Source organism: Amycolatopsis sp. cmx-11-51 (assembly GCF_047608665.1).
GTDB lineage: Bacteria > Actinomycetota > Actinomycetes > Mycobacteriales > Pseudonocardiaceae > Amycolatopsis.
The window spans coordinates 285,582-378,032 of the sequence record NZ_JADNQO010000006.1 but is presented as its reverse complement, the minus strand read 5'-3'; the positions used below and the strand labels follow the sequence as shown (position 1 = coordinate 378,032).

General features: G+C 68.1%; 94 protein-coding genes, 1 tRNA gene and 1 pseudogene (1 of these 96 cut by a window edge). 39 read left to right on the top strand and 57 right to left on the bottom strand.

Going from position 1 to position 92,451, the window contains the following annotated elements:
* Positions 1-255: 255 nt before the first annotated feature.
* Positions 256-1,011: a Pr6Pr family membrane protein gene (locus tag ACM6LU_RS23555; protein WP_414939898.1), complete on the top strand. Its 756-nt coding sequence runs from the start codon at positions 256-258 to the stop codon at positions 1,009-1,011.
* Here the strand turns inward: ACM6LU_RS23555 and ACM6LU_RS23550 are convergent.
* Together ACM6LU_RS23550 and ACM6LU_RS23545 are read right to left on the bottom strand one after the other, a co-directional pair.
* Positions 955-2,184: an NADH:flavin oxidoreductase/NADH oxidase family protein gene (locus tag ACM6LU_RS23550; protein ID WP_414939897.1), complete on the bottom strand. Its 1,230-nt coding sequence runs from the start codon at positions 2,182-2,184 to the stop codon at positions 955-957. The two genes, ACM6LU_RS23555 and ACM6LU_RS23550, sit on opposite strands and share 57 nt — an antisense overlap.
* Before the next feature lie 73 nt (positions 2,185-2,257).
* Complete coding sequence (locus ACM6LU_RS23545; protein ID WP_414939896.1) at positions 2,258-2,632, bottom strand: YybH family protein; 375 nt, start codon at positions 2,630-2,632, stop codon at positions 2,258-2,260.
* Between ACM6LU_RS23545 and ACM6LU_RS23540 the strand changes: the two genes are divergently transcribed.
* On the top strand, positions 2,624-3,034 hold the full coding sequence (locus ACM6LU_RS23540; RefSeq protein WP_414939895.1) for a winged helix-turn-helix transcriptional regulator: 411 nt from the start codon (positions 2,624-2,626) through the stop codon (positions 3,032-3,034). The two genes, ACM6LU_RS23545 and ACM6LU_RS23540, sit on opposite strands and share 9 nt — an antisense overlap.
* On the opposite strand, the gene ACM6LU_RS23535 is transcribed toward ACM6LU_RS23540, so the two are convergent.
* Positions 3,014-3,490, bottom strand: a complete 477-nt coding sequence (locus tag ACM6LU_RS23535) for a DUF309 domain-containing protein (protein WP_414939894.1) — start codon at positions 3,488-3,490, stop codon at positions 3,014-3,016. The two genes, ACM6LU_RS23540 and ACM6LU_RS23535, sit on opposite strands and share 21 nt — an antisense overlap.
* 35 nt (positions 3,491-3,525) lie before the next feature.
* Here ACM6LU_RS23535 and ACM6LU_RS23530 point away from each other — a divergent pair, with 35 nt between their 5' ends.
* Positions 3,526-4,965: a GuaB1 family IMP dehydrogenase-related protein gene (locus tag ACM6LU_RS23530; protein ID WP_414939893.1), complete on the top strand. Its 1,440-nt coding sequence runs from the start codon at positions 3,526-3,528 to the stop codon at positions 4,963-4,965.
* A gap of 55 nt (positions 4,966-5,020) precedes the next feature.
* On the opposite strand, the gene ACM6LU_RS23525 is transcribed toward ACM6LU_RS23530, so the two are convergent.
* A complete protein-coding gene (locus ACM6LU_RS23525) occupies positions 5,021-6,307 on the bottom strand; it encodes a PhoH family protein (RefSeq protein ID WP_414939915.1) in 1,287 nt (428 codons plus the stop codon).
* Between the two features lie 306 nt (positions 6,308-6,613).
* Here ACM6LU_RS23525 and ACM6LU_RS23520 point away from each other — a divergent pair, with 306 nt between their 5' ends.
* Together ACM6LU_RS23520 and ACM6LU_RS23515 are read left to right on the top strand one after the other, a co-directional pair.
* Complete coding sequence (locus ACM6LU_RS23520) at positions 6,614-6,895, top strand: hypothetical protein (protein ID WP_414939892.1); 282 nt, start codon at positions 6,614-6,616, stop codon at positions 6,893-6,895.
* 187 nt (positions 6,896-7,082) lie between these two features.
* The gene (locus tag ACM6LU_RS23515; RefSeq protein ID WP_414939891.1) at positions 7,083-7,274 is read left to right on the top strand and encodes a hypothetical protein; all 192 of its coding nucleotides are present in this window, start codon (positions 7,083-7,085) and stop codon (positions 7,272-7,274) included.
* A 60-nt stretch (positions 7,275-7,334) separates the two neighbouring features.
* On the opposite strand, the gene ACM6LU_RS23510 is transcribed toward ACM6LU_RS23515, so the two are convergent.
* Positions 7,335-8,111: an isoprenyl transferase gene (locus tag ACM6LU_RS23510; protein WP_414939890.1), complete on the bottom strand. Its 777-nt coding sequence runs from the start codon at positions 8,109-8,111 to the stop codon at positions 7,335-7,337.
* 131 nt (positions 8,112-8,242) lie between these two features.
* On the opposite strand from ACM6LU_RS23510, the gene trhA reads away from it, so the two are divergent.
* Positions 8,243-8,884, top strand: a complete 642-nt coding sequence (gene trhA / locus ACM6LU_RS23505) for a PAQR family membrane homeostasis protein TrhA (protein WP_414939914.1) — start codon at positions 8,243-8,245, stop codon at positions 8,882-8,884.
* A gap of 88 nt (positions 8,885-8,972) precedes the next feature.
* On the opposite strand, the gene ACM6LU_RS23500 is transcribed toward trhA, so the two are convergent.
* Positions 8,973-9,188 carry a BBE domain-containing protein gene (locus ACM6LU_RS23500; protein ID WP_414939889.1) on the bottom strand — a complete coding sequence of 72 codons (216 nt, stop codon included), beginning with the start codon at positions 9,186-9,188 and terminating at the stop codon, positions 8,973-8,975.
* A 23-nt stretch (positions 9,189-9,211) separates the two neighbouring features.
* On the opposite strand from ACM6LU_RS23500, the gene ACM6LU_RS23495 reads away from it, so the two are divergent.
* Positions 9,212-9,706: a pyridoxamine 5'-phosphate oxidase family protein gene (locus ACM6LU_RS23495; RefSeq protein WP_414939888.1), complete on the top strand. Its 495-nt coding sequence runs from the start codon at positions 9,212-9,214 to the stop codon at positions 9,704-9,706.
* 38 nt (positions 9,707-9,744) lie between these two features.
* Entirely contained in the window at positions 9,745-10,491 is a 747-nt protein-coding gene (locus ACM6LU_RS23490; protein WP_414939887.1) for a potassium channel family protein, read from the top strand.
* Here ACM6LU_RS23490 and ACM6LU_RS23485 read toward each other — a convergent pair.
* The 3 genes from ACM6LU_RS23485 to ACM6LU_RS23475 form a co-directional block, all read right to left on the bottom strand.
* A complete protein-coding gene (locus ACM6LU_RS23485; protein WP_414939886.1) occupies positions 10,448-12,343 on the bottom strand; it encodes an acyl-CoA dehydrogenase in 1,896 nt (631 codons plus the stop codon). The two genes, ACM6LU_RS23490 and ACM6LU_RS23485, sit on opposite strands and share 44 nt — an antisense overlap.
* 191 nt (positions 12,344-12,534) lie before the next feature.
* Entirely contained in the window at positions 12,535-12,969 is a 435-nt protein-coding gene (locus ACM6LU_RS23480) for a hypothetical protein (RefSeq protein ID WP_414939885.1), read from the bottom strand.
* A gap of 69 nt (positions 12,970-13,038) precedes the next feature.
* Positions 13,039-13,599: a hypothetical protein gene (locus tag ACM6LU_RS23475; protein WP_414939913.1), complete on the bottom strand. Its 561-nt coding sequence runs from the start codon at positions 13,597-13,599 to the stop codon at positions 13,039-13,041.
* Positions 13,600-13,781: 182 nt separating this feature from the next.
* On the opposite strand from ACM6LU_RS23475, the gene ACM6LU_RS23470 reads away from it, so the two are divergent.
* Positions 13,782-14,243 (top strand): hypothetical protein, encoded by a 462-nt coding sequence (locus tag ACM6LU_RS23470; protein WP_414939884.1) that lies wholly within the window; start codon positions 13,782-13,784, stop codon positions 14,241-14,243.
* 113 nt (positions 14,244-14,356) lie between these two features.
* On the opposite strand, the gene ACM6LU_RS23465 is transcribed toward ACM6LU_RS23470, so the two are convergent.
* Positions 14,357-16,369 carry a thioredoxin domain-containing protein gene (locus ACM6LU_RS23465; RefSeq protein ID WP_414939883.1) on the bottom strand — a complete coding sequence of 671 codons (2,013 nt, stop codon included), beginning with the start codon at positions 16,367-16,369 and terminating at the stop codon, positions 14,357-14,359.
* A 64-nt stretch (positions 16,370-16,433) separates the two neighbouring features.
* Between ACM6LU_RS23465 and ACM6LU_RS23460 the strand changes: the two genes are divergently transcribed.
* A complete protein-coding gene (locus ACM6LU_RS23460) occupies positions 16,434-17,801 on the top strand; it encodes a 3' terminal RNA ribose 2'-O-methyltransferase Hen1 (protein WP_414939882.1) in 1,368 nt (455 codons plus the stop codon).
* Positions 17,798-20,290, top strand: a complete 2,493-nt coding sequence (locus tag ACM6LU_RS23455) for a polynucleotide kinase-phosphatase (protein WP_414939881.1) — start codon at positions 17,798-17,800, stop codon at positions 20,288-20,290. The genes ACM6LU_RS23460 and ACM6LU_RS23455 overlap by 4 nt, the downstream gene beginning before the upstream one ends.
* Before the next feature lie 71 nt (positions 20,291-20,361).
* Here the strand turns inward: ACM6LU_RS23455 and ACM6LU_RS23450 are convergent, their stop codons facing one another.
* Entirely contained in the window at positions 20,362-20,703 is a 342-nt protein-coding gene (locus tag ACM6LU_RS23450; protein WP_414939880.1) for a hypothetical protein, read from the bottom strand.
* Positions 20,704-21,603 (bottom strand): mycothiol conjugate amidase Mca, encoded by a 900-nt coding sequence (gene mca / locus ACM6LU_RS23445; RefSeq protein WP_414939879.1) that lies wholly within the window; start codon positions 21,601-21,603, stop codon positions 20,704-20,706. It lies immediately after the preceding gene.
* A gap of 145 nt (positions 21,604-21,748) precedes the next feature.
* On the opposite strand from mca, the gene ACM6LU_RS23440 reads away from it, so the two are divergent.
* The 3 genes from ACM6LU_RS23440 to ACM6LU_RS23430 all read left to right on the top strand — a co-directional run bounded on the left by ACM6LU_RS23440 (position 21,749) and on the right by ACM6LU_RS23430 (position 23,789).
* Positions 21,749-22,204: a DUF4307 domain-containing protein gene (locus tag ACM6LU_RS23440; RefSeq protein ID WP_414939878.1), complete on the top strand. Its 456-nt coding sequence runs from the start codon at positions 21,749-21,751 to the stop codon at positions 22,202-22,204.
* 199 nt (positions 22,205-22,403) lie between these two features.
* Positions 22,404-22,904 carry a transcription elongation factor GreA gene (gene greA / locus ACM6LU_RS23435; RefSeq protein WP_414939877.1) on the top strand — a complete coding sequence of 167 codons (501 nt, stop codon included), beginning with the start codon at positions 22,404-22,406 and terminating at the stop codon, positions 22,902-22,904.
* Between the two features lie 81 nt (positions 22,905-22,985).
* Complete coding sequence (locus ACM6LU_RS23430) at positions 22,986-23,789, top strand: MBL fold metallo-hydrolase (protein ID WP_414939876.1); 804 nt, start codon at positions 22,986-22,988, stop codon at positions 23,787-23,789.
* Here ACM6LU_RS23430 and ACM6LU_RS23425 read toward each other — a convergent pair.
* Positions 23,786-24,259, bottom strand: a complete 474-nt coding sequence (locus tag ACM6LU_RS23425; protein WP_414939875.1) for an Lrp/AsnC family transcriptional regulator — start codon at positions 24,257-24,259, stop codon at positions 23,786-23,788. The genes ACM6LU_RS23430 and ACM6LU_RS23425 overlap by 4 nt on opposite strands.
* A 123-nt stretch (positions 24,260-24,382) precedes the next feature.
* Here ACM6LU_RS23425 and hppD point away from each other — a divergent pair, with 123 nt between their 5' ends.
* The 8 genes from hppD to ACM6LU_RS23385 all read left to right on the top strand — a co-directional run bounded on the left by hppD (position 24,383) and on the right by ACM6LU_RS23385 (position 33,441).
* The gene (gene hppD / locus ACM6LU_RS23420; protein ID WP_414939874.1) at positions 24,383-25,582 is read left to right on the top strand and encodes a 4-hydroxyphenylpyruvate dioxygenase; all 1,200 of its coding nucleotides are present in this window, start codon (positions 24,383-24,385) and stop codon (positions 25,580-25,582) included.
* Positions 25,583-25,862: 280 nt separating this feature from the next.
* Positions 25,863-26,402 carry a YbaB/EbfC family nucleoid-associated protein gene (locus tag ACM6LU_RS23415; protein WP_414939873.1) on the top strand — a complete coding sequence of 180 codons (540 nt, stop codon included), beginning with the start codon at positions 25,863-25,865 and terminating at the stop codon, positions 26,400-26,402.
* A gap of 32 nt (positions 26,403-26,434) precedes the next feature.
* Complete coding sequence (locus ACM6LU_RS23410; RefSeq protein ID WP_414939872.1) at positions 26,435-26,749, top strand: type VII secretion target; 315 nt, start codon at positions 26,435-26,437, stop codon at positions 26,747-26,749.
* On the top strand, positions 26,749-30,774 hold the full coding sequence (locus tag ACM6LU_RS23405; protein WP_414939871.1) for a hypothetical protein: 4,026 nt from the start codon (positions 26,749-26,751) through the stop codon (positions 30,772-30,774). The genes ACM6LU_RS23410 and ACM6LU_RS23405 overlap by 1 nt, the downstream gene beginning before the upstream one ends.
* Positions 30,771-31,211, top strand: coding sequence for a hypothetical protein (locus ACM6LU_RS23400; protein ID WP_414939870.1), 441 nt, complete (start codon positions 30,771-30,773; stop codon positions 31,209-31,211). Before ACM6LU_RS23405 ends, ACM6LU_RS23400 begins: the two co-directional genes overlap by 4 nt.
* Positions 31,212-31,275: 64 nt before the next feature.
* Positions 31,276-31,728, top strand: a complete 453-nt coding sequence (locus tag ACM6LU_RS23395) for a hypothetical protein (RefSeq protein ID WP_414939869.1) — start codon at positions 31,276-31,278, stop codon at positions 31,726-31,728.
* A 9-nt stretch (positions 31,729-31,737) separates the two neighbouring features.
* The gene (locus ACM6LU_RS23390) at positions 31,738-32,604 is read left to right on the top strand and encodes a ferredoxin (protein ID WP_414939868.1); all 867 of its coding nucleotides are present in this window, start codon (positions 31,738-31,740) and stop codon (positions 32,602-32,604) included.
* Between the two features lie 558 nt (positions 32,605-33,162).
* Positions 33,163-33,441, top strand: a complete 279-nt coding sequence (locus ACM6LU_RS23385) for a hypothetical protein (RefSeq protein WP_414939867.1) — start codon at positions 33,163-33,165, stop codon at positions 33,439-33,441.
* 131 nt (positions 33,442-33,572) lie between these two features.
* On the opposite strand, the gene ACM6LU_RS23380 is transcribed toward ACM6LU_RS23385, so the two are convergent.
* From ACM6LU_RS23380 to ACM6LU_RS23360, 5 genes are all read right to left on the bottom strand, one after another.
* Positions 33,573-34,730 carry a cystathionine gamma-synthase gene (locus ACM6LU_RS23380; protein ID WP_414939866.1) on the bottom strand — a complete coding sequence of 386 codons (1,158 nt, stop codon included), beginning with the start codon at positions 34,728-34,730 and terminating at the stop codon, positions 33,573-33,575.
* Between the two features lie 51 nt (positions 34,731-34,781).
* Positions 34,782-35,384, bottom strand: coding sequence for a hypothetical protein (locus ACM6LU_RS23375; protein WP_414939865.1), 603 nt, complete (start codon positions 35,382-35,384; stop codon positions 34,782-34,784).
* Between the two features lie 136 nt (positions 35,385-35,520).
* Complete coding sequence (locus ACM6LU_RS23370) at positions 35,521-36,078, bottom strand: hypothetical protein (protein WP_414939863.1); 558 nt, start codon at positions 36,076-36,078, stop codon at positions 35,521-35,523.
* 152 nt (positions 36,079-36,230) lie between these two features.
* Positions 36,231-37,736 (bottom strand): hypothetical protein, encoded by a 1,506-nt coding sequence (locus tag ACM6LU_RS23365; protein ID WP_414939862.1) that lies wholly within the window; start codon positions 37,734-37,736, stop codon positions 36,231-36,233.
* A 116-nt stretch (positions 37,737-37,852) separates the two neighbouring features.
* Entirely contained in the window at positions 37,853-39,223 is a 1,371-nt protein-coding gene (locus tag ACM6LU_RS23360) for a cystathionine beta-synthase (protein ID WP_414939861.1), read from the bottom strand.
* Between the two features lie 181 nt (positions 39,224-39,404).
* Between ACM6LU_RS23360 and ACM6LU_RS23355 the strand changes: the two genes are divergently transcribed.
* Entirely contained in the window at positions 39,405-40,625 is a 1,221-nt protein-coding gene (locus tag ACM6LU_RS23355; RefSeq protein ID WP_414939860.1) for an acetyl-CoA C-acetyltransferase, read from the top strand.
* 245 nt (positions 40,626-40,870) lie between these two features.
* Here the strand turns inward: ACM6LU_RS23355 and ACM6LU_RS23350 are convergent, their stop codons facing one another.
* From ACM6LU_RS23350 to ACM6LU_RS23335, 4 genes are all read right to left on the bottom strand, one after another.
* Positions 40,871-42,139, bottom strand: coding sequence for a YeeE/YedE family protein (locus ACM6LU_RS23350; protein WP_414939859.1), 1,269 nt, complete (start codon positions 42,137-42,139; stop codon positions 40,871-40,873).
* Positions 42,140-42,361: 222 nt separating this feature from the next.
* Positions 42,362-42,961 carry a hypothetical protein gene (locus ACM6LU_RS23345; RefSeq protein ID WP_414939858.1) on the bottom strand — a complete coding sequence of 200 codons (600 nt, stop codon included), beginning with the start codon at positions 42,959-42,961 and terminating at the stop codon, positions 42,362-42,364.
* 111 nt (positions 42,962-43,072) lie between these two features.
* Positions 43,073-43,594, bottom strand: a complete 522-nt coding sequence (locus ACM6LU_RS23340) for a hypothetical protein (RefSeq protein ID WP_414939857.1) — start codon at positions 43,592-43,594, stop codon at positions 43,073-43,075.
* 73 nt (positions 43,595-43,667) lie between these two features.
* Complete coding sequence (locus tag ACM6LU_RS23335) at positions 43,668-44,507, bottom strand: Bax inhibitor-1/YccA family membrane protein (RefSeq protein ID WP_414939856.1); 840 nt, start codon at positions 44,505-44,507, stop codon at positions 43,668-43,670.
* A gap of 313 nt (positions 44,508-44,820) precedes the next feature.
* On the opposite strand from ACM6LU_RS23335, the gene ACM6LU_RS23330 reads away from it, so the two are divergent.
* The 4 genes from ACM6LU_RS23330 to ACM6LU_RS23315 all read left to right on the top strand — a co-directional run bounded on the left by ACM6LU_RS23330 (position 44,821) and on the right by ACM6LU_RS23315 (position 50,323).
* On the top strand, positions 44,821-46,290 hold the full coding sequence (locus tag ACM6LU_RS23330) for a SpaA isopeptide-forming pilin-related protein (protein ID WP_414939855.1): 1,470 nt from the start codon (positions 44,821-44,823) through the stop codon (positions 46,288-46,290).
* 12 nt (positions 46,291-46,302) lie between these two features.
* Entirely contained in the window at positions 46,303-46,992 is a 690-nt protein-coding gene (locus ACM6LU_RS23325) for a class F sortase (protein WP_414939854.1), read from the top strand.
* A gap of 99 nt (positions 46,993-47,091) precedes the next feature.
* Positions 47,092-49,083 (top strand): SDR family oxidoreductase, encoded by a 1,992-nt coding sequence (locus ACM6LU_RS23320; protein WP_414939853.1) that lies wholly within the window; start codon positions 47,092-47,094, stop codon positions 49,081-49,083.
* Positions 49,084-49,201: 118 nt separating this feature from the next.
* On the top strand, positions 49,202-50,323 hold the full coding sequence (locus ACM6LU_RS23315; RefSeq protein WP_414939852.1) for a cell division protein DivIVA: 1,122 nt from the start codon (positions 49,202-49,204) through the stop codon (positions 50,321-50,323).
* 81 nt (positions 50,324-50,404) lie between these two features.
* Here the strand turns inward: ACM6LU_RS23315 and ACM6LU_RS23310 are convergent, their stop codons facing one another.
* The 4 genes from ACM6LU_RS23310 to ACM6LU_RS23295 form a co-directional block, all read right to left on the bottom strand.
* Positions 50,405-51,730: an amidase gene (locus ACM6LU_RS23310; protein WP_414939851.1), complete on the bottom strand. Its 1,326-nt coding sequence runs from the start codon at positions 51,728-51,730 to the stop codon at positions 50,405-50,407.
* Positions 51,731-52,183: 453 nt separating this feature from the next.
* Complete coding sequence (locus ACM6LU_RS23305; RefSeq protein ID WP_414939912.1) at positions 52,184-52,771, bottom strand: TIGR03086 family metal-binding protein; 588 nt, start codon at positions 52,769-52,771, stop codon at positions 52,184-52,186.
* Positions 52,772-52,776: 5 nt separating this feature from the next.
* Complete coding sequence (locus ACM6LU_RS23300) at positions 52,777-53,262, bottom strand: SRPBCC family protein (RefSeq protein ID WP_414939850.1); 486 nt, start codon at positions 53,260-53,262, stop codon at positions 52,777-52,779.
* Between the two features lie 29 nt (positions 53,263-53,291).
* Positions 53,292-53,642 carry an ArsR/SmtB family transcription factor gene (locus ACM6LU_RS23295; RefSeq protein ID WP_414939849.1) on the bottom strand — a complete coding sequence of 117 codons (351 nt, stop codon included), beginning with the start codon at positions 53,640-53,642 and terminating at the stop codon, positions 53,292-53,294.
* Positions 53,643-53,911: 269 nt separating this feature from the next.
* On the opposite strand from ACM6LU_RS23295, the gene ACM6LU_RS23290 reads away from it, so the two are divergent.
* The 4 genes and pseudogenes from ACM6LU_RS23290 to ACM6LU_RS23275 all read left to right on the top strand — a co-directional run bounded on the left by ACM6LU_RS23290 (position 53,912) and on the right by ACM6LU_RS23275 (position 58,293).
* Positions 53,912-55,150, top strand: a complete 1,239-nt coding sequence (locus ACM6LU_RS23290) for a glycoside hydrolase family 3 N-terminal domain-containing protein (RefSeq protein WP_414939848.1) — start codon at positions 53,912-53,914, stop codon at positions 55,148-55,150.
* 149 nt (positions 55,151-55,299) lie between these two features.
* A pseudogene (locus tag ACM6LU_RS23285) lies at positions 55,300-56,239 on the top strand (alpha/beta hydrolase family esterase).
* Between the two features lie 106 nt (positions 56,240-56,345).
* Positions 56,346-57,050: a TetR/AcrR family transcriptional regulator gene (locus ACM6LU_RS23280; protein WP_414939847.1), complete on the top strand. Its 705-nt coding sequence runs from the start codon at positions 56,346-56,348 to the stop codon at positions 57,048-57,050.
* Positions 57,051-57,087: 37 nt separating this feature from the next.
* Positions 57,088-58,293 carry a cytochrome P450 gene (locus ACM6LU_RS23275; protein WP_414939846.1) on the top strand — a complete coding sequence of 402 codons (1,206 nt, stop codon included), beginning with the start codon at positions 57,088-57,090 and terminating at the stop codon, positions 58,291-58,293.
* Here ACM6LU_RS23275 and ACM6LU_RS23270 read toward each other — a convergent pair.
* Both ACM6LU_RS23270 and ACM6LU_RS23265 read right to left on the bottom strand, forming a co-directional pair.
* Entirely contained in the window at positions 58,290-58,931 is a 642-nt protein-coding gene (locus ACM6LU_RS23270; protein WP_414939845.1) for a histidine phosphatase family protein, read from the bottom strand. The two genes, ACM6LU_RS23275 and ACM6LU_RS23270, sit on opposite strands and share 4 nt — an antisense overlap.
* 98 nt (positions 58,932-59,029) lie before the next feature.
* Positions 59,030-59,827: a TIGR03084 family metal-binding protein gene (locus tag ACM6LU_RS23265; RefSeq protein ID WP_414939844.1), complete on the bottom strand. Its 798-nt coding sequence runs from the start codon at positions 59,825-59,827 to the stop codon at positions 59,030-59,032.
* Positions 59,828-59,956: 129 nt separating this feature from the next.
* Between ACM6LU_RS23265 and ACM6LU_RS23260 the strand changes: the two genes are divergently transcribed.
* Positions 59,957-60,397 (top strand): heavy metal-responsive transcriptional regulator, encoded by a 441-nt coding sequence (locus tag ACM6LU_RS23260; RefSeq protein ID WP_414939843.1) that lies wholly within the window; start codon positions 59,957-59,959, stop codon positions 60,395-60,397.
* Positions 60,398-60,506: 109 nt separating this feature from the next.
* Here the strand turns inward: ACM6LU_RS23260 and ACM6LU_RS23255 are convergent, their stop codons facing one another.
* The 6 genes from ACM6LU_RS23255 to nfi all read right to left on the bottom strand — a co-directional run bounded on the left by ACM6LU_RS23255 (position 60,507) and on the right by nfi (position 65,410).
* On the bottom strand, positions 60,507-61,634 hold the full coding sequence (locus ACM6LU_RS23255) for an acyl-CoA dehydrogenase family protein (protein ID WP_414939842.1): 1,128 nt from the start codon (positions 61,632-61,634) through the stop codon (positions 60,507-60,509).
* A gap of 8 nt (positions 61,635-61,642) precedes the next feature.
* Complete coding sequence (locus ACM6LU_RS23250) at positions 61,643-61,831, bottom strand: hypothetical protein (protein WP_414939841.1); 189 nt, start codon at positions 61,829-61,831, stop codon at positions 61,643-61,645.
* Positions 61,832-62,117: 286 nt separating this feature from the next.
* Positions 62,118-62,191, bottom strand: a tRNA-Leu gene (locus tag ACM6LU_RS23245).
* A 436-nt stretch (positions 62,192-62,627) separates the two neighbouring features.
* A complete protein-coding gene (locus tag ACM6LU_RS23240) occupies positions 62,628-63,956 on the bottom strand; it encodes an NAD(P)/FAD-dependent oxidoreductase (RefSeq protein ID WP_076159416.1) in 1,329 nt (442 codons plus the stop codon).
* Positions 63,957-64,040: 84 nt separating this feature from the next.
* Complete coding sequence (locus tag ACM6LU_RS23235) at positions 64,041-64,733, bottom strand: uracil-DNA glycosylase (protein ID WP_414939840.1); 693 nt, start codon at positions 64,731-64,733, stop codon at positions 64,041-64,043.
* A complete protein-coding gene (nfi, locus tag ACM6LU_RS23230; protein ID WP_414939839.1) occupies positions 64,730-65,410 on the bottom strand; it encodes a deoxyribonuclease V in 681 nt (226 codons plus the stop codon). Before nfi ends, ACM6LU_RS23235 begins: the two co-directional genes overlap by 4 nt.
* 28 nt (positions 65,411-65,438) lie before the next feature.
* On the opposite strand from nfi, the gene ACM6LU_RS23225 reads away from it, so the two are divergent.
* Both ACM6LU_RS23225 and ACM6LU_RS23220 read left to right on the top strand, forming a co-directional pair.
* Complete coding sequence (locus tag ACM6LU_RS23225) at positions 65,439-66,935, top strand: S10 family peptidase (RefSeq protein ID WP_414939838.1); 1,497 nt, start codon at positions 65,439-65,441, stop codon at positions 66,933-66,935.
* 345 nt (positions 66,936-67,280) lie between these two features.
* Complete coding sequence (locus ACM6LU_RS23220; protein WP_414939837.1) at positions 67,281-68,033, top strand: hypothetical protein; 753 nt, start codon at positions 67,281-67,283, stop codon at positions 68,031-68,033.
* Between the two features lie 88 nt (positions 68,034-68,121).
* Here ACM6LU_RS23220 and ACM6LU_RS23215 read toward each other — a convergent pair whose 3' ends face one another.
* From ACM6LU_RS23215 to ACM6LU_RS23170, 10 genes are all read right to left on the bottom strand, one after another.
* Complete coding sequence (locus ACM6LU_RS23215; RefSeq protein WP_414939836.1) at positions 68,122-69,843, bottom strand: S8 family serine peptidase; 1,722 nt, start codon at positions 69,841-69,843, stop codon at positions 68,122-68,124.
* Between the two features lie 48 nt (positions 69,844-69,891).
* A complete protein-coding gene (locus ACM6LU_RS23210) occupies positions 69,892-70,890 on the bottom strand; it encodes an ABC transporter ATP-binding protein (protein ID WP_414939835.1) in 999 nt (332 codons plus the stop codon).
* Positions 70,883-71,875, bottom strand: coding sequence for an ABC transporter ATP-binding protein (locus ACM6LU_RS23205; RefSeq protein ID WP_414939834.1), 993 nt, complete (start codon positions 71,873-71,875; stop codon positions 70,883-70,885). The genes ACM6LU_RS23210 and ACM6LU_RS23205 overlap by 8 nt, the downstream gene beginning before the upstream one ends.
* 6 nt (positions 71,876-71,881) lie before the next feature.
* On the bottom strand, positions 71,882-72,835 hold the full coding sequence (locus ACM6LU_RS23200) for an ABC transporter permease (protein WP_414939833.1): 954 nt from the start codon (positions 72,833-72,835) through the stop codon (positions 71,882-71,884).
* Complete coding sequence (locus ACM6LU_RS23195; RefSeq protein WP_076159395.1) at positions 72,828-73,754, bottom strand: ABC transporter permease; 927 nt, start codon at positions 73,752-73,754, stop codon at positions 72,828-72,830. The genes ACM6LU_RS23200 and ACM6LU_RS23195 overlap by 8 nt, the downstream gene beginning before the upstream one ends.
* A 93-nt stretch (positions 73,755-73,847) precedes the next feature.
* On the bottom strand, positions 73,848-75,464 hold the full coding sequence (locus tag ACM6LU_RS23190; RefSeq protein WP_414939832.1) for a peptide ABC transporter substrate-binding protein: 1,617 nt from the start codon (positions 75,462-75,464) through the stop codon (positions 73,848-73,850).
* A 257-nt stretch (positions 75,465-75,721) separates the two neighbouring features.
* Complete coding sequence (locus ACM6LU_RS23185; RefSeq protein ID WP_414939831.1) at positions 75,722-76,675, bottom strand: exopolyphosphatase; 954 nt, start codon at positions 76,673-76,675, stop codon at positions 75,722-75,724.
* A gap of 23 nt (positions 76,676-76,698) precedes the next feature.
* Positions 76,699-77,862, bottom strand: coding sequence for a lytic transglycosylase domain-containing protein (locus tag ACM6LU_RS23180; RefSeq protein WP_414939830.1), 1,164 nt, complete (start codon positions 77,860-77,862; stop codon positions 76,699-76,701).
* Positions 77,863-78,046: 184 nt separating this feature from the next.
* Positions 78,047-78,562 (bottom strand): DUF501 domain-containing protein, encoded by a 516-nt coding sequence (locus tag ACM6LU_RS23175; protein ID WP_414939829.1) that lies wholly within the window; start codon positions 78,560-78,562, stop codon positions 78,047-78,049.
* 22 nt (positions 78,563-78,584) lie between these two features.
* The gene (locus ACM6LU_RS23170) at positions 78,585-78,947 is read right to left on the bottom strand and encodes an FtsB family cell division protein (protein WP_414939828.1); all 363 of its coding nucleotides are present in this window, start codon (positions 78,945-78,947) and stop codon (positions 78,585-78,587) included.
* Between ACM6LU_RS23170 and ACM6LU_RS23165 the strand changes: the two genes are divergently transcribed.
* Positions 78,946-79,200: a hypothetical protein gene (locus tag ACM6LU_RS23165; protein ID WP_414939827.1), complete on the top strand. Its 255-nt coding sequence runs from the start codon at positions 78,946-78,948 to the stop codon at positions 79,198-79,200. The two genes, ACM6LU_RS23170 and ACM6LU_RS23165, sit on opposite strands and share 2 nt — an antisense overlap.
* Positions 79,201-79,277: 77 nt before the next feature.
* On the opposite strand, the gene eno is transcribed toward ACM6LU_RS23165, so the two are convergent.
* Both eno and ACM6LU_RS23155 read right to left on the bottom strand, forming a co-directional pair.
* On the bottom strand, positions 79,278-80,564 hold the full coding sequence (gene eno, locus ACM6LU_RS23160) for a phosphopyruvate hydratase (RefSeq protein WP_414939826.1): 1,287 nt from the start codon (positions 80,562-80,564) through the stop codon (positions 79,278-79,280).
* A gap of 148 nt (positions 80,565-80,712) precedes the next feature.
* On the bottom strand, positions 80,713-81,189 hold the full coding sequence (locus ACM6LU_RS23155; RefSeq protein ID WP_414939825.1) for a VOC family protein: 477 nt from the start codon (positions 81,187-81,189) through the stop codon (positions 80,713-80,715).
* A 72-nt stretch (positions 81,190-81,261) separates the two neighbouring features.
* Between ACM6LU_RS23155 and ACM6LU_RS23150 the strand changes: the two genes are divergently transcribed.
* On the top strand, positions 81,262-81,675 hold the full coding sequence (locus ACM6LU_RS23150) for a tetratricopeptide repeat protein (RefSeq protein WP_414939824.1): 414 nt from the start codon (positions 81,262-81,264) through the stop codon (positions 81,673-81,675).
* A gap of 3 nt (positions 81,676-81,678) precedes the next feature.
* On the opposite strand, the gene ACM6LU_RS23145 is transcribed toward ACM6LU_RS23150, so the two are convergent.
* Positions 81,679-82,248 carry a helix-turn-helix domain-containing protein gene (locus tag ACM6LU_RS23145; protein WP_414939823.1) on the bottom strand — a complete coding sequence of 190 codons (570 nt, stop codon included), beginning with the start codon at positions 82,246-82,248 and terminating at the stop codon, positions 81,679-81,681.
* A 54-nt stretch (positions 82,249-82,302) separates the two neighbouring features.
* Between ACM6LU_RS23145 and ACM6LU_RS23140 the strand changes: the two genes are divergently transcribed.
* Positions 82,303-83,223 (top strand): NAD(P)/FAD-dependent oxidoreductase, encoded by a 921-nt coding sequence (locus tag ACM6LU_RS23140; RefSeq protein ID WP_414939822.1) that lies wholly within the window; start codon positions 82,303-82,305, stop codon positions 83,221-83,223.
* On the opposite strand, the gene ACM6LU_RS23135 is transcribed toward ACM6LU_RS23140, so the two are convergent.
* Positions 83,196-83,903 (bottom strand): murein transglycosylase, encoded by a 708-nt coding sequence (locus ACM6LU_RS23135; RefSeq protein ID WP_414939821.1) that lies wholly within the window; start codon positions 83,901-83,903, stop codon positions 83,196-83,198. The genes ACM6LU_RS23140 and ACM6LU_RS23135 overlap by 28 nt on opposite strands.
* Before the next feature lie 314 nt (positions 83,904-84,217).
* On the opposite strand from ACM6LU_RS23135, the gene ACM6LU_RS23130 reads away from it, so the two are divergent.
* Positions 84,218-84,628: a PPOX class F420-dependent oxidoreductase gene (locus ACM6LU_RS23130; protein ID WP_414939820.1), complete on the top strand. Its 411-nt coding sequence runs from the start codon at positions 84,218-84,220 to the stop codon at positions 84,626-84,628.
* 73 nt (positions 84,629-84,701) lie between these two features.
* On the opposite strand, the gene ACM6LU_RS23125 is transcribed toward ACM6LU_RS23130, so the two are convergent.
* Genes ACM6LU_RS23125 through ACM6LU_RS23100 form a run of 6 tightly spaced genes read right to left on the bottom strand, consistent with a single transcriptional unit; the run spans position 84,702 to position 89,290 of the window.
* Complete coding sequence (locus ACM6LU_RS23125) at positions 84,702-85,274, bottom strand: hypothetical protein (RefSeq protein ID WP_414939819.1); 573 nt, start codon at positions 85,272-85,274, stop codon at positions 84,702-84,704.
* Positions 85,271-86,644, bottom strand: a complete 1,374-nt coding sequence (locus ACM6LU_RS23120; protein WP_414939818.1) for a hypothetical protein — start codon at positions 86,642-86,644, stop codon at positions 85,271-85,273. Before ACM6LU_RS23120 ends, ACM6LU_RS23125 begins: the two co-directional genes overlap by 4 nt.
* Positions 86,641-87,444 carry an ABC transporter ATP-binding protein gene (locus ACM6LU_RS23115; RefSeq protein WP_414939911.1) on the bottom strand — a complete coding sequence of 268 codons (804 nt, stop codon included), beginning with the start codon at positions 87,442-87,444 and terminating at the stop codon, positions 86,641-86,643. The genes ACM6LU_RS23120 and ACM6LU_RS23115 overlap by 4 nt, the downstream gene beginning before the upstream one ends.
* Before the next feature lie 17 nt (positions 87,445-87,461).
* Positions 87,462-88,280, bottom strand: coding sequence for a zf-HC2 domain-containing protein (locus ACM6LU_RS23110; RefSeq protein WP_414939817.1), 819 nt, complete (start codon positions 88,278-88,280; stop codon positions 87,462-87,464).
* Positions 88,277-88,819 (bottom strand): RNA polymerase sigma factor, encoded by a 543-nt coding sequence (locus ACM6LU_RS23105; RefSeq protein WP_414939910.1) that lies wholly within the window; start codon positions 88,817-88,819, stop codon positions 88,277-88,279. Before ACM6LU_RS23105 ends, ACM6LU_RS23110 begins: the two co-directional genes overlap by 4 nt.
* 54 nt (positions 88,820-88,873) lie before the next feature.
* The gene (locus ACM6LU_RS23100; protein WP_414939816.1) at positions 88,874-89,290 is read right to left on the bottom strand and encodes a winged helix-turn-helix transcriptional regulator; all 417 of its coding nucleotides are present in this window, start codon (positions 89,288-89,290) and stop codon (positions 88,874-88,876) included.
* Between the two features lie 55 nt (positions 89,291-89,345).
* Between ACM6LU_RS23100 and ACM6LU_RS23095 the strand changes: the two genes are divergently transcribed.
* Positions 89,346-90,272, top strand: a complete 927-nt coding sequence (locus ACM6LU_RS23095) for an NADP-dependent oxidoreductase (RefSeq protein WP_414939909.1) — start codon at positions 89,346-89,348, stop codon at positions 90,270-90,272.
* Here the strand turns inward: ACM6LU_RS23095 and ACM6LU_RS23090 are convergent.
* The 3 genes from ACM6LU_RS23090 to mfd all read right to left on the bottom strand — a co-directional run.
* A complete protein-coding gene (locus tag ACM6LU_RS23090) occupies positions 90,269-91,189 on the bottom strand; it encodes a MazG family protein (protein ID WP_414939815.1) in 921 nt (306 codons plus the stop codon). The genes ACM6LU_RS23095 and ACM6LU_RS23090 overlap by 4 nt on opposite strands.
* Complete coding sequence (locus ACM6LU_RS23085) at positions 91,186-92,190, bottom strand: hypothetical protein (RefSeq protein ID WP_414939814.1); 1,005 nt, start codon at positions 92,188-92,190, stop codon at positions 91,186-91,188. Before ACM6LU_RS23085 ends, ACM6LU_RS23090 begins: the two co-directional genes overlap by 4 nt.
* A gap of 68 nt (positions 92,191-92,258) precedes the next feature.
* On the bottom strand, positions 92,259-92,451 hold the 3' portion of the coding sequence (mfd, locus tag ACM6LU_RS23080; protein ID WP_414939908.1) for a transcription-repair coupling factor. It continues 3,362 nt past the right edge of the window; only the last 193 of its 3,555 coding nucleotides appear in the window; its start codon lies off the right edge, out of view; the stop codon is at positions 92,259-92,261.

The following is a 92,451-nucleotide window of genomic DNA, read 5'->3' as shown; positions in this document are numbered from 1 at the left end:
CGGACGACCCGGCTTCTTCCCCACAGGCAGCAACGGTTCCAGCCTCGCCCACTGCTCATTCGTCAGGTCACCACGCCCCATACAAAGATCATCCCAAAACAAGACCCACTTCTGAAACAGGCCCTAGTTGCGGTAGTTCGCGCTGCCAACTACCGCAACTAGAGGACGGAACGCGGCGGGGAGACGCCCCCGATCGAGTGGCGGCTTGCGGTGGTGACGGGACGTTCCCGGCCGGTCACCCATAAAGTAGGCGGAATGCAGGCTTCCAAGATCGCGCGTGCCTGGTTCGGGGCGACGGCGCTGGTGGTGATCGCCGGTCTCGCCGCGCAGATCCCAATCTCGGCGGGCACCACGGGTGGCACCTTCCAGACCCCGGCCGGACGGGTGGCCAACCTGCTGGCCTTCTTCACCATCGACTCGAACATCCTGGTCGGCATCGGCTGCCTGCTGCTCGCGCTCGGCGTCGCGGGCCGGTCGCCCCTCTTCGGCGTCCTGCGGCTGACCGGCCTCGTCGGCATCACCGTGACCGGCGTCGTCTTCCAGGTCGCGCTCGCCGACCTCTACGAACTCCACGGCTGGGCCGTGTTCGCCGACACGATGCTGCACAAGGTGTCGCCGCTGATGTGCGTCGCGGGCTGGCTGCTGTTCGGGCCGCGCGGCCAGTTGTCGTGGCGGGTCCTGTCCTGGTCGCTGCTGTACCCGCTGGGCTGGCTCGCGGTCACGCTGGTGCGCGGCGCGCTCGTCGGGTTCTACCCGTACCCGTTCGTCGACCCTGGCATCAACGGCTACGGCGGAGTCGCCTTCAACTGCGTGCTGATCGGCGTGCTGTTCATCGGGCTCGCGGCGGCCGCGGTCGGTTTCGATCGCACCTTCGCCAGGCGCGATGAGCAGGACGAGAGTTTGGCTTGGGAGCAGAGCTCCTCCGTTGAGGGTGGCGGCGGGGGCGTGGATGGATCAGCCCCGGACGCGGCGGAAGGCGTTGAACGGATCCGCGACGCCGGCACGTACTAGCGTCCGCATCGCGCCGAGCCGGCGGTCCACCGGTTTCCCGGCGGCCACCCGGTGCATCTGCTGGGTGTGCCACTGGATCTCGAGCAGGCTGTCCGCCAGTCGAATGCCCGTCTTCGGCGCTTTGCGCTCGGCTCGCACGTCCTCGCCGCGAAGCAGTCGTCCGGGCAGCGCCGGATCGACGATCAGCGGCCTGCCGAGACCGATGACGTCCAGCGCGCCGGAACGCAGCGCGTCCGCCATCCCCTCCGGGCTGGTGAAGCCACCGGTGACCATCAGCGCGACATCGGTGACCTGCCGCGCTTTCGCGGCGTAGTCGAGGAAGTAGGCCTCACGGCTGACCGTGCTCGCCTTACCGGAGCCCATCATGGCGGCCTTTTCGTAGGTGCCGCCGGAGACCTCCAGCAGGTCGATACCCGCTTCCCCCAGCTCACGGACGACTTCGAGCGATTCCTCCTCGCTGAAGCCGCCGCGCTGGAAGTCCGCGCTGTTGAGCTTGACCGCGATCGGCACGGCGTCTCCGACCTCGCCGCGTACGCGGGCGACCACTTCCAGCAGGAACCGGCGCCTTCGCGGGGCGTCACCGCCCCAGCCGTCGGTGCGCCGGTTGGTGAGCGGCGAAAGGAACTGCGACACGAGATAGCCGTGCGCGCCGTGGATCTGGACACCGGCGAACCCGGCGTCGACGACGGCGCGCGCGGCCACTCCGAACCGGTCGATGATCGCTTCGATCTCGTCGCCGGTGAGCGCTCGCGGCGTCGCGAACACCGAGCGGATACCGCGGTCGCCGAACGGCACCGCGGACGGCGCGACCGGCTGCCGGGACAAAAACCGCGGGCTCTGGCGCCCCGGGTGGTTGAGCTGGACCCACAACCGGGTCTCGGTCCCGTCTGCCGACCGGGCCCACGGCTTGAACTCGGTCGCGTCCGGCTGCCGGGGCACGGCGACGTTGCGAGGTTCGCCGAGCGCGGTGGGATCGACCATGACGTTGCCGGTGATCAGCGTCCCGGCACCACCTCGCGACCACGTCCGGTACAGCTCGGCCAGTTCGGCGGTCGGCCGGTTCCGGCGGTCGCCGAGCTGCTCGCTCAACGCGGCCTTGGCCAGCCGGTTCGGCAGGAGCGCGCCGCACCGCAGTTTCAGCGGTTCGGCCAGCAGTTCCTTGGGCTCGCTCATCGCGCTTCCTCCGCCGGTTACCTACCGATCAGTATCCTTACTCGAAGTAACATACTCGCGGTATGTCGAGTACTCAAGGTGCGCCGAGACCGAAGGGGTTGTCGATCACGTAGCGCCAGAGCCCGTCTTCGCCGCAGCGCGCGACGTCGGTGGCCGTCGCCGCGAGGTGCCCCTCGATCACCCAGTCGACGATCAACAACGCCAGGTCACCGGCCACGCGCACCTGCCGCGGCGTCACGGTGACGGGCTGCCCGAGCGCGAGGATCATGCCGTTCGCGGCCCGGCGTTCCGCACCGGTCACCTGCACGCCGTCACGACGGACGAACACGGCGCCCGGTTCGTAGATCGTGTCGAGGATTTCGGCGGATCCGGTGTTGAAGGCGGCCTGGAAGACGAAGGGATGCTCGGCGGGATCGGCGGTCAAGGGCACACTGGCGGAATGCGTCATGCGGACAGCGAAACCGACCGCGAAGCAGGTCACCAAACGGAAACCTTCGACGGCGAACTCGTCCCCGACGCCCGGGGCCGCACCCGGCGACCGGAACCGGACTGCCCCGTCGAGGTCGCGCTCGCCGCGATCTCGGGCCGCTGGACGACGTTGGTCCTCCGGGAGCTGATGAGCGGCGCCCGGTCCTTCAGCGACCTTCGCGCCGCGTTGCCCGACCTGTCCGCGAAGGTGCTAACAGAACGCCTCGGCGACCTGACCTCGCGACGCCTCGCCGTCCGGGAGGAACTGCCGGGCTTCCCGAGCCGGACCAGCTACCGGCTCACCCCGGCGGGGCGGGCACTGCGGCCGCTGCTGATCGAGCTGTACCGCTCCGGCTCGGCGCTACAAGCCCTGTCCCAGTAGACGAGGCGGAACCGGCTCGACGCGGATCCGCACCTTCACTTCTTCGGCCATCGCCCGCGCCCACTCCTGCAGCCCCGGGATGTCGATCCCGTGCGGCCTGTTCTCGCGGAACGGCTCGATGTTGTCCGCGCCACGCTCCAGCAGCGAGACCGCGCCGCTCCCGTTTCCCCTGGCCACATGGGTCAGACCGACGGCGAGTTGCGCGAGAGCGCGCCACAGCTCCCGCTCCGCCCCGTCGGTGGTTTTCCACGCGTCCTCGAACACCTCGTGCGCGTGGAACGGGCGACCCGCGTCGAGCAGTCGCTGAGCCTCGGCGATGGTGTCTTCGGGGGCCCGTTCGATGCCCTCGGGCTGCCGCTCGACACCGTCGGCGCCGTACGGGAGCGGCCTGCCGAGACCGTCACGAGGACGTGCGTTGCGGGCTCGTCCGGCTTCGTCACGATCCCGGTCGGTCATGCCGACATTGTTCCACGCGGGTATCCTGGGGACTCGTGCGCTTTCTCGACGGGCACCGGCCCGCTCACGACCTGACCTACGACGACGTGTTCCTCTTGCCGAACCGTTCGAACGTGGAGTCCCGCTTCGACGTCGACCTGTCCACCGTGGACGGCACCGGCGCGACGATCCCGATCGTGGTGGCCAATATGACGGCCGTCGCCGGCCGCCGGATGGCCGAGACGGTCGCCCGGCGCGGCGGGCTCGTCGTGCTGCCGCAGGATGTCGACACGGCCGCGGTCTCCGACATCGTCGCCTGGGTGAAGAGCCGCCACACCGTGTGGGACACCCCGCTCGTGCTGACCGGCGGTGACGCGGTCGCCGACGCGCTGAACCTGGTCGGCAAGCGTGCCCACGGCGCCGTCGTCGTGGTGGACGAAGACGGCAGGCCCGTCGGCATCGTCGGCGAAGCGGCCTGCGCCGGTGTCGACCGCTTCGCGCGGCTCGCCGACGTCGCGGAACCCGCACTCGTCACGGTCCCGTTGGACACCCCGCCGCGCGAGGTGTTCGAGCGCCTGCACGCCCACGGTGGCGGTCTCGCGCTCGGCATCGACGAAAACGGCAGGCTCGCCGGCGTCCTGACCGAGACCGCGGCGCTGCGCGCGGAGATCTACACCCCCGCCGTCGACGACGGTGGCAGCCTGCGCGTCGCCGCCGCGATCGGCGTGAACGGCGACGTCGCGGCGAAGGCCGAGGCCGTTCTGGCGGCGGGTGTCGACGTGCTGGTCGTCGACACCGCGCACGGTCACCAGGAAAAGATGATCTCCGCACTCAAGGCCGTCCGGTCGGTGAACCCGCGGGTCCCGGTGGTCGCCGGGAACGTGGTCACCGCGGAGGGCACACGCGACCTGATCCACGCGGGCGCGGACGTCGTCAAGGTCGGTGTCGGCCCCGGCGCCATGTGCACCACGCGGATGATGACCGGCGTCGGCCGCCCGCAGTTCTCCGCCGTCGCCGAATGCGCGGCCGCGGCCCGTGAACTGGGCAAGCACGTCTGGGCGGACGGCGGTGTGCGGCACCCGCGTGACGTCGCGCTCGCACTGGCCGCCGGCGCGTCTTCGGCGATGGTCGGCTCATGGTTCGCGGGTACGCACGAATCCCCCGGTGACCTGCGCTACGACGAGCAGGGCAAGCCGTACAAGGAGTCGTTCGGCATGGCGTCGAAGCGCGCCGTCGGCGCCCGCACGCGCACGGACAACGTCTTCGAACGCGCCAAGAAGGGCCTGTTCGAAGAGGGCATCTCGGCGTCGCGGATGGCGCTGGACCCGGCTCGCCCCGGTGTCGAGGACCTGCTCGACTCCATCGGCTCCGGTGTCCGCTCCGCCTGCACGTACGCGGGCGCGCGGACGCTGGAGGAGTTCCACGAGCGCGCGCTGCTCGGCATCCAGTCGGCCGCCGGATTCGCGGAAGGGCGCCCACTGCCGGCGGGCTGGTGATCCGAAGGCCCGGGGAGTCCCGCCAGGACTGTCCTAAAGGGACTCCCCGGCTCGGCTATCCGTGGTCCTCCAGCATCTCGGTGACCAGCGCCGCGATCGGCGAACGTTCGGAACGGGTCAGCGTGACGTGCGCGAACAGCGGGTGACCCTTGAGCTTTTCGATCACCGCCGAAACGCCGTCGTGCCGCCCGACCCGCAGGTTGTCGCGCTGCGCGACGTCATGGGTGAGCACGACCCGCGAAGCCGTGCCGAGTCGCGAAAGCACGGTCAAAAGCACGTTGCGCTCCAAGGACTGCGCCTCGTCGACGATGACGAACGTGTCGTGCAGCGACCGGCCGCGGATGTGGGTCAGCGGGAGCACCTCGAGCATGCCGCGGTCGAAGACCTCGTCGAGGACGTCCTGACTGACCAGCCCGCCGAGGGTGTCGAACACCGCCTGCGCCCACGGCTGCATCTTCTCGCTCTCGGAACCGGGCAGGTAGCCCAGTTCCTGGCCGCCGACCGCGTACACCGGCCGGAACACCACGACCTTGCGGTGCTGGCGGCGTTCCATCACCGACTCCAGCCCCGCGCAGAGCGCGAGCGCCGACTTACCGGTACCGGCGCGTCCGCCCAGCGAGACGATGCCGACGTCGGAGTCGAGCAGGAGATCCAGCGCCACCCGCTGTTCGGCCGAGCGGCCGTACAGGCCGAACGCCTCCTTGTCACCCCGCACGAGCCGGATCCGCTTGTCCGCGGTGACCCGGCCCAGCGCGCTCGAACTGCCAGCGAGCAGCCTCAGACCGGTGTGGCAGGGCAGCTCACCGACCTCGGGCATCCCGAACTCCGCCGGATCGACGGAAGACCCGCTGAACAGCGCGTCGACCAGGGTCTGCGGGACGTCCACATCCGCCATTCCCGTCCAGCCCGAGGGCGTCACCTCCTGCGCGCGGTACTCGTCGGCCTCGAGGCCGACGGCGCCCGCTTTGACACGCAGGGGGATGTCCTTGGTCACCAGCGTGACCGACGCGCGTTCCGCCGCCAGGTTAAGCGCGCAGGCGAGGATGCGGTGGTCGTTGGAGTCGGTGCGGAAACCGGCCGGGAGCACCGTGGGGTCCGAGTGGTTCAACTCCACCTGCAGGGTGCCGCCGTGCTCACCGATCGGGATCGGCGCGTCGAGCCTCCCGTGCTGACGACGCAGGTCGTCGAGCATACGAAGCGCTTCGCGCGCGAACCAGCCCAGTTCGGGATGGTGGCGTTTCGCCTCCAGTTCACTGATGACGACCAGCGGGAGCACGACCGCGTGTTCGGCGAACCGGGTCACCGACCAGGGGTCGGAGAGCAGGACCGACGTGTCGAGCACGTAAGTGGACCGCTGGGATTCGGGCGAGATCGAGGCTTTCTCCGGGCCAGGGGCACCGGTCGAAGAACGGCCAGAGGCCTTGCGGGGTGAACGCTGCGCAGTCACGACGGCATCTCCCTCGTGGGCGTGGCACCACGCCCGCACTCGCTGGGCCGGGCACTTCCCTGGCCAACCGCTCCTTCCGACGCTTTCCGCGTCAGACGGCGCGGCCACGAGGGCCGGGTGCCGGCCCCCTCGCGCATCCACTGGGCGGCTGTGCCGCCCTGTCGACAACTGCCACGACCAGGGCCTCCCGTGAGAGTCCGCATGGGACGCGAACCCTCACTTCCGGAAGGTACCGGCGTCCGGGCGATCGCGCAGGCAGCCACCACGGTGATTCGCCAAACCGTCATCTCACTGTCGGTCGCACGACATCAACGCTTCGTCACCATCACGGTAGGTAGTAATGATCACCCTTCGGGGACGCCCGTCGACGTGACCCGGATGGATCAACGCGACAGAGGGCGTTCGCCTGATCGAACTCGGGGTTTTACCACGTTCGACAGCGGAGCGCGCTTTGTGACCGAGATAAAGAACCGTACCGAGTGAAGAGGGTCATTTCGCGCTCACACAATGGGCGTACGAGACGGTCACAAGTTCTGGATAGCGAGTAATTTGCTCACCGCGGGACACCCCCACCGGATTTTGGTGCCCCCGAACCTGAATAATCTCCACCAAGGAGTGTGCGAAGTGCTGAAGGAGGCTGGTTTCGTTTTCCGCCGTCGCCGCGGGCGTCATGACGGTCGGCGGGACCGCGTTCGCCGCCACTGGTGACACCACCGGTACGTTCGGCGACGCGTATGCGACGTTCATCGAGGGCGGTGGCGCACTGGGCTATGGCGCCGCTTCGCTGGTCGCAGGTGCCTACACGGGCATTGCTACCACACCAGCGTCGATCCGTCACTCGCTGGAGCACCACAACCACTGATCTTCAGCGTGGACACCGAAGGCCCCGGAGTGCGCACTCCGGGGCCTTCGTCTGTTCGGGTCAGGAACCGAAGCGCCGGTGCCGCCAGGCGTAATCACGCATCGCGCGGAGAAAATCGACCCGGCGGAACGCGGGCCAATACGCTTCGGTGAACCAGAATTCCGAATGCGCCGATTGCCAGAGCAGAAAACCGGAAAGCCGCTGCTCACCCGAGGTACGGATAATCAGATCCGGATCCGGCTGGCCCGAGGTGTACATATGTTCGGAAATGTGGTCGACGTCCAGGATCTTCGCGAGCTCGCGGATCGAGGTGCCCTCGTCGGCGTGCTGGAGCAGGAGTTTGCGGACCGCGTCGGCGATCTCCTGACGCCCTCCGTAACCGACCGCGATGTTGACCTCCATCCCGGAGCGCCCTTCGGTGCGTTCCGCGGCCGCGCTGAGGGCCTTCGCGACCTCAGGGGGCAGTAGGTCAAGGGCTCCCACGATGCGGAGCCGCCAGGGCGTGTGCGGCGCGGCGAGCTCGTCGGTGACGTCGGTGATGATCTTCAGCAGCGGGCTCAGTTCCTCGACCGCGCGGCCGAGGTTGTCGGTCGAGAGCAGCCACATGGTGACGACCTCGACGTCGGCCTCGTTGCACCAGCTCAGGAAGTCGGCGATCTTCTTGGCGCCGGCACGATGGCCGTCGGCGACGTCGGTGAAGCCCGCTTCGCGCGCCCAGCGGCGATTGCCGTCCAGCATGATGGCGATGTGGCGTGGATGACGCCCCTTGGCCTGCTGGATCAGGCGCCTGCCGTAGGCGCTGTACACGACGTCTGACAAGAAGGACCGAAGACTCACGCCAGTGGAGGGTAGTCACCCCGCGAGCCTCAGTGGGACGCGCCACGGACACTGGAAAAAAACCTATGGTGCCGTAGCCTGAAACAGTGCGCGTAGAGACCGAACCCGAGCCGTCCGGCCCCACGCCCTTGGTGGACACCCGTCCTCGTCTGCGGGGACATCTTCACTTCTGGTCCTTCTTCGGCGCTGTCGCCGGAGCCGCGGCCCTCATCAGTCTCGCGGCGTCCACTGTGTCGCCTTTGGCCACTTTGGCCACGTCGATCTACGGCCTGACCGTCCTCGGCCTCTTCGGCGTCAGCGCGCTCTACCACCGTCGCTTCTGGAGCCCACGAGCATACGAATGGATGAAGCGCGCCGACCATTCGATGATCTTCCTGTTCATCGCCGGCACTTACACGCCGTTCACCCTTCTGGCGATGTCCCAGCCGACCGGGTACATCGTGCTGGCGATCGTATGGGGCGGCGCGCTCGGCGGCGTCACCCTGAAGATGCTGTGGCCGAACGCGCCACGGTGGCTGGGCGTGCCGATCTACATCGCACTCGGCTGGGTCGCCGTCTTCGTCCTGCCCGAACTGGGCGCGCACGCCGGCGTCCCCGCGCTCGTACTGCTCTGCGTCGGCGGGCTGTTCTACACCTTGGGCGCGGTGTTCTACGCGGTGAAGTGGCCGAACCACTTCCCGGATACGTTCGGGTACCACGAATACTTCCACGCCTGCACCGTGCTGGCGGCTGTTTCGCACTATATCGCGATCTGGCTGGCGATGTACGCCTAGCCGCAGGTCAGCCGGTCACGTAGCTGATCGTCGTCACTTGAGCTGATCAGCTGAACCACTTCCGAGTTGCCGTTGTGGTTCGGAGCGTTCAGCAGCCGCAATCGCCAATCTTCCGCGTACTCCCGCGGTCCCGAGCGGCGCTTTCAGCTTCCGACGAGTTTCGGCGTAGCTGTGGCAACCAGCAGGCATGGCACCAGCCTCCAAACGAGTCGGCCATCAGGCTGTCCAATTGCGGATCCCATCGCGCCTTCCCCCGCCGCAAACGCGGGTAGTTCCCCTGGTAGTACAGCGTCTGCCAAGGCACCCCGGACGTGTTCGGGGGCCAGGGTGGACAAGGCGGGTCAACTGATCGGCCGGGTGACCAGGAGAGACACACGCGTGTTCCCTCTGGCACAAGAAAGTGCCTTCTTCCGCGCCCCCACCACGGCAGCCATGATCGCCACCATGGCCAAGAACGCACCTCCCCGCCCGCTCGACGACGCCGCCCTCAGCGACTTCCTCGCCGAGCACACCTTCGGCGCCCTCGCGACCCTCAAGCGCGACGGCCGGCCGCATCTCTCCACCGTCGTCTACGACTGGAATCCCGAGGCCCGCGAGATCCGGATCAGCACGACCGAAGACCGCCTCAAGGTCAAGCAGATCCGCAATAATCCACACGCGTCCCTCTACGTCTCCAGCGCCGACCACTGGAAGTTCGCGGTCGTGGAAGGAGAAGCGGAACTCTCCGAAGTCGTTCGAACACAGGAGGACCCGGGCGAGCGCAGGCTTTTCATCACCCTCAGAACCGGGAAACTCTATGGAACGGCCCTCGACATCGCCTAACGTACGCACCTGGGAAAGGCCAGGTGAGGAGACGCCCGATGTGGGAAAAGCGGATGGAGTGGCCGCTCAACGCCGCCGCCGTACTGTTCCTGGCCGCCTACGCGTGGCCGATCCTCCAACCCTCGCTCGGGCATACCGGCAAGGTCTGGTGCGAGGTGGTCACCTGGGTCTCTTGGGCGGTCTTCGCCCTGGACTACGGCGTCCGCCTCAGACACGCCGAGGACAAACGAGCCTTCCTGAAGAACAACATCTTCGACCTGTTGATCATCGTGCTCCCGCTGATCCGGCAGCTGCGGCTGCTCCGGCTCGTCACGGTGCTCAACGTCCTCAACCGCAACGCGGGCCTGTCGCTGCGCGGCCGCGTCGTGGTCTACACGGTGGGCGCGACGGCGCTCATCGTGTTCTGTTCGGCACTCGCCGTGCTCGACGCGGAACGGGCCTCGCCGGACGCGCCGATCACCGACTTCCCGGACGCGGTGTGGTGGTCGATCACGACGATCACCACGGTCGGCTACGGCGACCGTTATCCCGTCAGTGGCACCGGCCGCGTCGTCGCGGTCGGGCTGATGGTGGCCGGGATCGCCCTGCTCGGTGTGGTCACCGCGACGCTGGCGTCGTGGCTGATCCGCCGGGTGACCGAGGCCGACGAGAACGCGCAGGCGGTCACCCGTGAGCATCTCGACGAGCTGACCCGCGAAGTCAAGGCGTTGCGGGCCGAGCTCGCCGAGCAGCGTGCCGGGGTCAGTCCCGCAGCATCGGAGCCGCTAGGTACTGCTCGGGGATAGCGAAGGCGTCCACGAGCGTCCGCGCGTGCGGGCGCAGGTCGGCGCACAGCGCGTTCACCGCGGCGGTGACGGCCTTCGAGCGCCCGGAGGCCAGCCGCCCGTGTTCGAGGAACCAGCCCCGATCCGCCTCGATGTTCGCGAGCGCGTAAAGGTCGCAGACCCGCTCCAGCAGCTCACGGGCCTCCGCGTCGGCACAGCGTTCGATAGCGTCGATGAACGCTTCCAGCACCACCCGATCGACGTGCACGCGCCCCGCGCGCAGCACGTGGTCCTGCGCGTCGTTGAAGACACCGAAGACGCCGGAGGGGTCCGAACTCGCCTTACGCAGGCGCTGCGCGACACCGCCGAGTACGTGCTCTTCGCGGTCTTCGAACAGCTTCAGATGCCACTCACGCGAGTACAGCACGTCGCTGTCGTCGGCGTCGGTGAGCCGCTCGACGACCTTGCGCGCGGACGTCCGTTCGATCACGGCCTCGACGAACTGCTCCGCCACGAACCGCGCGGTCGCGAGCGGGCTGAGGTCTTCGAACTGGTCCTTGTAGCTGGTCAGCAGCCCCTTCGCGACCAGTTGCAGCAGGACGGTGTTGTCACCCTCGAAAGTGGTGAAGACGTCCGTGTCGGCCTTCAGCCCGGCGAGCAGGTTCTCCGAGAGGTAACCGGAGCCGCCGCACGCCTCGCGGGCGGTCTGGATGGTCGCCGTCGCGTGCCAGGTGGACACCGCCTTGATCCCGGCGGCCCGCGATTCCAGCTCGCGCTGCTCCTCCTCCGGCGCGTCCTCGGCGATGTCGTGAAGCTTCGCGACGAGCGCTTCCTGCGCGAAGTGCAGCGCGTACGACGTCGCCAGCGCGGGCAGCAGTTTCCGCTGGTGGGCGCGGTAATCGAGGATCACGACCTCGTCGCCGTCGGGCCGCGCGAACTGCCGCCGCCGCTCGCCGTACCGGACGGCCAGCGCGAGCGCGCGTTTCGTCGCGCTGCCGGCGCTGCCCGCGACGCTGACCCGGCCGCGGATGAGCGTGCCGAGCATGGTGAAGAACCGGCGGCCGTCGCTTTCGATCGGACTCGTGTACGTCCCGTCCTCGGCGACATCACCGAACCGGTTGAGCAGCGCCTCGCGCGGAACCCTCACCTGGGTGAAAGTGAGTCGCCCGTTGTCAACGCCGTTGAGGCCCGCCTTGCGCCCGCAGTCCTCGATCTCGACGCCGCTCACGTTCTCGCCGCGGATCGGCACCACGAAGGCGTGCACACCACGCGACTCGCCACCGGTGATCAGCTGCGCGAACACGACCGCGAGTTCGCCGTCACGGGCGGCGTTGCCGATGTACTCCTTCGTCGCGCCCCGGTCCGGCGTGTGCACGACGAACTCGCGCGTGGCCGGGTCGTAGGTCGCGGTGGTCCGCAGATGCTGGACGTCCGAGCCGTGGCCGTGCTCGGTCATCGCGAAGCAGCCCAGCACGTCCAGATCCTTGATCTCGCGCAGGTAGCGCTCGTGGTGGCGTTCGGTGCCGAGCAACTGCACCGCGCCGCCGAACAGGCCCCATTGGACACCGGCCTTGACCATCAGCGAGAGGTCGCCGAACCCCAGCATCTCGAACGACATCACCGATCCGCCGACGTCGCCGCCTCCGCCGTGCGCCGGGTCGAAGCCGAGCCCCGGCCGGTCGGTGCGGGCGAGCAGACGCATCCATTCGAGGACCTGGGCACGATGTGCTTCCACGTCGAGATCGACGGGGTCCTTGAAGCTCTCGGCCGCCATCTGCGCGCGCACCGCGCGACGCAGTTCGGCCCACCGTCCGTCGAGGACGGTGGTGAGCGCGTCCGGGTCGATCTTCGCGGGAAGTCCTGGTGTGGCCACGATTCCTCCGATGCGGTGCGGTCTGCGCCCAGCCTGCCGCACCGCATCGGGAAGCGCAGGACGAATCAGACCGGTTTCCCGTTGATCGTCGTGTTCTCGAACCGCAGGTCATCGACGCGTTCCAGGGTGTTCTCGATGTTCGCGACCCTGCGAAGCAACAGTCACTCACCCGCAGGCCACGGACGTGTGAGTTAGGCAACCTCGGACGTTGAACGCCGCTTGCCCGCACTTCGTGCTGGAGGAGTTGCCGATGGTGAGTGGGCCGAACCGCGGGAAGTACACGCGGGTTTGGCCGTTGCAGCCCGGCAGGACGTACACGACCGAGCGGCGAGGTGCAGGTCCACATCGCTCTTGAGGTACACGGCGCCGGTGACGAAGGTGCCCTTCGGCACGACGACGTGCCCGCCCCCGCGCGCGTTGGCCGTCTCGAAATCGAGCACGGAGAACGTCCGGTCCGGGAAGACCGGGAGTTTCGCCCGCGCGACGAGGTCGTTGGCCGCGGGCCAGGGAAGTACCGGGATCGAGACCGTGCACGGGGCCGCCGAGGCGGTGGGCGCGAGCAAGGGGCTCGCCGCCACCGCCAGGCCGCCCGCGATCAGCCGCCGCCGGGCGATTCCGCCGTCCATGACGCCTTCTTTCGCAAGAGGACTTCGTTCAAGACGGCGGAAACCCGACTCCGGGGGCGGACCCCGGCTTCAGGAAAGGTCCGGTCCCTGTGAGCGGAGATCGTCGACCTTGGTCATCGCCTCCCGGAGTTCGGCGAGCCAGGCGTCCGCGTGTTCCCCGACCAGCCGGACCGCCCAGGCCAGTGCCTCCGACCGCGACCGCGCGACGCCGGCGTCCACGAGGGTGTCGAGGACCAGGCGCTCCGGCTGCCGCAGCCTGGTCATGACCGGCGCCGAATGCGTGGTGAACAGATGCCTCGTGCCGCCGAGGCTCGCGCCCCAGGCGACCTTGCGCTGATACCGGTGCTCGGCCTGGCGCGCGATCTCGATCCGCTCGTCACGGGTCTCCTCGCGGAACCGGCTGATCCGGCCGTCCTCGGCCGCCGCGCGAGCGGCGTCGTCGGCGTATTCGCCGGTGAGCGGCTGGAGTTCGCCGACGATGACGATCTCCTCGCGATCCACCGTGACCTCGGGGTCTCCGGTGAACCAGCCCTCCGGGAGCCGCCCGCCGAACCACGCGCCCGCGTCGTCCGCCGGCGGGATCTCCGCCTGCTGCCAGCCGCCCCGGCCTTTCCAGTTACCGCGTCCCATCTGCCTCGCCGTCCTGAAGTAGGTGCGCATGCTCGCTCCCGCGATTACATGATTACAACGCTACCGACGCTACGCTCGCGGCGACCGAGATTCAGTCGTGTTCTCCTCCGGCGTAATCCAGGGCAACCCGATGACCTGTGCGGACGTGTCCCCTTCAGTAGTCATCGGGGAAGGGGAACGGCATGCTGAAGAAAGTCATGATCGGCGCTTTCGTGCTCGAAGCGGCTCAACTGGCGGTGATCGCGCCGGCCACGGCGACCACCGATCCCAGCTGGTACCTCGGCCCGAGCGAACTCGGATCCGGGGAACAGATCTACGCCGAGACCAAGGCCGCGGCGGGCGGCTGCTTCCCGGGCGGCCCGGTGACGTCGCCGGGCCTCGCCGCGCCGATCCAGTGGACCGTCGGCGGGAACTTCGGGACGCACGGCGGGTTCGGGAATGTGGTGAAGACGCCCGGCGAGTACGTCGCGACCCTCACCTGCTCCGACGGACGCAAATCGACCCGGATGTTCACGGTGACGGGTGTTCCGCCGAAGTCGACGGCGGCCAGGGCGAAGGGACCGCAGGTCGCGGTAAAGCCGGTGGGAACGCCTCGGCCCGGTGGTGATGCCTTCGGCCTCCGCCCTATGGCGTGGGACTGGTGAGCCCTTGCATCGGTGCAGGCCGAGGCGGTTGTCCGTGAAAGGGATCCCCGCGACAGAATGCAAAGGCTCACTGAGCCTCACGGTCAGACCGGTGATCGCCGCGGTGAAGGCCCTCAGCCGAGCTGGGCGCGCAGTTCTTCGGCTTGGGTGACCGGGCGTTCGCACACGTACCCACGGCACACGTACGCGGCGGCGGCTCCCTCGACCAACGGACGGTCGGCGAGCAGCGGCACGCCGTCGGCGTCCGGGTTCCCGCTCACGACGACGGCGCCGTCCGGCAGCGACGCGACGGCAGCGGCCAGCAGGTCCTCACGCGAAGCGGCGTCCGGTCCGACCACGGCGACCTGGACAGGCCCCGCGGCGGCGGCTTCGGCGACCGAAAGCCAGTGCCCGGCGAACCGCGGCGCGTGGGCGGCGAGCCGTCCAGCCCGCGCCAGCGCCCGCTCGGCCGCCTCGCGGTAGCTGCCCACCTTGTCGTGCCCGGCCAGCACGGACGCGGTCAGCAACGCGTTCGCCAGCGCCGAAGCCCCCGACGGGCTCGCGTTGTCGGTCGGATCGGAAGGCCGCTGCACCAGGACTTCCGCGTCGTCGGCCGTGTCGTAGTAGGCGCCTGGCGAGTCCGGGATGCCGAAATGGGCCAAAGCGAGGTCCAGCAAGGTGATCGCGTCGGCGAGCCAACGCGGTTCCCCGGTCGCCTGGTGGAGTTCGAGCAACCCTTCGGCGAGACACGAGTAGTCCTCCAGCACTCCGGCGGTCGTGCCGACGACGCCGTCGCGCGAGGTCCGGCGCAACCGTCCGTCCACGAAGTGGTTGTCCATCAGGAAAGCCGCCGCACGGGCGGCCGCGTCGATCCACTGTGGACGGCCGAGCCGGGCGCCAGCCTTGGCGAGCGCGCCGATCGCGAGCCCGTTCCACGCGGCGATGACCTTGTCGTCGCGGGCGGGCTGAGGGCGTCCGTCGCGCGCTGTCAGCAGTGCCCGGCGAACCCGCTCGTAGCGCTCCGCGTCTTCGGGATGGGGTTCACGCAGCCGCAGCGTCGACGCGCCGTGCTCGAAGTTGCCTCGCTCGGTCACCTGGAACAACCCGGCCGCCCACGCACCGTCTTCCTCTCCGAGCACTTCGACGAGCTGCGCGGGCGTCCAGACATAGGTGAGCCCCTCGACGCCGTCGGTGTCCGCGTCGAGCGACGCGGCGAACCCGCCTTCGGCCGTCCCCAGGTCGCGCAGCAGGAATTCCGCGGTCTCCTCGACAATCCGGCGCGCGTACCCGAGCCCGGTCACGCCATGGAACTGAGCATAGAAGCGCAAGAGTAGACCGTTGTCGTACAACATCTTCTCGAAGTGCGGCACTTCCCAGCGCGCGTCGACCGAATAGCGCGCGAACCCGCCCCCGAGCTGGTCGTCGAGCCCGCCGAGTGCCATCGCTTCGGCTGTGTGCTTCACCGGAGCGAGGGCGTCCTCGGAGCCGGTGCGTTCGTAGTGGCGCAGAAGGAAGGTCAAGGCCATCGTCGGCGGGAACTTCGGCGCTCCCCCGAATCCGCCGGTCTCGGGGTCGTATTCCTCGCGCAACGACGAGACCGCGCCGTCCAGCGCGGCACCGTCCACAACGGACTCGGGCAGCGGGCCGCTCTTCTCCGTGAGGTGAGCGATGATCTGCTGGGCGCCGGAGCGCAGTTCCTCCGGACGTTCACCCCAGGCTTCAGCGACGGCGACGATCAGCTGCGAGAACGACGGCATCCCGTGCCGGGGCGACGGCGGGTAGTAGGTGCCGCAATGGAACGGCTCCCCCTCCGGGGTCAGGAAGCACGTCATCGGCCAACCGCCCTGGCCGGTCATCGCCTGCGTGGCGGCCATGTACACCGCGTCGATGTCCGGGCGTTCTTCGCGGTCGACCTTGATGTTGACGAAGTTCGCGTTCATCAGCGTCGCGGTGGCTTCGTCCTCGAAGGACTCGTGCGCCATGACATGGCACCAGTGGCAGGCCGCGTAGCCGACCGAAAGCAGGATCGGCACATTCCGCCGCTTCGCCTCGGCCAGCGCTTCTTCTCCCCAGGGCCACCAGTCCACCGGGTTCTCGGCGTGCTGAAGCAGATACGGGCTGGTCGCGGCCTTCAGGCGATTCGACATGCCTCCAGGGTCGCATGCTCAAAAGCACGCGCGCCGCGGCGGCCGTCTGCGAGACACTCACCCTGTGCTCCTCACCATGACGACCACCCGCGACCCTGCGACCGACCTGGGCTTTCTCCTGCACAAGCATCCGGAGAAGGCGCAGTCGTTCACGCTGTCGGCCGGGACGGCGCACGTCTTCTACCCCGAGGCGTCCGAAGAGCGCTGCACGGTCGCGCTGCTGGTCGAGATCGACCCGATCGACCTCGTGCGCGGCGGCGCGACGTCGTTGACCCAGTACGTCAACGACCGGCCGTACGCGGGTGGCTCGTATCTGGCGGTGGCACTGCGGGCGGTCTTCACCACGGCGCTGTCCGGCCGGTGCGCGAACCGGCCGGAACTGGTGGACGAGGCGTTCCCGCTGGAGATCCGGATGCCGTCGCTGACCGCGCGAGGCGGCGCCGAGGTCGTCCACAGGCTTTTCGAGCCGCTCGGCTGGCAGGTCGAGACGAAGACCATCCCGCTCGACCCGCACTTCCCGCAGTGGGGCGATTCTCGCTACGTCGATCTCAGACTGACCGGGACGCACCGGGTCGTCGACGCGCTGCGCCACCTGTACGTCCTGCTGCCCGCTCTCGACGGCGACAAGCACTACTGGATCGGCCAGGACGAAGCCGACAAGTTGCTGCGGGCAGGCGAGGGCTGGCTCGCCGTCCATCCGGAACGGGACCTAATCACCAACCGGTACCTCGAACGGCGCCGCCCGATCGTCTCGTACGCGCTTGCCCGGCTGGCCGAGGCGGAGGACGTGCCGTCCGAGGCCGAAGCGCGGGTCACGGAGCCGCCGGACCGGCCAGAGCCGCTGGCCGTCCAGCGTCACGGGAGCGTGCTCGCGGCACTTCGGGCGGCGGGCGCGCGGCGCGTCCTGGACCTCGGCTGCGGTGGTGGCGCGCTGCTGCGGGTGCTCCAGAACGAACCGTCGTTCACCGAGATCGTCGGTGTCGACGTTTCCGCGAGCGCTTTGGACATCGCCGGCAAACGGCTCGAGGACAAGATTCGGATCACCCTTCGGCAGTCCGCGCTGACCTACGCGGACCCGTCGCTGGCCGGGTACGACGCGGCGGTGCTGATGGAGGTGATCGAGCACGTCGACGAGGAGCGCCTGCCCGCGCTGGAGCACGCCGTGTTCGGCGTCGCCGCACCGCGGACGGTGCTCGTCACGACGCCGAACGCCGAGTACAACCGGCACTTCGAGTTTCTCGAAGAAGGCCGGTTCCGGCATGCCGACCACCGTTTCGAGTGGACACGGGAGCAGTTCCGTTCGTGGGCGGAGGGCGTCGCGGCCCGGCGCGGCTACGACGTCCGTCAGCTACCAGTGGGACAGGTGTCCCAGGAATCAGGACCGCCCACCCAAATGGCGGTCTTCACGTCTCGAAAGGAGGCCTTGGCATGAAACTGACCATTCCCGACATGTCCCTCGTCGTGCTCGCCGGGGCCTCCGGCTCCGGCAAGTCGACCTTCGCGCGGACGCATTTCGCGCCGACACAGGTGCTGTCCAGCGACTACTTCCGCGGCTTGGTGGCCGATGACGAGAACGACCAGAGCGCGTCGGCCGCCGCTTTCGACGTGCTCCACTACGTCGCGGCGAAGCGGCTCGCAGCAGGCAAGGTCACCGTGATCGACGCGACGAACGTCCAACGCGCTTCCCGGGCGAGCCTGCTGAAGCTGGCGAAGGAGTACGACGTCCTGCCGACCGCGATCGTCCTCGATCTCCCGCTGAAGCTCTGCCAGGAACGCAACGAGTCCCGGCCGGACCGCGACTTCGGCGAGCACGTCGTCCGCCGTCAGCGTGGCGAACTGCACCGCTCGCTGAAGTCGTTGGAGCGCGAGGGTTTCCGCCGCGTCCACGTGTTGCGGAGCGAAGGCGAGGTCGCCGAAGCGGAGATCGTCGTCGAACCGCTGCGCAACGACCGCCGCGAGCTGACCGGGCCGTTCGACGTCATCGGCGACGTCCACGGCTGCCGCGAGGAACTGGAGGAGCTGCTCAGCGAACTGGGTTACGCCGACGGCGTGCATCCCGAAGGACGCACCGCGCTGTTCGTCGGCGACCTCGTCGACCGCGGACCCGACACACCGGGGGTGCTGCGCCGCGTGATGGCGATGGCCGAAGCGGGCAACGCGCTGGTCGTCTGCGGGAACCACGAACAGAAACTGACCCGCGCCCTGAACGGGCGCAAGGTCCAGGTGACGCACGGCCTCGCGGAGTCACTGGAGCAGCTTTCCGCACAGGACGAGGACTTCCGCGCGAAGGCACACGCCTTCTGCGAAGGACTCATCGCGCATTACGTCCTCGACGGCGGCAAGCTCGTCGTCGCGCACGCGGGCCTGCCCGAGAAGTACCACGGACGCGCGTCGGGCCGGGTGCGGAGCACCGCGCTCTACGGCGACACCACCGGCGAGACCGACGAGTACGGCCTGCCGGTGCGGCTGCCGTGGGCGCGCGACTACCGAGGTACCGCGATGGTCCTTTATGGACACACGCCGACGCTGGAACCGGAGTGGATCAACGGGACCATGTGCCTCGACACCGGCTGTGTGTTCGGCGGCAAGCTGACCGCTCTGCGCTACCCGGAACGGGAAGTCGTCTCGGTGAAGGCGAAAAAGGTCTGGTTCGAGCCGGCGCGCCCGCTCGAACCGGAGCGGCCGCTGGACGGACGCGAGCCCGCGGTGCTGGAACTGGGCGACGTCACCGGGAAACGGATCATCCAGACCCGCCACCACGGCCGGGTCGGGGTTTCCGCCGAGCAGTCGGCGGCGGCACTCGAGGTGATGAGCCGGTTCGCCGTCGACCCGCGTCTGCTGCCGTACCTGCCGCCGACCATGGCACCGTGTTCGACGTCCGCCTCCGAGGACTACCTCGAACACCCCGAGGAGGCCTTCGCCGAGTTCCGCACGTCGGGCGTCCAATCCGTCGTGTGCGAAGAGAAGCACATGGGATCGCGGGCGATCGTGCTCGTGTGCCGTGACGACGACGTGGCTCCCGCGCGGTTCGGGATCAGCGGTCCCGGCGCGGTGTACACCCGCACCGGGCGGCCGTTCTTCACTCCCGGGCAGAACACGCGGCTGCTCACGGGTGTGCGCGAGGCCGCGTCAGAGCTGTTCGACGAGCTGGACACCGGTTGGCTGCTGCTGGACGCGGAGTTGCTGCCGTGGAGCGCGAAGGCCGGATCACTGATCTCGGGCCAGTACGCGGCCGTCGGCGCGGCGGCGCAGTCCGTGCTGCCCGCCGCCGTCGCCTCACTGGACGCCGCCGCCGCTCGCGGGATCGACGTGTCCGAACTGCTTTCGCGAACACGTGTCCGCGAGTCCACTGTGGACGCTTACCGGCAGGCGTACCGGCGTTACTGCTGGCCGACCGACGGCCTCGACGGCGTCCGGATCGCGCCGTTCCAGGTACTGGCCTCGGAAGGCCGGTCGTACCATGACCGGCCTCACGACTGGCACCTCTCGCTGCTGGACCGGCTCACCGGTGACCTGTTCACGCGTACACGGACCCTGTCGGTCGACACCACCGACCCGGCGTCGGTGGCGCGCGGCGTCGAATGGTGGCTGGAACTGACCGGCGCGGGCGGCGAGGGGATGGTCGTCAAACCGGCGGCGAACCTGGCCCGCGGGACGCGCGGGCTGGTGCAGCCGGGAGTGAAGGTGCGCGGGCGCGAATACTTGCGGATCATCTACGGGCCGGACTACACGCTGCCGGAGAACCTCGCGCGGCTCCGCAAACGCGGACTGAACCGGAAGCGGGCGCTCGCGCTGCGCGAGTACGCGCTGGGACTGGAGGCGCTGGAGAGGCTGGCGCGCGGGGAACCGCTGTGGCGGGTGCACGAGTGCGTGTTCGCCGTACTGGCCCTGGAGTCGGATCCGGTCGACCCGCGCCTCTGACCCGCTTCGACACTGTGATGAACGGGACTTTCATCGCGAATTCTGCAATGAAAGTCCCGTTCATCACACGCTCAGTCGGATTTGGCGGCCGGCTTCTCCGCGGCCTTCGCGACAGGCTCCTCAGCCGCGGCCTTCACCACAGGTGCCTCATCGGCCGAAGCCTCCGGCGACGCCTCCGACGAAGCGGCAGGCTCGTCGAAGCTCTCCGGAAGCCGCTTCAAGTGTTTGGTCATCGACCGCACCAGCAGCGCGACGGCGATCAGGAACAGGATCAGGATCAGGAAACCCACCGGCGACGACTTGCCGAAGTCCTCACCTTGGCCGCCGTTGTCGCCGTTGCCGGGCTGCTGCGCCAGAAACTGCGACGACACCGTCACTCCGACGACGGCGAACGCCGGCACCGAGAAACTCATCTAGCCCACCTTCTCCGTCAAACCGGCGAACAGATCGTCCTCCGGCAGGGTGCTGTCCACCAGTGAGCGGACCAGCTCGTACTCCTCGGTCGGCCAGACCTCGCGCTGCAGGTCGCGCGGGACGGCGAACCAGCGGCTGTTCGGGTCGATCTGGGTGGCGTGCGCCTTGAGGGCCTCGTCACGCTGCTCGAAGTAGTCGCCGCACTCGACTCGGGTGGTCACCCGCTCCATGACGTCGGCCTTCTCCGGGTCCCACGACTTGAGCCACTCTTCGTACGGCGACTCCAGGCCGCGCTCGAGCAGGCCCTCGTGGAACACGGTCATCCTGGCGCGCGAGAACCCGTGCACGTAGTACAGCTTCAACGGCTGCCACGGCTCGCCCGCGTCCGGGTAGTGCTCCGCCTCGCCGGCGGCGTCGAAGGCCGCGACCGAGATCTCGTGCGTCCGGATGTGGTCGGGGTGCGGGTACCCGCCGTTTTCGTCGTAGGTGACGATCACGTGCGGGCGGAACTCGCGGATGACCTTCACCAGGGCACCGGTCGACTCTTCGAGCGGGACGACCGCGAACGAGCCCTCCGGGACCGGGGGCAGCGGGTCGCCCTCGGGCAGGCCCGAGTCGAGGAACCCGAGCCACACGTGGCTCACGCCGAGGATCTTGGCCGCGCGGGCCATCTCCTCCCGGCGGACCTCGGTCATGTTGGCCAGCACGTCGGGACGGTCCATGGCCGGGTTCAGCACACTGCCCGCTTCGCCACCGGTGCAGGTCACGACCATGACCTCGTGCCCCTCGGCGGCGTACCTGGCCATCGTGGCGGCGCCCTTGCTCGACTCGTCGTCAGGGTGCGCGTGCACCGCCATCAGGCGGAGGCGTGACTTCGGCGGTTCATCGGCTAGCACCATGCTCCGAACGTCCCCTTCTCGTTCCCTATTCCCCCACGACCCTGCCTGACGGCCCGCGCGACCGGGCGCGGATACTCGAGGGGGACCACTCGCATCTGACCTCATTGTCCCTGCCAGCAAGACGACACCAACCGGGAGGCCCGGGTTGAGCACGGGACAGGATGCTTCCATCACGGAAAGCACCCGGACGGACCTGCTTGAGAGCCGGTACGGCAAGACCCGTGCCGCGCGGCCCGCCCGCTGGCGGCGGCTGGTGTACCTGCTGATCGCACTGCTGGTCAGCGGCGGCCTCGCCTACGTGATGTACACGAATTTCGGCAGCGCGCCCATCGAGGGCGAACGCGTCTTGTTCGCTGAGAAGCCGGGCGACGCGATGGAGATCACGATCAACGTGACCAGGGACGACGTGAACCGTCCGGGAGTGTGCGTCGTCCGGGTCCGCGACAAGGCCGGGGCCGAAAGCGGACGCAAAGAGGTCCTGCTTCAGCCTGGTTCGAAGAACAGCCGGGTGACTACCACCATCAAGAGCATCGGAAAGCCGGTCACGGCTGATATCTTCGGATGCTCTTACGACGTACCACGGTACCTGTCAAGGCCATAGCGGCCAACGGGGTGAAACGGGCGCCCAACGCCGGGGCGCGACCGAATTCGACCGGCGGCGATGCCTCGCGCCGTGTTACTCTGATCTACCGGCACGGCCCAAGACGGGCCGTGTTTTTCCTTTATCTCAGCCAGGCCGGCGCGCCATGCCGGTCTGGTGGCCGGCTTGTACACCCAAGCCTGGCAGGCCCTACTAGGAGATGGTGACCGTGAGCGACACAAAGGTGACCTGGCTGACCCAGGATGCCTACGACAGGCTCAAGCAGGAACTCGACCACTACATCGAGCTCCGCCCGGTCATCGCCGCGAAGATCAACGACAGCCGGGAAGAGGGCGACCTCAAGGAGAACGGCGGTTACCACGCCGCCCGCGAAGAGCAGGGCCAGCACGAGGCCCGCATCCGCCACCTCCAGGAGCTCCTCCGCTCGGCCAAGGTGGGCGAGGCGCCCGCCAACGACGGCAGCGCGGGCCCTGGCAAGGTCCTCACCGTGCGCTACGACGGTGACGACGTGGACGAGAACTTCCTCTTGGCGACCCGCGAGGAGGGCACCGAGGGCAACCTGGACGTCTACTCGCCGGAGTCCCCGCTCGGCAAGGCGCTGCTGGGCGCCAAAGAGGGCGAAACCCGCGAGTACGAGCTGCCCAACGGCAGCATCCAGAAGGTGACGCTCGTCAAGGCCGTGCCTTACACCGGCAAGTGAGCCTCCGCGTGCCCGGCCGATATGGCCGGGCACGCGGATGAGCCGTTAGCGTGACCTCCAGAGAATATCTGGAGGGAAACGATGAGCGAGCTACCGATCTGCGTCGCCTGCGGCACGCAGTACGCGGAACCCCGGTCCGACTGTCCGATCTGCGAAGACGAACGTCAGTACATCCCGCAGGCCGGACAGCGGTGGACCGATCTGGACACCGTTCGCGCGAGCGGGACGTACACGGCTCGCGTCGAGGAGCAGGGACCCGGTCTCATCGGAGTCGGGTCCACCCCCAACTTCGCCATCGGCGAGCGCGCACTGCTGGTCAAAGCCGACTCCGGCAACTTCCTGTGGGACTGCGCGGGCTTCATCGACGACGACCTCGTCGCGCGGGTTCGCGAACTCGGCGGGATCACCGGCATCGCGATCAGCCACCCGCACTACTACACCACCATGGTCGAGTGGGCCCACGCCTTCGACGCGCCCATCTACCTGCACGAGAGCGACCGGCAGTGGATCGGCAGGCCGGATCCGGCGATCAAACTGTGGGACGGCGTGACCCTCGACGTCGCCCCCGACCTGCGGCTGATCAACCTCGGTGTGCATTTCGCCGGTGGGACGGTGCTGCACTGGCCCGGTGGGGAGAACGGCCTCGGCGCGGTGCTCTCGGGCGACATCCTGCAGGTCATCCCGGACCGCCGGTTCGTCGGCATGATGTACAGCTACCCGAACCTGATCCCGGAGCGCCCGGAGGTCGTCCGGCGCGCGGCCGAACTGCTCGAACCGTACGAGTTCCCAGCGATCTACGGCGCCTGGTGGGACGCGATCATCCGCACCGACGGGCACGAGGCCGTCCAGCGGTCGGCCGCGCGGTATCTGAACCAGCTGCGCTAGCTCCTCGCCAGCCGTTCCAGCAACGGCCGGACGCGCGGCGGAACCGGTGTCGACAACGCGATCGACGTCGACGTCCGCCGCACGTACGGCGCGCCGACCACCTCGTCCACCACCCGCTGCAGATCGTCGTTGTCGCGCGCCACCATCCGCACGAAGAGGTCGCCCTGGCCTGTCGTCGCGTAGACCTCGCACACCTCGTCGATCGCGGTCAGCGCCTCCGCGACCTCGGCCCGGCGGCCCTGGGCGATCTCCAGGACGGCGAACGCGGTGAGGCCGTATCCCATCGCCGCGAGGTCGAGTTCGGGCGGGAAGCCACCGAGGACGCCGCGTTCGGTCAGCCGGTCCAGCCGGGCCTGAACGGTGCCCCGCGCGACGCCGAGACGGCGCGCGCATTCGAGCACGCCGAGCCGCGGCGAGTCGGTGAGCAACAGCAGCAGCCGCGCGTCCAGCGCGTCGAGTACTTCCGACATCGCGCCCTACCTCCTACACAGGTTGTCCACTATGACCGCGCCATCCCAGGCTTAGCTAGGCATAGTGTGCAGCAAAATCTTTGACCATTGCACATTTTGTCACGTGCTCGGATGCTTCTTGGCATGACGCACACAGTGGAACCCCAGGGTGCTCTTGACGACGTGAGCTATGACCAGCTGCGTCAGCTCGTCGGGCTCGTCGACCACGACTCTTCGACCGACCCGTTCCCGGTGAAGTCGATGGACGCGGTGGTGTTCATCGCGGGCAACGCCACGCAGACGGCCTGGTTCTACCAGGTCGCGTTCGGGATGCGGCTCATCGCGTACTCCGGCCCCGAAACCGGGAACTTCGAACGCAAGTCGTTCGTGCTGAAGTCCGGTTCGGCCCGTTTCGTGATCACCGGCGGCGTCAGGCCCGACTCCCCGCTGCTGGAACACCACCGCCGCCACGGCGACGGCGTCATCGACCTCGCGCTCGAGGTCGCCGACGTCGACCGGTGCATCGACCACGCCCGCGCGCAGGGCGCCACCGTCCTCGAAGAGCCGCACGACGTCTCCGACGAGCACGGCACCGTGCGAATCGCCGCGATCGCGACCTACGGCGAGACCCGCCACACGCTGATCGACCGGTCGAAGTACACGGGCGTCTATCTGCCCGGCTACGAGCCGCGTGAGAGCAAGGTCGTCCGCCCCGAAGGCGCGCCGAAGCGGCTGTTCCAGGCCGTGGACCACTGTGTCGGCAACGTCGAACTCGGCAAGATGGACTACTGGGTCGACTGGTACCGCCGTGTCATGGGCTTCGTGAACATGGCGGAGTTCGTCGGCGACGACATCGCGACCGAGTACTCGGCCCTGATGAGCAAGGTCGTCTCCAACGGCAACCACCGCGTCAAGTTCCCGCTCAACGAGCCGGCGGTCGCGAAGAAGAAGTCGCAGATCGACGAGTACCTCGAGTTCTACGGCGGCGCGGGCTGCCAGCACATCGCGCTGGCCACCAACGACATCGTCACGACGGTGAAGGCGATGCGCGCGGCGGGCATCGAGTTCCTCGACACCCCGGACTCCTACTACGACGACCCGGCGCTGCGCGCGCGGATCGGCGAGGTCCGGGTGCCGATCGAGAAGCTCAAGGAGCACCGCATCCTGGTCGACCGCGACGAGGACGGATACCTGCTGCAGATCTTCACCAAGCCGATCGGCGACCGCCCGACGGTGTTCTACGAGCTCATCGAGCGGCACGGCTCGCTCGGCTTCGGCAAGGGCAACTTCAAGGCCCTGTTCGAGGCCATCGAGCGTGAGCAGGAGCGCCGGGGCAATCTCTAACGGCGAGGCGCCATCAGCGCGGCGCCGAGGCAATCTTCAACGGCGAGGCGCCATCGGCGCAGCGCCGAGGCAACCTCTGACCCCGGCAGTTCGCAGGGCGTGAAAGGGCTCTTCATCGCACTTTGTGTGGTGAAGGGCCCTTTCGCTGCGTGATGGGACCGACTTTGTCGGCCAGGGGTGGTACACCGGACGAGAACTAAACTTCGAGCGCACCGGAACCGGAGCCGTCTTCGGACCGTCAGTGTGAAGACGTCAGCTTGCAGCTTGTGGAAGGGTCCCGATGCCGGACAACGTCGACGCCAGCGAACAGATGGTGGACAACTGGACGAAGCAGATCCAGGAGACCGCCGCGCGCTATCAGGCGATGGCCGCCCGCGTGCAGGGGCAGACCGTGACCGAGCGGTCGAAGGACAACACCATCGAAGTGACGATCGACTCGAAGGGCCTGCTCACGAACCTCGTCATCGCCGAAGCCGCGAGCGGCAAGCGGATGGCCGAGGTCTCGTCGCAGGTCATGCGGCTCGTACAGCTCGCGCAGTCACGGATCCCGGAACTGCTGCAGGCGGCGATGGCCGAAACGGTCGGCACTACCGACGAGACGGCGAACCGCGTGATCGCGGAAGCGCAGAACACCTTCCCGGAAGCTCCGCCGGAGGAGGACCTCGCTCCGCCGGAGCCCGAGCGGCACCACCGCTTCGGCCCGGACGAGGAAGAGCCCCCGCCGCCCGCGCAGGCGAACCCGCCGCAGCCGAAGCCGATCCCGCGGCGGCGCCGCACGCAGGACGACGATGACGACTTCGGCGGCAGCATCCTTTCTTAGACGTTCATCCGGCCTGGTAGAGGGGAGAAACCATGGCAGGCAAGGGTTATGAGCTCGGCTCCGACCTCGACGCGCACGCCAAGCAGATCGACGGCATCGCCGACGGGCTGCGCACGGCGGTCGACGCCGCGCGGCAGGTGAGTATGCCGACCGACGCGTACGGCATCATCTGCCAGCCGTTCCGGATGATGCTCGACCCGGTCGAGGAGTTCGGTCTCAACGCGCTGAACAAGGCCGTCGAGGCCGCGACCGCTGTGGCGAACAACGTGCGATCGGCGTCCAACGCCTATCGGACGCAGGACGAGAACTTCGCCGCCGAGTTCAAGAACGCGCAGGTGCCTGACTGATGCCCGAGGGGAATCCGCTCGTCGCGAAGGCGCCGACGGACGGCGACGGCCCAGGACCGCTGACAGCCGGGAACAGCGAGTACGGCTACGCGGCGGGCATCGGCGTCGCCGAGTCGGCCATGGACGCCTTCAACGGCATCTCGAACGGCGACTGGATCGGCGGCGGGCTCGGCGTGCTGAGCCTCGCCGGCGAGATCGCCAGCGCCGCGATCGACCCGTTCGGCTACCTGCTGTCGTCGGTGGCGTCGTTCCTGATGGAACACATGCAGCCGCTGAAGGACATGCTGGACGCGGTGGCCGGCGATCCGCCGGTGATCCAGTCGTACTCCGAGACCTGGGGCAACGTCGCCAAGAAACTGGAAGACACCCAGGTCGAGTTCTCGAACACGGTCAAGAACGGCACTTCCGGCTGGACCGGCGAGGCCGCCGACCAGTACCGCAAGCAGGCCGCGGAACAGGCGGAGGCGATCAGCGGGGCGGCGACGGTCGCGGGCGCGATCAGCACCGTCGTGATGATCTTCGGCGAGATCGTCGCGTTCGTCCGCGAATTCATCCGCCAGCTGATCGCGGACGCGGTCGGCAAGCTCATCGCGTGGGTCATGGAGACGGTGTTCTCCCTCGGTTTCGGCACGCCGATCGTGGTCGCGCAGGCCGTCACCGCGATCGCCAAGTGGGCCGCGAAGATCGCCGACAAGCTCAAGGAACTGTGCGACGCGATGCGGCGGGTCTCGCCGCTGCTCGGCAAGCTGGTCGACGTCTTCGAGAAGATCATCAAGATCTTCGGCAAGATCGCGGGCAAGATCACCGGGCTCGACGCGCTCAACCCCAAGAACATCAAGGCGGGTGGCTTCGTCCAGCGTGGTGGCCGCGGCGGCGGGTCCGGCGGGCCCGACGGCGGTGGCACGGGCTCCGGGGACGGTCCGGACGGCGACGGTTCCGGCAGCGGCTCCGGCGACGGCTCCGACGGTCCGGGCGATGGCTCCTCCGGCTCGAACGGCTCCGACGGCGACTCGAGTGGTTCGGGCGGCTCCGGCCGCTCCGGTGACGGCTCGGGCGACTCAGGCTCGGGCGACTCGGGCTCGAACGGCGACTCGCGCACCGGCGGTTCCGGCGACACCCCGTCGAGCACCACCACTCGCGGTGGCGACGGTGGCGGCGCATCGTCCACAAGAGACAATGGTAGCTCGCCGACCCGTTCGGAAAGCGGATCTCCCGGTCGCACCGGCGATGGCGACTCACCGTCCACTTCGGACTCAAACCTCGGCAGCACACCGGACGGTGGCGGCTCGTCGCCGCGCTCCGACCCCTCAGCTCCGCACACCCGGTCCGAGGGCGGATCGCCCGGCGATTCCGGGACTCCGAACCGCGCGCCCGACGGCGGCTCGCCGAGCCCGGCTCGCGCGGACAGCGGCGGTTCGCCGCAGACACGAACCGACACCGGCGGCTCGCCGAACCACGCACTCGACGGAGGTTCCCCGGCACCGCACACGCGGGCCGACACCGGCGGCTCCCCCAGCCACGCTGCGGACAGCGGTTCCCCGGCACCCCACACCCGGGCCGACAGCGGTGGTTCGCCGAACCACGCCCCGGACGGCGGTTCTCCCGCCCCGCACACCCGGACCGACAGCGGTGGCTCCCCCAGCCACACACCCGACAGTGGTTCCCCGGCACCCCACACCCGGACCGACAGCGGCGGCTCCCCCAGCCACGCCGGCGATGGCGGCGGCTCGCCCCGGACACACGGCGGTGACGGCGGCGGCTCGCCCACCCCGCGGTCCGACCCGTCGCCCGGCCACCACGGCGGTGACAGCGGCGGCGGCCCCACCAGGCCGACCGACAGCGGCACGACGACCAGCGGTACCGCGCCCACGGCACCGCGTCTCGGCGACGCCGGCCCGTCACACGTTCCTTCACAGCGCGGCGGTACCGGTGGCGACGGTTCGCCCGGTGTCCCACCGCAGGGTCAGCCGGTCGCCGGCGGCATGCCGCCCCAAGGCGCCCCGGGTGGCGCGCCCGGCGGTGCCCCGGGTCCGCCCGGCGGCAGGCCGCAGGGCGGCGGCTGGACGGGCACGCCCGGTTCGCCGCGCACACCGGACACGCACGCCCCACGCGGTCCCGACACCCACACCGGCCCCAGCCGTGGTCTCGGCCAGACCGGTCCCGGCGGGCGGCCGAACCAGCCGCATCAGCCGCAGCCCGTCGCCCGTGGCAACGACTTCGGTCCAGGAGCCCAGCCACACACCGGCACGCCCGGCCCCGGCAACCGGCCCGGCGGCACGGGTCCCGGCAACACCGGCCCCGGCGGCCGCGGTCCCGGTGGTCACACCGGCCCGCCGCGTTCGCCGGACGGCCACGGTCCCGACGGGCACGGACCGCGCCAGGACCCAGACGGCCACCCCGACGGTTCACCGCACGATCGCGGCCCCGACGGCGAGCCGGACCGTCCGCTGACACCGGACGAGGTCAATCAGCGGCATTCCGAAGGCACCCCCGCGGGTAGCTCGTACCACCGCGGCGACCCGGACATGGGCGACCTGCCGCACCGCGTCCACCCGGACCCGGACGGCCGCTACACGGTCGACGTGCACGTCACCCCGGACGGGCACGCCCGCATCGGCAACCGCACCTACACCCCGGAGGAATTCGCGGACATCCTGCGCCGCAACGGTGACTACGACGGCAGGCCGATCCGGCTGATCGGCTGCGACGCCGGGTCGAACGACTTCGCGCGCCGTCTGTCGCGGGAACTCGACACCGAGGTCATGGCGCCGAGCAGGCCCGCGTGGACCGACTCGAACGGGCGCGTCTTCTCTTCCGACTACGAGGTCGGCCCCGACGGCCGCACCCGTCCCCGGATCCCGCCGAACGGCGAGTGGGACGTCCACAGCCCCGACGGCTCCGCCCGCCGGGCGAGCGACGACGGCTTCACACCGGACACGTCGCACGCGGACAAGCAGGACGTGGACGCCGACAGCGCCCAAAGCCGCGGCGACGGCGACGACGCCGGCCACCCGCCCTACGACGACGTTCCGCGTCCCCGGACGATCAGCCGCGATTCGCCGGAGTTCAACGAGCGGTTCGCCGATTGGAACCGCCGGGACGACTCGGACTTCACCGGACAGCGGGACCGGCCGGGTGGGCACGATCCGATCGAGTCGCCCAAGGTCATCGACGACGTCGAGCCGCGCACCAGAAACCGCAAGCTGGATCCCGAAGGGGTTCCGCAGGCACTGCGCGGCGAGAGGCCACTGGCGGGGAACGCCGAGTACAAGGTGGAGTACAAGAACGGTGCCACCAGCCGGTTCTTCACCGACGCCGACGGCAAGGTGACGCACGTCGAGTCGTCCCCGGGCACCCAGAAGCCGTTCCACAACCCCGATCTGCGCTACCCGTTGCAGCCCGGCACGCAGTACCGGGTCGCGAACTTCCACGACCCGAGCAAGGCGTGGACCTTCGAGGTCGGACAGAACGGGAGGCCGACCGCCATGACCGGCGACCCGGCCTTCCGAGGACAGAACGAGGACTTCCGGGACCAGGCTTCGCAGGACAGGTCCAACAAGGAGGGCAAGGCCGCCTTCGCGAACCATCCCGAGTACGCCGACGATTTCGATCACGTTCACTGGGCGGGCGGTCACCTCGCGGCGAACGAGATGGGTGGCCCCGGCGAGTACGTCAACATGCATCCCCAGATGGCCGCCTCCAACAGCGGCAACTACCGGGACGGCTGGGTTCACGCGGCTTCCTGGCGGGCCCAAGAGGTCGAACTCGGCCACTATGCCGAGCGGCCAGGGCACGAGATCGAGAACTACCAGGTCAGGACCGAAGGCAGCAGCAACGGCGTTCCGGAGAACGTGACCATGCGCTGGCAGGAGGTCGTGTACGAGGTCGACAGCCAGGGCGTTCCCGTCCCCGGTCCCGACGGGAAACCGGTCGAGCTGTCGCGGGTGACCAAGCAACGCGACTTCCCGAACGATCCCTCCAATGTCAACTACGGCGCGCGTACCCACTACGGAGCGAACGAATGACGGACGTGCTCACCGGTGCCATCGCCTCGGCTCTGCGGACGGCCGCGCCGGACGGCTGGGCGAGGATCAGCCTCACCGTGTCCGCGACGGTGCTGGCCTACGACTACGCCACGGAAATCCGGCTGGGCGACGGCCGGAGCGGGGATATCGAGCTGCCCGCCGAGGTGCGGAGCGGCTTCCGTGAGCTGCGCACCCGGATGTACGAACCAGGTCGCGGAACGTGGTTCTCGGCGACGCTCGTGATGACGTCCGGTGCGGCACCCGAGTTCTCGTTCAACTTCGACGAGGATCCGAAATGGTGGCCGCCCTTGCACCCGACCACCTTCACCCGCGACCTGGAAGCGTTTCCGCGCGACGAAGAACACGTTCCGCCGTGGTTGCGGAATCTGGTCGCCCAAGGCGCACAACTGGAGCAGGAGCGGGAAACACCGGCCTGAACCCGGCACCGTGCCATGATGGGTCACCGCTACTCCAGCGGTGACCACGAGGAGGATCTACCGGATGGCTCAATGGCCTCAGCTCGACCCCATCGCACAGAACGAGCTACTGGGCGAGATCACCTTGTCGGTGGTCGGCGCCCTGCCGCCGGGCTGGCGTGAGGTGGTGCTGGACTACCGGGTGGTCGGCAAGAACATCGACGTCGCGGTCGGCGTGCTCGACCCGAACGGTACCTACCAGGTGTGGGAACCGTCCGTCGAGACGTGGCGCATGTTCCAGCGGCTGCGCGGTGGGATGTACCAGGAAGGCGAAGGAACCTGGTTCTCGGCCAGGCTCGTCATCGAGCCTCCGTCGCGGTTCCGCGCGCAGTACAACTGGCAGAACGAGCCCGACTTCCAGCCGTATCCCGCACCGGACGAGTTCGCGCTGGAGCAGGAACGGTTCCCCCGCGGCGAGGCGTACATGCCGGACTGGTTCAAGCGGGGTCTGGCAGCCTCCGGCGCCAAGACCGACTGAGGACCGACGATGACCCAGCCGCCGATGCCGTTGAACCAGCCGCAGCAACAGCAGCTCGTCTGGCAGATCGGCCATGCCCTCGCGACCCCGCTCCCACCCGGCTGGCGGCAGCTGCGCGTCGAGTACCGGGCGGCGGGCAGGCACGTCGAGATCGACTTGCTCGTCACCGGTCAGGACGGTCTGCCGCGTCCGGTACAACCGAACCCGGAAGCCGTGCAGCTGCTCGGAAACCTGCGTGCGGGGATGTACCAGCCCGGCCGCGGGACCTGGTTGAGCGCGATCCTGGTCTACGGCTCGGCGACGGTGCTCAGCACGGACTTCCTCCCGGATGTCGAGCCGCCGTGGCGACAAGCACCGCCACCGATCGGTTTCCAGGACGAACTCCGGTTCTTCCCGCGGGCCGAGCAGAACATCCCGCGGTGGCTGCGGCAGCGAGCCGGCCTCGAAGCCGCGCCGCCGACCGAACCGTTGGTCGCCACTCCGCCCGCCGAAGCCCCGGAAGCACTGCGCTCGCCACGTGTCCACGACGGCCTCGACGAGTCGGGCCGCCCGGTGGTGAACCGCGAGCCGCTGTCACCCGCCGAGCGGGACCGCGTGCTGGACTACCTCGACGGCGCGCCGGTCGTCCTCGCGTCGCGGACCTATGACGCCGACGCGTTCGAGCCCGACCGGGAACCGTTGGTGCCGTTGAACTTCCGCACGGACGGCCGGTGGTACTGGCCGGGCGCGGTCGCCTACTACCTGCGCGAGCACGACGTGACGCCCGATCCCGAACTGCTCACCCACATCCGGGCGCTGCGGTTCACCCTGCCGGAGGTCGGTGAGCCCGAACGCGAACTCGCGGTCGCCGCCATCACCGGCCAAACGTCCACTTAGGACTCTGTCGCCCTTGCGGGTCGCTTATCCGTGAAGGCCTCCTTGCCTACCTTCAGAGTCAGGGTCCCGGCAAAGTCGCAGAGCTGGGCAGCGCTGCTGTTCGTGATCCGGACTTGACATTTCTGGTGCCTGCAAGGGGCCGAGTGGAGAAGACATGTCCCTGAACCCCAGTTGGTCAAGCTCCGCAACCGGTGTGACCCCGCGACGAACAACCGCCTGACCTGCAAAACTTCGACCTTGCCGGGACCCCGACCTTCAAAGTAGCGAAGGAGGTCTTCACTACTTCGCGGGCCGGTTGTGCCGAGTGGGGATTCAGGTTCTGGCGAAACTGTATTGCCTGCCCACTGGTCTCGATGACCGAACCCTTGACCGGTCACCCTTGGAGAATTCTCCACACTCGAATGCTCCGGAGTGTGCGCGCCTGGGTTCCGGGTGGGACTACCTTGATCAACCCGACCGTTCACTGACCGGATCATGCCACCTGGCGGATACGCCACGTGACAAGTTCACCGTCCGGGTACTCTTGACGGTGGCGGCGAAAGCGACCAGGGAGTGCGCATGACACGGGGGAACATCGGCAGGGTCCGGGCGACCCGTTCCGCCGGGATGCTCCCGGTCGTGCTGGCCCTCACTTCGGCCGCGCTGCTGACCGGCGCCGCCGTCTACACGGTCGATCGCGCCGGATGCGTGGACCCGGGCCAGTACATCCGGCACGACAACCACATCGAACTCGTCGGCGGCTGCGTCGACGGCTCCGAACTGCCCGCCGCGCCGCAGGGAACCTCGCACGAGGCGGACGCGAAGAGCGGCGTCACACCCAGCAACTTCCGACCGTGACCGGGCGGTTCTTCCCACCACACCGCGCTGACCAGTACGAAGAGAGCAAAGGACCTTTGCTCTCACTTAGTTAGCATGGCTACGCTAACGGTAGCAAAGGTCCCTTGCTCCCCCTCTGGGCTCGGCGGCGGTCAGCCCAGGGCTGTGGCCAGATCGTTGACCAGGTCGCTGCCGTCCTCGATGCCGACGGACAGGCGCAGCAGGTTGTCCGGCACCTCCAGGGTGGACCCGGCGGTGCTCGCGTGGGTCATCCGGCCCGGGTGCTCGATGAGCGATTCGATCCCGCCCAGCGACTCGGCGAGGATGAACAGCTTCGTCTTCGACGCGACGCCCAACGCGGCCTGTTCACCGTCGACGTGGGTGAACGAGATCATCCCGCCGAACCGCCGCATCTGCTTCGACGCGATCTCGTGGCCGGGGTGCTCCGGCAGGCCCGGGTAGTAGACGCGCTCGACCTTCGGGTGCTTCAGCAGCATCCGGGCGATCAGTTCGGCGTTGTCGCTGTGCTGTTCCATCCGCAGCGCGAGCGTCTTGATTCCGCGCAGGGTCAGCCACGCGTCGAACGGGCCGGGCACCGCGCCCGCCGCGTTGCGCAGGTAGAACAGCTGCTCGCGCAGTTCGTCCTCGTTGGTCAGGATCGCGCCGCCGACGACGTCGGAGTGCCCGCCGAGGTACTTGGTCGTCGAGTGCAGGACGACGTCGGCACCCAGCGAAAGCGGGTTCTGCAGGTACGGGGTGGCGAAGGTGTTGTCGACGACCAGGCGGGCGCTGGCGCCGTGGGCGACCTCGGCCAACGCGGCGATGTCGGCGATCCCCAGCATCGGGTTGGTCGGCGACTCGCACCAGATCAGCTTCGTCTCCGGCCGGATCGCCGCGCGGACCTCGGCGATGTTCCCCAGGTCGGCGACGGTGTGTTCGACGCCCCACAGGCTGAGCACCTTGTCGATCAGCCGGAACGTGCCGCCGTACGCGTCGTTGCCGAGCACGAGGTGGTCACCGGGGCGCAGGGTCGCCCGTAGCAGGACGTCGCTGGCCGCCATTCCCGACGAGTAGGCGAGGCCGTGCCGGGCGCCTTCGAGCGCCGCGAGCGCGAGCTCCAACGCGGTGCGCGTGGGGTTCGCGGTACGGGAGTACTCGTAGTCGCCTTCGCGCGTGCCGCCGACGCCGTCCTGCGCATAGGTCGAGGTCTGGTAGATCGGCACGATGACCGCGCCGGTCCGGGGATCAGGCGTCTGCCCGGCGTGGATCGCGCGCGTCTCGAAGCCCAGTAGAGAGTAGTCGTCGGCCATACCGTCCAGGGTACGACCACTCCCTCGGGATCCCATCGTCTGGGAGCGAACTCACCACTGTCCGGGTGGCTGGCCCTGCTGCGGTCCGGGAGCGGGCGGGTATCCGGGCCGCGCGGGCGGATATCCGAAGTTCTGCGGCGGCATGGCCATCGCCGGCTGCTTCTCGGCCGCCAACCAGCGCGCGGTCGGCGGGATCAGCGTCAGCACGAGGGTTGCGATCGCCGGGAGCAGGTCCACGATGAGGAGCACGCCGACGCCGAACCGCAGGGTCACGCCGCTGTACGAGAAAGAGAAATCCGTGCCGATCGCCCGGAGCACGAAGGTCAGGGCCACGAACCCAAGCGTGGACCCGGCTCCGATCACGGCGAGCACTCGCCCGGCGCCTTTGCGCAGGAGCAGCAGGATTCCGCCGCTCAAGAGCAACGCCGCGGTGAGGAAGTCGAGCACCGCGCCGACCAGGAGGAACGAAACGACGACATGGGAGAGCTCGATGAGGTGGAACGCGAGGCCGGCGAGGAACCACAAGCCACCGAGTATCGCGAGGACCCCGGCGATGATCCCGGTGGCACCGCTAGGTTGCCGCGCCATTCCCGGTGGCGGGTAGGCACCAGGCGGTGGATAGCCACCCTGCGGCGGGAACCGCTGGTACGTCATCGCTCCCCCTGTCGAGATGTTCGCTTCATCCTGCCAGCCCGGCTACCAGCCGGGAAGCCGCTCCTGCTTCGACGGCTGCCGCGCAGTAGAGCGAGGACGGCCGCGCTGATCGCGGTCGCCGAAGATTGGTCTCGAGTCACCAGCCGCCTTGGCGGGGCACCTGGTTCCGTGGCCGGTACGGCTGCGCCGGGGAAGGCCGCCAGCGCAGATATTTCAGCGTCGGCGGGATGATCGCGAAGATCAGCGTGAGCGGGACGACCGCGAACATGACCACCCGCGCGATGGCGACGAACGTCTTGAACTCGAACTGCAGGCGGAAGTACTGGCTGTAGGTCCCGTTGAACGCCAACGGTTCCATCAGGACGGCGGTGATCACCATCAGGGAACCGAGCACCAGCAGGACGGCGCCGGCGACCGAGCGGAAGAACGCCGACAGCGCGCCGATCAGCAGGAGCAGCGCGGCCAGCAGGTACAGCCCCAGCACGGTGAGCACGAGACCGGGGAGATCGCCGAGGCTGAATCCGGACGGCAGCCTGAGGAAGAAGTAGACCGGGATGTACCCGGCGGCCCCCGCGGCGACGAGCCCGGACAACGCCGCGATGATCGCCGTCGCCCCGGTCGGCCTCGTCTGCGGTGCGGGGTATCCGAAACCGGCCGGTCCTGGCTGCGAGGGATATCCGTACGGTCCGGTCACGTCGCCCCCATCAGCCGGGTGTCGGTTAACGGCGCTCACCCTAGCCCGATGGCCCTGGTCGTGACGGAGATTCGGCGGACACCGGCGAAAACAGAACGCCCCCAGCCGACCGGCTGGGGGCGTTCCGAGCGAAACCGTTCAGCGGAGGCGAATCACCACTGCTGCGGCGGCTGGCCGGGCTGTTGACCCGGCTGGCCGAAACCACCGTTCGGCGGCCCCTGCTGACCGGGCTGCTGCCCGAAACCACCGTGCTGCGGGGGCTGGCCGTAGCCACCCTGCGGCGGCTGACCCGGCTGGGGGAAACCACCGCTGGGCGGACCGGGCTGGCCGGGCTGCTGCCCGAAACCACCGGGCTGACCCTGCTGCGGGAATCCGCCCGCAGCCGGCCCCTGCTGACCGGGCTGACCGTAGGGGCCCGGCTGCGGCTGACCGTACGGACCCGGCTGACCCGGTTGACCCGGCTGGCCGAAGCCACCCTGCGGCGGGCCGCCGAAACCACCGGGCTGGCCGCCTTGCTGGGCACCGAGCACCGAGCCGCCGCCACCGAGACCGACGAACTGCGCGGTCGGCGGGATCAGGCCCAGTACCCCGACGATCAGGATCAGGATACCGAAGATCAGGTGCGGCAGGCCGATACCGATGCTGACCTCTCGCGGGATCCCTTCACCCGACGCGGTCGTGGCGCCGAGGAGCAGGATGCCGAAGAGGAGCAGCAGCGCGCCGCCCGCGGTGACCGCGATCGGCACGATCTTCTTGAGCGAGGCCGGGAGCTTGCTCGCCAGCGCGAGACCGGCACCGGCCGCCGTCGCGATGATCGAGGCGACCAGCAGCAAGATCACGTAGAGCCAGACGGTGCCGGGCGACGCCAGGCCGAACTGGTCGAGAAGCTTGTCGACAGCCTCCTGACCGATCTTGGCGGATTGGCTGTCGACCCCTTCGGAGAACTCGCTCGCGTCGCCGAAGTACACGAAGCTGAAGACCAGCGCGAGAAGTCCGAGAAGGCCGACGAGACCACCGGCGATGAACCCGAACAACGGGTTCCCGCCGCCGCCACCGGCGGGAGCGGGGCTGTAGCCCTGCGGCGGCCCGCCGAAACCGGGCTGCTGGCCGAAACCGCCCTGCGGCGGTCCGCCGAAGCCCTGCTGCGGCTGGCCGTAACCGGGCTGCTGCTGACCCTGCGACGGGTCGAACCCACCCTGCGGGGACCCGCCGAAGCCCTGCTGCTGACCGAAACCGCCACCCTGGGCGCCGTAGGCACCGGCGGCCGGGTTGTCGGCCGCGCTCGGCGGCGGGGCGTACGGGATGGCGGGCGGCTGCGAACCCGGCGGCACGAGCTGGGTGGACTCGCTGGCGGGGGTCTCCCCGCCAGAGTTCACCGGCTGCACTACCTGGGTCGCGTTCGCGTCGCCGGAACCCGGCTGCACGACCTGTGTGGGCTCCGGCGTGTCGCCGAACCCGCCGCTTTGGGGCTGCTCATACGAGGGCTGCCCGTACTGCGCTTGCCCGTAATCGGGCTGAGCGGGCGGGCCGGGCTGCACCACCTGGGTCGGTTCCGGGGAACCGAACGGGTTGTCTTGCTGCGGCTGGGGGCCACTCGGGGGTCCCTGCGGTGGCTGGGCGCCACCCCAAGGCTGATCCGGTGGCTGCGGAGCGCTCATTTGGGTCTTGAACCCCCTTGACGAGGACATAGAAGTTCAACTCACCCAATACGCTATCGGATAGCCGGGTGGGCCGCTCGTAACGCCCCGACCCGACCATCCGATGAAATTTCTCTTTACCGCCCCGCGAGAAACGCGAGCAGGTCGTGCCGGGTGACGACGCCCGCCGGCTTGCCGTCGACCAGCACCAGCGCGCCGTCGGCGCCCGAGAGCGCGTCCATCGCCGAACCCACCTGTTCCCCGGCGCCGATGGTCGGCAGCGGCGGCGACATGTGCTGCTCGAGCCGGTCGGCAAGCTGCGCCTTGCCGGTGAACAGCGCTTCGAGCAGATCGCGTTCGTTGACCGCGCCGACGACCTCGGCCGCCATGACCGGCGGTTCCGCGCTGACCACGGGCATCTGGCTGACGCCGAACTCGGCGAGGATCGCCACCGCTTCGGCGACCGTCTCGTTCGGGTGGCTGTGCACCAGGCTGGGCAGCGAACCGCTCTTCTTCATCAGGACGTCGCGGACGGTCGCGCCGCTCGAGTCCGGCGGCAGGAAGCCGTAGGAGGACATCCAGCTGTCGTTGAAGACCTTGGTGAGGTAGCCGCGGCCGCCGTCGGGCAGGAGCACGACCACGACGTCGTCCGGGCCGAGACCCTCGGCGACCTTGAGCGCGGCGGCGACGGCCATCCCGCACGAGCCACCGACGAGCAGACCCTCTTCGAGCGCGAGACGACGCGTGATGTCGAAGGAGTGCGCGTCCGAGATCGGGACGATCTGGTCGGCGACGCTCCGGTCGTAGGTCTCCGGCCAGAAGTCCTCACCGACGCCCTCGACCAGGTACGGCCGTCCGGACCCGCCGGAGTACACCGAGCCTTCGGGGTCCGCGCCGATGACCTGGACGCGGCCGTCGCTGACCTCTTTCAGGTACTTGCCGGTGCCCGAGATCGTGCCGCCGGTGCCGACGCCCGTGACGAAGTGCGTGATCTTGCCCTCGGTCTGGCGCCAGAGTTCCGGGCCGGTCGAGTGGTAGTGGCTGGCGGGGTTCTCCGGGTTGGCGTACTGGTTCGGTTTCCAGGCGCCCTCGATCTCACGGACGAGGCGATCGGAGACGTTGTAGTAGGAGTCCGGATGCTCCGGCGCCACCGCGGTCGGGCAGACCACGACGCGGGCGCCGTAGGCCTTGAGCACGTTGCGCTTGTCCTCGCTGACCTTGTCCGGGCAGACGAACACGCACTTGTACCCCTTGCGCTGCGCCACCATGGCCAGCCCGACGCCGGTGTTGCCGGACGTCGGCTCGACGATGGTGCCGCCGGGCTTCAGTTCGCCGGAACGCTCCGCGGCTTCGATCATCCGCAGCGCGATGCGGTCCTTGACACTCCCGCCGGGGTTGACGTATTCGACCTTGGCCAGGATGAGTGGTTGCAGCCCCTCGGCCAGTGCGTTCAGCTTGACCAGAGGGGTGTTGCCCACGAGGTCCACGATGTGCTCGACGTAATCCACACTGACAGCCTAAACGCCGCAGGTCGGGATGTGTCCACTCAACTCCGGCGCCGGAGCCGGGGCATCGGAAAGAGTGGCGTGGATCGCGTTCGCCTTTGACCCGCACCGCGCTCCGGTGGAGGATGCGAGGTGAGCAGCCGCTTAGCGCGTGTCTGGATCGAAAACAAGGGAGTGTCGTTCCATGCCCGAAGCCGTCATCGTCTCCACCGCCCGATCCCCGATCGGCCGCGCCGGCAAGGGATCGCTGGTGAGCATCCGCCCGGACGACCTCACCGTGCAGATGGTCCGCGCCGCGCTCGACAAGGTTCCCGAACTCGACCCGACGCAGATCGAAGACCTCATGCTTGGCTGTGGTCTCCCCGGTGGCGAGCAGGGCTTCAACATGGGCCGCGCGGTCGCCGTCGAGCTCGGTTACGACCACTTGCCCGGCTGCACGATCACGCGGTACTGCTCCTCCAGCCTCCAGACCACCCGCATGGCGCTGCACGCGATCAAGGCGGGCGAAGGCGACGTGTTCATCTCCGCGGGCGTCGAGACCGTTTCGCGCTTCGCCAACGGCAGCTCGGACTCCTGGCCGAACACGCACAACCCGCTGTTCGCCGACGCCGAGGCCCGCACCGCGCAGGTGGCCGCCGAAGGTGCCGACAACTGGAGCGACCCGCGCGAGAAAGGTGTCCTCCCGGACGTCTACATCGCGATGGGCCAGACAGCCGAGAACCTCGCGCGCCTGAAGAACGTTTCGCGCGAGGAGATGGACGAGTTCGGCGTCCGTTCGCAGAACCTCGCCGAGAAGGCCATCGCGGACGGCTTCTGGGCCAAGGACATCACCCCGGTGACCCTGCCGGACGGCACCGTGGTCTCGAAGGACGACGGCCCGCGCGCCGGCGTCACCCTCGAAGGCGTCTCCGGTCTCAAGCCGGTCTTCCGCCCCGACGGCCGGATCACCGCAGGCAACTGCTGCGCGCTCAACGACGGCGCCGCCGCGGTGATCATCATGTCGGACACGAAGGCGAAGGAGCTCGGCCTCACACCGCTCGCCCGCGTCGTCTCGACAGGTGTTTCGGGGCTGTCGCCGGAGATCATGGGCTACGGCCCGGTCGAGGCGTCGAAGCGCGCGCTCGCCCGTGCCGGGATGTCGGTCGGCGACATCGACCTCGTCGAGATCAACGAGGCGTTCGCCGCGCAGGTCATCCCGTCGTACCAGGACCTCGGGATCGACCTCGACAAGCTGAACGTCAACGGCGGCGCGATCGCCGTCGGCCACCCGTTCGGCATGACCGGCGCGCGGATCACCTCGACGCTGATCAACTCGCTTCAGCACCACGACAAGCAGTTCGGCCTCGAGACGATGTGCGTCGGCGGCGGCCAGGGCATGGCGATGGTGCTGGAGCGCCTGTCCTAGTCCCTGCAGGCCCGATGCCGCAGCGAGGACCCCGGCCTTCCTGTGACGCGAAGGGGACCTTCCCCACATGTCATGCGGGGAAAGTCCCCTTCCCACACCCAGAACACCGCGGATCCGCGAGCCCCGACATGTCGAGGCATCACGTACGAATCTCCGACGCAGGACTAACACGGGTTTGACCTGCCAACTTTCCCCGTACGCGGACCGAAAGGGCAAGCCCGCGTACGGAGTGTGGCGCAGAGTGATCAGCAGACGCTGTCCGTCGGGACCGGGTTGCCGAGCCCGAAAAGCGGCCGCAGTTTGAGCCCGATCCACGTGCCGCCGAGCGCGAACACACCCCACAGCCAGCCGTGCAGGCTGCCGACCGAGATTCCGCCGAGGTAGGCGCCGATGTTGCAGCCACCCGCCATCCGCGCCCCGACACCCATCAGGATCCCGCCGAGCACCGCGGCGACGGCGGTCCGCCACGGGATCGAGCTGTGGATCTTCCAAGCGCCCGCGGCCGCGGCGGCGACTCCCGCGCCGATCATGATTCCGATGTCGGTGAGGCTGTTCTTGTCCTTCCAGATCGGCGCCGCCAGCGAAGCCGCGTTCGCCTTGAGCCGCCAGAATTCCCACGTCTCAGGGTGGAGACCGAACACCTGCAGGATCTTGGCGCCCCACAGGCTGAACGCGCTCGTGACGCCCCAGATCCCGCCGGACACCAGGAAGACCGCGCCCGCCAGTACCCCGAGGACGACGGCGCCGACGAGGATCGGCCACGAACCGCGGAAGATCCGGGCGAACCCGTGCGCGGTCGGGACGACGTCGACCGGCGGCGGGTTGCGGCGCTTCTGCACGAACCGGGTGCCGAACACGATCGCGGCGAGGACGGCGACCGTGATCGCCCACGAACCGAACCAGCCGACGTGGTCCGCGAGCAGGATCCCCTTGAACTCGGGCCAGCCCGACAGCAGCGGATACGCCCACGTGTAGAGGACCGAACCGGTGATGAACCCGCCGAGGGTCAGCACGATCGTCGACTGCCCGGAACCGACCGCGAACAACGTTCCCGACGCGCACGCGCCGCCCAGCTGCATGCCGATGGCGAAGATCGTCGCACCCGCGAACAGCGCGAGCCCCAGCCCGCCCGCGGCCGGGTTCGGCGTGCTGCCGAACAGGCCGGAGCCGGTGCCGACGATCAACGCGATCAGGGTCGCGGCCGTCCCGAGCAGCAGCGTGTGCGCTCGCAGCCCCTGGCCGTTGCCGACCGCGATCAGCTGGCGCCAGGCCGAGGTGAAGCCGAAGCGTGAGTGGAAGAGCGCGAGGCCGAGCAGCAGGCCGAGAATGAGCAGGACGCCGAACTTCGCCCCGTGCGCCGCCCAGACGTACCAGGTCAACCCGACCGCGAGGGCACCCGCGACGGCCAGCGGCACGAACTTGACCGGTTCCTCCGGTCGCGGGATCGGGGCAGCGCAGGAGGTCGGGAAGTCGAGGAGTTTCTTCTCACCGGCTTGGGTTTCTGTCGTCGCCACCAGGGCTCCAGGTCGATCGGCGGGTCGGGGACGAGCAACGTTAGGGCCGGTGACCACCCGGTCGCAGCCCGTCCCACACTGTGCGACGAATGGCTGCTCACCCACGGCCGGATGGCGGCGGTGATAGCAAAGGTCCCTTGCTCCCCCGCTTCGGTCCCGGAGCGCATGAAGGCCTCCTCCCTCGGCTGAACCGAGAGAAGGGGCCTTCACGCGAAACGAGGGCTACTTGTCGCCCTTGATGACGCACATCGTGGTCGGCGGGGTCGAGTAGCTGATGACGTTGGTGGCTTCGGTGCCTTCGCACACCGCCTTGTCCATCTGTCCCTCGACGATCTTCAGGAACTCGACCTCCTTGGCCGGGTCCGAACACGGCACCTTCTTGTAGCCCGTGGTCCCGGCACCGAAGTTGGCCAGGCAGTCACCCTGCTTGACGTTGACCATCAGGCAGAGCTTGTACGAGATACGGCCGGTCTGCGAGTACTCGTCGTACCCGCCTTCCGGGCAGGACTCGTTGTCGCCCACCTTCGCCGCGACCTTGACGTTGGCGTCGGCGGTCCCGCAGTCGGCCTGCTTCGGGTCGGCCTTACTGGTGAATTCGGTGACCGCGAGGCAGTCACCGACTTTGGCACCGTCGGTGCCGGTGAAGTAGTTGATCGCGTACCCGCCGGCGACGAGTACGACGATCACGATCGGAAGGGCGATCTTCAGCCACGCGAGCTTGGACCGTTTGGGCGCCGCCGGCTGAACGCCGGGAGGCGGACCGAAAGCGTCGGGCTGTCCCACCGGCGTTTGGCCCCCAGGGGCCGGCTGGGAAGTGGTCACCGAGAAACCTCACAGTTGTGAAGAGGAATGAGAACCTCGCTATCAAACACTCACCGTGAGTAACACCACCTATCGGGGCCCCATACGAGTGAAAGTTCCTGGTTGAGGTCCCTATTTACCGGCTTTGACGCAGACCGTCGAGGGCGGCGTCGAGTAGCTCTTGAGATCGGTCGCCCCGGTCTCATCGCAAGCCGTATCGCCCGAAGTGCCGTCGATGACCTTCACAACCTCCGCGTCCTTCGTGGGATCCGAGCACTCCACCTTCTGATACGCCACGCTGTCGGCCAAGAAGTTCTCGAAGCAGTCACCCTGCCTGGCGTTGATCATCATGCAGAGCTTGGACGAGGAGAACGTCCGGTCGACGGTCAGCTGGTCGTACTCGCCCTGAGGGCAGGCATCGCCGCTTCCGGCCTTCGCGCCGAGCTTCGTGTTGGCCTCGTTCGAACCGCAGTCCGCCTTCGCCGGTTCGGCATCGACGTCGCCGAAAGTGGTGACCGCGTAGCAGTCGCCCACCACGGTGCCGTCCGCGCTGGAGAGATACCCGGTGACCCAGGTCGCCGCGCTGATCACCACGATCGCGACCGGCACCAGGATGCCCACCCAGAACCACATCGAACGTTTGCGCTCGGTCATGTCAGCAGAGTATTCACCGACACGGAAAAGGGCGCCCCGATCGCTCGGAGCGCCCTTTCGCGGTGAACCTGGATCAGTCGCTGTGGAAGTACGACAGCAACCGCAGGATCTCAAGGTACAGCCAGACGAGCGTGGTCATCAGGCCGAAGGCGACGTACCAGGACCACTTCGACGGCGTGCCTTCGCGGATCATCCGGTCGGCCTGGTCGAAGTCGAGCAGGAAGCTGAACGCCGCGACACCGATCACCACGAGGCTGAAGATGATCGCGATCGGACCACCGTCACGCAGCGGGTTGAAATTGAAGAAAAGGCTGGTGACGAGGTTGACCAGCATCATGATCGCGACACCGACCACGGCGCCGATGATCCACTTCGTCAACTTCGGGGTGACCTTGACGGCACCCGTCTTGTAGACGACCAGCATCGCGATAAAGACACCGGCGGTGCCGACGATCGCCTGCAGCGCGATACCGGGGTACAGCGCTTCGAAGAGGCCACTGATCGCACCGAGGAAGACACCTTCGACGGCCGAATACGCCAGCGTGAGCGGGCCACTCGGCATCTTCTTGAAGATGATCACCAGCGAAATCACGAGGCCGACGATCATCGAGCCGACCAGCGCAGCGATCACGGCACCGGGGATGCCGAGGATCTTGCCGGACGCCGACATCGGGATCTGGCTGATCGCCCAGATCGCGGTGAGCACACCGGTCACCAGCGCGGTGCCGAGGCTCAGCGCCGTCTTGATGACGACGTCGTCGACGGTCATCGGACGGTCGTCGGCACCGGCGGAGGTCTGCGGAGGGCCGTAGCCGGGCACGCCCCCCTGGGGTTGGTTGAAGCCTACGTTGGGTCCGTACTCCGCCGCGCCACGCGGCAGGTTCCGGAACGCCGGGTTGCTACTGGATCGCACCTGATCCTCCTGGATCTACTGGCACCTGCATCGGGTTCAACGACCGCGGGGGCCGCCCGGTTCCCGTCGAAGTAAAGACGACTTTACTCACATTCGACACGGGGCCCATCCCCCACACCGTATGCGGCGGCGATCACGACCGTTCACCGATACCCCACCTGATGACCTCTTGCCAAAACCGCTGATCACAGGCCACCCTGCACGATGCGTGTTCGGATAATCACCGAAGGCGTGTCGGGGAACCTATCGATCGTGTGACCTGCATCGACGTAAAGGCGCCGGGGCAGGGCACGGCCAAAGGAGTCAACACACCATGGGGTGGACAACACGCCCGAGCGTGCGTTCGCGCGCCTTGACCAGCCTGATCGCGACGTGCCTGCTGGGCGCGCTGTCCACCACCGTCGCGGCGACACCGGCCTCTGCCGACCCGAAACAGGGCGTCGGCCACGCCGTCACACCCGGCCAGCCGTTCGGCGGCCATGACCAGGCCAGCGATTGGCTCGGCTCCTACGTCGTCAACGGCAAGCACGTGTTCTGCGTGAGCTTCCAGCAGAAGGCGCCGGACACGAACGAGGAGTACAAGCCCGGCGACGAACTGCTCGACAAGTGGGGACAGAAGCTGCCGGAGGACATCGCGGCCAACATCTCCTATCTGCTCCTCCGCTACGGCGGCACGCAGGACAACGCCGAAGCCGCCGCGCTCGCTCACCTGCTCCATTCCTGGACGGCCAAGCCGCGGTCCGACGCCGACACCAACCCGGAACTGCCTTCCAACAAGATCGGCTACAAGATCCAGGACCATCTCGACAAGCTGAAGGCGCAGCACCCTGCCGCCGCCACGGCCGTCGTGAAGCTGACCAAGGACGCTGAGGCCAACCGCGGGCCGTGGACCACCGCGATCGCGCCGCCGAAGGAAGACCAGCACATCGGCACCGCGGGCGAGTGGACGATCAGCGTCAAGAACGCCAAGGGCAAGGGCATCTCCGGGGTGCCGGTAAAGCTCACACCGTCGAACGCGACCGTCGAAGGCGGCGAGACCACCAAACCCGCGTCGACCTCGACCGCCAAGGCCGAGAAGGCCGCCACGGTGAAGACGGGCGAGGACGGCACCCTCACGGTCAAGGTGACACCGACCGGTGACCAGCCGAAGCTGGCCAGCACGCTGTCCGCCCCCGCGGACCGGCCGTACGTGCAGTTCCCGGTCGACACCGGTGTGCAGAAGGTCGTCTCGACCGGTGGCGAGAAGGAACTGAAGGCCCAGGGTGTCGCGGTCGTCTCGAAGCCGGGCAAGGTCCAGGTGACCAAGGTCGACACGAAGACCGAGAAGGGCATCGCGGGCGCCGCGCTGCGGATCACCGCCAAGGACAAGACCACCGCGGCCGTCGGCCACGACGGCAAGCCGCTCAACGGAGCCGACGGCAAGCCCGCCGTCGTCACCACCGAGGGCGAGACCGGGACGGTCACGGTGGAGAACCTGCGGACCCCGCAGGAGATCTGCGTGGTCGAGGTCAGCGCACCGCCGGGCTACACCAACGCGTTCGACCCGAAGAATCCGCCGTCCGCCTGCGGCGAGGTCAAACCGGGTGAGACGCTGGCGCTCAAGGTCGCCAACACGCCCAACGAGGTACCGCGCACCATTCCCGCCGGCGACCAGCCGGTGGCGATGATGCAGGGCACCGTCGAGAACTCGGCGTCGACCGCCGGGATCCTCGGCGTCGGCGCGCTCGCGCTGCTCGGTTCGCTGATGGTATGCATGGCCGCGCGGCGGTCTTCGCGACGCTAAGAGGGTTCAGGAATGTCTGTACGACGCGGGTTCGCGCTGGGAGCCGTCACGGTCCTGTGCGCGGACCTCGTCGCGGCCTTGATCGTCTGGCCGCCGACGACCGTGGTGACGGGGACGGCACAGCCCGCCTCCGTCTCCGTCGCGGGCGGTGCCCCGGCGGCGCCCGCGCAACAAGAAGTCCCGCCTCCGCCGGAGATCGTCCCCACGACGCCGCCTCCCGCGCCGCCGCCGTCGTCGTCGAAGGAACCCGAAGCCCCGAAGCCGCAGGGCCCCGGAACGATCCGGTTGCCCGCGGGCGGCGCGGCGAAGCTGATCCGCAAGGAACTCGGGCCGGGCGCGGAGCTGCCGGTGCCGGAGAATCTCGGCGAGGTGACCTGGTGGGGTGCCGAGCTGAGTTCGGCGACCGGGGCGAGCGTGTTCGCCGGGCACGTGAACTGGAAGGGCGCGACAGGTCCGTTCGCGGAGTTGTGGACCGAGCGGATCGGCGGCGCCGTCACCGTGGTCGACAAGGCGGGTAAGTCTTGGCGATACAAGGTTTCCCAGCTGATCACGTTGAAGAAGAACGAGCTGCCGCAGCGGGCGGACGAGCTGTTCGGCCAGTCCGGTCGACATCGGATCGTCCTCGTCACCTGCGGCGGCCGCTGGGTCGGCGGGGAAACCGGCTACGCCGAGAACCGGGTCGTCATCGCCGACCCGGCCTAGCTACCCGCGAGTAACTTCGCGGGTGCCGTGGTGGTCAGCGCCGTCGTGATGCAGCAGAATGCCGGTGGACGCGGGCGAGCACGGTGAAGGGTGAAGCAGATGGCGACTTTTCTGGTGACCGGGGCGACCGGACTGATCGGGCGCCAGTTCACCCGGTTGCTGCTCACCAGGGAGGACGTCGACAACATCGCGCTCGTCGTCCGCGCTTCTTCGCGGGACAAACTCGCGAAACTCGTGAACGCCTGGCCGCATCCGGAACGCGTCACCCTCGTCACCGGTGATCTCGGCGAGCCGCTGCTCGGGGTCGGCGAAGACGACCGAGAGAAGCTTCGCGGAGTCGATCACGTCGTGCACCTCGCCGCCCTTTACGACCTCACCGCCGACGATGAAGACAGCATCAAGGCCAACGTCGAAGGCACCGCGCAGGTGATCGCGCTCGCCGCCGAGCTGAACGCAGGCCGCCTGCACCACGTGTCCTCGGTCGCCGTCGCCGGAGACCACGAGGGCATGTTCACCGAGGAGATGTTCGACGTCGGCCAGCGGCTCGTCACGCCGTACCACCGCACGAAGTTCGAAGCGGAGCGCCTCGTGCGCGAGCAGCAGGACGTGCCGTGGCGGGTGTACCGGCCCGCGGTCGTGGTCGGGAACTCCGAGACCGGCGAGATGGACAAGATCGACGGCCCGTACTACCTGTTCCCCGCGATCAGCAGGCTGGCCGGGCTGCCTGACCTGCCGATCGTCGGCCCCGACCTCGGCGACACCAACGTCGTCCCGGTCGACTACGTCGCCGAGTCGCTGAACGCCCTGATCACCACGCCGGGCCTGGACGGACGCGCGTTCCACCTGGTCAACCCGGAACCGCAGCCGGTCGTCTCGGTCTACAACGCCTTCGCGAAGGCGGCCGGCGCTCCGACGATCTCCGTGCAGCTCAACGAACGGGTGTCCAAGGGCATCGTCAACCTGGTGAAACTGAGCGAGCACATCCCCGGCTTCACGATCGCGCGCGACGCCGTGATGGAGCGCCTCGGTATCCCGCCGGTGCTGCTGGAGACCATGGCGTTCCCGTCGGTGTTCTCGTCGGCGTCGACGCGCAAGGCGCTCATCGGCTCGGGCGTCGAGGTGCCCCGGATCGAGGACTACGCGCCCACGCTGTGGCGCTACTGGCGTGAACACCTGGACCCGTTCCGCGCCCGCAAGCACGGCCCGCGCGGCGAGCTGGACGGACGGCGCGTGATCATCACCGGCGCGTCGTCGGGGATCGGCCGGGCGACCGCGATCAAGGTCGCGGCCGCCGGTGGGGTGCCGCTGCTCGTGGCGCGGCGGCAGCACGAACTCGAAGAGGTCCGGGACGAGATCATCGCCGCCGGCGGTACGGCGTCGGTGTACCCGGCCGACCTCACCGACGAGGAGTCGGTACTCAAGGCCGTCGACGCGATGCTCGCCGATCACGGCCGGATCGACATGCTCGTCAACAACGCAGGCCGGTCGATCCGGCGCTCGATCAAACTGTCGTACGACCGGTTCCACGACTACGAGCGCGCGATGGCGATCAACTATTTCGGTGCGGTCCGGCTGATCCTCGCGGTGCTGCCGCAGATGTCCGAGCGGAAATTCGGGCATATCGTCAACGTCTCGTCGATCGGCGTGCAGGGAATCGCGCCACGCTTTTCGGCGTATGCGGCGTCGAAGGCCGCTTTGGACTATTTCTCCCGGATCGCCGCGACCGAGACCCACGGCGACGGGATCACGTTCACGACCATCCACATGCCACTCGTGCGCACGCCGATGATCCGGCCGACCAAGATCTATGACGCGTTTCCGACGAAATCGCCGGATCAGGCCGCGAACATGGTGATGAAGGCGTTGAAGGAACGTCCGAAGCACATCGGCACGCCTGCCGGGCAGGCCATCGGGCTCGCCTACACGCTCACGCCAGGACTCACGGATGCGGTGGCCTACCAAGGATTCCGCGTGTTCCCGGACTCCGCGGCCGCGGGTGGCGGCGGCGGGCTCAAGATCGGGAAGGGCGAGCAGCATCTGTCCCGAGCCGCGATGACCCTCGCCCGGCTCAGCCGCGGCTTCCATTGGTGACACTGCGCACACGGGTGGCGGCCGTTCAGGTGAGGGACAGCAGCTGAGGGCAGACACACGTCGGTGAATCACCAAGCCTGACAACGGCGACGCCGGGTACGCAGGTACCGTCGTGACCATGGTTCCCGAGCGAGACAACGGCCTGTTGCCCCTGCGGCGCGAGTACACCCAGGCCTGGCACGGCTTCGACCGGAACGAAGTGCGCCAGTATCTGGATCATCTCGAAGCCCAGCTGCATCGCGTGATCACCGACCGCGACGCCGCGATCGCGCAGGCGACGTCGGCCTCGCGCGAACTCGAAACCGTGCGCCACGAGGTGGCGAAGCTCAACGCCAGAGTCGAGGAGCTGAAGAAGCCGCCGGAGCGGCTCGAAGACCTCGACGAGCGGATGCAGCGCACCGTCACGCTCGCGCAGGCGCGCGCGGAAGAGGTCACGAAGCGCGCCGAGGTCGCGGCCGAGAAGCATTGGGCGTCCTCGAGCGAGGCCTCGAAGAAACTCCGTGAGCGCTACACGCGGCTCGTCGCCGAACTGGACAAGCAGGCGGACGCGCTGCACTCCGAGCACGAATCCGCGCTCGCCGAGACGCGGGCCGAGGTCCAGCGACTGACCGTCGAGGCCGCCCAGCGCCGGGAACTGCTGGACAACGAGGCCGAGCGCAAGCGCCGCAAGATCGAGCGCGAGTTCGACCAGACGATCACGGCTCAGCGCACGTCGCACGAAAAGCACATCGCAGACCAGCAGACGGCCAGCAAGAACCAGGCCGAACGCCGGATCGCGGAGGCCACCGCGGAGGCCAAACGCCGCGTCGACGAGGCGACGACCGAGGCCAAGCGCCGACTCGACGAGGCCACCACGACCGCCGCCCAGCGCACGACCGCCGCCCAACGGAAGGTCGAGCGGCTGGCGGAGATTCGCGAGCAGGCCCGCAAGAGCCTGATGCAGGCCGACGAGGTCCTGAAGGGCAGCGAAGCGATGCTCGCGGCCCTGCCCGAGGAGTCGGTGATCCCGCACGCTTCGAAGCTCGTCGGCGGCGACAGCAAGCCCGAGGGGACGAAGCCGGCGGGCAAGCCCGCCGAACCGCCCGCGTCGAAGGCCGCCGCTCCGGCTCCGGCCAAAGCCGCTCCCGCCAAGCCCGCTTCTTCGGCGCCCGCCGCCGCTGCGCCGAAGAACGGACAGAGCGAGCAGAACGGTCCGAAGTCGAACGGGCAGAAGCCGTCGCCCGCCAAAACCGGCTCCTGACCAGCGCGAAGTAGCAGGGGACCTTTGCTATCACTCTCTTTTGGAGAGTGATAGCAAAGGTCCCCTGCTCTCTTTCCAGGGTCAGGAGGCCGTGGTGCGGGGCCAGGGATTGGCCGCTTCGAGCTGGGCGGCGAGGCCGAGGAGGAGCGCTTCCCCGCCGGGGGCGGCGACGAGCTGAACGCAGGCCGGGATCCCCGAGGGGTGCACGCCGACCGGCACCGACATCGCCGGATAGCCCGCGAGATTCCACAGCCCGGCGAACCCCGCGACCCGCAGGGACGGCAGCGCGTTGGCGATCCATCGGCTTTCGTGCCACGTGCGGGCTTTGAGCGGGAGGCTCGCGAGCATGGGCGTGACCAGGACGTCGTGCTCCGCGAAGAACTCCTCGGTGCGCTCCAGCCATCGCTCACGGGTGCTCTCCCGAATCCGAGAAGCCAGGAGGCGGCCGAGACGGACATGCGTACGCGTCCGCGGCTGGAGCGCTCGGAAGTCGAACTCGGCCGCTTGTTCGGCCGGGCCTGCGGCCCAGCGCGCGACGATACCGCCGATGGCTCCGGGGTTGTACCGAGGTGTTCCGGACGCGACGGTGTGCCCAGCCGCGCTGAACAGCTCACCGGCCCGCGCGACCGCTCGGCCGAACGCCCGCGGCAACGGCGCCGTGGCCAGCGGGGCCCGGGTCGACAGGGCGATGCGGGACCGCTTCGGGTCGGCGAGGTCCGCCAGGCCGGGCTGTTCGGCGAGGACCGACATCAGCACGGCCGCGTCGGCCACGGTGGTCGTCATCGGACCGTGCGTGGACAGGCCGAACCAGCCGTTCTCCCCCGGCACGCGGACCACGCCTTTACCCGGTTTGAGACCGACGATCCCGCATATGGCGGACGGAAGCCGGATCGAGCCCAAGCCGTCGGTACCGTGCGCGATGGGCACCAGCCCGGCCGCGACGGCCGCGGCACTACCGCCCGACGAACCGCCCGCGGCGTAGGACGGATTGCGCGGATTGCGCGCCGTCCCGTCCGGATCGTCACTCGACGGCCAGACACACAGCTCCGGCACCCGGGTCAGGCCGATGATCACCGCACCGGCGGCACGTAGCCGCCGCGCTATCTCACCGTCCTTTGTGGACACCGTCGACGAACCCGCACGCGATCCCCAGGAGGCGTACTCGCCCTTGACCGGAGCGACATCCTTGACCGCGATCGGCACTCCCGCCAAGGGCAGGTCGGCCAGGTCCGCGCGTTCGGCGACGGCGGCGGCCTCCGCGAGTGCCTCCTCGGCCCGGACCCGGCGGAACGCACCGACCACCCCGTCCACCGCGGCGATCCTGGCCAGCGCCTCCCGAGTCACCTGGACCGGGTCGAGTTCCTTGGTACGCACAGCCGCCGCGATTTCCACTGCCGTCTTGACCATCCCCGCACTGTAGATCGGGCGGCGAAGATCAGCTGCGCGCCAAACAGGCGAACTTCGCCGAGCCCGGTTCGAACGCCGGGAAATCGGTGCAGCCGTCAAGCCGTGCGCCGTAGTAGACGTCGTGGTCCGCCGGGGCAACCGGGGCGCGAATCGGTCCGGCAGGTCCGGGTTCCGCGGATTCAGCTCTTCTATTCGGCCGGGTTGTGCAGCGGCAAGATCACGGAACTCCTTCCCTGTGTTTCGGGCGACGGCACGCACCTGGTGCTTTCACCGGGGTTGGCCGGCGAACTGGAGATCGCCAAGACTCGGATCCAGAATCAGATCGCCTTGCTCACCACCTTTCTGTCGGTTCCGGAGCGTGTCCTGGCCGCGGCCAACGGGGACCGACACCGCCGAGGTACCGGTTCTTCCCCGGCCCCCGCCTGGCGGCACCGGGGCTTCCATATCTGACCTTCATGGCTCCCGCTGGAAACTCGGGTCGCGACCCATCAACCCGAGCAGCCTGTCCTGCAAGGGCGCGTCGTCGGGCACCTTCACTTCGGGGCCGAAAACGACGATGCCCGGTCCGAAAGCACCCGGGGTCCTCATCTCCTCGGAGATCGCCTGGGCGCCGGGCCACATCCGGGCGACCTCCTCGGGGTCGATCGTGTCGTCCTGGCCGGTGGCACGGGCGAGATCCCAGCCGTGGACCACCAGGTCGGCACTGACGACCTGGTCGATGTGTTGTTCTGCCTTCACCCTCCCCATCGGCGTTTCGTGTTCGGTGGCGGCGAGCACGGGATCGGCGAAGACGGCTTCGACAGCGGCCCGGGCCGCCCGGAATGCGCCGAGCGGGTCCGTCAGGAGCGCCGGCGCCGGTCCGAGTCCTCGTCCGAGGGGACGCAGCATCGCTCCGTGCATGTCGACGATGTGCCCGACGACATCCCTTGCGTTCCACCCTTCGCAGGGGGATCTGTTCTCCCACTGCCCGGCCTCGACGGCGGCGACCTTGCCCTCGAAGGCGTCGGCCCGGACGCGATACCGGTCCGCGATGGCGTTCATCTCGTTCACGCCCCCGCCGGGACGGCCACGACCTCGGCCAGTTCGTCGAACCCTTCACCGACGCCCCGCTCCATTCCGGATTCGAGCACGGCGTCCCGGATCCGCTTCGAGCCGTACCGCAGCACCTGCGTCAGAGTGGTGACGCCGTCGTGTTCGACCAGCGTCAGGGTCACCAGAACCTGACCTTCCGAGGCGTCGCAGTCCTCGTTCGTCTCGAGGGAGACGAGTTTTTCCGGACGACTGATCTCCTGGTAGACGCCCCGCAGGACCATCTCCATCCCGCCGCCGTGGCGCAGCAGGTAGCGCCATCCGCCGCCGACCCGCAGGTCGATCTCGCATTCGACGACCTCGCAGTCGCGCGGGCCGAACCAGCGGCGCACCAGCTCCGGTTTGGTCCACGCGTCGAACACGAGTGCCCTCGACGCGTCGAAGGACCTCGTCATGACGATCTCGAGATCGCCGGCTTTCGCCACGCTGAGAGTGCGTCCCATCGTGCTGTTCCTTTCCGCTCGTGCGGTGGTCAATCGGTCTCGTCCCGGCGTTCCGGATGCCGCAGTTCCTCGTCGAGGACGAGGTCCAGCTGGGAGAAGGCCTCGTCCCAGTGGCGGCGGTAGTCGCCGAGCCATTCGTTCGCGTTCTTCAGCGGCTCGGCCACCAGACGGCAGGGGCGACGCTGGGCATCACGTCCCCGCGCCACCAGCCCCGCCCGCTCCAGCACTTTCAGGTGTTTGGAGATGGCGGGCTGGCTCATCGCGAACGGCTCGGCCAACTCCGTCACAGTGGCCTCGCCGCAGGCGAGCCGCGCGAGGATCGCGCGGCGAGTGGGGTCGGCGAGCGCCGCGAAGGTGTCATCGAGCAGATCTTGGGCCACGGTCGCCCGCCTTTCAGTTCTCACGAGTCCAGTTCTCACGATCGTTCTCTCACGTCCCGGCAGCGAACGGCCGTCAATAACCTTGCGGTTCCATAACCATGTGGTAATCTACGACGGAGCAGATCGAGTTGTCAAGCACGAACAGCGGGTTGACGAGGGAGAACACGGGATGGAGAGGAGGTGGGGCCGAGGCCCGAGCTTCGCGAGCACGAACAAAAGGGCACGCGAGCGCGTATTAAAGGGCAACTGGCGTTACCGTCGGTATCGGCATGGACGACGAACGAAACGAGCTGATGAACTCCGGGCGACCGAAGACGACGAAGCGATGGGCGGCCGTCATCCTGGGAGCGGCGGCCGTTCTGGCCACCAGCGTGCAGTGCGGTACGGCGAGCGAACAGGCCGGATCGGCACAACCGGCGGGGACGGTACCGCCGCGCGGCGACACTGTTTCGAGCCCGTCCAGCATCAGCCCGCCCACTCCCTCGCCGTCACCGAGGGCGGAGCAGGCACCTGCTCGGGGCTGCGAAGCCGTCATCGCCGGGATGAGCCCCCGGCAGCGGCTGGCCCAGCTGATGGTGGTCGGCGTGAACGCCGGCGATCCGCAGGCGGCGGTGAAGCTGGTGCGCGATCAGCAGATCGGCGGGATCTTCCTCGGCGGCAACGAGACGGCCCTGTTGCGGAACCGCGCGCTGGACGAGGTGCAACGGGCCGCGAAGGTCCCGGTGTCGGTGGCGATCGACGAGGAAGGCGGCCGTGTTCAGCGGATCGACGCCCTCGACGGCGATATGCCGAGTGCCCGGAAAATGGCCGCGACCATGACTCCGGCACAGGTGCGGACGAAGGCCGCCGAGCGGGGCAAGCAGATGCGGGCCCGAGGCGTCACCGTCGACTACGCGCCCGACGCCGACATCACGGACCAGCCGGACCGCGACATCGTCGGTGACCGGTCGTTCGGCGCGGACCCCGAAGTCGCGCGTAAATACGTCCTGGCGTTCGCGCAGGGCTTGCGGGACGCCGGGGTGCAACCGGTGCTGAAGCACTTCCCCGGGCACGGGCACGCCACCGGGGACTCTCACAAGGGACTGGTGCGGACGCCGCCGCTGGCCTCGCTGCGGAAGGTCGACCTGGTGCCGTACCGCGACATCGGCGAGTACGGCGAGATCGGCGTCATGGTCGGACATCTGGACGTGCCCGACCTGACCGGCGGCACGCCGTCGACCCTGTCGGCGCCGGCGTACCGGCTGCTGCGGACGGACTACGCGTTCGACGGCCCGGTGATCACGGACGATCTCGGGGCGATGAAGGCGATCACGTCGCAGTACCCGCTGCCGACGGCGGTGCTTAAGGCCTTGCAGGCTGGAGCGGATCAGGCGTTGTGGTCGTCCGGCGGCAACGTCGACACGGTGCTGACCACGGTGGAGAAGGCGCTCGCGTCCGGCGAGCTTCCGGCCGCCCGCGTCGGCGAGGCACTGACTCGGGTACTCGCGGCGAAACAGGCTTGCGGCTGATCGGCCGCGGGTACGGCACGGTGGTCACGCCGACCACTCGGCGGGATGACGTGAACAGCGGTCCGAAAACTCAATGAACACGATGCCGACCAGGCCGGTGCCGGGAGTGACCCTGATCACCACCCCGCCGCCCGATCAAGAAGGATCGCGTGCCTGGCCCCACGAAGTACCTACACCGTCTCGCGCTGACGGCAGCCCGCCGCTGCCGGGGCTGAGCCTGCTGGCCGCACCGGTCGCGTCGGCCGCCCCGACGCCGATCGATCACCCGGTGCCGACCACCGGCTGTCATCGTCCGTCACCGGTGCCAGCCGGGACGACGGCACTGCGGACCTTGACGTCCGGCGGCCTGGTCCGCGAATACACGGTGCACGTTCCCGCGCGGTACCGGCCGTCGCGGCCGACCACGCTGGTGTTGTCGTTCCACGGCCACAAGCGAACGTCGAAGTATCAGGAGGACCTGTCCGGGTTTCCGCGCCTGACGCGATTTCCGTCTACTCGCAAGGCCTTCCGGGCACCGACGGCGAATCGGCCTGGACTGGCGCGCCTTACTCGGCGGCCGCCCACGACGTACTCTTCACCAGCGATCTGCTGAACACGCTTCAGCGGGAACTGTGCGTCGACTCCCGCCGGATCTACGCGACGGGCAAATCGAACGGTGGCGGGTTCGTCGGCTTCCTCGCTTGCCGGATGCCGGGCCGGATCGCGGCGTTCGCCCCGGTCGCCGGCGCGTTCTATCCGCAGGGCGGCGAGTGCGACCCGTCGCGCCCGGCGCCGATTCTCGACTTCCACGGCACCGCCGACACGACGATCCCCTACACCGGGAATCCCGCCAAAGGCCTGCCGGCACTCCCGGACTGGCTCGCCGGGTGGGCGGACCGGAACGGCTGCTTCCCACACCCGATCCAGTACTCACCGAGGACCGACGTCACCGTCCAGCGCTGGCTCGGCTGCTCGCTTCAGCACTACCGGGTCGAAGGCGCCGGGCACGTCTGGCCGAGCACGACACCGAACAACGACTCCGCCACTCCGACCGTCATCAACGCGACGCCGGTCCTCTGGAACTTCTTCCTCGCCCACCGGCTGCGTTGAAAACCGTCGTTTTCCTTGCCGGACCCGTCCACCCGGCGCTACCGTCGAAGTGACCGGATGACCAGATAAGCAAATTCGGTCATGAAGTCAGAGACTGGGAGCGTACGTGGAAGAACGTCCGGACCGCACCGCCGGCCGCGCCGATCGCATCCTCGACGCGGCCGGCGTCCTGCTGACGCGGCTGGGCTATCGCAAGGTGACCATCGAGGACATCGCGAATCAGGCCGGCGTCGGGAAGGGCACGGTCTATCTGCACTGGCGCGCCAAGGAGAACCTCTTTCACGCGTTGCTCCTGCGTGAATCGCTCCGGGCCGCCGAGAGTCTTATCGATCGGTTGGACGAAGACCCGGCGGAAGTCATCCCGCATCGGTTCCAGCGGGCTGTCTTCCTTTACACCCAGCGAAATCCGTTGCTGGGCGCGCTCATCACCGGCAACACCGAACTGCTGGGCCGGTTGGAAAAAAATCCCTTGCAGGATCAGGACACGGTCGTCACCGAGCGGTACCTGAAAACGATGACCGACCGGGGACTGCTGCGCGACGACATCCCGGACCTGCTCTTCACCCTGCGCGCCTCGGCGCTGGGGTTCTACCTGATGGACAGCTTCACCACCGACGGCACCGGCCTCACATCCGAGGAGAAGGCCGACGCTCTCGCGCACATCATCCGGAGGGCGTTCGAGCCGCCGGAGCCGCCGTCCCCGGCGAATGTGGCCGCTACCGCGGCCGAAGTGATCCAAGCGTTCCGGGAGCTGGTCTCGTCCTATCGCGCCTGGATCTACCAGCAGGACGGCATCGAGGAGCCCGTCTGACCCGAGCTCTTCCACCACGAGAAGAAGGGGGCAAGCCATGACCACGATCGCCGAAACCTGGGGCGTCCACGAAAGCCAGTTCTGGCTTCGAGGCGAATTCCCGGCCGACCCGGTCCGTTTCGATCCCGAGGCGGGCATGTGGCACGTCTACGGCCACGCCGAAGCATTGAAGACCTTGAGTGATCCCAAGTTGTTCTCCTCCGACACCGCCCGCCTGATCCCCAAGGAGATGTCTCCGGACAAGGATCAATTCACCGAAGGCAACCTGCTCCAGATGGACCCGCCGGACCACAAGAAGCTGCGCACGCTGGTGAGCCACGCCTTTACCCCGAAGGTCGTCGCCGATCTCGAACCGCGGATCGCCGCGTTGACGAACGAACTCCTCGACGCCGTCGATGGCGCGGACTCGATGGAACTGGTGAACCACCTGGCCTATCCACTGCCGGTGATCGTCATCGCCGAACTGCTCGGTATCCCGGCGAGCGATCGCGATCTGTTCAAGGAATGGGTCGACACGTTGCTGAACAACAGCCAGCAGCTGTCGCTGCTCAAGCAGACGGAGGAGGACAAGAAGGCCGCCGAGGAAACGAGTGAGCAGCTGAACAACCTGGTGGACTACCTCTCCGAGCACGTCGACGACAGGCGGCGGAACCCGCGCGAGGACCTGCTGACCAAACTCGTCGAAGCCGAGGTCGACGGCGGGAAGCTGACTCGGAACGAAGTCGTCAACTTCGCGAACGTGCTGCTGCTCGCCGGGCATATCACCACCACGATGCTGCTCGGGAACACGGTGCTGTGCCTGGATTCCCATCCGGACGAGTACCGGCGCGTCCGAGAGGACCGTTCGCTGCTGCCCGCCACCATCGAGGAGTCATTGCGTTTCCTCAGCCCGTTCGCGCTCGTCGCGCGCGCCACGACGGCCGAGGTCGAATTGGGCGGCCGGACGATCCCGGCGGACAGCATGCTCTTCGTCTGGGTCGCGGCGGCGAACCGGGATCCGCGCGCGTTCACCGATCCGGGCAAGTTCGACCCGGCCAGGAAGCACAACCCCCATCTGGCCTTCGGCCGCGGGATCCACTTCTGCGTCGGCGCCCCGCTCGCCAGGCTCGAAGGCAAGACGGCGCTGAACATCCTGCTGGATCGGTTCCCGGACCTGCGCACCGACCCGGGAACCCCGCCGTCGTTCATCCCCAGCCCGAACATGACCGGGGTGAACGAACTGCGGCTGCTGCTGAAGCCCTAGCGGACGGCGAACCGGGAGGCGAGCGGGATTACCATTCGCGGGATCCGCTTCCCGGGTGTGTACCGCAGTTCGGTGATGTCACCGTTCGGCACGGGGTAGGTGTCGGCGAACGTGCGGAATCCGCGCATGGCCTCGCTGTCCGGGGTGGTGGTCCCGGTCAGCAGTGACCACATGACGGCGCGGATGAAGAGCCCGTGCGTGAAGACGGCGATCGGCCCTGGTTCCCGTTCTCCCACCCGTGCCAGGAATTCCTGGGTGCGGGCGACCAGCCCGGCGAAGGATTCCGCGCCGTTCACCGCGTGGTGCGGATCGGCCCGGTCCCAGTAGGCCTCGGTGTGCGGTCTGCGGATGGCGGTGGTGGTGACCAGTCCATGGAGTTCGCCGAGAAAGGTGAACTCCTGGACAGGCCACTCCTCGCGTTCCGCGCCGGGGAACCGCTCGATCGTCGGCTCGGCCGTCTGCCGCGCCCGCAAGAACGGTGACGTCACGATCAACCGGGGCGGTTCGGCCCACGATTCCGCGACCTCGACGGCTTGCCGTCTGCCGAGTTCGGTCAGGGCCGAAGCCCCCGGCTCACCGCCGGGAAGGCCCGCGTTCGTCTCGCTTTCGCCGTGCCTGATCAACCACACCCGTGCCACGATCGCCTCCTAGACCCCGTGTGCACCGACGATCGCATCGCGTGGGGTCCGCCGCGACTTCCAGGATGCCGTGCTCACCGTGGAAGCAGGCGCGGTTCTCAGCGGTCGAACTGCCCTGGCCTGCGTCCCTCGCCCGCGGGACCGCGGTACGCCTGCGCGATGTCCAGCCAGTGGTCCGCCAGCGCTCCTTCGGCACGGACGTCGAGGTCGTCGCGGTGGCGGCGCCGCGTGACCAGCAGGCAGAAGTCCTCCGCGCTGCCGGTGACCCGCTGCCGCGAGTCCTCGGGACCGAACGTCCACAACTGCCCGGATGGCGAGGTGATCTCGAACCGGAATTCCTGCTCCGGCGGGGTCAGGCCTCGTGCCTCGTAGCCGAAGTCCCGCACCCGGACGGCGAAACCGACCAGGTACGCGAGCCGGTCGGTCCGTTCCGGGCGCACCCCGAGCGCGTCCGCGACGTCCTGGCCGTGTGCGAACAGTTCCATCATCCCGGCGCAGGCCAGGATGGCCGGCGGCAGCGGGTTGACCAGCCACGGCACGACCTGGTCCGCCGGGACGGCGGCGAGCGCCTTGATACCCGCGTCGCGTTCGGCGCGCCACCGGCCCAGCACCACCTCGTCGGGATCACCGAGGTAGTCGTCGAGAGCCGCGTTGACGGCGGCGTCGAACCCGCGCGCCATCGAAGTCTTCGCGAGTTCGACGAACTTCTGCGGCTCGGCCGCGGCCAGCCCGGCGATCTTGAAGATGAAGGAAAGGTGAGCGATCTGGTGCTTGACCGACCAGCCGACGGCGGGCGTCGGCGACGCCCAGCCCGCGTCGTCCAGATCGGCCACCAGGGCGTCGACCTGTTCACCTTCCGCGGTGAGGTCCTTGATCACGTTCCGGAAATCAGTCACCGTGCCGTCCTCTCGCCGTTTGCACCCTCTCCGATGATGCGGACGCGCCGTGCCGTCGTCTTCTCCTCACGAGCCCGGCGGAATTTCGAGCTTGATTCTGGAGCCGGGTCCAGGTTCTACCCTCGAATCATGCGAACCGACGCGACGCCGGCGGCGTTGACCATCTCCCAGGTGACCTCCCGGGCCGGCGTGCGACCGGACACCGTGCGCTATTACGAGCGCATCGGCCTCCTTCCCACGCCGGCGCGGACGACCGGGGCGCATCGGCGCTACGACGAGGACGTCATCGACAGGCTGCGGTTCATCCGCGGCACCCAGCGGCTCGGGCTGACGCTGACGGAGATCGGCGACCTGCTGAGCGTCCGCGACACCGGGGTGTGCCCCTGCGAACCCGCCGAAACCATGTTGGAACGCCATCTCACCGAGATCGACGCGGAGATGACGCGACTCGGCGCGCTGCACGCCGAACTCACTTCCATGCTGTCCGGGATGACCGGCGAGAACTGCGCCGATCCCCTTCCCGGCGCATGGTGCCCGCCTGACCGCGAACCCAAGGGAGGAGGTGGATGACCATGCGGATCGACGACTGGTGCGACTGCGACTGCTGCGGCACCGGCTGCTGCTGACCCGCTTCGGCGGGACCGGCCGGGCTTGACGTCACCCGGCCGGTCATCCGAGGTCAGTCCTGCGGCAGGAGCACCGTCTTCCCGATCCGGTCCTTGCAGACTTCGGCCGAATAGGCCATCAGCCCACCCGCCTGCGCGTCCCGGAACAGCCGCTGGATCGGCGAAGTGCGCAGGAAGCCCGAGCCGCCGCCGGCTTTCAGCGCCAGCTGCGCGACGTCGCGGGCGATGTCGTTCGCGAGCACCTTCGCCGTCATGGTCGCGGGCAGGAATTCCGGTGAGTTCCGATCCGCCAGCCACGCCATGTTCCGGGAGTACACGCGAGCGGCTTCGAGGCGGGTGTGGACGTTCGCGACCTCGAACTGAAGCCATTGCATTTCGGCGAGCGGCTGCCCGGTCACGGGGATGACGCGGCTCCGGGAATGTGAAATCAGTGCCTCCTCCGCCGCGTCGGCTATCCCCAGTGACAGGAAGGCGAGCCCGGCTCCGATGTGGTTCGGGCGCCGTTCGGTCGAGGGCGGGCATCTGCGGTCTTCCCGCAGTACGGTCCCTTCGAAGGAGACGAGCTGGCTGCGGCTGGCTCGCAGTCCCATCGTGTCCCAGATGGGCACGAAGGTCATCGTGTCGTCCGGTGACACACCGAAGAAGGTGGGCACACCGTCGACGAGCGCGTTGACCAGGAAGTGCTCGGCGGCCTCACAGCCGGAGACGAACCGCTTGGCGCCGGTGAGCCGGAACCCGCCGTCGACGGGCTCGGCGATCTGTTGCGGCATCAGGAACATGTTGCCGCTGCTCGGTTCGGACAGCGCGTTGGCGAACCGCTTGCCCTCGATGAGTTCCCCGGCGTAGAAGCGGCCCACTTCGGGAGCGGACAGCTGGACCAGTCCGACGGCGGCGCCGATGTGCATCACCCAGATGCACGCCGTCGAGGAACAAGCCGCGCTGAGGATCCTGACGATCTCGCCGTAGGACCGATAGCTGAGGCCCTCGCCACCGAACTCCGCGGGCAGGGTCGCCCTGTCGAGCCCGGTCGCATGCAAGGCGCGAAGGTTGGCGATGGGCAACTCGGCTGTTTCGTCGAACTCGGCGGCGCTTGCGGCGAAGTCCTTCGCCAGTTCGGTGACGGTTTCGATCCAGTGGCGTTCGTGGGCGGGCGGGGCGAACGGATGGGCGGGCTCGGTCATGCCCCGCATCATGCCGGAGTCGCGAAGGCCTCCTCACCACGCCGGGAACTGGCGAGGAAACACTGGCTGAGATCGCCCGGTCGGCCGAGCCGGCGAACATCGGCCAGCACACGAGAACCCCTGACCAGCTCGATGACGCCACCGACGCCGTGCGGCGCGCCATCACCCGGTTTCGAGCCGAAGGCGACGTCTGTCATGTCCTCTTCACGATGAATGTCGCCGTCGAGGTACTACCGCGCTTCGGCGGGCCTGTCGAAGCGGTCACCTTGGAGCCGCGATCCTGCACCGCGCCAACCAGTTGGGATTGGGCCGAACGAGCGTCTCCCAGGCCGGTGGGGGCCGCTATGAGACCGAGTTGGCCGAACACCCACCCCGGCCCAAGGTCTCGCCGCGGAAGCCGAGGGCGTCCGCCTGAACTGGACGGAAATGATCGAACTCGCCGACGCGGAGCGGATCTGACGATCGTGGCGAGGACGCTGCAAGTGCCCCGGACGGGGATCGAACCCGCACTGGGTCGATTTTAAGTCGACTGCCTCTGCCAGTTGGGCTACCGGGGCACCGACATCCTAGGCGATGACCATCAGTTCGCCGCCTCAGTACGCCGATACTCGAATCACCGGAGACCGAGCTCATTCCACTCGTCGATTGTCACGTAGCCGGTAGAGCCGCAGAAAGGCTCAAGCGCGCCGGCCACGGTCGTCACGGTCACAAGAGCGAACGCCGCGGTCCAGCCGTTGAGGTTCTGTGGATGATCGTGGACACCGCGGACAAAGTGAGCAGAAACTTGATCGACAAGGCGGCCAGCGGAAACGTCTGTTCCGAGAGCGGGCGTGCGCGTTGTCTCCAAGACATGTTTCGCCAGGTCAACTGGAGCCAGGCCAGTGGCGAGCGGAACGGCGGGTAACGACCTGCACCGACACACCCTGAACGCCGTGAAGGTCTCCTTTCCTACTTTTCAAAGTAGGAAAGGAGACCTTCACGGAACCTACGAACTCAGGACTTCGACAGCCTGTCGAACTCTTCGCGCGGGTTGTTGATCTGGCCGAGCGAGATGACCTCACGCCGGAACAGGCCGCCGAGCATCCAGTCGAACAGGATGCGGATCTTGCGGTTCCACGTCGGCATCGCCTTGAGGTGGTACGCGCGGTGGAAGAGCCAGGCCGGGAAGCCCTTGATCTTCAGGTTCAGCGCGTCGGCGACACCCTTGTGCAGGCCGAGGCTGGCCACCGCACCCAGGTTCTTGTGGTAGTAGTCCTTCGGCTTGCCGCCGCGGATCACCTTGATGATGTTCTTCGCCAGCAGCCGTGCCTGGCGGACGGCGTGCTGCGCGTTCGGCGGGCAGGTCGCGGTCGGGTCCTGCTCGGTGCGTGAGAGGTCCGGCACGGCGGCGTTGTCACCGGCTGTCCAGACGTCGGGGTGCCCGACGACCTGCATCGCGGCGGTGGCCTCGACGCGGCCGCGCTTGTCCAGCGGCAGATCCGAACTGGCGAGCACCGGGTTCGCCTTCACACCGGCGGTCCAAATGATCGTGTCGGTGTCGAACTCGGTGCCGTCCGAAAGCACGACGTGACCGTTCTCGAACGACTTCGCCGCTGTCGACAAATAGACTTCGATGCCGCGCTTCTCGAGCTGCTCGACGGTGTACACACCGAGCGTCTCCCGCACCTCGGGGAGGATCCGCCCCGCCGCCTCGACGAGCACCCAGCGGATGTCCTCGACCTTGAGGTTCGGGTAGTAGTGCTCCACCGCGAAGCGGGTCATGTCCTCGAGTTCGGCGAGCGCCTCGATACCGGCGAACCCGCCGCCGACGACGGTGAACGTCAGCAGGCGCTTACGCTGCTCGGGATCGAGCGTGCTGGCGGCCTCGTCCAGCTTCGTCATGACGTGGTTGCGCAGGTAGATCGCCTCACCGATGGTCTTGAAGGCGATGCCTTCCTCGACCAGGCCCGGAATCGGCAGGATGCGTGCGACAGCGCCGAGCGCGACCACGAGGACGTCGTAGTTCAGCTGCTCGACGTGGCCGTCGGCGGCCTCGACCGTGACGGCCTTGCGGTCGTGCTCGATCTTCGTCACCCGTGCGGTGAGCACGTGGCAGCGCTTGAGCACGCGCCGCAGCGGCACGACCACGTGCCGCGGTTCGATCGCACCGGCCGCCGCCTCGGGCAGGAAGGGGGCATAGGTCATGTGCGGCTGCGGGTCAACGACCGTCACGGACGCTTCGTTGGCCCGGAGCATCTTCTGGAGCCCGTACGCCGTGTAGAGCCCGACGTACCCACCACCGAGGACGAGGATCCGTGTCGGTTCCGACTTAACACCAGCCATATTTCTATAGTCGCACCCATCAGCTGAGATCGCTCGGATACCCCATCCCGCTGTGACCAGCGTCGCCACGGTTTCCGCACCGATTCAGTTCAGGCCGGCCGCCGAGGTCGCGGAGGCCAGGACGTCGCACACCATGTCAAGCGTCAGGCGGCCGGTCTGGACATTGCGCTGCGACACGTGGTAACAGCCGAAGAGGCGCAGGTCACCGAGTCTCACCTCGGCTCCGTGTCCGAACTTCGGGCGCGGCGTCGGCACCGTCCAGCCCGCCTCGGCGAGCACCGGCAGCAAGGCCTGCCAGCCGAACGCGCCGAGCACGACGACGGCCTTAAGCGTCGGCCTCAGCAAGGTGAGCTCTTCGGCGAGCCAAGATCGGCAGGTGTCCCGTTCCTCAGGTGTGGGCTTGTTGGCGGGTGGCGCGCATCTCACCGGGGAGACCATCCGGGTCCCGCGCAGTTCGAGACCGTCACCGATATGGGTCGACGTCGGCTGCGAAGCGACACCGACCCGGTGAAGGGCCTTGAACAGGACGTCACCGGAGGGGTCGCCGGTGAACATGCGACCGGTCCGGTTCGCACCGTGCGCCGAGGGGGCGAGGCCGACGATCGCCAGCGACGCGTCCGGCGGGCCGAACCCGGGCACAGGCCGGGCCCAGTAGGTGTCGCCGGCGAAGGCAGCGCGTTTGACCACGGCGATCTCCTCGCGCCACGCGACCAGCCGCGGACAGGCGCGGCAGCCGACGACCTCGGCGTCGAGTTCGGCGACGGTGCGGAACTTCATGACGCCTCTTTCAGTGCGTCGCGGCAGAGACGATCGGCGTGCCGGGTCGTCTCCGGCTGCCGGAACTCCGGACACAACCGCAGTACCTGACGGCAAGCGTTGTCCAGGGAGATCTTGTGGCCGACGGAGACGTAGACGGGCTTCACGCCGTCCTGGGTGCGCAGGACCATTCCGACGACCTCGCCGTCGTCCACCAGGGGTTCCTTGGCGCCACGCTCCCGCCCTGGCTCGCCGTGTTCGCCGATGAAACGGGTCTTGCCGACACCGAGGGTCGGCAAGCCGGTCACGACGCCGACGTGGCACGCCAGCCCGAACCGGCGCGGATGGGCCAGCCCGTGCCCGTCGCAGACCAGGAGGTCCGGGGTGCGCTCGAGCGCGCGCAACGCTTCGAGCAGCGGGGGCAGCTCACGAAAAGCGAAAAGGCCCGGTTCGTATGGGAACGAGACCTCGGAGACGACGGTCCGCTTTTCCACGACGCGGAAATCGGCGGTTTCGAGAGTGACCGCGGCGGCGGCGATGAGACCACTGTCCTCGTCGTAGGCGACGTCCAGCCCGGTGACCGTCACGATCTCTTGTGGACAACGGTCCTCGCGATCGACCAGGCCACGCAGTGTCTCCTGGAGTTCGATCGCTTCGGCGGTCGTGTTCGGGCGATCATGCGTCGTGACGATGTCCACCCGTACAGACTGCCAGTAAGTTGGGACCATGCCGGACACCAATCCCGAGGAAAAGTCCACCGACGAGCAGGACACCCCGTCGGTGGAAACCAAGATCGAGCCGATCGACGACCTGGTCACGACGAAGCACACGCTGACGCTCAAGCGCAGAAAGCTCGCGTATACGGCCCAGACCGGGCGGATCGTGCTGCGGAAGGAGGTCATCACCGACGGCAAGTCCGAAGGCCACAAGGCCAAGGCCGAGGTGTTCGTGATTTCGTACACGCTCGACGACGCGGAACCCGGCACGCGTCCGGTCACGTTCGCGTTCAACGGCGGTCCCGGCTCCGCGAGCGTCTGGCTGCACATGGGCCTGCTCGGACCGCGCCGCGTGCTGTCCGGCGACGTCGACGACCCGGTCGCGCCGCCCTACGGGCTGACCGACAACCAGGAAACCCTGCTGGCGCACAGCGACCTGGTGTTCATCGACCCGGTGTCGACCGGCTACTCACGTGCCGTGGACGGCGAGAAGGCCAAGGAGTACCACGGGTACACGGCCGACATCGAGTCCATCGGCGAGGTCATCCGGCTGTGGGTCTCGCGCAAACAGCGCTGGCTGTCGCCGAAGTTCCTGGCGGGCGAGTCGTACGGCACGCTCCGCGCGGCCGGGCTGGCGGCGCATTTGCAGGAACGCCACGGGATGTACCTGAACGGGCTGCTGCTGATCTCGTCGGTGCTGGATCTCGGCACGTTGCGGTTCACTGAGGGCAACGACCTGCCGTACACGCTCTACGTCCCGACGTACGCGGCGATCGCGCACTACCACGGCCTCCACGGCGACCGCCCGCTCGACGACGTCCTCGCGGACGCCGAAGACTTCGCCGCCAAGGAACTCCCCTGGGCTCTCGCGCGCGGCGCGCGTCTATCCACACAGGACCGCGCCGAGGCCGTCGCGACACTCGCTTCCCTGACGGGACTAGGTGAGTCCTATGTGGACCGCGTGAACCTGCGGATCGAGCACGTCCGGTACTTCACCGAGCTGCTGCGGGACAAGGGTCTTGTCGTCGGCCGGATGGACGGCCGGTTCACCACCTGGGAGCCCGACGGCGGCCGCGAGCACATGAGCGACGATCCGTCGATTTCACGGATCATCGGCGCCTACGCCGCCGGGCTCAACCACTACGTGCGCGCGGAACTGGGTTACGAAAACGACCTGCCGTACGAGGTCCTTTCGACGGACGTGTTCAAGGCCTGGTCGTACTCGGACTTCGAGGGGCGCTCAGTGTCCTCTGTGGACTCCCTCGCCTCGGCCATGCGCGCCAATCCGCACCTTCGGGTGCACGTCGCTTTCGGTCACTACGATGGCGCGACACCCTACTTCGCTTCGGAACACGTCCTTGCGCGCCTGCAGATTCCCGAGGAACTGCGGGAGAACATCGACACGGCGTACTACCCCGCCGGGCACATGATGTACGTGAACGAGGAGTCACGGGTGCGGCAGTCGAAGGATCTGGCGAAGTTCGTGAAAGCCGCTTCGGGGCGGTGACTCACCTTCGTCACCTACTGCCTCGCCTAGTGCTATGAACGGTCCGTTCCTTGCAAATTTCGCAAGGAACGGACCGTTCATAGCACTCTGGCACCGACTTCTGTCGGTTCTCCGGTTCACGATGTCGACATGTACCTATCCAGAGCTCCGCTTACAGACTCATACCTACGTCAACACAGCCGATACGACGTCATCCGTGTGGCGACCCTGGAGGAACTGGGGGTCACGCAAAGCACGTCGTACCGAAGATGCCAGCCTGGCGGAAGATGGACTCATCTGCTCCCAGGCATCGTCCTTCTCTCGAAGGAACAACCGACCGCGCGACAACGAGTCGAAGCGGCGTTGATGCTCACCGACGGCCTGGGGGTTGTCACCGGCTTCGAGGCCGCGCGACGGTATGGCCTACGCCAGGCCGGACCTCACGGAACCGTCCACGTACTCATTCCCGAACAGCGCAAAGTGCGAAGCGTCAAGTTCACAATCATCGAAAGAACGATCACCATGCCGGAACGTCGCGTGATCGAAGGAGTCCCACTGGCGGCGCCGGCTCGAGCTGTCCTGGACGGCGTTAGGCGTATCCGCGTCCTCGACCCGGTTAGAGCCGTGCTCATCGAAGCCGTTGAGACAGGTCTGTGCACAGTCGATGAGCTGAGCGGCGAACTCGAGTCGGGCAGCAGACGCGGAACGGCCCTCCCGCGTGCCGTGCTCCGAGAGCTAGCGGCCGAGGTCAAGTCGGTACCCGAAGCAGCGGCATTGGCGATTTGGAAGAAAACAGGGCTGCCTCCAGCCGAGCAGAACGTCAAGATCTACGACGCTTTCGGCAACTACATCGGCAAACCCGACTCATGGTGTGATGAGCTCGCCATGGCATGGGAAATCGATTCGTATGCCTTCCACTTCGGCAGGGACGCTTACCGCAAGACTCTCCACCGCAACAATCGATACGCGGCCGCAGGAATCGTCGTCGTGCAAACCTTGCCGTCCCGGATTCGCGACGAGCCGGACAAGGTCATCGCCGAGCTCCGTGCCGCTGCCGAGGCCGCGGCACGCCGCCCGAGGCCAGCCATTTTTGTGGTCCGAAGAGATCGGGCCGCCTGACAGCCCAACCCATCGCGCCATGAACGGTCCGTTCCTCGCAAATTTCGCAAGGAACGGACCGTTCATGGCATCCGGAGAAGCTAAAGCATCAGCCTCGCAGGTACTGGGAACCGCGAGTGACGGCCGACCAGGCGTCGACGGCACCGTGACCGTAGAAGCCGTTGAACGAAGCGTCACCCGTACAAGTGGCGGTGAACGAAGCGTCCCGGCCTTCCTTCAGGTAGTCGACGGTCCGCGGCACCGGGCAGGCGATGTCCGAAGCCGTGCCCTCGAGCACTCGCTGCACCGCGTCCGGGTTCATCCCGAAGTCGCGGGAACCCTTGCCGTAATGCGAAACGATGAGCGCGGCGACACCGGTCGCGTGGGGCGACGCCATCGACGTGCCCTGCAGCCACTGGTAGTAGCCGACCCGTCCGTCGGCGGCGGTCGCCTTCTGGACACCGGCGGTGACACCGTCGGGAGTGATGTTCCCGGCCGCGTCGATGTTGCCTTCCGCGACGCCGACGTTGCGCGGGTACGTCGAGAGGATCTGGTTCTCGACCGTGCGGTACCACGGGGTGCCGAAGTAGTCACGGAAGTAACCACCGGGCGCGGAGACCGAGATCTGCTCGACGCCGTAGTTCGAGTAGTCCGCCTTCGCCTGCGAAGGCCCGAAGGACGAAACGCCGATCGTGTGCGGGCCTTCGATGGGCAGCGAGAGACAGCTCGCGTTGTCGATCGGCCGCGGGTGCGTGCTGTTCGACGGGTAGCCGGGGCTCGTCACGTCCTGCTGCGGAGCGGCGAGGTCGCTGTGCTGGTTGCCCAGCGAGACGACCTGGGTGACGCCCTTGCGGTGCGCGTAGTTCAGCGCACGGGTCGTCGCCTCGATGATGGTGCGCTGCTCGGCTTGCTGCGCGGGCGTGTCCGCCGCGTTCGAGGTGCAGTTGTAGAGCCACGGGTCCGTGTAGAAGCTCATGTTGACGACGTCCACACCGGCGTCGCCGGCGTAGGTGATGGCGTCCACGGTCGACTGCAGGAAGAAGAAGCCCGAGTCCTGCCCGGCGCGGATGTTCACCAGCGTCACGTTCGGCGCGACGCCCGAGACACCGAAGCCGTTCGCGGCGGCGCCGATGGTGCCGGCGACGTGCGTGCCGTGCCCGTTGTCGTCGTGGTCCGCCGGGTCCTTGCAGCCGCGGTATTCACACGGCCCGTCGACGACGGCGCCGTTCACGTCGGAGACGATGTCCTTCGTGAAGTTCCGCGACGCGGCGAGGTCGAAGTTCGGCGCGATGTCCGGGTGGCTCGCGTCGACACCGGTGTCGATGATGCCGACCTTTACCCGCTTGTCACCCGGTTGCTTGGTGCGCGAAAGGTCCGAACGGACGGACTGGAGACCCCAGAGCTGATCGTCGAGCGGGTCCATGCCGACGGTCTTCGGCTTTGCCGGCTTCTTGGCCGACGCGGCACCGCGGCCCTCCTTCTCGACGACGTTCGGCTTGGGCTTCGCCTTGCCGTTCTTCGGCGCGGTGCCAATCGGCTTCGCTTTGGCCGCACCGAAAACCGAGCGGTCCGCGGAGACCTGTTCGGCGAAACCGTTGGCGGGCGCGGTCGCGGTGACCAAGCCGACAGCGGCGTTGCTCGTCACGACGGTTCCCCCGGCGGCGCGAATCGCCTTTTCCACCGAAGCGACACCTTGCCCTTCACGGGCCAGCACGGAGAATTCGGTCGCCGCCCCGGAAAGCTGCGGCTGCGCGGACGCCGTCGGCGCAGCCACGACAGCGCCGAACAGCGGTACCGCGAGCGCGAAGACGAGAGATCTGGATCTTTTCATTTCCTGCCTCCATAGAAACGATTAACGCAAACCAAGTCCCTACCAAAGTCAAGGAACGACGGTTTTCTCCTCCGCGAAATGGCAGGCGGACAAATGCCCACCGGTCCGCGTGATCAATTCCGGTTCCTGATCCGCGCACAAATCCCGCGCCTTCCAGCACCGGGTACGGAACCGGCAGCCCGACGGCGGATCCAGCGGACTCGGCACGTCCCCTTCCAGGCGGATCACCTGCCGCTGTCCGCGCAGCGCCGGATCCGCGACCGGGACCGCGGACAGCAGCGCCTGGGTGTACGGATGCGACGGATGTTCGTAGATCTCCTCTTCCGTGCCCATTTCCACGATCTTGCCGAGATACATCACCGCGACCCGCGTGGAAAGGTGACGGACAACGGACAGGTCGTGTGCGATGAACACGTAGGAGAGGCCGAATTCCTTCTGCAGTTCACCGAGCAGGTTCATCACCTGCGCCTGGATCGAAACGTCCAGTGCGGAGACCGGTTCGTCGCAGATGATGACCTTCGGCCGCAACGCCAGCGCCCGCGCGATCCCGATGCGCTGGCGCTGCCCGCCGGAGAACTGGTGCGGATAGCGGTTGATGTGCTCGGGATTCAGCCCGACGACGTCGAGCAACTCCCGCACCTTCGCCGCCCGCGATCCCTTCGGCGCCACCTCGGTGTGGATCTCGAAGGGCTCGCCGATGATGTCGCCGACCGTCATCCTCGGGTTCAGCGAGGTGTACGGATCCTGCAGCACGATCTGGATCTCGCGCCGCAACTTCCTGAGTTCGGCTCCCCGCAAGGCGAAGATGTCACGGCCTTCGAAGGTCGCGAGCCCGCCCGTCGGCTCCTCCAGCCGCATCAGCACCTGGGCCAAGGTGGACTTACCGCAACCGGATTCCCCCACCACACCAAGGGTTTCCCCTGGCATGAGATCGAAGGAGACCCCGTCGACCGCTTTCACCTGGCCGATCGTGCGTTTGAAGAGAACCCCGGCCCGCACCGGGAAGTACTTCACCAGGTTCTCGACCCGCAGAATGGGTTCAGACACGACCGCTCACCACCTCGTCGGCGAAATGACAGGCGCTGACCCGGCCGAAACCGAGGGTGTGCAGGGCGGGCCGTTCGGACTCGCACCGGCTCTCCGCCCGCGGGCAGCGCGGATGGAACGGGCAACCGGGCGGGACGTTCAGCAGGCTCGGCGGCAGTCCCTTGATGGTCTCCAGCGTCTGTCCTTTGAGGTCGAGCCGCGGCAGTGAGGCCATCAGCGCCTCGGTGTAGGGATGCCCCGGCGAACGGAACAACTCGGCGACGTCGGCCTGTTCGACGATCCGGCCCGCGTACATCACCGCGATCCGGTCGGCGACCTCGGCGACCACCGCCAGATCATGGGTGATCAGGATCAGCCCCATCCGCCGCTCGGCCTGGATCTCCGCCAGCAGGTCCATGATCTGGGCCTGCACGGTGACGTCCAGCGCGGTCGTCGGTTCGTCCGCGATCAGCAGGTCCGGGTCGAGCGCGAGTGACATCGCGATCATCGCGCGCTGCCGCATCCCGCCGGAGAACTGGTGCGGGTACTCGCGGATCCGCCGGGCGGCGGCCGGGATGCGGACGGTGTCGAGGAGTTCGATCGCCCGCTTGCGTGCGTCCTTTTTGGACATACCGAGCCGGACCCGCAGTTGTTCCTCGATCTGGAACCCCACGGTGAAGACCGGGTTCAGCGCGGAGAGCGCGTCTTGGAAGATCATCGCGATCTCCCCGCCCCGGACCGCACGCCGCCGCTCTTCGGTGGCGGTGAGCAGGTCCTCGCCGCGATAGCGGACGGCCCCACCGGTGACGACGGCGGGCGGGCTGTCGAGGATCCCCATCACCGTCTGCGCGGTCACGCTCTTGCCCGAACCGGACTCTCCCAGCACGGCGAGGGTTTCCCCGGCGCGCACGGAGTAGTCGACGCCGTTGAGCACGGTCGCGACGCCGTCGGACGTACGGAATTCGACGTGGAGGTCTTCCACCTCGAGCAACAGTTCGTCGGACACAGCCGATCACCGGGCCTTCGGGTCGAGCGCGTCGCGGACCCCGTCACCGAGCATGACGAACGCGAGCACGGTGACGGTGACGAACCCGGCCGGGAACAACAGCATGTGCGGGTTCACTCGGAAGTAGTCCCGTGCGTCGCTGATCATCACGCCCCACGAAACGACCGGCGGCCGCACGCCGACACCGAGGTAGGCCAGCGTCGCCTCCGCGCCGATGAACGCGCCGAGCGCGATGGTGCCGTAAACCAGCACCGGTGCGACCGTATTGGGCAGCAGGTGCCGGAACACGATGCGTGGCGTGCTCGCGCCGAGCCCACGCGCGGCCTTGACGTAGTCGAGTTGCTTGGCCACCAGCGTCGCCGACCGCATGATCCGCATCGCCACCGGCCAGCTCAGCGCCGCGATCGAGAACACCACCTGCATGATGATGGTGACCGCGCCGGGGTTCGTGCCCGGGGCGTTGAACGTCGTCAGGATGACGATCGCGCCGAGCACGAACGGCAGCGCCGCGAAGACGTCGCCGATCCGCGAGAACAGGCTGTCGATGAGACGGCCGTAGTACCCGGCGACGATCCCGACGATCGAGCCGATCAGGATGGTCAGCACCGTCGCGAAGACGCCGACCAGCAACGACGCCCGCGCGCCGTGAATGGTCCTCGCGTAGACGTCGTAGCCCTGGTTGTCGTAACCGAACCAGGCGTCCGTGGACGGTCCCTCGTTGGCGTGGGTCAGATCGCTGAACCCGGCCGGACGGGAACTGAACAGATCGGGTGCGATCGCGATGAACACGACGAGCGCGATGATGGCGGCGGAGATGATGAAGGACGGCCTGCGGCGCAACATCCGCCAGGCGTCGCCACCGAGACTGCGTGGCTTGTGCGCCAGCGCCGAATCATCGGCGACACCGGCGGCCGCGATGTCCACAGAGGACACGCCGCCTGCCACGTTCGGGTCAGTCATAACGGATCCTCGGGTCGAGAACGGCATAGAGCAGGTCGACGATGAGACTCACCAGCAGGTAGACGATCACCAGCAGGACGACGACGCCGGTGACGGTGGCGCCCTCCCGGTTCTGGATGCCGCGGAAGATGAGCCCGCCGATGCCGTTGATGTTGAACACGCCTTCGGTGACGATGGCCCCGCCCATGAGCGCGCCGATGTCGGTGCCGATGAAGGTCAGCACCGGGATCACCGAGTTGCGGAGCAGGTGCACACCGACGACCCGGCTGCGTGGCTGTCCTTTCGCGACGGCCGTGCGGACGTAGTCGGCGTGCCGGTTCTCCGCGATACTCGTTCTGGTCAGCCGGGCGATATAGGCCATGGACAGGCTGCCCAGCGCGATGCCGGGCACGATCAGTTCGCCGATCGTGGCGTCCTCGGACACGCTCGCGTCGATGATGCCCAGTTCCGATCCCAGGATGATCTGCAGCACGATCGCGGTGACGAACACCGGGATGGAGATCAGGAACGTGGTGGACATCAACACGAGGTTGTCGAGGAAGCCCTTGCCGCGCAGGCCGGTCAGGATGCCGGCGGATAGCCCGATGATCGCCTCGATGGCCACGGCGATGAGCGCGAGCCGGACAGTCACCGGATAGGCGTTCCCGATCAGCTCGCCGACCGAGACGCCGTTGAAGGTCTCACCCCAGTCGCCGGTGAACAGGTTTCCGAGGTATTTGAAGTACTGGACGAAGATCGAATCGTCGAGGTTGAACTTCGCGGTCATCATCTCGATGTAGGCGGGCGGACAGGCGACCTGCCCGCATTTGCCGGCGAACGGGTCACCTGGCACCGCCCACACGAGGGCGTAGATGAGGAAAGTGGTGCCGAAGAAGACCGGGATGAGCTGAAGCAGTCGTCGGAGGATGTACTGGGACATGGGCGTGCCGTCCTGGGGATCGCGTGGTGGGAGCCGGGGTTCCGGCGGGCCGAGAGCGGTGATCCGCCGCTCCCGGCCCGCACGACCACGCGGTTACTTTGCGGCGACCTCGATGGACGAGTAATCCGCGAGACGGCCGAAGTCGAGCTTCGCGACCTTGAGCCGGTTCGACTTGCCGCCGACGCCCTTCTCCTCCCACACGGGGATCTGCGGCAGGTCCTTCGCGATCAGGTCCTCCGCCTGCTGGTACAGCTTGATCGCGGCCGCCTTGTCGGCGGTCTGGTCCGCCTGCTTCAGCAGCGCGTCGACGGCCGGGTTGTTGTACGTCGAGTCGTTCGACGAACCGATGCTCTTGTAGCGCGGGTTCAGGTAGTTCTCGATCGACGGGTAGTCGGCCGACCAGTCGGAACGGCCCATCCCGGTCAGCTGCCTGCCGTTGACGATGCTGCGCCACTGGCCGAAGTCGGTCGCCGGGACGAAGTCGCATTCGACGCCGAGCGCGTTCTTGATGCTGTTACACGCCGCGACCAGCGGTTCCTTACGGCCGCCGTCCGCGTTCGAGGCGATGGTCAGCTTGCCGGTGTACCCGGACTTCGCCCAGAACTCCTTGGCCTTCACCGGGTCGAACTTGCAGAACTCGCAGACGCCGGGCCGGTAACCCTCGATACCGCGTGAGACATAGCCGTCGGCGGGCGAGTAGGTGTCGTTCATGACGGTCTTGACGATCTGCTCGCGGTCGATGGCGAGCGAGATCGCCTTGCGCAGGTCCAGGTTGTTGTAGCCAGGGACGTAGTATGGGAGCGCGAGCGCGCTGATGCCGAGCAGGTTCCCTTCGACCAGCCGCTCACCGAGGTCGGTCTTGTACTTCCCACCGGCCTTCGCCGCCGGCGGGAGCGCCTCCATGAAGTCGAGGCGGTTGCTCAGCAGGTCCTGGTACGCGGTTTCCTGGCTGGTGTAGATGCGGACTTCCAGATCCTTGAACTTGACCTTGTCCTCACCCTGGTACTCGTCGTACCGGGTGAGCTTCATGTTCTGGTTCGGTGTGCGCGAAACGAACTTCAGCGGTCCGTTTCCGATCGGGGCCTTGGCGAACGCCTCCGGGTCGGCGAAGAACTTGTCCGGCAGCGGCGCGAAAGCGAGGTAGCCGATCTTGGTGGCGAACACGGAGAACGGCCCCTTGAGGGTGACCTGGAACTCGTAGTCGTTCACGACCTTGAGCCCGGACATCTCCTTGACCGCCGGCTCCTTGGCGCTGATCTCGTCGTAGCCCTGGATCTGCTCGAAGAAGGACGCGTTCTGCATGCCGTTCTTGCCGTTCGCGCTGTAGTTCCACGCGTCGACGAAGTTCTTCGCCTTGACCTCGGTCCCGTCGTGGAACTTCCAGCCCTTTTTGAGCTTGATGTCGAAGACCTTCGAATCGGTCGTGGTGATCGATTCGGCCATCAGGTTGTACGGCTCGGCGGTGTCGGATTTGTAGCCGACCAGCGCCGAGAAGACCGGCTTGAGGGCTTTGGACCCACCGAGTTCGTTGGTGTTGGCGGGAATCAGCGAGTTTTCCGGCTCGGTGCCGTAGACCGAGACCGCCGCGTTGGCGTCGGCGGCACCGGACCCCTTGTCTTGACTGGACCCACCACCTCCACAGGCCGTCAGCAGCAGGGCCGCCGTGGCCACCACCGCCGTCGCTCCCCAGAACCCGCGTGAAGCCCGCATGTCCCCTCCAACTCTCGTCGTCGGATAGTCCGGCGGGCGCTGGTCGCGCCCTACCGCCCAGAAGGTGAGACGACGCTATGGGACAGGTGAACCCGATCACAGTGCGTTGGTGTTGCAAATGTGTGACGGTGTGCCGGACCACCCGGTCAGAGCACAACGTTGGTAGGAACCAAGCTCCGCCGAATGGGTCAATCCGGACTGGAGGTCACCGCTTGATCACCTAAAGAAATGGCTTCACGTAAGAGAAAACCCGCCGTTCAGGCCAGCGACAGCGCGATCCCGTCGAGGATGTCGTGCTCGGAGATCACCAATTCGCCGGGACCACTGCGTGTGGCGAACTGCTCGGCCAGTACCTGCACGATCACCGAACCGCCGCCGATGACGTCGACCCGGCCAGGGTGGATCACCGGGTTCGCGGCGCGGGTCGCGTGGTCGGCGGTCAGCAGCGACTGCGCGACACGGTCGATGTCGGCGTGGGAGAGCTTCGAAAGGTGAGTGCGCTCGGAGTCGTACTCGGACAGCCCCTGCGCCACGGCGGTCAGCGTCGTGACCGTCCCGGCGACACCGATCCACGTCTTCGCGGTCGAAACGTCCACGACGTCGAAGGCCTCGGTGAGCACCTTGGCGGCCAGCTCCCGGGCTTCGGCGATCTCGGCCTCGGTCGGCGGGTCGGACTTCAGCGCGCGTTCGGTGATGCGGACGCAGCCGATGTCGACCGATTTGGCCGCGATGACCTCGGCCTGGCGGCCGTCCCAGGTACCGACCACGAGTTCGGTCGAACCGCCGCCGACGTCGACCACCACGAAGGGGCCGTCGTCCGGATCCTGCTCGCCGACAGCGCCGGTGAAGGACAGCCGGGCCTCTTCGTCGCCGCTGATGACTTCGGCCTCGACGCCGAGCACCTCGCGTGTCATCGCGAAGAACTCATCGCGGTTGCTCGCGTCACGGGTCGCCGACGTCGCGACCATGCGGACCTTCTCCGCCCCCTTGCGACGCGCGGCGACCGTGTAGTCGGCCAGCGCCTCGCGGGTGCGCTCGAGCGCCTCGGGAGCCAGCTTGCCGGTGGCGTCCACGCCCTGGCCGAGGCGGACGATCCGCATCTCGCGGTGCAGGTCGCGCAGGTCGACCGTCCCGTCGTGGCGGGGGGTCAGCTCGGCGACGAGCAGGCGGATGGAGTTGGTTCCACAGTCGATCGCGGCAACACGAGGCATGCTCCGAGCTTAGACAATGCCGATCAAGTGGGGCCGGTGGCTTTGCTGGTCGGTGACGTCACTGTCGTGGTCGTTGTGGTCGTCGTCGGCGAGGTACAGGTCGGCGGCGGTTTTGGGGTTTGGCTCGTGCTCGTCGGGCTCGTGCTCGAAGTCTGGACCGTCTCCGTCACGGTGACCGGCGAGCACGGCGGCGGCTTCGGGGTCGTCGTCGTCGATTTCGACGACGAGGGTGAATTCGTCCCCGGCAAGGTCGACGAAGGCGGCGGCGTCACCGAACCGGGCGGCGTCGACGGCACTGGAGGCGGTGGAACCGAGGTGGGCGGCGGTGCGGCGGCGGCGTTCGGGGCACCGACGGGCACCTTGCTGTCCGGTGTCGGCATCACCCCCGTGCGGTAGGCCTCGGCCCAGATCAGCACGGTGTTCACGTAGGTGTCGGAGTGGTTGTAGCGGAACACGGCCGCGCGCAGCTGATCCGGTTTGGACAGATCGAGCCCGCCGGAGCACAGGTACCGGCCGGTGCCCAGCGCCGCGTCGAAGATGTTGTTCGGGTTGGACTCGCCGTCGCCGTTGCCGTCAGAGGCGTAGCCCTTCCAAGTCGACGGGATGAACTGCGTCGGGCCGACGGCGCGATCCCAGACCGTGTCACCGTCGAACTTGCCGCCGTCGGAGTCCGGGATGGCCGCGAACGGACCGGCGCCGTTGAGCTGCGGGCCCAGAATCGGTTCGAGGGTGTTGCCCTTGGCGTCGACGAATCCGCCGCGCGCGTGGTTGGACTCGATCCGGCCGATACTCGCGATCAACGCCCAGTCGATATGACAGCCGGGCTGTTCGGCGATGAGGACGTCGGCGGCGTTGCGGTACGCGGCGAGCGCGGTGACCGGGATGCCGAGCGGTCCGTTGGGGAGTTCGTCCGCGGGGAGCGGGAGCGGGGTCGGCGCGTTCGGCAGGCTGCCGTCGACGCCGATCTGCTGGACGAGCGGGTTCTTCGGGTCATAGCCGCCGACGAGGGCGACGTTGTCGGAGTGGATCGTGCTCGCCGTCGCGGCCCAGCTGCCCGCCCCGACGACCGCGGCACCGGCCGGGACGATGGCGAGGACCCCTCCGGTCACCGCGGCGATCGTGCGGTGCCGGAGACAGAGCCTCCGGACATGACCGGCCACCGCGCCTGGCACGTGCCTCACGCGCATACCTCAGAACCCTCCCGGCGGATCACGACTCGGCGATCCGTTATTTGCCCACCCCGACCACCCACACCTGGTACCCAGCCTGCCGCATGCGGTGACCGGTTTCACCCCATTGGGGCGGACCAGTTGGTCGATATCGGGTGAATTAACCCACCTGGAGGAACTATCTGTATAGCGGGGGCAGGCGTTACCCCTGGCAGTCACCCGACGGCCACCCGTTCGCCTTAAGCAGCGCGAGGGTTTCGTCCCCGAACGGGTTCACCCCTGGACCGACGGCGAGCGTGTGCGCCAGGTGGACGTGCAGGCACTTGACGCGTCCGGGCATCCCGCCCGCGCTGACCTCGTGGCCGAGCGAGTCGATGGCGTCGCGTTCGGCGAGGTAGCTCTCGTGGGTCCGCTGGTAGGCGGCCGCCAGCTCGGGATCCTCCGCGAGCCGGTCGGTCATCTCCTTCATCAGCCCGGACGCCTCGAGCGTGCCGACCAACGAGGTCAGCTTCGGGCAGGTCAAGTAGTAGAGCGTCGGGAAAGGGGTGCCGTCGTCGAGGCGGGGGCTGGTCTGCACGACCGACGGGTGGCCGCTCGGGCAGCGCGCGGCGACGGCGCGCAGCGCACGGGGTGCCCGGCCGAGCTGGTCCGCGATGATCTCGCGGTCGGCGTCGGTCACAGGCTCATAAGAGGACTTTTCCGTGCTGTTCACGCCCATAAGGCTAACCGGGGCGGGGAACTCAATCGCCCGCGACCTGGGCCCACAGCTTCTCGTACCAGGAGCCCGCGGGCACCGGTTGCTGGCCTTGCGGCTGCCCCTGCTCGGGCGCCTTGTCCTCGGGGAGCTGCACGATGTACGGCGTCTCGCCGGGCTTCACGAAACCGAAGCGCTTACGGGCCTCCGCCTCGATCTGCGCGGGGTCACTCAGTTCGGCCTTGCGACCTTCCAGGGTGGCGACACTCCGCTGCAGTTCGGACTGCAGCTGCTGCTGCTCGATCACTTCGGACTTCTGGCTGAGGTACGTGCGCAGCGGGACGGCGATGGTGAACGCCAGCGCGCACACCACGATCGCCACCACCGCGGCCCGGCGGGTGGTGGACATGCCGAGCACCTTCGCGGCACCCGATGCCCTCTTCGCCGCCAGGCTGCGGCGCAGCCGGGTTCGGGTGCGGACCTCCGTCGTCGTGGTTCGCCGGGCGCGCTCCGGCCGGCGGCCCCTGCTGGAGCCGCCGCCGGTCGCGCGCCCGCTACGACGGGTCCGCGCCCTCCCCCGGTCCGCCATCATCTCTATCGCGCCGACCGCGATCGCGCTGCCAGGGCGCGGCGTTCCGCAACCAAGCCCGGCGAGCACGTGAAGGGCGCCCTGCCATCGCGATAGCGGGGCCTACCGGCGGAACGGCGCGACTTCAAGAGATCGAAAACCACTTCCGGTTCACCCCTCCGGGCTGAACCGCGGGAAGGCGAGGTCGCCGGCGTAACGCGCCGCGTCGGCGAGGGTCTCCTCGATCCGCAGCAGCTGGTTGTACTTGGCGATCCGCTCACCGCGCGCCGGGGCGCCGGTCTTGATCTGGCCGACACCGGTCGCGACGGCGAGATCGGCGATGAAGGTGTCCTCGGTCTCGCCGGACCGGTGGCTCATCATCGACTTGTAGCCGTACGAGGTGGCCAGCGAGATCGCGTCGAGGGTCTCCGACAGCGTTCCGATCTGGTTGACCTTCACCAGCAGCGCGTTGGCGGCGCGGCGGGTGATGCCCTCTTCGAGGCGGTCCGGGTTGGTGACGAACAGGTCGTCGCCGACGATCTGGACCTTCTCGCCGACCTCGGCGGTCAGCTGGACCCAGCCGTCCCAGTCGTCCTCGCTCAGCGGGTCCTCGATGGACACGAGCGGGTAGTCGCGCAGCAGTTCGGCGTAGTAGGCCGACATCTGCTCGGCGCTCTTCTTCGCACCTTCGAAGGTGTACGCGCCGTCGGAGAAGAACTCCGTCGCGGCGACGTCGAGCGCGAGCGCGATGTCGCGGCCCGGGGCGTATCCGGCCTTCTCGATCGCCTGAAGGATCAGATCGAGCGCTTCACGGTTGTTCTTCAGGCTGGGCGCGAAGCCACCTTCGTCGCCAAGGCCGGTGGCCAGGCCGCGGCCCTTCAGCACCGACTTCAGCGAGTGGTAGACCTCGGTGCCCCAGCGCAGGGCCTCGCGGAACGACTCGGCGCCGATCGGCGCGATCATGAACTCTTGGATGTCCACCTCGGTGTCGGCGTGCGCGCCACCGTTGAGGATGTTCAGCATCGGCACCGGCAGCACGTGCGCGTTCGGCCCGCCGAGGTAGCGGAACAGTTCCAATTCGGCGGAATCGGCGGCCGCCTTCGCGACGGCGAGCGAAACGCCGAGGATGGCGTTCGCGCCGAGGCGCCCCTTGTCCGGCGTGCCGTCGAGGTCGACCAGCTTCTGGTCGACGATGCGCTGGTCGACGGCGTCGGTGCCGACCAGGTCCGGGCCGATCTCGTCGAGGACGGCCGCGACCGCGCGCTCGACACCCTTGCCGTTGTACCGGCCGGTGTCGCCGTCACGCAGCTCGACGGCTTCGTGTTCGCCGGTGGACGCACCCGAGGGGACCGCGGCCCGCGCCAGCGTGCCGTCGTCGAGGGCCACCTCCACTTCGACCGTCGGGTTGCCTCGCGAGTCCAGAATCTCGCGAGCGCCTACCTGCTCGATGAGCGCCACGCCATGCTCCTCATGTGGGTTGTGCCTGCGGTGACCGGCCTCAGCCTAGCCGTCGGCGTGGTTCACCCGTTGGAGGCACGCGCCACATCGCGCGGTGCGCGTACCTTCCCGCCACCACCCTCAACGGAGAAGCCGCGCTCCGCGGTACCTATTCGGCGACTGGTTCACCTGCGCGGACTTCTCGCCAGCCCGACGGGAGCTCGACGGTGTCGGAGAACTGCTGCCAGAACGTCCAGCTGTTGCCGCCGATGTCGGAGACGGTGAACACGCGGGCGCCGTAGGGCTGATCCTGCGGCGCGTCGAGGTCGGCGTCGTCGCCGAGGGCTGCGCGAATCCGCTCGTACTGCGCGTCGGCGTCGGCGACGTAGATGATGTTCAGCTGACCGACCGGGCCGTCGACGCCCTTGGCGTCCCAGTATTCGGGACCCACCCCGGCCAGCTGGATCTTGGCCGGGCCGGCGCGCAGCGTGGCCTGGAACACCTCGCCGGAGGCGTCGGCGAAGCGCACTTCCTCGGTGAACCCGAACACCCTGACCAGCCACGCGACCGCTTCGGTCGCGTCGGAGTAGTAGAGGTACGGCGCTAGCCCGAGATAGCCGGGCTCGCGTTCTTCGGCACTGCTCATGACAGGACAGTCCACCATGACCGTTTCAGCTCCTCGTGAACGACCCTGCCCAGGGGTATCGTGGAGCGGACCATGATGGATGCCGAACCCGACCCCGAACCCGGTCCGGACTCGTCCGGTGAATCCCGGTTCCGCGCCTTCCGGCAGGCGGAGGCGCTGGTCGAAAGCCGCAAACCGCTCGACGCCCTCAAGGCACTCCAGCCGTTGCTGGAGGAGGAGACCGACAAACCGAGCGTGCAGCTGCTGGCGGGCCGGGCGTACTTCCACTCCGCACAGTTGCGGCGGGCCGAGCGCGCCTTCACCCGGGTGTTGGAACTGGACCCCACCGATCATTACGCGCGGTTCGTGCTCGGGCGGACCCTCCAGCGCCTCGGCCGGTTGACCGAGGCGCTCGCGCAGATGCGGATAGCGTCGGCGATGCATCCGATCCCGGAATATCTGGAAGCGATCAGCGAGGTCAGCGCGCGGATCGCGTTGCGCGACTGACACTCATTTGGACTTGGCCCGCAGGTGGGCCCGCTCGCCCTGCTTGCCGAACAGCACCAGCAGTTCCACCGGACCCGGACCCGCGCTCCCGAACCAGTGCGGCACCCGCGTGTCGAACTCGGCGGCCTCGCCAGGTCCCATCGTGAAGTCGCGGTCGCCGAGCACCGCCCGCAACCGTCCACTGAGGACGTACATCCATTCGTAGCCCTCGTGTGTCCGTTGCACCGGTTCGATATCCTCGACCGGGATCAGCAGTTTGAACGCCTGCGGCTGACCCGGCTGCGCACTCAGCGACCAGGCGGTGAACCGGCCGAATTTCTGCGGTTTCATCCGGACCCGCGGGTCGGACGGCTCGGGTTCGCCGACCAGTTCGTCGAGGGGGACCTGATGTGCCTCCGACAACGTCAGCAGCAGTTCCAGGGTGGCCTTCCGCGTGCCCGATTCGAGCCGCGAGAGCGTGCTGGCGGAGATCCCCGTCGCCTCCGAAAGCGCGGAGAGGGTGGTGCCGCGTTCCTTGCGGAGCTGTTTAAGCCTCGGGCCGACCTCGGCGAGCCGCCGTTCGATGTCCTCCATGTCCCCAGTTTGCCAAACCGGCAATGAACTTTGCCAGATATCGGCCGGAGACGGATGCTCGGGATCATGAACGACGAATTCGATGTGGTGATCATCGGCGGTGGCGTCGCCGGCCTCAGCGCGGCGCTGGTCCTCGGCAGGGCTCGGCGCGAGGTCGTGGTGATCGACGCCGGCACCCCGCGCAACGCCCCCGCCGCGCACGCGCACGGTTTCCTGACCAGGGACGGGATTCCACCCAAAGAGTTACTGGCGCTGGGCCGTGACGAAGTCCGCGCTTACGGCGTGGAGATCGTCGAGGACGTCGTCCACCGGCTACGGCACGACAAAGCGGTGGAACTGGCGAGCGGCCGGGTCATCAGCGGGCGCCGGATCGTGGTGACCACCGGGCTGGCCGACGAACTGCCGGACGTCCCCGGCGTCGCGGAACGCTTCGGCACCGACGTGCTGCACTGCCCGTACTGCCACGGCTGGGAGGTACGCGACCAGCGTTTCGGCGTGCTCGCCACCTCCGAGAAGTCGGTCCATCAGGCGCTGATCGTCTGGCAGTGGAGCAAGGACCTGACGTTCTTCGCACATACCCAGGAGATCTCGGCCGAAGACCGGGCGAAGCTGACCGGGCTGGGCATCAAGATCGTCGACGGGAAGGTGTCCGAGCTCGCCGTCGAAAACGACCGGCTGACCGGGGTCCGGCTCGTCGACGGCGAACTCGTCGAACGCGATGTCGTGTTCGTCGGCCCCAAGTTCGTCCCGCACGACCGGCTTCTCGCCCAGCTCGGCTGCGCACGCGCCGAAGACGGCTCGATCACGGTGGACGCGCAGGGCCGGACGAGCGTGGACGGCGTCTGGGCGGCCGGGAACGTCGTCGATCCGATGGCGCAGCTGGTCGTCGCGGCGGGCGACGCCTACCGGATGGCGTCGGCGCTCAACTTCGATCTGGTGCTCGAAGATCAGGGCGCGACGCTGGCGTCCGCGTAGGCGTCGGCCGCACTGAAGACTTCCTGGACGTAGGGAACGGCGGGGTTGAACACCCGCATCGACTTCCACCAGCCCTCCGGCGTCGCGATGTCGTCGCCGGCGGCGCACAGGTACCGGGCGGTGGCGAAGGCGACGTCATCGAGATTCTTCGGATCCGGCTGCTGCCCGTCGCTGGTGGCCCGGACGGCCTGTTTCGCCCAGACGTCCGGCGTGAGGGCGGTCGGGCCGGGCCTGCCCTGTGCCGCTTCGACGCGGGAAATGCCCGCGAGGGTCGCCCACGAGAGGTGACAGCCCGGCTTCTGCCGCCGGAGCCACATCTCGGCCCGGCCGTAAGCGGACAGTTCGGTGGCGGAGATCCGGGTCTTCGCGGCCACCCGTTTCGCCCAGGTCTCGAGTTCGGCCGCGTCGGAAACGGTGGGCCGGTCGGGCGGCGCGGCGAGCCCGGCTCGCGGCGTCGCCACTCCCGGCTGCGGTTTCTGGTCGGGAACCGCGAGCGCGGGCTGCGGTTCCGCCGGCGGAGGCGGCTCCTCCCCACCTGGCCGGTTCATCCCGACGGTCATGATCAAGATCACGCCGGTGAGCACGAGCCCGCCCGCGAAAGCGAGCCTGGGGACGTACGGCGGCAGAGGGCGCGCGGGGTGCTCCGGGGCGTCGACAGTCGACTGGGTGGTTTCGGCCACCCGGTCAGACTACTTCGCCACGCTGCCGGTGGATGACCCATTCGGATGAGGCGGGCCGGCCACCGGTGAACGGCACCTGCGGGCCGATTCGTCATGTGATCCGCGTTGTGCGCCCTGACCTGGGAATGCCCTTTATGGGCCCGTCCGATCGGGCGCCGGCGCACCGCTGGGCCAGGCCGCCGAGTTCGACGAACCCGACTTCACCGTCGGCGGCGCCGGCGTCGAGAAGCTGATCCAGAAAACTCGCATGTCCGGCCGGCTTCGCACGAGAACCGCTTGACCTCCAGTTAAGTGGAGGTCACACACTGGGTCCCATGTTCAGTGAAGCGGAACTCGACTACCTCGCCACCCAGGGACTCGGACGGCTCGCGACGGCGCGGCCGGACGGGACGCTGCAGGTCAGCCCCGTCGGTTATGCCTACAACACCGAAACCCGGACGATCGACATCACCGGCTACGAACTGGCGAAGAGCAAGAAGTTCCGGAACGTGGCCGCCAACGGGCAGGCCGCGTTCGTGGTGGACGACATGCCGTCGCAGGACCCGCCGAGGATTCGCTGCCTCGAGATCCGCGGCCGAGCGGAGGCGCTCACCGGCGCCCGCACGGCAGACGGTCATTTCGACGGCGCGGTGAGCCGGATCCACCCCTCGCGGATCATCAGCCTCGGCGTCGACGACCCGGACCACGACCCGCTCGATCTCGTTCCGCACAACCGGAACGTCTGACGCGCGAATGTCATGAAAGGGTCTTCCTGACGGAATTCGTCAGGAAGACCCTTTCATGACATTTCCGCAGGGGTCAGTGACGGTTACCGAAGACCGCGTAGGTCCCGAAGCCGGCCACGGCGAGCACCACGGCGGTCCACGTGGCGGCAGCCACGTCGCCGGGCTGGAAGAGCCAAGTCACCACCAGGCTCACGGTGTCCGTATCCGACGACGCGACCTTGACCACGAGGGCGACCACGAGCGCGAGCAGCGGCAACACCCACCCGAAGGCTCCGCCGAACAGCACCGCCGCGATCCCGGCGAGGCCGAGCAATCCGGCCGCGTTCCGCACGATGACCTCCACCGGAACCCGCTCCGCCTCCCACAACCGCGGCAGGAGCACGGCGCCGATACCGAGGCCACCGATCAGCAGCAGATGCAGGCCACGACGGGGCAGCCACCGGATCGCGGCGGTCCGGTCGAGGTCGGTGTCCTGTCCGCTCAGACCAGTCGCCATCACCGCGACCGCCACCGTGAGCGCCAGGGAAACCGGGATCTCCGACCAGCGGTCCCGTGCCAGGAACCACAGCGCGGCCATGCTCACCACCAGCGCCGCCAACGACGCGGGTATGGCGCGCGAGCGCGCGTACAGCACCGCCCACCTCATCGGGCGCCCCCGAGGAGGATGTCGAGCCCGTTGCCCTGGCAGGTCAGGCCTGCCTGCCGCACCGCGATGATCCGCGAACGCTGCACGTCGGGCGGCAGAGCACGGAAGGTCTCCGACTTCTGGGCGACCTCGTTCTTCGTCTCGTCGCTCAGCCAGGAATTCCCCAGCATCTTCCACTCGCCGAGGAACCAGCTCGCCGTGATCGACCGCGCGATGAGTTCGTCCAGAAAGGACTTATCGACACCTTCGAGGGAGTAACAGGTCGGCGTCCCGGCGCCGGCGACCAGGGTCCGCGTCATGTTGTCCGAATTCATGGTCGAACGGATCGACCAATCCATCAGGTCGACGAGGACGGTGTCGGCGGCACGCGGGGGCACCTCGTCAAAGCTCAGCCGCCGGTCCAATACCGTGACCTTGACCGGCGCGTCCGGCAGTGTTCCCAGGAGCCGCAACGCTTCCTTGCCCGGCCCGGCGAGACGGGCGAGTTCGGGCTCGAGCATGCGGGGGACACAGACCGGGCCGTCGCAGACCATCGCCGTCGCGCGGGAGTCGACGACCTTGGCCTCGGCGAAGGTCGCGGGCAGGATCGGCACCGCGATCGCGGCCGCCACCAGTGCGGGGACGACGGCGAGTGCCTTCGCCCGCGTGGAGCGGACCGCCAGCAGGAGGAACCCGGTCGCGGCCAGTCCGGCGAGCCAGATTCCCTGCCCGAGATCCATCCGGCTCGCGGTGGTGCTGAACGGATCGTTGATCACTTCTATCGCGGGCGAGAGCAAGGCGAGCCGGGAGGGAAGCGCGCCCACGAGCACGCTGCCTTCCGCCCCTGCGATCTGGAACACGAGCACGGTCACGAGGGCGACGACGGCCACCCCGGGCGCGGTCAGCGGATGCGGCAGCAACCGGCCGATCCCCAGCCCGATCCAGGCACCCGCGAGCATCGCGAGCACGCCGACCACGACGATCGGCAGCCAGCCGAAGGTGAAGAACGCGCCGTCGAAGATCACTTGGACGGCACCGACGGCGAAGATCAGCAGATAGCCCAGCACCAGCAGGCCACCCAGGGCACCGCCGAGTTTCGCGGCCCGGTGCCAGCCTGGCCGCGGCATCGTGGTCAGGAGTTCGACCATGCCGGATCGGCTGTCACGCATGCCTTGGATGGCGCCGGCGCCGATCGCGATCGGCCACAGGAAAACCAGCAGGAACCGGGTCCACTCCGCGGCGGGCACCCAGTTTTCGTCCCAGGCGAGTGGCGCCCTCCACCACGGTCCGCTGAACGAGTACAGGAAACCGAACGCCACGACGAGGATCGCGAGCGTGGCCCAAGGGGCGATGGAACGGCGGAGTTCGGTCCGCAGGACACTCGTGTTCACCAGTTCCCCCTCCCCGGCTCGTGCCCCAGCAGCGCCGAGTAGCCGCGCTCGATCGGGCTGTCGCCGACGTACTCCGCGGTTCCGGCGGCAGCCAGTTCGTCCGGAGTGCCTTGGAAGACGAGCTTCCCGTTTTCGAACAGGACGACGTCGGTGCAGGCGGTCGCGACGTCCTCGACGAGGTGCGTCGAAACGACCACGCAGGCCTCTCGGCCCAGTTCCTGCATGAGGTCCCGGAACCGCACGCGCTGCGCGGGATCGAGTCCGGCGGTCGGCTCGTCCAGCAGGAGGACGTCCGGATCGTTCACGATCGCCTGCGCGATCCCGACCCGCCGCACCATGCCGCCGGAGAGCGTCTTCATCTTGTCGTCGGCGCGGTCGGCGAGGCCGACCCGTTCGATCGACCGCTGCACCGATCCCGGGATGTCCTCTTTGGACATTTCCTTGAGCCAGGCGATGTACTCGATGAACTCGCGGACGGTGAACCGCTTGTAGAAACCGAAATTCTGCGGCAGATAGCCGATCCGGCGGCGCAGGCGGCGTTGATCGGTGAACCCCCCGACGGATTCACCGAGCAGCGCCAGCCCTCCCACCGCCGGCCGGAGCACCGTCGCCAGTGCCCGGATCAGTGTGGTCTTCCCCGCCCCGTTCGGGCCGAGCAGACCGTGCACCCCCGCACCCAGTTCCAGGTCGAGCCCGTTCACGGCGAACTTGTTTTTGCCGACCCGGACCTTCAGTCCCTCCGCCTTGATCTGCCACGCGTAGGTCGTCGGTGCGACCTCCGCGGCCCCGACAGCACGCATCATGTTCTCCCCTTCGTTCATCGTTCGGATCCGGTGAGCAGGCCGAAAACGCTCCGCCGGAGCACCACCACGACCGCGGTCAGTGCGAAGATCGCGCCCCATACCGGAAGCAGCCGGGGTTCGAGTGCGGTGGCACGCCCTTGCGAAGCCACCGCGGGTACCAAGATCACCGCCATCCAGACCCCGGCGAGGACATAGGCCGCCCGCACCACCCCGATCAGCCCGCCGAGTGCGAGCGTCCCGGTGGTGAAAGCCAGGCTCGGCAAGAGACCGAGCCCGAATCCGCCGCCGCCGCCGAGCCAGCCCGAGAGGGCCTGTATCGGCAAGACGACGGCGAGGACCGCCGTCGTCCGGCGCAGCAGCAGGTAGAGCCCGGCCCTCGGCGTGGAAGTGATGAGTTCGTACGCGGGATCGAGACCCTTGGCCCACGACACCGCGACCCCGAGGACCGGCAGCACCGGTGAGAAGAGCTGGACGAACGAGTAGTCCTTGCTGCTGGTGAACCCGAACCAGTCCAGCAGCAAGCCGAGTGCCGGGATCAGGACGATCATCACCAGCCACGGCAGCATCACCGGCGTCACCCAGGTGTGCAGCCGCCCGGCCCATCGGCTCCGCATCGGCCCCGGCCCCGCTTCGACGAGTTTCGGGCCCAGTCCGGCCCAGACGTCGTCCACCAGCGCCGACACCGTGGGCACGCTGAGCACGGAGAGCTGTTCCCGGCATTCCGCACACGACTCCAGATGGGCTTCGACCGCCCAGACCTCGTCACCGGCCAAGCCTTCGTCCCCGCGGACATAACCGGCGAGGAGCTGTCCGGACACGTGTTCCCTATTCACGACAGCGCCTCCCGCATCGCGATCCGAGCCCGCCTGGCGCGGGTTTTGACAGTTCCTTCCGGCAGGCCGAGCAGGACCGCGGTCTCGCGGACGGTCAGCCCGTCGAGCACCATGGCCTGCAGGACCTGACGTAATTCAGGAGCGAGCCGGCGCAACGCGTCGCCGACGTGGTCGCCGACCGCACCGGCCAGCGCCTCGTCCTCGGCGGCCGGCGCGACGGCTGGTTCCGCCACTGGCAGCGTCTGCGCGTACTTCGCCCGGCGGCGGAAGGCGTCGACGAGCCGCCTCGCGGCGATCGTCCACAACCAGCCGACAGCGCTCCCGCCGACGGCCGAACCGGCGAACGCCCCGGCCGCACGCCAAACCGCCAGATAGGTCTCCTGCATCACCTCGGCGACGATCTGCTCGTCGGCGCAGCGACGGCGCAGGCGCACGGCCAGCCATGGCGACGTGCGGCGGTAGAGCTCCTCGAACGCCGCGCGATCGCCCTTGGCCGTGCGGCGGACGAGTTGCTCTTCGTCCAGTTCCGTTCCCTTCACACCCGGCAAGACGCCGAGTCCACCAAAACGGTTCTCACCCGGATGTGTCCCGCGTCATAGCGGCTGCGCGGCTGCGGACGCTTTCTCGTCGAAAGCGGAGCGGGCGGCGAAGATCTGGTCGACGTTTTCGACGGCCCATTCGGCGACGGCAGTGGTCAGCCTGCCGACGTCGACACCGAGCGGGGTGAGCCCGTACTCGACTCGCGGCGGGACGGTGGGATAGACATCCCGCCGGATCAGCCCGTCCCGTTCCAGGGAGCGAAGCGTCTGGGTCAGCATCTTCTGGGTGATCCCGTCGAGCAAACGGCGAAGTTCGCTGAACCGCATCGGCCGCTCGTAGCGCCGGATCGCACCGAGGACGTAGAGCGCCCACTTGTTCGCGAGCACCTCGATGACCGTCCTGGACGGGCAGTCACGACCGTGCACCGCCACCCATTCTTCGAATATCCGCCGCTCATCGAAGGTACCCATGAGGTACCTAGATACCAGTGAAGTGCCTACTTCACAACGGGTACCGGCCACCGACATGCTCGTCGTCATGCGAATGATCAAGCAGGACGCGTTCGGCGGACCCGAAGTGCTGCATGTCGTCGATGCGGAACAGCCCGTACCTGGCGAAGGCCAGGTACGGGTGCGCGTGCACGCCGCCGGGGTGAATCCGGCGGATTGGAAGATCCGGAACGGACTGGTCGTCGGCGACCTGCCACTGACCGTGGGGCTCGATTTCTCGGGAGTGGTCGATTCGGCCGGGACGCGGTTCCGGCCAGGAGACGAGGTCTACGGTGTCACGTTCCCGCCGAACGGCTCGTACGCCGAGTACATCGCGGTCAGCGAGGACACTCTCGCGCCGAAACCGAAAAGTCTCGATCACGTCGAAGCGGCCGCGCTCCCCATCGCGGCACTGACCGCGTGGCAGCCGTTCACCCGGCTCTTCCCGGTCGGGCCGGGGCACCGGGTACTCGTCCACGCCGCGGCGGGCGGGGTCGGTCATCTCGCCGTCCAGATCGCGAAGGCCAGGGGCGCGTACGTCATCGGCACCGCCCGCGAGGCCAAACACGACTTCCTCCGGAACCTCGGCGCGGACGAGCTGATCGACTACACGACCAGCGATTTCGCGAAATCGCTGGTCGTTGACGTCGTGCTGGACCCGATCTCCGGCGACTACGGTCCTCGTTCCCTGGACACCCTCAAACCGGGCGGTTCGCTGATCGACATCGTCGGACACGGTCCGGACCGGACGCTGGTCCGGCGGAAGGCCGGGGAACTCGGTCTCCGTTTCGCCGAATTCTACGTGTCGGCTTCCGGAGCGGACCTGGCTGAAATCGCCGTTTTGGCCGATGCCGGTTCACTGCGAGCCTCGATCGCCGACGTCCTCCCGCTCGAACAGGCGGCGAAGGCACACGAACTGAGCGAATCCGGACGCGTCCAGGGCAAGCTCGTGCTGACGATCTAGCTGGGCCAGAACTTGCGCCAGCCGTCGGCCTCGAGTGTCGTCGGTTCGAGACCGGCGTCGCGGGCGGCCTTTTCGGTATCGCGGATATCGCGCGCGAACCGCTTCGCGACGGCACGCAGTTCGCCTTCGGGATCGATACCGGCCCGGCGAGCGGTCGCGGCCACCCGGAACAACTGGGCCGCCGCTTCGGAACCGTCGGGGAACAGGTCGAGCGGAATCCCGGCCCGGCCGCTGCGCTGCCCGAGCTTCCCGGCCAGCGCCACGGCGGGCTGACCGAGCGCGACGCCGTCCACAATGGACTTCCGGCTCTTTTCGGCCTGTTTCAGTTCTTCCCACTTGAGGTTCTGGTGGTCGACGCTCTCGACCGGCGGAGCATCGGTGAAGACGTAAGGGTGACGTCCGACGAGCTTCGCGACCAGATCGGACGCGACCTCGTCGATCCCGAACGGATCGTCGGCGTCCTCGATGGCGACGCGCGCATGGAACAGCACCTGGAGCAGGACGTCGCCGAGTTCCTCGCGCAGGGCGGCCCTGTCACCTTCCTCGATCGCGTCGAGCAGCTCGTAGGTCTCCTCGACCAGGTACTGACGAAGCGACTCGTGCGTCTGGACGGCATCCCACGGGCATCCGCCCGGCGAGCGGAGGCGGTCCATCACCTCGGCGGCCTCGACCAGCGGCGAAACGGGCGCTTCGACCACTCGCGCGCCTGCCCTGATCAGCGCCGCGGCCTTCGGTTCCGTTCGCGAACCGGCGATGAGCACGAGGTCGCGCACCTGCGCGTCACCGAGCGCGGGGACCCCGAAAACGGCGGGATCGACATCCGAAGCCGCGTACACGGCGTCGCTGCTCCGCAAGATCGAAAGTGCCTCGGCGGGCAATGTCGCCCCACGGGTGATCACGACGACGGCAGCGGTCACGGGTTTTGCGGGGAGGTACCGTGCACAGGCAGCACGATGCCCTTCTTCGAAGCTTCGTTGGGCGCGAGGTCCATGCCGACAACATCCCATACGCCGTAGCGCGGGTTCACCTTGAGGTCGACCTGATCGAGGTACGGCTGGAGGAGGCGGATACCGACTCCTGCCAGCTGCTGGGCGGTGGGCTGGGCGGCCTGATCCGACGCGACGGGCTTGTCGGCGGCCCGCTCACGCACCACGACGACGACCCACAGCGGCTGCTGCGGTGTCGGCTGGAACGCGGCGACGGTGTTGGGTTCGAGACCGAACAGGACGGTGGCCGCGGTCGCGGGCGACTGCATCGCCGGCAGCTTCTGGCCGGTACCCGCCTGCGTGTCGGACGTCTTCTGATCCTGCTGGATCACTTCGGCGGCCGCGTTCGGCGAGGCGGCGAACCGCCGGGCCTTCTCGATCGCCTGCTCGCGCAGCTTGCCCGCGTCGGCACCGGTGGCGTCGTCCGAGGAGACCGAGCTGAAATCGAACGAGACGGTGAGCTTGTCCAGGTACTTCAGCGCGAGCTGGGTTTGCAGCGCCGCGTCGACCAGGGATTCGCGGTGGTCCCGCACCCGCGCGACGAGCTGCTGGACGCTGAGCGCGGGATCGTTCTGCTGCTTGGCCTCCATCGGCGTCGCCAGCGGGTCGTTCCGCAACGCGGCCACGACCAGGGACTCATCGACCCGGACGCCTTCGCGCTGGGCGGCGCGTTCGGTGAGGTCGTGGAGGATCTCCTGCCGCACGATCTCGCGGCCGACGAGGTCGAGCTTGTGGTCCTTGGCCAGCTGCTGCCCGTACGGATGCTCACGGACGGCCTTGTCGATCAACTGCTGCACGCGATCCACCGAAACGGCCTTGCCGTCGACGATCACCGCCGCACCGACCTGACCTGGTCCGGCGTTGCACCCGGTGAGGAGAAGAGACCCGGCAAGAACCCCGACCAGCGCGCGACGGCGCCCCATGATCCGCATCACAGCGCCTACCCTCTCATACCGGCCCCGGAGAGAGAACCAGGTCGTCAATCGCGATTCGGGTTCGGTCACGCGACGGGTGCCGGCGACTTCGTCAGATTCGTCAGCAGCTTCGCGCACCATTCCAGCAACTCCTCGTCCCGCAGCGCCGGGGCGCCGATGCGGCCACCCGCCGCGCCCTCGGTCGGCTTCGGCACGGAAACCGTGTTCGTCACCGCCTTGAAAAGAGCCTTGGGATACAGGCGTTTCAGCCGCACCATC

Bases quoted from the DNA above. Each gene is read 5' to 3' on its own strand.
- ACM6LU_RS23555 (WP_414939898.1), top strand. From the start codon at position 256: ATGCAGGCTTCCAAGATCGCGCGTGCCTGGTTCGGGGCGACGGCGCTG.
- ACM6LU_RS23550 (WP_414939897.1), bottom strand. From the start codon at position 2,184: ATGAGCGAGCCCAAGGAACTGCTGGCCGAACCGCTGAAACTGCGGTGC.
- ACM6LU_RS23540 (WP_414939895.1), top strand. From the start codon at position 2,624: ATGCGTCATGCGGACAGCGAAACCGACCGCGAAGCAGGTCACCAAACG.
- ACM6LU_RS23545 (WP_414939896.1), bottom strand. From the start codon at position 2,632: ATGACGCATTCCGCCAGTGTGCCCTTGACCGCCGATCCCGCCGAGCAT.
- ACM6LU_RS23535 (WP_414939894.1), bottom strand. From the start codon at position 3,490: ATGACCGACCGGGATCGTGACGAAGCCGGACGAGCCCGCAACGCACGT.
- ACM6LU_RS23520 (WP_414939892.1), top strand. From the start codon at position 6,614: ATGGGACGCGAACCCTCACTTCCGGAAGGTACCGGCGTCCGGGCGATC.
- ACM6LU_RS23515 (WP_414939891.1), top strand. From the start codon at position 7,083: ATGACGGTCGGCGGGACCGCGTTCGCCGCCACTGGTGACACCACCGGT.
- ACM6LU_RS23490 (WP_414939887.1), top strand. From the start codon at position 9,745: ATGTGGGAAAAGCGGATGGAGTGGCCGCTCAACGCCGCCGCCGTACTG.
- ACM6LU_RS23480 (WP_414939885.1), bottom strand. From the start codon at position 12,969: ATGGACGGCGGAATCGCCCGGCGGCGGCTGATCGCGGGCGGCCTGGCG.
- ACM6LU_RS23475 (WP_414939913.1), bottom strand. From the start codon at position 13,599: ATGGGACGCGGTAACTGGAAAGGCCGGGGCGGCTGGCAGCAGGCGGAG.
- ACM6LU_RS23470 (WP_414939884.1), top strand. From the start codon at position 13,782: ATGCTGAAGAAAGTCATGATCGGCGCTTTCGTGCTCGAAGCGGCTCAA.
- ACM6LU_RS23465 (WP_414939883.1), bottom strand. From the start codon at position 16,369: ATGTCGAATCGCCTGAAGGCCGCGACCAGCCCGTATCTGCTTCAGCAC.
- ACM6LU_RS23455 (WP_414939881.1), top strand. From the start codon at position 17,798: ATGAAACTGACCATTCCCGACATGTCCCTCGTCGTGCTCGCCGGGGCC.
- ACM6LU_RS23450 (WP_414939880.1), bottom strand. From the start codon at position 20,703: ATGAGTTTCTCGGTGCCGGCGTTCGCCGTCGTCGGAGTGACGGTGTCG.
- mca (WP_414939879.1), bottom strand. From the start codon at position 21,603: ATGGTGCTAGCCGATGAACCGCCGAAGTCACGCCTCCGCCTGATGGCG.
- greA (WP_414939877.1), top strand. From the start codon at position 22,404: ATGGTGACCGTGAGCGACACAAAGGTGACCTGGCTGACCCAGGATGCC.
- ACM6LU_RS23430 (WP_414939876.1), top strand. From the start codon at position 22,986: ATGAGCGAGCTACCGATCTGCGTCGCCTGCGGCACGCAGTACGCGGAA.
- ACM6LU_RS23425 (WP_414939875.1), bottom strand. From the start codon at position 24,259: ATGTCGGAAGTACTCGACGCGCTGGACGCGCGGCTGCTGCTGTTGCTC.
- hppD (WP_414939874.1), top strand. From the start codon at position 24,383: ATGACGCACACAGTGGAACCCCAGGGTGCTCTTGACGACGTGAGCTAT.
- ACM6LU_RS23415 (WP_414939873.1), top strand. From the start codon at position 25,863: ATGCCGGACAACGTCGACGCCAGCGAACAGATGGTGGACAACTGGACG.
- ACM6LU_RS23410 (WP_414939872.1), top strand. From the start codon at position 26,435: ATGGCAGGCAAGGGTTATGAGCTCGGCTCCGACCTCGACGCGCACGCC.
- ACM6LU_RS23405 (WP_414939871.1), top strand. From the start codon at position 26,749: ATGCCCGAGGGGAATCCGCTCGTCGCGAAGGCGCCGACGGACGGCGAC.
- ACM6LU_RS23400 (WP_414939870.1), top strand. From the start codon at position 30,771: ATGACGGACGTGCTCACCGGTGCCATCGCCTCGGCTCTGCGGACGGCC.
- ACM6LU_RS23395 (WP_414939869.1), top strand. From the start codon at position 31,276: ATGGCTCAATGGCCTCAGCTCGACCCCATCGCACAGAACGAGCTACTG.
- ACM6LU_RS23390 (WP_414939868.1), top strand. From the start codon at position 31,738: ATGACCCAGCCGCCGATGCCGTTGAACCAGCCGCAGCAACAGCAGCTC.
- ACM6LU_RS23385 (WP_414939867.1), top strand. From the start codon at position 33,163: ATGACACGGGGGAACATCGGCAGGGTCCGGGCGACCCGTTCCGCCGGG.
- ACM6LU_RS23380 (WP_414939866.1), bottom strand. From the start codon at position 34,730: ATGGCCGACGACTACTCTCTACTGGGCTTCGAGACGCGCGCGATCCAC.
- ACM6LU_RS23375 (WP_414939865.1), bottom strand. From the start codon at position 35,384: ATGACGTACCAGCGGTTCCCGCCGCAGGGTGGCTATCCACCGCCTGGT.
- ACM6LU_RS23365 (WP_414939862.1), bottom strand. From the start codon at position 37,736: ATGAGCGCTCCGCAGCCACCGGATCAGCCTTGGGGTGGCGCCCAGCCA.
- ACM6LU_RS23355 (WP_414939860.1), top strand. From the start codon at position 39,405: ATGCCCGAAGCCGTCATCGTCTCCACCGCCCGATCCCCGATCGGCCGC.
- ACM6LU_RS23340 (WP_414939857.1), bottom strand. From the start codon at position 43,594: ATGACCGAGCGCAAACGTTCGATGTGGTTCTGGGTGGGCATCCTGGTG.
- ACM6LU_RS23330 (WP_414939855.1), top strand. From the start codon at position 44,821: ATGGGGTGGACAACACGCCCGAGCGTGCGTTCGCGCGCCTTGACCAGC.
- ACM6LU_RS23325 (WP_414939854.1), top strand. From the start codon at position 46,303: ATGTCTGTACGACGCGGGTTCGCGCTGGGAGCCGTCACGGTCCTGTGC.
- ACM6LU_RS23320 (WP_414939853.1), top strand. From the start codon at position 47,092: ATGGCGACTTTTCTGGTGACCGGGGCGACCGGACTGATCGGGCGCCAG.
- ACM6LU_RS23315 (WP_414939852.1), top strand. From the start codon at position 49,202: ATGGTTCCCGAGCGAGACAACGGCCTGTTGCCCCTGCGGCGCGAGTAC.
- ACM6LU_RS23310 (WP_414939851.1), bottom strand. From the start codon at position 51,730: ATGGTCAAGACGGCAGTGGAAATCGCGGCGGCTGTGCGTACCAAGGAA.
- ACM6LU_RS23305 (WP_414939912.1), bottom strand. From the start codon at position 52,771: ATGAACGCCATCGCGGACCGGTATCGCGTCCGGGCCGACGCCTTCGAG.
- ACM6LU_RS23300 (WP_414939850.1), bottom strand. From the start codon at position 53,262: ATGGGACGCACTCTCAGCGTGGCGAAAGCCGGCGATCTCGAGATCGTC.
- ACM6LU_RS23290 (WP_414939848.1), top strand. From the start codon at position 53,912: ATGGACGACGAACGAAACGAGCTGATGAACTCCGGGCGACCGAAGACG.
- ACM6LU_RS23275 (WP_414939846.1), top strand. From the start codon at position 57,088: ATGACCACGATCGCCGAAACCTGGGGCGTCCACGAAAGCCAGTTCTGG.
- ACM6LU_RS23260 (WP_414939843.1), top strand. From the start codon at position 59,957: ATGCGAACCGACGCGACGCCGGCGGCGTTGACCATCTCCCAGGTGACC.
- ACM6LU_RS23255 (WP_414939842.1), bottom strand. From the start codon at position 61,634: ATGACCGAGCCCGCCCATCCGTTCGCCCCGCCCGCCCACGAACGCCAC.
- ACM6LU_RS23250 (WP_414939841.1), bottom strand. From the start codon at position 61,831: ATGACAGACGTCGCCTTCGGCTCGAAACCGGGTGATGGCGCGCCGCAC.
- ACM6LU_RS23240 (WP_076159416.1), bottom strand. From the start codon at position 63,956: ATGGCTGGTGTTAAGTCGGAACCGACACGGATCCTCGTCCTCGGTGGT.
- ACM6LU_RS23235 (WP_414939840.1), bottom strand. From the start codon at position 64,733: ATGAAGTTCCGCACCGTCGCCGAACTCGACGCCGAGGTCGTCGGCTGC.
- ACM6LU_RS23225 (WP_414939838.1), top strand. From the start codon at position 65,439: ATGCCGGACACCAATCCCGAGGAAAAGTCCACCGACGAGCAGGACACC.
- ACM6LU_RS23220 (WP_414939837.1), top strand. From the start codon at position 67,281: ATGCTCACCGACGGCCTGGGGGTTGTCACCGGCTTCGAGGCCGCGCGA.
- ACM6LU_RS23215 (WP_414939836.1), bottom strand. From the start codon at position 69,843: ATGAAAAGATCCAGATCTCTCGTCTTCGCGCTCGCGGTACCGCTGTTC.
- ACM6LU_RS23200 (WP_414939833.1), bottom strand. From the start codon at position 72,835: ATGACTGACCCGAACGTGGCAGGCGGCGTGTCCTCTGTGGACATCGCG.
- ACM6LU_RS23195 (WP_076159395.1), bottom strand. From the start codon at position 73,754: ATGTCCCAGTACATCCTCCGACGACTGCTTCAGCTCATCCCGGTCTTC.
- ACM6LU_RS23190 (WP_414939832.1), bottom strand. From the start codon at position 75,464: ATGCGGGCTTCACGCGGGTTCTGGGGAGCGACGGCGGTGGTGGCCACG.
- ACM6LU_RS23185 (WP_414939831.1), bottom strand. From the start codon at position 76,675: ATGCCTCGTGTTGCCGCGATCGACTGTGGAACCAACTCCATCCGCCTG.
- ACM6LU_RS23180 (WP_414939830.1), bottom strand. From the start codon at position 77,862: ATGCGCGTGAGGCACGTGCCAGGCGCGGTGGCCGGTCATGTCCGGAGG.
- ACM6LU_RS23175 (WP_414939829.1), bottom strand. From the start codon at position 78,562: ATGGGCGTGAACAGCACGGAAAAGTCCTCTTATGAGCCTGTGACCGAC.
- ACM6LU_RS23165 (WP_414939827.1), top strand. From the start codon at position 78,946: ATGCCGAGCACCTTCGCGGCACCCGATGCCCTCTTCGCCGCCAGGCTG.
- ACM6LU_RS23170 (WP_414939828.1), bottom strand. From the start codon at position 78,947: ATGTCCACCACCCGCCGGGCCGCGGTGGTGGCGATCGTGGTGTGCGCG.
- ACM6LU_RS23155 (WP_414939825.1), bottom strand. From the start codon at position 81,189: ATGAGCAGTGCCGAAGAACGCGAGCCCGGCTATCTCGGGCTAGCGCCG.
- ACM6LU_RS23150 (WP_414939824.1), top strand. From the start codon at position 81,262: ATGATGGATGCCGAACCCGACCCCGAACCCGGTCCGGACTCGTCCGGT.
- ACM6LU_RS23145 (WP_414939823.1), bottom strand. From the start codon at position 82,248: ATGGAGGACATCGAACGGCGGCTCGCCGAGGTCGGCCCGAGGCTTAAA.
- ACM6LU_RS23140 (WP_414939822.1), top strand. From the start codon at position 82,303: ATGCTCGGGATCATGAACGACGAATTCGATGTGGTGATCATCGGCGGT.
- ACM6LU_RS23130 (WP_414939820.1), top strand. From the start codon at position 84,218: ATGTTCAGTGAAGCGGAACTCGACTACCTCGCCACCCAGGGACTCGGA.
- ACM6LU_RS23125 (WP_414939819.1), bottom strand. From the start codon at position 85,274: ATGAGGTGGGCGGTGCTGTACGCGCGCTCGCGCGCCATACCCGCGTCG.
- ACM6LU_RS23115 (WP_414939911.1), bottom strand. From the start codon at position 87,444: ATGCGTGCTGTCGGGGCCGCGGAGGTCGCACCGACGACCTACGCGTGG.
- ACM6LU_RS23100 (WP_414939816.1), bottom strand. From the start codon at position 89,290: ATGGGTACCTTCGATGAGCGGCGGATATTCGAAGAATGGGTGGCGGTG.
- ACM6LU_RS23095 (WP_414939909.1), top strand. From the start codon at position 89,346: ATGCTCGTCGTCATGCGAATGATCAAGCAGGACGCGTTCGGCGGACCC.
- ACM6LU_RS23085 (WP_414939814.1), bottom strand. From the start codon at position 92,190: ATGCGGATCATGGGGCGCCGTCGCGCGCTGGTCGGGGTTCTTGCCGGG.